This is a genomic window from Allobosea sp. FW305-C-101 (assembly GCF_058783685.1).
The window spans coordinates 57,122-166,687 of sequence record NZ_JBYSYT010000005.1 but is presented as its reverse complement, the minus strand read 5'-3'; the positions used below and the strand labels follow the sequence as shown (position 1 = coordinate 166,687).

The window sequence follows — 109,566 nt, the reverse complement described above, 5'->3', positions numbered from 1 at the left end:
CGAAGGCCCGCTGGGCGAGAACGGCACCGGCGGCGGCATCTGGCGTTCCCAGCTGACGCAGCAATACGCCCAGCAGATCCAGAAGGCCGGTGGCATCGGCCTGTCCAACCAGATCATGCGCGACCTGATCAACCTGCAGGAGCAGGCTGCGGGCGGAGTGCAGAATGCTGGCCGCTAAGCCGATCCTCGACGAGCGCCCGCGCATCGCCGATGCGCTGAGCGCGCGCGCCCTGGTCGAGGCCGTGCTGGAGGCGCTCGGCGCCCTCTCCCATCTCGTCGGCGAGGAAACCGAACTCGTCCGCGCCGGCCGCCTGCCGGAAGCGATGACCCGCGAGCCGCGCAAGACCGAGCTCGCCGGCATCTACATGCGCGGCGTCGAGCAGGTGAAGCTGAACGCCGTGGCGCTGGCCCGCTTCGTGCCGGGAGAGGTCAAGCGGCTGAAGGACGCCCATCTCGCCTTCCAGGGCCTGATCGAGACCAACCAGATCGTGCTGGCGACCGCCCGCGCCGTCTCGGAATCGATCGTTCGCGATCTCGCCGCCGATGCCAACAAGCCGATGCGCGCCAATGGCTACGGCCCGGCAGCAACCGTCGGCGCCGGCGTCTTCGCCCGTCCGAATTCCGGGCCATTGGTCGTCTCGCGCCGGCTGTGAGACGCTATGGCTGGTCGCTTCCGCTCTGGGGCAGGAAGCGCCAGCCCCTTGGTTTAAAAAGGGTTTACGCGACGGCTGCGCCGGAAACCCTAAAGATTTACCTAATTTCTTGACGCCGGATTCAATCTTTTCTGCCAATCTCCGTACTGTCGGGTAGCACGTCCTGCTCCCGGCACCGGACGATGGCGCCGCGACGGCGCCGTGAACGACTCCAGAAGGAGTGGTCATGGATTTTGGCAACGCCCCCAAGCTCGCGGCCGTGATCGGCCCGCCGCCTGTCAGCCGTTCAGACGTCACGGCCCATGCCGGCAGCGTCGCGGTCGACCTTCCCCCTGAAAAGACCGTGCAGTCGGCCTCGGCCGGCGCGGCCGTCAATGTCGAAGTCCGCGCCGACGCGCGCGACGCCCAGAGCCGCGCCAATGGCGAGCGCCGGGCCCGGGACAACGCCCAGAACAACCGCGAGGCCGCGCGCACGACCGACGAGACGGTCGAGCGCAAGCTGATCATCGATCCGCAGACCCGCGCGATCGTGCTGCAGAAGAAGGACCCGCATACCGGCGAGACGATCTCGCAGCTGCCGGACGAGACGCTGCTCAAGCTGCGTGCCTATTCACGCGAACTCAGCGAGCGCGCCCGCGAGGCCAGCGAGACCCAGCAGCACCAGATCGAGCGGACGGCCTGAGCGCCTCCTCCCCTTTAATCGCATTTTGAACCGCCCGCCTCCGCGCGCGGGCGGTTTGCGTTTGGGGCCTGCGCGGCCGCCCGCCGTTAGAGCCTGCTTAACCATGCCCCGACAAGGCGCCGATCCCGCTCAATTCGCCGGCTGAAATTTACCTGTTGTTACGGGCTGGGCCAGCAGGGTCGGCCCGTCCTGGCCAGAACGGCCGGGGCGCCAGAAGGCTCCATACCAGAAGGTAAACACAAATGGCCGTCTCCATCTCCTCGGGCGTTCGCGCCGCTCTCTCGTCGCTCCAGTCGACCGCCGCCCAGGCTCAGGCTTCCCAGTTCAAGCTCGCAACCGGCAAGAAGGTCAACAGCGCGGTCGATAACCCCGTCAACTACTTCACCGCCGCTTCGCTGAACGATCGCTCCAACCAGCTCACGGGCCTGCTGGACGGCATCTCGAACGGCATCCAGACCATCCAGACCGCCTCCAAGGGCATCGACGGCATCACCAAGCTGGTGAACTCGCTGCAGTCGACCCTCAAGCAGGCCCAGACGGACGCGGCGCAGAACCGCCCGACCAAGGCCGGTACGACTCTCGCCACGGCGACGGAAGCTGCTCTTACCTCGAAGAGCCTGAAGGATATCGCACTCGACAAGAAGATCGTCGACGATAACGCCGGCACGGCCAACACCGCGACGGCGACCTATTCGGGCAATCTCGGCGTCACCGCCCCCGCCGTCGGCGACTCCCAAGCGCTCGCCATCTCGGTGAAGTCGGGTTCGACGACCTACACGGCTTCGTTCAATGCCGCCAACGCGACCGTTCGCGATGTCGTCAACGAGATCAACAAGTCGGGCGTGGCCACGGCTTTCGTCGACGAAAAGGGCCAGCTCAACATCAAGGGCACGGGCTCCGAGAAGGTTGAATTCGGCTTCGGCCAGGCGACGTTCACTCCTGCGGCCGCCGGCGCGCCCACGCAGGCTGAGTTCGACGCAGCCGGCGTTCTGGCTGTCACCGATGCCCAAAGCGCGGCTTCGGAGAACGTCGCCCTCGGCTTCGCTCTCGGCGACAACGCCGCGGGCACGACGACGATCACGTCCTCCGGCATCACCTCGGCGGTGCGTTCGAACCTGATCGATCAGTACAACGACATCCGCAGCAAGATCGACGATCTGGCGAAGGACTCGAGCTTCAACGGCATCAACCTGCTGAAGGGCGACCGTCTCTCGATCCAGTTCAACGAGAAGACCGGCAAGAACCAGACCAAGCTTGACATCCAGGGCTCGGACGTTACCTCCGACAACCTCGGCATCGTCAAGGCCGGTAACACCCAGCTGACCGGCCAAGTCAACTTCCAGAACGACGCCGACCTCGAATCCGCGACCAAGGCCCTCACCGGTGCCTTGACCTCGCTGAAGTCGCTGTCCTCGACCTTCGGCGCGAACCTGTCGGTCGCCCAGACCCGCCAGGACTTCACTAAGGACCTGGCCGACACGCTGAGCACCGGCGCCGCCAATCTGGTGAACGTCGACGCCAACACGGAAGCCGCCAACCTGCTCGCGCTGCAGACCCGTCAGCAGCTCTCGCAGACGGCTCTGACGCTCTCGAACCAGAGCGAGCAGGCGGTCCTGCGCCTGTTCTGATCTTCGGTCCGCAGAAGCGGATCAGCCCGCAGAACGCGGGGCGAAGTCAAAAGGCGGCGGAGCATCACGCTCCGCCGCTTTTCGTTTTGGCGCGGTAACGAGATTGCCGGCGCAATTAACCTTTTATTATCCCTAACAAGTGATGATCCCCCCTGAAATCAGGTTGCATCGCGCCGGAATCGCGCGTTCAGGGGACCGAAGATGGCCAGCACGATCCTTTCCAATGGCGTTCGCAACAACCTGCTGACGCTGCAGCAGACCACTGCCCAGCAGAGCGTGATCCAGAACCGCCTCGCCACCGGCAAGAAGGTCAATTCCGCCATCGACAACCCGGTGAACTACTTCACCGCGCTCTCGCTGAACGATCGTTCCAGCCAGCTGACCGGCCTGCTCGACGGCATCTCGAACGGCATCCAGACCATCCAGACGGCCTCCAAGGGCATCGACGGCATCACCAAGCTGGTGAACTCGCTCCAGTCGACGATCAAGCAGGCGCAGGCCGACGCGGCCCAGAATCGCCCGACCAAGGCCGGCACGGCCCTCGCAACCGCGACCGAAGCGGCCGTGACCTCGAAGAGCTTGAAGGACATCGCCCTCGACAAGCGCGTCGTCGACGACAATGCCGGCGGCGCCAATGCCGCCACCGCGACCTATTCCGGCAATGTCGGCGGCCCTGCGCTGGCTGCCGGTGACGAGGCCGTGACCTCAATCTACCTGAAGTCGGGCTCGACGACCTATACCGCGAACTTCCTCAGCACGAACGCGACCGTCCGCGACGTCGTCAACGAGATCAACAAGTCGGGCATCGCCACCGCCTTCATCGACGAGAAGGGCCAGCTCAACATCAAGGGCGCCGGCTCCGAGAAGGTCGAGTTCGGTATCGGCACCGCGACCTTCACCCCGGCTGCGCCGGGCGCGCCGACCGCGGCTGAAATCACGGCCGCGGGGACGACCGCTGGCACCACGGCCACGGGTGTGACCAGCGACAACACCGATTTCGGCTTCGCGCTCACCGACAACACCGCGGCCGGCACCACGATCACAGGCTCCAGCATCACCTCGGCGGTGCGTTCGAACCTGATCGACCAGTTCAACGATCTCCGCAACAAGATCGACGATCTCGCCAAGGATTCGAGCTATAACGGCATCAACCTGCTGGCCGGCGATCGCCTGACCATCCAGTTCAACGAGAAGACTGGCAAGAACCAGACCAAGCTGGACATCCAGGGCTCGAACCTGACCTCGGACAATCTCGGCATCCCGAAGGCGGTCAACACGCAGCTCACCGGCTTCATCAACTTCCAGAACGACGCCGATCTCGACAAGGCCACCGCCTCCCTCACTGGCGCGCTGACCTCGCTGAAGTCGCTGGCCTCGACGCTGGGCTCGAACCTCTCGGTTGCCCAGACCCGCCAGGACTTCACCAAGGAACTGGCCAACGTCCTGACCACCGGCGCCGGCAACCTGGTGCTGGCCGATCCGAACGAGGAAGGCGCGAGCCTGCTCGCCCTCAACACCCGCCAGCAGCTCTCGCAGACCGCGCTGTCGCTGGCGAACCAGGCCGACCAGGGCGTGCTCCGGCTCTTCGGCTGACGCCGAGGACGCCGCCCGCCCTCCCCTCCAGCCAGAAGGCAGGACCGACATGGCTCTCAAGGTCGAGCTCAAGCCGCGCGAACGCATCATCATCGGCCAGGTGGTGATCCGCAACGACGAGCAGCGCACCCGCTTCTTCATCGAGGGCGACGCGCCCATCCTGCGCGAGAAGGACATCCTGACCGCCGCGACCGCCGACACTCCGGCGAAGAAGATCTATCTCGCGATCCAGCTCATGTATCTGGCGCAGGACCCGACGCATGAGCACGAGACCTATTTCCAGCTCGTGCGCGAATTCATCAATGCGGCGCCAAGCGCTCTGCCGCATGTTCACGAGATCAATAACCGCATCTTAAGCGACGACCTCTATAAAGCTCTCAAGGCGGCCAGAAAGCTGATCGTCTATGAAGCGGAACTGATCGAGAATGCAAAACGGGTTTAACGCCTACGCTGCCGCGGCCAAGACTGCCCAATCCGTCGTTTCGCCTCGCGAACTCGAAGCCTCCCTCCTGATCAAGGCCGCCACGCGGCTCCAGGCCGTCGCCGACGACTGGAACCTGCGCGAGCGCGAGCTGGACGAGGCACTGACCTATAACCGCCGCCTCTGGACCCTGCTGGTCTCCGCCGTCATCGCCGAGGACAATCCGCTCCCGGTCGGCATCAAGACCAATATCCTCGGCCTCGCCAATTTCATTTTCAACCAGACCTTCAAGATCTCGGCCGATCCGCAGCCGCAAGCGCTCGGCATCCTGGTCAACATCAACCGCGACATCGCCGCCGGCCTGCGCGGGCGCTGAGCCCGCAGCAACGACATCGCCGGACGAACGAAAACGCCGCCCTTACGGGCGGCGTTTTCGTTCGTGAAGAGCAGCGCTCCGGGAGCGCTCAGAGGTAGTTCGTCAGCGACAGCTTCGAGAGCATCGAGGTCACCTGATAGCTCGCCTGCAACTGCGTCTGCAGCGACAGGATCTGCGTCGCGACCTCCTCGGTCGTCACGTTCTCGATCCCGGCCAGCGTCGTGGTCAGGTAGTCCTTGGTGCTCTGGTGGCGCGTCTTCGCGTTCGACAGCGCCGACTGGGCCGAACCCAGCTCGGTGATGATCTCGGCCGGCTTCTGGGTGCTGCCGCCGAAGCCGAGCTTCTCGCTGACCCGCGCCGTCATCGCCTCGTAGCGCGCCTGCGAGTTCGCATCGGCCGCCGGAAAATTCTCGACCGACATGATGGCGAACTGCGCGAGGCCGATGCGGAAGGCCTCCTCGTTCGCCCTTGCGCCGGTGCCGACCGTCTGGCCCTGGTCGACCTGGACCGTCGCGGTGTTGCGGGCCGGGTCCGCCCCGTCGTCGCCACGATACCAGATCACGGTTGTCGCAGCCGCGCCGGCATTGGTCGGCGGCAGGGTCGCGCTGGCGAAGGGAGGTCCCGGAACCCGCTTCGGCGGGTTGTTCAGGCTGCCGGCGAAGAAATCCTGCGCTGCAACTTGCGAGGAGGCCGCCGAGAGCGTCGTCTTCGCCTCCTGGCCGAGCGCAGCGCCGATCGCGGTGCGCAGATTGGCAGCCGTCGCATTGGCGTCGACGCCGATCTCGAAGCTGTTGGTATCCGAGCCGGTGGTACCGGCGGCGCGCGCGGTCAGCACGACCTCTTCCTGCGTCCCATCCGGCAGGTTGAGCATGAGACGCACGGTATCGCCGGCCGCGGGCTGCGTCGTGACGTTCACGGAAACATCGGCCGGCGGGCCGGGATTGAACGTCGTCCCGAGTGCGGCGGAGCTGCCCACGACGCCCGCGATCTTGAAGCCGTACGGATGGACCGTCGCTTCTTCGGAGATCGTCGCGGTGGTGCCGGCGCCGCCCACGGTCAATCTGCCCTGGCCGGAGCCGAAATCGGCCTGCCGGCGCTCGTCGATCAACTGCTTCAGGCCGGCCTTGCCGGCGCCGTCGCCATTGACGATCTCGCTGAAGCCGGCGGTCGGCTGCGTGTCGGAGGTCTTGCCGGAGAACAGGTAGCGCCCGTTGACCGCGATGTTCAGCAGATCGAGCGTCTGCTTGAACTTCTCCTCGGCCAGAACCTGCGGCGAGGAGCGCCCGCCGGCGCTCGGCACATAGCTGTTGGAGCGCGTGTCGTTGCGCGTCTCGTTGGTGAGCTTGGTGAAGTTCTCGACCGAGGCGGTCTGCAGCTTGAGGTTCACATTGCTCAATTCGATGCCACTCAGCCAGGAATCGAGTTGCGCGACCTTGCCGTTCAAATCGAGGCTGACGCGCCGGTCGATGCCGAGATCGCCATAGCTGGTGCTGCGCTGCTTGGTGTCGAGCTGGCGCTGCAGGTCGTCGAACTGGGCCCGGGTAGAGACGTATTCATTGGGCTTGGCCGTACGATAGGCGCCGGTGCCGTAGCTGGTGATGGTCATCGCGGCCTCACACTCTCATCAGCACGTCCATCATCTCCTTCATTGTGGAGATGACGCGGGCATTGGCGGCATAGGCGGTCTGGAGTTCGATCAGCATCGACATTTCCTGGTCGACATTGACCTGGGCCATCTGCTGGAAACGGCTCTGGACCGAGGCGAGCGCCACCTGCTGGCCCTCGTCGAGCCGCTTGGCGGCCTCGACGGCCTGCCCCTGCGAGGAGACCACCCGCTGGACGAAATTCGAGATGGTCGTGCTCGAGCTCGCCGTGTTGCCATCGAGCCCGGACGCGTTGGTGAACGCACGCTGGCTCTGCGTCAGCCGCTCCAGCATCAGCTTGGGCCGGGTCGCGTCGCCCTGTGCCGTCGCCGGCGAGGTGTTGTAGGCGACCAGCAGCGAGCGATCGGCGATCAGCGCCGGATTGACCGTGATCCGGGCGGAAAAGCCCGTGGTCTGGGATCCCCCGTCGAAGGAACCGGTGAAGGCGTTGCCGGACGGACCGTCGACGAAGAACGGCAATTCGACCGCACCGCCCGCCGAGGCGAGCACCGAGTTCGTCGGCCGCGACGTCAGCCCGATGACATCGCGCGTGCCGGCCGCACCGTCATCGACGATGCGCAGCGTCGAGCCCGTGTTGGACACGGTGAAGCCCGTGCCGACGGCGGCCTGGATCTGCGCCGCGACGGAAGCAGGGCCGCCCGAGAAATCGATCCCGACGACGCGGTTATTGGCATCGCCGCTGGCCGAGGCCGGCAGGGGCAGCGACGCCGCGGAATCGACGCGCACGAACGTGAAGCGCTGGGTCTGCCCGCCGGGCGTGACCTTGTAGTCGAGCGTGACGGAATTGCCGGATTGCAGACCGGCAAGGTCGACATCGAAACCGGTGGCCGCGCCTGCCGTAGCCGGCGTGCCGGCGATCTCGCGGTCCGAGAGCGCCTTCGACATCTGCGCCGCGATCTCGTCGAGCTGCGCCTGGGCCTGGACCAGCGTCTTGTCGCGCAGTTCTATATTGGCCGCGATCTCGCCGGAGCGGAAAATCCGGTTGGCGATGGCATCCGAGGCGTTGCCGGAGGCATCGACGATCTTGATCGTGCCGACGCCGCGCTTGGCCGGGTCGATGTTCCACTGGTTGTCGGCGCCTAAGCCCGCATGCTCGTCGAACTTGAAGGTGACGGCCGCGGTCCCGTCGAAGAGCTGCGTCCCCGAGCCGGTCACGATCGAGACCGAGCCGCGCGCATCCTCCATCGTCTTGATGTCGACATACTGCGACAGTTCGGACAGGATCAGGTCGCGCTGGTCCTTGAGGCCCGCCGTCGCACTGTCGTTCGGACTGCCGACGATGCGCGTGTTGACCTTGGCGAGCGCGCCGAGCAGGTCGTTGACCTTGGTCACCGCATTGGCGAGCCCGCTCTCGGCCTGGCTGCGCAGTGCCTGCACGCCACTGGAGAGTGTGTTGAGCTGGCGCGCGAGCTGCGTCGCATTGTCCAGCACCTGCGAGCGCAGGCTGTAGGACGACGGGTCGTTCTGGAGCGACTGCAGCGCCCCGGTGAACTTGTTGAAGATCGTGTCCAGCGCGGTCGAGCTGCCGGGCGCGCCATAAAGCTTGTCGAGGTTCGACAGCGATTCCGCCCGCTTCGACGTATAGGCGGCGCCGGAGGATTCCTGCCAGAGCTGGTGCTGGACGATCTTGTCGAGCAGGCGCTGGACCTGCGTGCTCTGCACGCCGATGGTCAGCCCGGTCAGGCTGTCGTTGGTCGAGACCGTGCGCCGGACATAGCCCGTCGTCCCCGCATTGGCGACGTTCTGCGAAACGACGCCGATGCCGACCTGGGCGGCGTTGAGGCCGCCGATCGCCGTGTTGAGGGAAGTGCTCAGGCCCATCGTCAACTCCTGTTGCGAGAGGCGGCCCTCCTGGGCCGCCGCTTAGGCAGACGCGTCGTTCAGCGGATGATGTTGAACACCGCGCTCAACATCTCCTGCGCGGTGGTGATGACCTTGGTGTTGGCCGAGTAGGCCTGCTGGGTAACGATCATCTTCGAGAATTCGTCGGCGATATCGGTGTTCGACTGCTCGACGCTGCCGCCGACCATCTGCGAGGTGCCGAGACCGATGATCGGCGGGCCGGATTCGATCGTCTCCTCGAAGGCGCCGCCATCGAGGCGCTTCAGCGAGTTGTCGGCGTTGAAGCGGGCGACCGAGACCTGCGCGAGCGCCACGACCTGGCCGTTGCTGAAGGTGCCGATCACCTGGCCCTCGGCCGAAACCGTGACGCGGTCGAGCGTGCCGGCCGTGTAGCCGTCCTGGCGGATGCTGCGCGCGTCGATCTGGCCGCTGACGTCGCCGTTCTGGGTCACGCCATTGCCGCCGGTCGTCAGGTTGATGCCGGTGATGGTGGTGCCGTTGATCGTCATGGTCGGCAGCGCGATGTCGCCGCTCGCCGGGCTCACCATCTGGCCGGTGGTGCCGAAGGTGACGTTCTGCCCGGTCTGAACATAGGCGACCTGGCCGGCGCCCGTCGCGCTGGTGTCCTGCGCCACGAACAGGCCCCAGGTGCCCGTCGTCGGCGGCACCGCGGCCGGGTTGCCGTTGTCGATCTTACCCCAGCGCATCTCGACGCTGGTGGCCTTGCCGAGCGTGTCGTAGACGGTGACCGAACCGCCGGGGATCGAGGTCGCCAGGAAACTGCTGATATTGTTGCCCATCACCGCGGCATTGCCGGCATAGGGGTTCGGCGCCGTACCCGCGGCCGTGACCGCGGCAGGGTTGAGGAATTCGCTGCCGCCTTGCGACTTCTGGGTCGTGGCCGGCACGGCCGGGATATTGGCGCGATACTCGATCGAGGTGGTCGCCTTGGCCGGGAACTGCTCCTTGGTGATGCGCAGCACTTCCGGCTGCGTGCCGATCAGCTGGCCGGTCACCTGGTCGATCTTCAGGCCCTTGAGATAGTAGCCCGCACCGTTGACCAGATAGCCGTTGGCGTCGAAATCGAAATCGCCGCGCCGCGTAAAGAGGTTCGAATTGGCGAACTGGGTGTTGGCGCCGACACCGCTCGCGCGCTGGTCGACCACGAAGAAGCCGTCGCCGTTGATCGCGATATTGGTGTCGATGCGGGTCGGGTTGAGGTCGCCCTGGATCGAGTTCGTCGCCTGGCTGAAGGCCTGCACCGAACCGGCGACCTGCCGCCGCAGCGCCGCATCCGGCACGAGATCGGCAAAGGCCGTGTCGACCCGCTTGTAGCCCGCCGTCCGCGAGTTGGCGATGTTTCCGGAGATGTTCTCGAGCGCATAGGACTGCGCCGTCATTCCCGAAACCGCCGTGGTCAGCGCACTGAAAACACCCATGGAACCCTCACCTCGACCGGCAGCCCCCCAAGGGCGGCCCACAACTCGTGGCAAGGTTCTGCACGGCGCGTGCCACGCACAGCTTCACGCGATTTCAAGGAGTTGGATCGTTTACGAAAGGTTTAGCGGCAGTCCGAGCCGGGCAGAATCGCCCTTTGCCGGCAGATTCTGCCGGGTTCAGGCCTCGTCATCCCGGCCGTTTCGCCAGCCGCCGAGGTCGCCCGCGACATCGGACAATGTCGGCGCATTCGCCTCGACGAAGGGCAGCGGCCGGCAGACCGCGAGCGCGGCAAGCCCGATCCTGGCCGTCAGCATGCCGTTGATCACGCCCTCGCCGAGCTTGGCCGAAAGCCGGGCTGCGAGCCCCTGCCCCACCATCTGCTGGATCACGGCATCGCCCGCAGCAATGCCGCCCGTCAGGACAAGGTGGTTCATGACCTGCCGCGCCAGTCGGAGCAGACCGAGCGTGCCGGGCCGCCCGGCATAGATGCCGGCGATCGAGCGCAGCAATCGCGCGCAGGCGACCAGCACGAAGACGACATCGACCAATGCGCGCGGGCTGACCGCCGTCACCAGCGAGACACGCCGCGCCGCCTGCGCGATCTGGGCAGTGGCCAGCGCATCGAGCGGCGCGAGCAGGCTGCGCTCCGCCACCGTCAGCATGTCGCGCGCCGCGAAGAGCTGCGGCAGCGCCTCCTGCAGGGTGGCACGGCCCTGCGCCGTCTGTGCCCGCCCCTTGTAGAGCGCGACGAGTTCGCCCGCGATCGCGCGACCCTCGTCGGGCGTGCCGCCAACCAGCGCCGCGACAGCGCGCTCGCGCAAAGCCTCGACCTTGCGCTCCCGCAGGATGTCGCGCAGCACCCGCGCCAGCATGACCAGCAGCGCCAGCGTCGCGATCGCCGCGCAGACCAGCGCGGCATAGCCCAGCGCCGGGTTCTGGCTCATCAGCGAACGGATGGTGTTCTCGACCCAGACGCCGGCCGCCAGCGCCAGGAAGCCGGACAGCCCCGCCACGAACAGCGAGCCCCAGGAAAGACCGCGCCTGGCTTTCACGGGCGCGACAGGCGCTTCGGCATCGATCGGCTCGCTCTCCGGCAGGATCGCGAGATCGCCTTGCCGCAGCGGGGCTTCACCGACCGGCTCGCCCGGCTGCGGGTTATCGAGGCGGATCGCGCGCGGTGCCTTGCTCATCGCGAAACCCCGTTCATGACAGCTTGTCGCCGATCAGGAATTCCAGCGCACGGTCGAGGCGGATCTGCGGCGGCGACTTGAGCCGCCCGCCCGCATCCGGCGCGACCAGAGGCGGCCGGAAGCGCGGCGCCCTGACCTGCCAATGCGCCTTGGGATCGAAGATCGCCTCGGGCCGCTCCGGCAACTCACCGGGGAAGATGGCCGCTTCCGCGATGCCATCGAAGACCTGCCCGTCGATGGTCTCACCCGCCTCCGGCACGCCGGCGATGGCCGGCAGCTCCTCGCGGCCTTCCTTGATCCGCACCTCATGCGTCGCCCGGACGGCGGCCAGCGCCATCGCCTCGACCCGCGCGCCCGCGCCTTGCGCCCGCGACAACGCCCGCCCGACCAGATGCGACATCACCGCCGCCAGCCGGTCATGGCTCGCATGGTGGATATGGTCGGCCTTGGTCGCGGCGAAGAGCACGCGCTCGATCCGCGGCGCGAACAGGCTCGTGAGCCAGGAATTGCGCCCGACCGAGAAGGCCGTGAGCGCCTGCCCCAAGGCGGTTTCGAGATCGGCCAATGCCGGCGCCCCGGCGTCGAGCGCGGCGAGCACGTCGACCAGCACGATCTGCCGGTCCAGCCTTGCGAAATGGTCGCGGAAGAACGGCGTCACCACGACGCGCTTATAGGCCTCGAAGCGCTCCGCCATCAGCGCGGCGAGCGTGCCCGGCCGCACGTCCCGGTCATGGCCGAGATCGAGCGGCGCGAAGGTCAGGGCCGGCGATCCCTCGAGATCGCCCGGCATCAGGAAGCGCCCGGGCGGCGTCACCGCGACCGCCTCGGGATCGGCCCGCAGGCGCGCGAGATAGCCCTTGAACATGTCGCTCGCAGCCTCCGCCGCGAGCTCGTCCGGCGCGCCCTCGGGATCGCGCCCCGGCAGGTCAGCCAACCACTCCGCAGCAGCCTCGCGCCGATGCGCCTTGCGCGCATCGGCAACGGCCTGCGCCGACCAGGCCTTGTAGTCCTGCCCGATCAAAGCGAGGTCCAGCAGCCATTCGCCGGGATAATCGACGATATCGAGCGTCAGCGTCGCCGGCCCCTTGAACCAGCCGGCGGCGCGCTCGTAATCGATCTCGATCCTGAGCTCGGAAATGCGCCGCGTCGATTCCGGCCAGCGTCGGTCCAGCCCGTTCATGGCGGCGCGATGCGCTTCATAGGGAAAGCGCGGCACGTCCGGGTCCGGCTGCGGCACCAGTCTGACGCGGGCGATCCGCCCCTCGGACGAAGTCTTCAGCACCGGCAGCTTCGCGCCTTCGATCAGGTTCTGGATCAGCGCGGTGGTGAAGACCGTCTTGCCCGAGCGCGACAGCCCGGTGACGCCGATCCGCAGGCGTGGGCGGGCAAGCCCGAGCAGGCTGTCGCCGAAGGCGAGAGCCGCATTGCGGGCGCTGTCGAGATAAGAGGGGTCGCTCATAAGGCCGGAGCGCGAAGGAAGTGCCCGAGGCTTCGCTGAGATGAGCCGTCCAGCGTGGCCGTCGAGAACCGGCGCGGAGCGGACATTGGTCCGTGAGCACCGGAAGCGCAGACGGTCGCGTTGGACGGCCGTCTCAGTAGAAGCACCGGGCGCTTCCTCATTCGTCGGGGCCCTCGCCCAGCGACCCCGGCGTAATAAACCGGTCGAGGCGCCCCTCGCGTGCCGCGATCGCGTACCAATGCTCGACCGCGAAATCGATCACGGCGAGCCCGCAGGTCGGGTATTTCTGGCTCATCCGCGCCGAGGCATAACGATCGCCATGGCCGATCAGCAGATGCGCCAGCTCCTCGAAGCCGGGATTGTGCCCGATCAGCAGGAGCGTGCGGACATCGCCCTCGACCTCCTGCACGACATCCAGCAATCGCTCGGTCTTGGCCTCGTAGATTTGCGGCTCGAACTGGACCGGTGGTCGTTCGGGCAACATCGGCGCGACCATGTCCCAGGTCTCGACCGTGCGCTTGGCCGGCGAGACCAGGACGAGATCGGGCAGCAGCAATTCATCGGCGAGATAGCGCCCCATCACCGGGGCGGCCTCGCGCCCGCGTGCCGCGAGCGGTCGGTCGCGGTCGGCCACACCCGTGGGCCAGTGGGACTTGGCGTGGCGCAGAAGCATGAGGCGTCGCATGAGCAGAACCTAATCGCGGGCGTCGGCTTTTACGAGCCCCTGCGTCGCGCCAAGTGCCGAAGCCAGCAGAGCGAACAGCCGGGCCGCATACGCGTCGACAAAGACCTCACGGCTGCCCTTGTGGTTCAGGAAATCCAGCGCCCCATCGATCAGCAGGGTCGAGAAGCCGTGAACGGTGGACCAAGCCAGCAAGACCTCCGGCAGATCGAGATCGAGCACATCCGCCGGCGGCTTCTGGTCCAGGGCAGCCAATGGTGGCCGGCCAGTGGCCAATCGCACCTCTCGCAGCAGGATGCCGAAGGCGCGGCCCGAGGCGATCTGGCAGCCGACATCCTCCCGGTCGATGCCGCGCTGTCCGAAGACCACGCGGAAGCGGCCGGGATTGGCCAACGCCGTCTCGACATAGGCGCGAGCGATGGCGGCGAGCCGGCTACGCCCCTGCTCATGCGCGGCAGCGACGGCCGCTTCCATCGCCGTTCCGAGATCGATGAAGCCCAGCGTCGCGATCGCGGTGAGCAGCCCGGTCAGGTTGCCGAAGTGATGAGCGGGCGCCGCCGGTGAGACCCCAGCCCGACGGGCGCATTCGCGCAAGGTGAAGCCGCCGAGCCCACGTTCCGCCAGCACCTCTTCGGCGGCGGCGATCATCGCCTCCCGCAAGGCGCCATGGTGATAGTGCCCGCGCACGGCCCGCGCCGGAGCCTCGGCCATCGCGGCCTCCTTGATCTTAACAGCGTCAAAATAATCTTGACGGCGTCAAGATAGCGAGTCAGAACCGACGCGCAACTGAACACTGTCAAGTTTGGAGGATGTCATGCCGCCTTTGACGTCGGACGCTGCGTTCTCGGCTGCCGGCCAGCTCGCGATCGGCGGCTGGCTCCTCCTGATCTGCCTGCCGCGCTGGCGCCTCGGCCGGATCATCGCCGGCCTCGTCATCCCCACGCTTCTCTCGCTCGGCTATTTCGTCCTGATAGCCGTGTTCTGGCATGGCGCGGCCGGCGGATTCTCCTCGCTCGACGCTGTCGCATCCCTCTTCGCCTCGCGACCACTGCTGCTGGCAGGCTGGGTCCATTTTCTCGCCTTCGACCTGCTGATCGGCAGCTGGCTGCTCGGCCAGTCGCAGCGCGAAGGCCTGCCGCATTGGGTGATGATCCCGGTTCTCGCCCTCACCTTCCTGTTCGGCCCGGCCGGCTATCTGCTCTATCGCCTGATCGCCGCCAGCCGCGACATCGCATCGGAAGACCGCATTCCACGCCTTCTGGCCCGGCTGCCGGCGCCGTTCCGGGCACTGGAATGGGAGCCGCGGCTGACGGCGGCCGGCATCGCCACCCTGCTGCTCGTCATTCCGACGCTCCTCGCCCATGCCGTCGATCCGCGCGTGTTCAACGGTGACAATGTCTGGCTCAAGCCACTGAAATTCGAGCTCTCGATCGCGGTCTACCTCTTGTCTTTCGCAGTGCTGCTGCCGTTGACCAGCGAGACGTTCCAGCGCTCTCGGCTCGGCCGCTTTACTGTCTGGCCGGTGATCGGGCTGCTGTTCTTCGAACTCGTCTATATCGCCTGGCGCGCCTCGCGCGGCGAAGCCTCCCACTACAACCAGGACGGCCTGACGGCGACGATCCTCTATGCCGCGATGGGCGCCGCCGCCGTGCTCTTCACGGCCGCGAGCGGCGTGCTGGCCTATGGCCTCGCCCGCAGCGATGCCGCGCCGATGCCGCCGGTGCTGCGCCGCTCGCTGGTGCTCGGCCTCGCCCTGACATGCATCCTCGGCATCCTCTCCGGCGCCATCCTGAGCGAAGCCGGTGGTCACACGGTCGGCACGCCGGCGCCGTCCTCGTCCGTCGTGCCCTTCTTCGGCTGGTCATTGACCGCGGGCGATCTGCGCCTCGCCCATTTCCTGGCGCTGCACGCGATGCAGATCGTGCCGGCCTTCGCGCTGGTCGCTTCCTTCCTCGGCAGGGCGGCCGCGCCGCGCGCGGTCGATGCCTTCGCCCTGGTCTATGCCGGCGTAACCGCGACAGCGCTGGTCGCGGCGCTCAATGCCCGGCCGCTGCTGGGAATGGGCTGAAGCCTCACCGGCTCTCGCGCCGGGCCATGAAGGCGAGCTTCTCGAACAGCGAGACATCCTGCTCGTTCTTGAGCAGCGCCCCATGCAGCGGCGGGATCAGCTTGCGCGGATCGCGCTCGCGCAGCACCTCCGGCCCGATATCCTCGGCGACGAGGAGCTTCAGCCAGTCGAGCAGCTCCGAGGTCGAGGGCTTCTTCTTGATGCCCGGAACCTCGCGCACCTCGAAGAACAGCCGCAGCGCCTCTTCCATCAGGCGCTTCTTGATGCCGGGGAAATGCACCTCGACGATCGCCTGCATCGTCTCGGCATCGGGGAAGCGGATATAGTGGAAGAAGCAGCGGCGCAGGAACGCGTCCGGCAGTTCCTTCTCGTTGTTAGAGGTGATGATCATCACCGGCCGCTGCGCCGCCTTGATCGTCTCGCCGGTCTCGTAGACATGGAACTCCATGCGATCCAGCTCGAGCAGCAGGTCGTTCGGGAACTCGATATCGGCCTTGTCGATCTCGTCGATCAGCAGCACCGGCCTGACCGGCGCGACGAAGGCCTCCCAGAGCTTGCCGCGCTTGATGTAGTGGCCGATCTCGGAGACGCGGGGATCGCCGAGCTGGCTGTCCCGCAGGCGGCTCACCGCATCGTATTCGTAGAGGCCCTGCTGCGCCTTGGTCGTCGACTTGATGTGCCAGGTGATCAATGGCGCGCCGAGCGCCGCCGCGACCTCCTCGGCCAGCACCGTCTTGCCCGTTCCGGGCTCGCCCTTCACCAGCAGCGGCCGCTCCAGCCGGATCGCGGCATTGACGGCGACGGTGAGATCCTCGGTCGCGACGTAGTTTTCAGTGCCGGCAAAGCGCATGGACGGTCCTTCTGAACGAAAGGCCGGACGCTATCCCATTCGCATCGCACGCGGAAACCGGATTTTTCGCCCGGGCACCTGAGCGCCCGCGCCTAAAGGCTCGCGCCGCAAGGCGAATTTCTGCCCGCCATGACGATTCCAAGGTTGTGCTGCGCCGCCGCAAACCGCAAGAATTGCCGGCGCATCCCGCAAGCCCTCGAATCGCAAGGTCAGCCCTTTTGGCCGGAACAGTCGACCCTTCCGTCTACAAGGACGCCGTCGTCGTGCTCGCGACGGCCGGCGTGGTCGTGCCGCTGGCCAAAAGCCTCAAGGTCAACTCGATCATCGCTTTCGTCGCCTGCGGTGCCCTGCTCGGCCCCTTCGGCCTTGGCGGCCTGGTCTCCACGATTCCGCTGCTGAGCACGATCACCGTCTCGAATGCCGAGGCGCTGGCCGGTCCGGCCGAGCTCGGCGTCGCCTTCCTGCTCTTCGTCATCGGGCTGGAACTCTCCTTCGAGCGCCTGATGACGATGAAGCGGCTCGTCTTCGGCCTCGGCCTCGGCCAGGTCGGGCTCTGCGCCGCGGCGATCGGGCTGTTCGCCTATGCGCTCGGGCAACCCGCAGCGGCATCGCTCATCATCGGCTTCGGCCTCGCTCTGTCCTCGACCGCGATGGTCGTCGAATTGCTGGCCGCGAAGAAGCGGATGACGACCTCGGCCGGCCGCTCCAGCTTCGCGATCCTGCTCTGCCAGGACCTCGCCGTCATCCCGCTGCTCTTCCTGATCAGCGTGCTCGACGCGCAGAACGGCTCAGGCTCGCTGCTCGCCGGTCTGGCCGAGGCCTTCATCAAGGCCTTCGTCGCCATCGCGATCATCGTCGTCATCGGCCGGTTGGCGCTGCGCCCGCTGTTCCGGCTGGTCGCCTCGACCGATTCGACCGAGAGCTTCATGGCGGCGACGCTCCTGACCGCGCTCGGCACCGGCCTGATCGCGGCGGCGGCAGGCCTCTCGATGGGGCTCGGCGCCTTCATCGCGGGACTACTGCTGGCCGAAACCGAGTTCCGTCGCGCCATCGAGGTCACGATCGACCCGTTCAAGTCGCTGCTGATCGGCGTCTTCTTCCTCACCGTCGGCATGGGCGTGAACCCGGCCGATATCGCGGCTCACCCCGTCGCGATCCTCGGCGGCGCGGCCGGGCTCGTGCTGGTCAAGGGCACCATCATCTTCGGGCTCGCGCGCCGCTTCCGGCTGGCGACGGCGACAGCCCTCGAAACCGCGATCCTGGTCGCCCCGGGCGGCGAATTCGCCTTCGTGCTGCTCAACGCTGCGACCGGCGCCAAGTTGATCGACCCCGGCGCCACCAGCATCGTTCTGGCCGCCGTCTCGCTCACCATGGTTGCCCTGCCGTTGCTGGCCCGCATCGCCCGCAACCTCGCGCAGAAGCTGGCGACGCCCGTCATATTGCCCGACGAAGCCGCCATCCTGCCGCCGGACGACCACACGGCGCGCGCCATCGTCGTCGGCGGGGGGCGCGTCGGACGTCTGGTCGGCTCGATGCTGGACGAGCACGGCAAGTCCCATATCGTCATCGACGCGGATGCCTCGCTGATCACCGCGCAAAGGCGTGCCGGCCGCCCCGCCTATTACGGCGATGCGACCAAACCCGAATTCCTGCGCCTGTGCGGTCTGGAAGAGGCCACGGCCCTGATCGTCACGATCGACAATCCCCGCGCCGTCGATGCCATCGTCCTCGCGGCGCGCTCGCTGCGGCCGGACATCGTCATCGTCGCCCGTGCCCGCGATGCGACCCATGCCCGCCATCTCTACGAGCTCGGCGTGAACGACGCGGTGCCGGAAACGATCGAGGCCAGCCTGCAATTGTCGGAAGCGGCTCTGGTCGGGCTCGGCGTGCCGATGGGCCTCGTCATCGCCTCGGTTCACGAGCGGCGCGACGGCTTCCGCGCCCAGCTCAAGCCGGCAGGCGATGCGGCAGCCCGCGCCCTTCCCCGCCACGCCCGCTCGCGAAGGCTGTGAGCGTCGTGGTCGTGACGGGCTCCGGCTCGCGCGGAAAATAGCCAGCCTCGCGCGCCACGCGGTGGATATGGGCATAGAACTGCGCGGCGCTCGCAGCCCAGCTATGGCGCGCCGCCAGCTCCAGGCAGGCCTCGCGCGGCACCCTCAACGCCTGCATCGCGGCACTGCGCAGATCCTCGTCCAGCACCGCAGCCGCGCTGCCGGCGAACACGTCGCGCGGCCCCTGCACCGGGAAGGCCGCGACAGGCAAACCGCTCGCCGCCGCCTCCAGCAGGACGATGCCGAATGTGTCGGTCAGGCTCGGGAAGACGAAGACGTCGGAGGAGGCATAGATCCCGGCCAGCTCCTCGCCCTCCTTCAGGCCGAGGAAGCGCGCTTCGGGAAAGGCGCGTTCGAGATCGCCCCGCGCCGGCCCGTCGCCGACCACGACCTTGCTGCCCGGCAGCTTGAGCGACAGGAAGGCCTCGACATTCTTCTCGACCGCGACCCGCCCGACATAGAGGAAGATCGGCCGCGGCAGATCGAGCAGGCTCTGCGGGCGCGGATGGAACAGGCTGAGATCGACGCCGCGCCCCCAGCGCACCAGATTCTCGAAGCCGTGCTGGCGCAGCTCCTCCTCCACCGTCGCGGTCGAGACCATCACGGCGGCGGCAGGGCCATGGAAACGGCGCAGCAGGCGGTAGCTCCAGCTCTCGGGGATCGGCCAGCGTGCCGCGATATATTGCGGGAAGCGGGTGTGATAACTCGTCGTGAACGGCCGCTTCTGGGCGAGGCAGATCGCCCGCGTCAGCCAGCCGATCGGCCCTTCGGTCGCGATATGGATATGATCAGGTCCGAAATCGGCAATGCGCGCCGCCAGCGCGCGGCGCGTCGCCAGGGCGAGGCGGATATCCGGATAGCTCGGCAGGCCGACCTGATGGAAACCCTCCGGCGTCAGCGCCTGCGCCGTGATGCCGAGGCCCGGTGCCGCCTGGATCATCTGTTCCAGCGATCGCACGACGCCGTTGACCTGGGGCCGCCACGCATCCGTCGCGACGAGAACACGCATCACGCGGCCTCGATCAGGTCCCGGACCGGGGCTGGTCGCGCCGGCATCGTGACCGGTGCGGCAGGCGCATTGTTCACCCGGCCCTGCGGCCAGCGGATCAGTTCGAAGCGGCCGTCCTCGTGCTCGACGAAGGCGGTGCAGCTTTCGACCCAGTCGCCGGTGTTGATGTAGGTCAGCCCCTCGATCTCGCGATGCGCGGCATGGTGGATATGGCCGCAGATCACGCCGTCGGCCTTGTGGCGGCGCGCTTCGGCGGCGAGGCAGGTCTCGAACTCGCCGATATAGTTCACGGCGTTCTTGACCTTGGCCTTGGCCCAGGCCGAGAGCGACCAGTGCGGCAGGCGCAGCACACGGCGCACCCGGTTGATCGCCATGTTGAGCGCCAGCGCGACCGTGTAGGCCCAGTCGCCGAGCAGCGCGAGCCATTTGGCGTTGCGCACCACGAGGTCGAACAGGTCGCCATGGATGACGAGCATGCGCTTGCCGTCGGCGGTCTCGTGGACGATCTCGTCGACCAGCGTGATTCCGCCGAACTGCAGGCCGGTGAAGTCGCGCAGGAAATCGTCGTGGTTGCCGGTGACGTAGATCAGCTTCGAGCCCTTGCGCACCTTGCGCAGCAGCTTCTGGATCACGTCGTTATGCGTCTGCGGGAAGTACCAGCCGCTCTTCAGGCGCCAGCCGTCGATGATGTCGCCGACGAGATAGATCTGCGGCGCATCATAGGCGCGCAGGAACTCCAGCACGAGATCGGCCTGCGCCCCACGGGTGCCAAGGTGCAGATCCGAGATGAAGATGCTGCGGACCCGCTTGCTGTTATCCTCGTCGCTCATGCCGGTCAGCCCCTGCTGCTGCGATGCGAGGGCCGTGTGTCTGATTTGCGTTGCGCTTTGATGACGGCGCGACCAATCCATGCTCAGGCTACGCGCCGCGCAATTTGCGACGCTGATCGGAGAACACCATGGATCTGGGAATTGCCGGCCGCACGGCCATCGTCTGCGCCTCCAGCAAGGGGCTGGGCCGCGGCTGCGCCGAAGCGCTGGCGCAGGCCGGCTGCACCGTCGTGATCAACGGCCGCGACGCCACCACGCTGGAAGCCACCGCAGCCGCGATCCGCGCCGCGACGGGCGCGACCGTCATCGCCGTCGTCGCGGACGTCTCGACCAAGGCTGGCCAGGATGCCTTGCTCGCAGCGGCGCCGAATCCCGACATCCTCGTCAACAACAATGGCGGCCCGCCGCCCAAGCCCTTCCGGCAGGTGACGCGCGACGGCTTGCTCGAAGGCGTCGTCCAGAACATGGCGACGCCGCTGGAGCTGGTTCAGCGCGTCATCGACGGCATGATCGAGCGCAAGTTCGGCCGGATCATCAACATCACCTCGGCGAGCGTCGTGACCCCGCTGACCGGGCTCGACGTCTCCTCGGCTGCGCGTGCCGGCCTCACCGCCTTCCTCTCGGGCGTCGCCCGCGAGGTCGCGCATGCCAATGTCACCATCAATAACATCCTGCCGGGCGTGTTCGACACCGACAGGATCAAGACCGCCACCAACAAGGTCGCGGAGATGCAGGGCATCAGCATCGAGCAGGCCAAGAAGAACCGGCTCGCCGCGGTTCCCGCCGGCCGCCTCGGTACGCCCGACGAGTTCGGCAAGCTCTGCGGCTTCATCGCCAGCGCCCATGCCGGCTACATCACCGGCCAGAACTTCCTGATCGACGGCGGCGCCTTCCGCGGCACGTTCTGAGGCCGCTCCCACGCCAATGACCTAGCCGGGTTGCAGAGTTCACGCTTCGCTTCCCGGCCTGGACATGGTCTAAACAGGGACGGTTTCGCTCGAAACCGTCCCCTTATTTCGGCCGCGTGCTTTGTCCCCTCTTCTCGGCATCACCCTCAAGCTGGTCTCGGCACTGGCCTTCACGCTGATGTCGGCGGCGATCAAGTCGATCTCGACGCGCTACCCGACGGGCGAGATCGTCTTCATCCGCTCCTTCTTCGCGATGATTCCGCTGCTCATCTGGCTGGCATGGCGCTCGGAGCTTCCGGCAGCGCTGAAGACCAGCAACCTGCGCGGCCATCTCAAGCGCGGCATCATGGGCTCGACCGGCATGTTCTGCGGCTTCGCGGCCCTGCAGTTCCTGCCGCTCTCGGAAGCCGTCGCGATCGGCTATGCCGCGCCGCTCGCCGTGGTGGTGCTCGCCGCGCTGGTGCTCAAGGAAAAGGTGCGCATCTACCGCTGGAGCGCGGTGACGATCGGCTTCGTCGGCGTGCTCATCATGCTCTCGCCGCATCTCGGCGCGGGCGCCCATCCGGTCGGCGGCAACGCGGCGCTCGGGGCCATGCTGGGGCTCGCTGGCGCCTTCTGCTCGGCCTTCGCCTCGGTCGAGGTGCGGCTCCTGACCGCGACCGAGCGCACCGGCGCCATCGTCTTCTACTTCATGCTGCTGACCAGCCTGCTTGGCCTCTCGACCATCCTGCTCGGCTGGAACATGCCCGATCTCACGGACGCAGCGATGATGGTCCTGATCGGCATCCTCGGCGGGCTCGGCCAGATCCTGATCGTGCAGGCCTATCGCTATGGCGACGCCTCGCTGATCGCGCCTTTCGAATACTCGACGATGCTCTGGGCCGTCGCCATCGGCTGGTTCTGGTTCGGCGAATGGCCGGCCCTGGCGATCCTGATCGGCGCGACCATCGTCATCGTGTCGGGCATCTATGTGATCCTGCGCGAGCGCCAGCTCGGCCTCGCCCGCCGCGAGCAGCGCGAGGTCGGCCCCAGCCGCATGACCTGAGGATGAACGAACCGCCGGCCCCGCGTCCGGCACAGTTCGCTTGTTCAAACGATCGTCCGTCGCTACAAACGACATCGCAGTCGAAAAGGGGCCGGACGGATGGGAATCGAGACCAAGGAGCGCGGCGGGCGGGAGCTTGAATCCGGGGCTCAGGTCATCTCCGGCCAGCTCGGCAAGACGATCCAGCGCCTGCGCAAGGCCTATAATTTCTCGCTCTCCGACCTCGCCGAGCAATCCGGCGTCGCCAAGTCGATCATCAGCCAGATCGAGCGCAACGAGACCAATCCGACGCTGGCGACGATCTGGCGGCTGTCGCAGGCGCTCGACATCTCGATCGAGCGCGTCCTCTCCAGCGGCGAGGAAGAGCCCTTCATCGAGAAGACCACCCGCGCCGACACACCGATCCTCGTCTCCGAGGACGGCAAGCTGCGCCTCGCCATCGTCGGCTGGATCAAGACGGTCGAGTGGCTGCAATGGTACGAGGTCAGCGCCGAGCCCGGCGGCGAGCTCGATTCCGAAGGCCATCAGCGCGGCTCGATCGAATCGCTCTCGGTGACCTCGGGCGAGTTCGAGGTCGAAGTCGGCGACATCGTCCAGCGCGCCAAGGCCGGCGAGACGCTGCGCTACCGCTGCGACCGCCGCCATGTCGTCCGCTGTGTCGGCAACGAACCCGGCACCGCCCTGATGGTCTGCATCCTCAAGGCCGCCGTGATGGAATAGGCGACGTCCGGCGCCGCCTGACGACGCCGGCCCGTTATTCCCTCCTCCCGTACCTACTGCGGGCATCACCACAAGCTGGAGTTAACTTCTCTCGGTTAGATCGCCTTTGGGTTGGGCGTGTTGGGAGCAGTTGATCATGCCTGAAACCGAACGTCGGCAGCGCTGACGGCGATACCGATGGATCTGGCGACCCTCTGGTATCTCACGACAGGAACGGCGGTCCTCGCCGCGATCATGACCTTCTGGGAGCGGAAGGGCCATGGCCAGCGCTCGCGCGAACTCGGCCTCTGGGCTTCGGCCTATGGCGTGTTCGTCATCGGCTGCGTGCTGGCGCTGAACCGCGACACGCTACCCGGCGTCGCCGGCCCGGCCATCACCAATGTCGTGATGATGCTCGGCTACCTCCTGGTGTTCCAGGGCGTCCTGGCACTGGACGGACGAAAGCTGCCCGGCCTCCTGATCGCCGTCCTGCTCGCGGCTATCTGCACGGCCTGGTTTGCCGCCGGAGCCGGCGCGGCAGGGCTGCTCTGGAACCATGTCAGCGCCTTGCCGATCGCTGTCGTCTGCGGTCTGACCGCTTTCGCGCTGCTGCGCAGCCGCACGGTGCGGACCCTGCGCTCTCGCCCTGTCGCGGTCGCGACCTTCGCCTGCCACGCCCTGTTCTACGCCGCCCGCACCTTCGTCGTTCCGATCATCGCTTCGATCCACGGCGACGACGTGCTGCCGCTGGTGGCGGAGATCACGATGTACGAGGCGGTGCTATTCACCGTCGCGATGCCGATGTCGTTGCTCGCCCTCGTGCGCGAGGAGGATCGTGCCAACCTGCTGGCGACCGCCCGCACCGATTTCCTGACAGGCCTCAACAACCGGCAAGGCTTCTTCGAGCTTGCGCCACGTCGCCTGAGCCACGCGGGGAAATACGCCCCGCATGCCCTGCTTGCCTTCGACCTCGATCACTTCAAGGCCATCAACGACCGCTACGGCCACGATGCCGGCGACCGTATCCTCAAGCTGTTCGCCGATATCGCGCGCGAGGTCGTGGCTCCCGGCAGCATGAGCGCCCGGCTCGGCGGCGAGGAGTTCGCGATTCTGCTGCCCGATACGACGGGAGCGGATGCCCATGCGATCGGCCAGGACATCGCCCGGCGCTTCACCGAAGCGGCCATGCGGCATGACGGGCCCGGCATCCCCGCGACCGTCAGTATCGGCCTCGCCGAAGCCTGTGGGCGGGAGGCTGACCTCGCGACGCTTCTGGCAACCGCCGATCGCGCCCTCTACCGGGCGAAGATGCTCGGCCGCAACCGCATCGAGGTCGCGAAGCCAGAGCAGGTCGCGAAGGCGGCCTAGACGTTTTCGCCTCGACCACCGCGCGCATAGCGGCGCGGCGGCTGTCCGACATGGCGGCTGAAGGCCGTGCTGAACGTGCTGGCCGAGCCGTAGCCGACCTGCCGCGCGACCTCGTCGAGCGCGAGGTCGCCGCCGGCGAGCAGGGTCTTCGCCAGCGCCATCCGCCAGGCCAGCAGATATTCCATCGGCCGCAAACCGACCTTGCGCATGAAGCGCTCGAAGAAGGCGGTGCGCGACATGCCGGCGCTGCGCGCAAGCTCGACCACCGTCCAGGGCCGCTCCGGCCGACCATGGATCTGCCGGAGCGCATCAGCCACCCGCTGATCGGCGAGCCCGAGCAGCAGGCCGGGCGGTGCTTCATGGCTGCGTGCCGCCCGCAAGGCTTCGATCAGCAGGATCTCGACGAGCCGAGCCAGCACGAGATCGCGCCCGGCACTGTCCGCACCCGCCTCCTCCGCCACCAGCCGGACCAAAGTCGTGAGGCGCGGCACCCCGCGGATATGGATCATCCGCGGCAGCAGCGAGAGCAGCAGCGCGGCATCGGGCGTATCGAACAGGAAATAGCCGCCAAGCAGGCGGGCATCGGCGGGGCCGTCCTGCGTGCCATGGCGCACCTCCTTGGTGAGGGATACCGCGACCTGAGGATCGATCGGCCGAGGCGTCACCGGCTCGAAACCCGAGAGCGTGAAGGCCGGCGTCGCCGGCAGCAGCACGAAATCGCCAGCCTCCAGCGTCACCGGCCCCTCGTCGTCGACCGCGAGCCGACAGCTTCCTTCCAGCACGACGCAGAAGCTGGGCTGTCCGAAGGCGGCATAGCGCACGCCCCAACGCCCGGCCCCGCTGATGCCCTTCGCGAACACCGCCTGGGGACGCAGCAAGGCGATCACCTGCGACAACGGGTCAGTCATTCCGAACTCTTGCAAACGAAATTTGAACTTATCATCGCTGATAGTTCAGATCAGCACGGCTATCTCGCCGGCGTCAACCCCAAGCGCAAGAGAGAAACCGCCATGAAGACCGTCCTGATCACCGGCTGCTCCTCCGGCTACGGCCTCGAAACCGCCCGCCACTTCCACGCCAAGGGCTGGAACGTCATCGCCACCATGCGCAGGCCCCGCGCCGATCTCCTGCCGGTGTCCGAGCGGATGCGCATCCTCGCGCTCGACGTCACCGATCCCGACAGCATCGCCGCCGCCCTGGCCGAAAGTGGCCCGATCGACGCGCTCGTCAACAATGCCGGTGTCGGCGTCGTCGGTGCCTTCGAGGCGACGTCCATGGCCCATATCCGCAAGGTCTTCGAAACCAACACCTTCGGCGCGATGGCGATGACGCAGGCAGTGATCCCGCAATTCCGCGAGCGCCGGGCCGGAATCATCGTCAACGTGACCTCCAGCGTGACGCTCGCCGCCATGCCGCTGGCCGCGGCCTATACTGCCAGCAAGACCGCGATCACAGGCTTCACCGGCTCGCTCGCCCATGAACTCGGCGCCTTCGGCATCCGCGTGAAGCTGGTCGAGCCCGGCTATGCCCCGACGACGCGCTTCGCCCACAATGCAGAAGTCCGCGTCCAGGATCTGATCCCGCCGGCCTATGCGGGTTTCGCCGAGCCGATCTTCGCCGGTTTCGCCAATCCGCCCCTCGTCACCCGCGAGAGCGATGTCGCGGAGACGATCTGGCTGGCGGTGAACGATACGTCAGGCCAATTCCGCTTCCCGGCCGGCGCCGATGCCGTCGCGCTGGCGAAGGCGAGCTGAGGCCCACTCAGGGCGCCTTGGCCTGCGGCCGTGCCGGACCTTCTATCGCCGGCAGCGATTTCAGGTATTCCGCCATTGCCATCCGGTCGGCCTCGGGCAATTGCGCGATATTGCGCACGACCGAGGCCATCGAGCCGCCGACGCTGTCGAAGCCCGGCGTGAAGCCGGTCTTCAGGAGCTCGGCGATCTCCTCCTTCGACCACTTGGCCAGCCCCGTCTCGGACTGGGTGATGTTCGGCACCCAGCCCTTGCCTTCCGGGTCCGGCCCGCCGGCGAACCGCGTTGCCGGGACGATGGCGCCAAGCGCATTGCGGGCGGAATGGCACTCGGCGCAATGACCGGGGCCGTTGACGAGATAGGCGCCGCGGTTCCAGGCCTCGCTCTTCGTCGGGTCGGGCCGGAACGGCGCGCCTTCGAAGAACAAGAGCTTCCAGCCTCCGACCATACGCCGGATGTTGAACGGGAACGACAGGTCGTGCGGCGCAGCCTTGCCCTCGACCGGCGCCAGCGTGCGGATATAGGCGAAGAGGTCGGCCAGAGCCTTCGGCGGCATCAGCCGGTAGGAGGTGTAGGGAAAGGACGGGTAGAGATGCTGGCCGCGCGGCGAGACGCCGGCCGCCATCGCATCGACGAAGTCCTGCACGCCCCAGTTGCCGATGCCGTCACGCGTATGCGGCGAGATATTCGGCGCGTGGAACGTGCCGAAGGGCGATTCGAGCGCCAACCCGCCGCCGAGCCTGAGCTTGTCGTCCTGTCCGGGCGTGGCATGGCAGGAGGCGCAGCCGCCCGCGTTGAACAGCAGCTTGCCGTTCTCGACATCCGCCGCCGGCAGTGCGCCGATCTCCGGCGAAGGCGAGACCACGCGCGGATCGGTCAGGACGTAGAAGCCCGCGAAGCCCACGACCGCCAGCAGCACGAGGGTCACGAAAAGGCGGCGCAGCAACAGCATCGAGGTCTCCCGTCGGCAGGTCGACAGATTGGACGGGCCGGCCTCACATCGGCAACCCTCAAAACGCAGCAATTCCAAACTGGCTCGTTTTCAACGCCCGCAGGGCGCGAAGGCTTCGGTGGCGACAAAAAAGCGGGCGGCCATCGCTGGCGCCCGCTTGCCGAACCAGCCGTGAGGCCGGTCACTTCTTGATGCGATAGACCTCGTGGCAAGTGCCGCAATTCTTCGTCACCGCGCCGAAGGCGGTGCGGAAACCGTCGAGATTCGCGACGGTCGCGCCGGCCGCCGCATCGGTCTCGAACTTGGCGAAGGCAGCCTTGAACCCGGCCTGATCCTCCCAGATCTTCGGATTGGCCGTGGTCTCGCCGCCGGTCTTGGAGGAATCCGGGAACAGGGTGGGCACCTTCTTGGCCGCATCGGCATAGGTCTTGAAGATCGCCTGCGCCTTGGCGGCATCGAAGGCCACTTCGCCCTTCGCGATCGCGGCACCATCGCGCGTCGCCGCGCCGACCGCCTTCATCGCGTCCTTGCGTTCCGCGATCGGGTTCGACTGCGCCATCACGGCAGTGAGGCCGAGCCCGAGGCCGGCAAGAACGAGAGCGGTGCGGATCATTCGGTTCCCCCTGAGACCAGTTCGCGCCGAATGGCGCTCTTTTGAACTTGTCTAGATCAAACGATGATCGCGCAACCGCCAAGTCGCTTTTGCGTGAGAAGGCTTGCAGAACCGCAAGAATGCCCTTGCGTCAAAGCCGATAGCCAGCCTCTTTCAGGGCCGTGAAGACCTTGAGTGGCGTCGCCGGCATGTCCATGGCCTTGATGCCCGCCGCCCGGTCGAGCGCGTCGACAACCGCATTCATCACCGCCGGACAGGCACCGATCGCGCCGGCCTCGCCCGCACCCTTCACGCCGATCGCGTTGGTCAGGCAGCGGACATTGCGCGTCTCGAAATGGAAGTTCGGGATATCGACGGCGCGCGGCAGGGCATAGTCCATGAAGGTTGCGGTCAGCATCTGCCCGTCCGGATCGAAGCGGATCTCCTCCATCAGCGCCTGTCCGATGCCCTGGGCCGAGCCGCCATGGACCTGCCCCTGCAGCATCAGCGGGTTCAGCGTCACGCCGAAATCATCGACCACGACATAGTTCAGAATCTCCGTGCCGCCGGTGCCGGGATCGATTTCCAGCTCGCAGACATGGGTACCGTTCGGATAGGTCGCCTCCGGCGGCTGCCAGCTCTGGTGGACCTTGAGCAGGGCCGGCGTTGCGCCCGGCAAGGCCGCGATGGCGGCAAGGCCGAGCGCCTTGTCGGTGCCGACGATCCGCACCGCGCCGTCGACGATCTCGAGATCGCCCACGGCAGCCTCGAGCTTCTCGGAAGCGAGTTGCTTCAGGTTATCGGTCAGGATGCCCGTCGCCTTGTCGAGCGCCGCGCCGCCCACGGGAATCGAGCGCGAGCCGCCGGTGCCCGAGCCGGTCTCGACCCGGTCGGTATCGCCCTGCACGACGCGGATGCGATCCATCGGGATATCGAGATGCTGCGAGACGAGCTGCGAATAGGCCGTCTCATGCCCCTGCCCGTTCGACTGCGTGCCGATCAGCACGGTGACGGTGCCGTCCTTCTCCAGGATCACGGTCGAGCTTTCCGGCCCGCCGCCGCCGCAGGCCTCGATATAGCTGGCGAGGCCGATGCCGCGAATCTTGCCGGCCTTGGCCGAGGCCTTCTGGCGGGCCTTGAAGCCCTTCCAGTCGGCGACCTCCATGGCGTGGCGCATATGGCCCTCGAACTCGCCGGAATCGTAGACCGGGCCGGTCTGCGTCTTATGCGGCATCTCCGACGGCTTGACGAAATTCTGGGCGCGCACCGCGTCCGGCGTCTTGCCGGTCTCACGCGCGATCGCATCGACCAGCCGCTCGATCAGATAGGCGGCCTCGGGACGACCGGCGCCGCGATAGGCATCGACCGGCGTGGTGTGGGTCAGTACGCCCCGGAACACGACATGCACGGCCGGGATGTTGTAGCAGCCCGGCGTCATCGTCGTACCGACCCAGGGGATGAAGGGCCCATATTGCGAGAGATAGGCCCCCATCTCGGCCGAGAGATCGACCTTGAGCCCGATGAACTTGCCCTTGGCGTCCAGCGCCATCGTCGCCGTCGCGAGATTGGCGCGGCCATGCGTGTCCGCGAGGAAATGCTCGTTGCGATCGGCGACCCAGCGCACCGGGCGCTTCAGCTTTTCCGCCGCGATCATCGCCAGCGGATATTCCCGGTAGAGGAAAATCTTGGTGCCGAAGCCGCCGCCGACATCCGGCGTCACCACGCGGATGCGCTTGGGATCGACCTTGAGCACATAGGTCGCGATCAGGTCGCGCATGCCGTGGCTGCCCTGGCTGCCCAACGTCAGGGTCCAGCGCTTGTCGGCCTTGTCGTATTCGGCGATGCAGGCGCGCGTCTCCATGTAATTGGAGGCGAGCCGGTTGTTGACGACGGTGAGCGACACGGTGCGGGCCGCCTTGGCGAAGGCCTTCTCGGTCTTCTCGCGATCGCCCTGCTCGGCTTCGAAGGCGACATTGCCGGTCCGGTCGGGCCAGACCTGCGGCGCATCCGCCTCCAGCGCCTCGGCGATGCCGGTTATGGCCGGCAGCGGGTCCCAGTCGATCGTGATCGCCTCGGCCGCGTCGCGCGCCTGCGCCAGCGTCTCCGCGACGATGAAGGCGACGGCCTCGCCGACATGGCGGACCGTATCGGTCGGCAGCACCGGGACCGGCAGCGACTTCGACATCTCGCCGGAGGTCGTCTTCACATGCCCCTTGCAGGGCAGGTCGCCGTATTGGGAGACGTCGGCGCCAGTCAGGATGAGCTTGACGCCCTTCATTTTGCGGGCGGTCTCGACATCCGCGACGGCGAAGCGGGCATGGGCGTAAGGGGAGCGCAGGACGAAGGCGTGCAGGGCGCCGTCTGCGGTTATGTCGTCCGTATAGCGGCCGGTGCCGGTGGTCAGGCGTTGATCCTCGACCCGCCGCACCGGCTGGCCGAAACCGAATTTCATGGGACGCATGAGGCATATCCTCAGTTTGGTCTGAAAGCCGATCCGGAAACTGTCGAGCCCTCATCCTGAGGAGCAAGCCGAAGGCTTGCGTCTCGAAGGATGCTCCAGATGGTTCCGGAGCCTCCTGGACCATCCTTCGAGACGCCGCTGATGCGGCTCCTCAGGATGAGGGCTTCTTTTCCAAACAGTCCAATGAAAGACTGGAGCATAAAACGCGCCACGTCAGCCCCGGCGCATCACGCGCCGGGAATGCGCCGCACGCATCGATCTCAGCGCGACATGCGAACGGCCGTCTCCGAGAGCGAAACCATGGTGTTGTAGTTGCTGACGATCCAATTGGCGTCGTTGGCCGCGCCGCGCCGGACATCGCCCTTGCTCTTGGCGAGCTTGTCGCTGAAATCGCGAAGCTTGCCGAGCCAGGAGCTGGCCTGGCTCTCGATGAAGGGCACGCCCTTGGGGTCCTTGTCCTTGAACGCGTCCATCTCGCGCACCGCGGCGGCATAGTCGGCGACCGCGGCGTTGAACGACTTGAGATCGACGATCGGGCTCTCGTTGCTCGGCATCAGGTCCATGACAGCGCGCGCGTTGATCATGATGTTGCGCACCTGCCAGCGGGCCGACTTGCCCTCGCGCTGCTCGACCGAGGCGAGCTCGCGCTGGTCGAGACCGCGCTTGTAGACACGCATCAGCGCGTCGAGCTTGGAACGCTCCTCCAGGAAGGTCCTGGCCGCCGGCACCATCAGCGCATGCAGCTTCTGGCCCTCGACGAGATTGTCGTCGCGATAGTCCTTGCGGTCGTAATAGCGCTCGGCCTTGGTGATCAGCGGCGCCAGCTCCTGATAGGCCTTGATATAGCGGCCCATGGTCTCGTCGATCGCCGGCAGCTTCGGCTCACGGGCCATCGCCTCCTCGGCCTTCTTGGTCTCGCTGGCGACGTCATAGAGGCTGTAGAGCCCGTAGGTGATGTAGCGCTCCTTGCCGGTCGGGCCCTTCTTCATGTCGACCCAACTGCCATAGCGCTCCCAGGACTGGATCGCGCGCAGCGTGCGGTTCATCAGCCCGGTATAGGCGTTCGACTTGGTGATCGCGGCCTGTAGGTCGTCGTCTGCGGCCTTGCTGGCGCTGCCGGCCGGCATCGTCGCCACGCCTTGCGCCCAGCCCGCGCCGGGCGTCGCCAGAAGGAGCGCGGTGGCACAAACGGCACCGTAGAAGAATACACGGGTCAGCATGGTCCTTATCCTTAGTCTTGCAAGCGGCGCGGGGCGCGGATCGGGCTTGAAGCCATCAATCCTGCGTCACCGGCTCGCCATGCATCAGCCAGTCCTTGAAGCCGCCGGCATAATGGCTGTCGATGTCGAGCCCGGCCGACTGCGCGAATTCGAGCGCGCGCCGCGAGCGCACGCCCGCCGCGCAGGAGAGCACGATGCGCTTGCCCGGCTCGTTCGGCAGGTCGGCGGGGTCGAATTGCGACAGGGGGCGCGATACGGAGCCCGGAATATGCCCGGCGGCGAATTCATGCGGCTCGCGCACGTCGACCAGCAGGATGGAGCCGTCGCCCAGGCCCGCCTTCACGGCGTCGATATCGAGGTCTTTCACGATCATGGGCAGGCCACTCCAGCTCGGTCAGGCGAGCCGTTGAGATAGGGCGGCATCCCGGGAAGCGCCACCGTTCGGCCGCGTTCCCGGGATTCCAAAACGAAAAGCAGCCGCGGGCGCAAGGCGCGCGGCTGCTCTGTCACTGAAGGAATCAGGCCTTCGGCGGAATCCGCAGGACCCAGCCCGGCTGGATCAGGTCGGGATTCTTGACCGGCGGCGTGTTGGCCTTGACGATCTCGGTGTATTTCGCGCCCTGGCCCTTGCCGTAATGCTCCTCGGCGATCTTCCAGAGCGTGTCGCCCTTCTTCACCGTGTAGAACACCGCCGCGGCGGCTTCCTTGGTCACGGCGAGGTCGGATTCGACCTGGGCCACGCCGGTGGTGTTGCCGAGCGCGAGAATGATCTTCTCGGCTTCTTCCGTCGAAACGGCCTTGCCGGACACCTTCACCTTGTCGCCGTCGATCTGGATATTGACGTCGGAAGGCAGGCCGTGCCCCGCAAGTTCCTTCTGCAGATCGTCGGCGGTCGCCGCCTTGGCCGAGCCGCCGAAGATCTTGGCGCCGGCATCCTTGATGAAACTGAACAGACCCATGAGTAAACCTCCGCGTGTCGCGGCGCTATCAAGCCCTGTCGGGCGGCCCTATGCAAGTCGGCAGGGAAAAGGTGTTTTGCTTGCCGGCTAGCGCCGTTCGCGAAAAGCGAGGCCAAACGGCCTTTCCCGCACCGCCTGCGGCTGGCAAGAACGTCGCACACGAAAGCGGAGTTTCCCCATGCTGACCCTCGCCCAGGCCCAGACCATTCTCGAGACCGCGCTCGGCCATGCCGAATCCAACGGCTTCAAGCCGCTCGCCATCGCCGTGCTCGACGCACGCGGCGCGCAGAAGGCCTTCGCCGCGCAGGACGGCACCAGCCTGAAGCGCGGCGAGATCGCACTCGGCAAGGCGCATGGCGCGGTCGCGCTGGGCGTCGGCTCGCGCGCGCTGCACAAGATGGCGCTGGACCGCCCCTATTTCGTCGAGGCTGCGACCCATGCCGTCGGCGGCTCGCTGGTGCCGGTTCCCGGCGGCGTGCTGATCCGCTCGCCCGAGGGCGCGCTGCTGGGCGCGGTCGGCATCTCCGGCGACACCTCCGACAACGACGAGGCCGCCGCCTGCGCCGGCATCACTGCCGCCGGGCTCAAGGCCGATACGGGAGCCTGAATCCACTCCGGCGACCGGGAAAAAGAGAAGGGTCTTTCCCCTCCCCGGTCGCCGCGCCGATTTCGCACTTTGCACTTGCCAACCGGCCTTCGAAGCCTCATGTCCTCCGCGCGGGTTCGTTAAATCGGACAGTTTGGACCGGCTCGAAGGTAGAATCATGAGCGAAGCGGCTGCCGCCAACGAAAACGAAGTCATCACCACCGACGTTGTCATCGTCGGTGCCGGCCCCTGCGGTCTCTTCGCAGTCTTCGAGCTCGGCCTGCTCGATATCCGCGCCCATCTCGTCGACATCCTGCCGAAGGTCGGCGGGCAATGCGCGGAGCTCTATCCGGAGAAGCCGATCTACGACATCCCGGGCTTTCCGATGGTCACCGGCCAGGCGCTGGTCGACAACCTGCTGGAGCAGATCAAGCCGTTCGGGCCGACCTTCCATCTCAACCAGATGATCGAGGCCGTGGAGCCAACCGGCACCACTGATGCACCGCGCTTCCGCGTCACCACCGATGCCGGCACCGTCTTCGACACCAAGACCGTGATCATCGCCGCCGGCGGCGGCTCCTTCCAGCCGAAGAAGCCGCCGATTCCCGGTATCGAGGCTTACGAGGCCGGCTCGGTCTTCTACGCCGTGCGCAAGATGGAGGCCTTCCGCGGGCGCAACATTCTGATCGTCGGCGGCGGCGACTCCGCCCTCGACTGGACGCTGAACCTCCAGCCCATCGCCAACCGCGTCACGCTGATGCATCGCCGCGACGATTTCCGCGCCGCGCCGCATTCCGTCGAGCAGATGCGCAGCCTCGTGGCTGACGGCAAGATGGACATGAAGCTCGGCCAGGTCACCGGCCTGAAGGGCGAGAACGGCAAGCTCGAGGCGGTCGTCTGCCGCGGCACCGACAACGAGCCCTTCGAGATCGCCTGCGATACACTGCTGCCCTTCTTCGGCCTGACGATGAAGCTCGGCCCGATCGCCGACTGGGGCCTGAACCTCAACGAGAACCTCGTTCCGGTCGATACCGAGAAGTTCGAGACCAGCGTGCCCGGCATCTTCGCCGTCGGCGACATCAACACCTATCCGGGCAAGCTCAAGCTCATCCTCTCGGGCTTCCACGAAGCGGCGCTCTGCGCCCAAAAGGTCCACCGCTACGTCTATCCGGAGAAGCGGCTGACCTTCCAGTACACGACCTCCTCGACGAGCCTTCAGAAGAAGCTCGGCGTCGCCTGAGCGAGCGTTTCTAGAGGGAAGCGTGTCATCCCGTGCACGCCGCAGCGTGAAACGCTGCTGCGCAGACACGGGACCGCGTGTCGCTTGGGGCTCCCTTCCTCACGGCCTCCGCAAGAGCGCCTTTTCCTGACAGCGGTCCCGTGTCTGCGCAGCGGCACTGCGCGCCGCAGCGCGCACGGGATGACACCGGTTCCCTGAAAGCAGGAAAGCCGCGGCACCCGCCGCGGCTTTTTCAATGCGCGACGGCGTCGCCCGGAATATGCGCGGATGCCGTGCCGTTGCGCGCCGCCGGGCCCTGGATGGTGCCCAGCCCCAGCGAATTGCGCACGCTCTCGGACGGGCCGGCCAGCTTCGGCATCTCGCCCGGCGCGGTCACGATCTGCGGCTCGGCGTGGCGCGGCGCCGGCGGCAGCATGTCGTCCGGCTCCTGCGGCTCGATGCGCGCCCTGAGTTCGGCGATCGCGCCCCAGAGCGGCTGGAAGCTGAAGCGCACCTTATGCGTGCCGGCCGGCACCTGAACGGCACGGAACAGCACATTGGCCCGCAGGATCTCGGCCTCGACGCCATCGACCTCGGCCTTCCACCAGGGATGCCAGATATCGTTGAGCACGACGAAGCCGGCGACCGGGGTCGTGACCTCGATCTCGACCTGGGCATTGAAATAGCGCGTCAGCTTGACCTCAGCCTGAACGGCGACCGGCCCTTCCGGCGTCGCGACCGGCGGCTCGGTATCGAGCAGTACGGCCTGGGTCGGGTCGGTCTCCGGCCAGCGACCGGACAGCTTCATGCTCTCGAAATCGGCGAACTGCCAGCCGCCGACGAACTGCACGCGCGGCAGCGCCCGCGGGTTCTCGTAGACATAGCCCTGCTTGGTCCGGGCGATCAGGGTCAGGTCGCTCTCGCCAAGGGCGCGGTCGACCTGCTCGATCGGAACCGGCGAGGCGATGTAGCGCAGGCCCAGCAGGTTCGCGAGGCGGCAGCGATAGGACGGGAAGAGCGGCGTGAACTTGCGGTCGGCCGGGCGGGCGATGCCGTCGCCGGTACCGACCGCCTCGGAGAAGTCCTCCAGCCGCAGCGGGTTATAGCCGAGCGTATGATCGAAGCCATGCACCATGCCGGCATTCGGCCATTCGAAGCCCATGCCGAGCAGCTCGACCCGGTCGCGGCGCGGCGAGCCGTCGGGCTGCGAGGTCAACTGCTTCAGCAGCGCGATCGTGTCGTTCTTCGTGCGGGAATCCAGCACGTCGTACATCTGCGGCGAGAGGGCCGTCGATTCGTTCGGGCCATTGTTGACGCCGAGATCGGCCGCGACCACGCCCGTGACCAGCACGGCGGCAGCCGCCGTGCCGAGCGCGCCGCGCCAGCGCTGCAGGATGAAGAAGGCCCCGCCCGCAAGCGCGAACCAGCCCAGCGCCATCGCGACCGGCTTCCAGGCGTCGGCGAGATGGCCCCAGCCGCGCGAGACCGCGAGCGCGAGCACGATCGTGCCGAGAACCAGCGCCGCCCCGACCAGCATGTCGCGGCGGAACGAAGTGCCCGCCTCCGCCGTCAGGATGCGATGCAGCACATAGCCCGAGAGGATCGCCGCGATGCCGCCGATCAGGAAGGTCGCATCGGCCGGACGGCGGAACTGCTTCACGCCCGGCAGGTACTCATAGGTGAGATGGAACAGCGGTGTGTAGCGCCCGAGCGCGAACAGCACCATGAAGACCAGCATCAGCGTCAGCGGGCGCACCGACTTGTCCCAGAGCCAGCCGCGCGTGACGCCCGGCGCCAGCAGCAGCAGCAGCGGCAGCGCGCCGAAATAGACCTGCGCCATGTTCTGCGAGAGATAGAGCACCCGCGCATCGCCATAAGGGCCCCAGAACTCGACGGCCGGGTCCTTGGCCCCGAACAGGTCGCCGACGAAGGCGGAGAGCAGCGACATCGGATGCAGCGAGCCGCGCGCCGCGATCCCGAAATCGATCTCCGGCCGGGTCGTCGCCTCGGCGAAGAGCCAGGTCCAGATCAATGGCATGGCGATGACCGCAACGCCGACGACGCTTGCGGCCGTGATCGGCAGCAGGCTCGCCTTGAAGGCAGGCCAGCCGCCGGAAATCCAGTGCGCCACGACCATCGCGACCAGCACATAGCCGGCGAGCAGCGCGACCTGGTCCGGCTCCAGCACCATCATGCCGGCCGCGAGGCCGGCGAAGACGCCCGACAGGATCGAAGACCGTTGCAGCATTCGCGCCGTCAGCCAGAAGGCGATGGCGAAGAAGGCATAGCTCGCGATCTGCCCGACATGCTGGACGCGCCAGGCCGCAGAGGCGCCGAAGGCGAAGACCAGCGCCGCCATCAGGCCGCCGGCCGGGTGCCAGCCGCGATCCCGGAAGAACATCAGAAGCGCGAGCCCGCCAGCCAGCAGATGCGCCAGCACATAGGCATCGACCTCGCGGAAACTCGGCTCCGGCGAGATCAGCGCGAGCAGGATCGCGGGCGAGAAGATCAGCGATTGGGGGTCGGCGATCTGCGGCGAGCCGGCGAAGACGTTGTGGTTCCAGAAGGGCGACTGGCCGGTATGGATCGCGTTGGCGAGGAACTGCACCTGTGCCTGGAAATGCGCCTTGGCGTCGAACGGAATCGTCACGGCCCCCGAAAGCCAGGGCCAGCACAGGATGCCCCATGCCACGACAAAACCGATGGCCGCCAGCAGGTAGCCGGCGCCCCTTGCATCAACGCGTCTCAACTGGACCCCCACGGTCCTCGGCACGAACGGTCCCGTTCTGGGATCCTGTCTCCAGCCCTGTCAGTGGCTGGACCATGGCGCTGCGTACCTGAACCGAATCTGAACGTGATCACGCCTCCGTGAACGAGGCTGATGACAGTCTGAAGAAAGCGGAAATGGGATGTGTGAAGGGCGCTTTCGACGGAACTACCACGTCATCCCCGATAAGCTGCGAAGCAGCGCAGATCCGGGATCCATCGAAGGGCGCTGAGTTCGACGATTGATCCCGGGTCAAGCCCGGGATGACGTCGCGTTTCCGCACAAGCTTTCCGGAGTTAACGCGCTGCCGCAAGCCACCCCGCCAGCGCCTTGCGCTCGGCGGGGGTCATGCCGGAGAGGTTGTTCGGCGGCATCGCATGGGTCATCACCGCCTGCGTGCGGATCGCGCGGGCGTGCATCGCGATCTGCTCGGGCTCGTGCAGCATCACGCCCTTCGGCGCGATCTGGATGCCGGGCCAGGATGGCTCCGGCGCGTGGCACATGGCGCAGCGCCCGGTCACGATATTCGAGACCTCGGTCGGCGGCAGCGTCATCCCCGCCAGCAGGATGGGCTTGCCCGCGTCGCGCGCTTTGAGGCCGAGCTGCTCGCGCCCGCCGGGCGAGGACGACATCGCCACCCAGAAGGCGAGCCAGAGCGCCAGGATCGCCACCGCCCAGCACCACCAGGGCGATTTGGCGTGGTCGCCGTGCCGGATGTTGAAGAAATGCCGGATCAATGCCCCGGCGACGATCACCAGCGCCACCAGGAGCGGGATCACGCTCGAATTGGCGTAGGTCACCGGATAGTGGTTCGACAGCATCAGGAACAGCACCGGCAGGGTGATGTAGTTGTTATGCGTCGAGCGCTGCTTGGCCGCCTTGCCGTATTTCGGATCGGGCTTCTCGCCGGCGGTGAGCGCGGCGATCACCTTCCGCTGGCCCGGCATGATGTTGAAGAACACGTTGGCGGTCATGATCGTCGCCATCAGCGCGCCGGTATGGATCAGCGCCCCGCGCCCGGAGAACACATTGGCGAAGGCCCAGCTCGCCGCGACGACATAGCCGAAGCCGACGAGCCCGAGCAGGACGTCATGCTTGCCGAGCGGTGACTTGCACATCAGGTCGTAGATCAGCCAGCCGATCACCAGCGCCGTGATGCCGATCGCGCCCGCGGCGAAGGGCGAGAGCTGCATCACCGCCGGGTCGATCAGGTAGAGTTCGGACTGGGCGTAATAGACCCAGACCAGCAGGAAGAAGCCGGAGATCCAGGTCCAGTAGCTCTGCCATTTATGCCAGGTCAGCTCGGCCGGCATCACGGCCGGGGCGACCATGTATTTCCGCATCTCGTAAAAGCCGCCGCCATGCACCTGCCAGGCGCGCCCGCCGGTGCCGGGCGGGATGTCGTCCGCCGCCTTCAGCGAGGCGTCGAGATGGATGAAGAAGAACGAGGCTCCGATCCAGGCGATCGCCGTGATGACATGGAGCCAGCGCAGCATCATGCCGCCCCACTCCATCAGATAAGCTGCAAGCATCGCTTCACACTTTCAGAAACTTGGACTGGACGGCCGGATCATTCGGAGCCGTGCGAGGACTGCGCCGCCGAGAGGCGCGCGGCCTCGGCCGATTTCATGCCGTTGAAATAGAAGTTCAGCGCCACCGACACGACCGCCGTCAGCAGGATGCCCGAATGCAGGAACGGGTCCAGCCCATGCGGCAGTTTGCTGAAGAAGGTCGGCGCCACCAGCGGGATCATGCCGAAGCCGAGCGAGAGGGCGACGACATAGAGATTGTTGCGGCTGCTCTGATAATCGACGTTCTGGAGAATGCGCACGCCCGTCGCCGCCACCATGCCGAACATCACGATGCCGGCGCCACCGAGCACGAAGAGCGGCACGGATTCCACCAGCGCGCCGAGCTTCGGCATGAAGCCCATCGCCAGCAGGATCAGCCCGCCCGCCACCGTGACATAGCGCGAGCGCACGCCGGTGACCCCGACGAGCCCGACATTCTGCGAGAAGGAGGTGTAGGGGAAGGTGTTGAACACGCCGCCGATGACCGTGCCGATGCCGTCGGCGCGCAGGCCGCGGTTCATGTCGTCGCGCGAGATGGTGCGGCCGGTCATCGTGCCCAGCGCCAGGAACATGCCGGCCGATTCGATCAGCACCACGATCATCGTGATCGACATCGTCACCGCCGCCATCAGGTTGAAGGTCGGCCAGCCGAAGGCGAAGGGCGTGATCACCGCGAACCAGGGAGCCTGGCCGACCTTGCCGAAATGCATCATGCCCAGCGAAGCCGCGGCGAGGCAGCCGATCACGATGCCGCCGAGCACCGCGACATTGCAGAAGAAGCCCCGCGCGAATTTGGTGATGAGCAGGATGACGACGAGGACGAAACCGGCCATCGCCAGATGGATCGGCTCGCCATAGCCCGGCAGGTTCGGCGCCGCCGCGCCGGCCGCCCAGTTGACGCCGACCCGCATCAGCGAGATGCCGATCATCAGGATGATCGAGCCCGTGACCACCGGCGGGAACAGCGGCAGCAGCGAGCCCATCACGGGGGCAATCAGCACGGCGAAGATGCCGGACAGGATCACCGCGCCGAAGATGCCGGTGATGCCGAGCGCGGGATCGGAAGCCATCGCCACCATCGGCCCGACGGCCGCGAAGGTGACGCCCATCATCACCGGCAAACGGATTCCGAAGGGCCCGATCCCGAGCGACTGGATCAGGGTGGCGATGCCGCAGGCGAGCAGGTCGGCATTGATCAGCAGCGCGACCTGTTCCGGTGGCAGCTTCAGCGCCCGGCCGACGATCAGCGGCACAGCCACCGCACCGGCATACATGACCAGGACATGCTGCAACCCAAGCGCGAACAACTTGGGCGGGGGCAGGACCTCATCGACGGGGTGGACGGTCGACGCATCGACCCTTTCGCTCCGGACGGCGGCATCCATCGGCATTCCCCTTTTTCTTTGAGGCGCCTTTCCGGCACCTGAAAGCAGCGTAAAGCGGCACGCCGGGCAGCGTCGAGGGAGCATTGTCAACAAAAAGTCAAAGCTGCTTTGATCGCGACGAGCGGGTTTTGTCGCCGCGATCAGGCCCGGACGCCTTGCCCGGAAGGGTTGTCCCGCTACTGTGCTCGCCAACGGGATCAAGAGGGTGACGGATCATGGGACATCTCTCGACGCATGTGCTCGACACGGTGAACGGCCGCCCCGGCGCCGGCATCGTGGTGACGCTGGACCGTCTCAATCCCGACGGTTCGCGCCAGCGGCTGGTCGAGGCCGTGACCAATGCCGACGGCCGCACCGACGCCGCCCTGCTCTCGGGCACGCTCGTCCCCGGCACCTATGAACTGACCTTCGCCATTGGCTCTTATTTCCGTGGCCTCGGCACCGCCCTGCCCGACCCCGCCTTCCTCGATCTCGTCCCCGTCCGCTTCGGCATAGCCGAGCCGGAGGGTCGCTATCACGTCCCGCTCCTGGCCTCGCCCTGGAGCTATTCCACCTATCGCGGCAGCTAGACCATCATGAGCCAGACCACCTATCCGCGCGACATGAAGGGCTATGGCCGCGCTGCTCCGCATCCGCACTGGCCGGGCGAGGCCCGCATCGCCGTCCAGTTCGTGATCAACTACGAGGAGGGCGGCGAGAACTGCATCCTCCATGGCGATGCCGCCTCCGAGGCCTTCCTCTCCGAGATCGTCGGCGCCGCGCCCTGGCCGGGCCAGCGCCACATGAACATGGAGTCGATCTACGAATACGGCTCCCGCGCCGGCTACTGGCGGCTGTGGCGGATGTTCACCGAGCGCAATATGCCGGTCACGGTCTTCGCCGTCGCCAGCGCGCTGGCGCGCTATCCCGAGATCGTCGGCTCGATGCAGGAGGCCGGCTGGGAGATCGCGACGCACGGCCTGAAATGGATCGACTATCGCGACACGCCGAAGGAGCGCGAGCGCGCCGATATCCTCGAAGCCATCCGCATCCAGACCGAACTCACCGGCGAACGTCCGCTCGGCTGCTATCAGGGCCGCACCTCCGAGAACACCATTCCCCTGACGATGGAGGAAGGCGGCTTCCTCTACACGGCGGACGTCTATGCCGACGAACTGCCCTATTGGCTCAGCAGTCCGAAGGGGCCGCAGCTCGCCGTGCCCTATACGCTCGACGCCAACGACATGCGCTTCGCCACACCGCAGGGCTTCAACACCGGCGAGCAGTTCTTCACCTATCTCAAGGACTCGTTCGACACGCTCTATGCCGAGGGCGAGACCGCGCCGAAGATGATGTCGATCGGCCTGCATTGCCGCCTCGTCGGCCGGCCGGGCCGCGCCGCCGCACTCGCCCGCTTCCTCGACTATGTGCAGAGCCATGAGCGGGTTTGGGTTGCGACCCGCCTCGACATCGCCCGCCACTGGGTCAGGACGCAGCCGCCGGAAGGCGGATACGTGCCCTCGAAGCTGCCGAAGGCGCTGTTCACCGAAGTCTTCGGCCGCGTCTGGGAGCATTCGCCCTGGATCGCCGACGCGGCCCATGATGCCGGCATCGGCGCCGGCCACGACACAGCGGAAAGCCTCCACGCAGCGATGGTCGCAGCCATGCGCAAGGGCTCGGCCGAGCAGCAGAAATCCCTGCTCACCGCCCATCCCGACCTCGCCGGCAAGCTCGCCGCCGCAGGCGAGCTCACGCCTGAATCGACGCAGGAGCAGGCCGGCGCCGGGCTCGATCGCCTCACCAGCGACGAGCGCGTCCGCTTCACGGCGCTGAACGAGTCCTACAAGACCCGTTTCGGCATCCCCTTCATCATGGCGGTGAAGGGCGCGACCAAGGCCCGGATCCTCGCCGCCTTCGACGCGCGCTTGAAGAATACGCCTGAGCAGGAAACCGCGACGGCGCTGGCCGAGGTCGAGAAGATCGCGCTCTTCCGGCTGAAGGAACTGCTGCCGGCGGGCTGAGGCCTTCTTTCACAACCGCGTCATGCTCGGGCTTGACCCGAGCATCTCGGAAACCAGCGCCCTCTGGTCCTGAGGTTCTCGGGTCTGCGCTTCGCTCCGCCCGAGAATGACGCCCCTCGGCCCGGAACCTCCTCTCCTGCCACCACGTTGATGCGCAGAGATATTGGAGAAAATTCGTGTTCCGCCTGCTTCTGATCATCATCGTGCTGGTCGTCGGATATGACGCCGTCGTTCATCAGGGCGCTTATACGCGCGACGCCTGGAACAGTATCGTTCGCCTCACCGGCTCATCTGTCGAGGGCGCCAAGGAACTCGGCGAGCGCGCGCGCAACTGAGCCTTACGCGGCCGCCCGCCCCTCGACGATCCCCGCGATCGCCTCCAGCATCCGCGTATCGTCGCCCGCCAGCCCTTCCATCGCCGCCATGCGCTGGATCACCGTGCCGGCGATTGCCTCCTCCACACTATCCTCGGCATAGGCGTAGAAGATCGTCGCGTGCTGGCCGTCGCGATGGCAACGCCCCTCGATCTGCTGGAGCTGGATCGCGCTATGGCGCATGTCGTGGATGACGAGCGCCCGCTCGCGCTCGCCGCCCGGCATCTCGCCGCGATGCAATGAGATCGCCTCGGTGACGGTGAAGATCACCGCGTCGAGCTGCCCGGTCTGGAAGGCGATGCGCGTCTCCTCGTTCTGCGCGCCCGAGCGTTCGCCATTGATCTCGGCGGTGCGCCAGCCGCGCCCCCTGAGCGTCTCGGCCAGCATCGCGCTGGTTTCGAGGAACGCGACGGAGATCGCGACCTGCTCGTCATTGCTCAGCAGATCCTCGCAGAAATCGGCCGTGCCGGGGATGCGCAGCAGGCTCGCCTTCTGTCGGAAGCGCAGATCGGCGGCCCAGCCCTGCGGCTTGCGCGTCGAGCCGCCGGCCAGGCCAAGCTCCTTGCGGAACTCCCGCCAAGTCGCGTCATAGAGCTTGCGCGCGGCCGTATCGAGCGCGACCGGGGCAAGCTCCCGCTGCACCTCTGGCCAGCCGGCGATCTCCTCAGGCCGGCGCCGCAAGCCGATGGCATTGCTGCCGCGATAGAGCAGGTCAGCCATGACCTTGCGGTCGGCCTCGTTCGGCTCCCAGCTCCAGTTCTTCCAGCGCCCCTTGGCCCTGCCGATTTTCAGGCGCTTCATCAGCACGCGGAAACCGTCGAGATCGGCCGTCGGCATGCCCGCGGCCTTCGCCAGCAGGCCCGCGAGATAGGAGAGTTCATGCGGCGACTGGCCGGCCGTCGCGCTCATATAGATCGTGAAATCGGCCGCTTCCGCCATCTGCCGGCAGACCAGCCCCTGCTGCGAATTCGGATTGCGGATGCGATGCGCCTCGTCGATCACGACGAGCGGCCAGACGCGCTTCGGGCGGCCGTGCTTGGCGATCTCGTTGTTCTTCGCCCGCGCCGAGCGCTTCTTGCTGTCGGCGACAGGCGCAAGCAGCGACTTCGTCTTCTCGAAATTCATCAGCGTCACGCGCTTCGCCGGCAGGCCCGACAGCGCCATGGTCCGCCGCCACTGCGGGATCGCCCCTTTCGGGCAAATCACCAGCACGTCCTCTTCCGGCATCGCCGACAGCGCGAGCCAGGCCGAGAGCGTCTTGCCGAGGCCGGTGAGGTCCCCCAGCAGGAAGCCGGCCGCGCCCTTCCCCCGCGCCGCCAGGATGGCGTCTCGCGCGACGAGCTGGTGCGGATGCGGGATCATCGTCATGCGGTTGGACGTGCTCAGTCGTGTGGCGAGGCGCCCGCCCTGCCCGGCGGGCATGGCGCGCCCGGCTCTCTTGGCACTGGCGCCAGCTCGCGTCCACCGGCACTGTGCCGGCCACTTATTGGGGAGACGACAAGACCATGACCCGCGCGCAGGCGATCGCGAAAGCCCAGGACTATTTCGACTCAGGCCGGATGAAGGACGATCTCGGCCGGCTCATCGCGATCCCGACCGAAAGCCAGAATCCCGACCGTGCTCCGGTGCTCGGCGAGTATCTCGACAAGGAGATGCAGCCCCTGCTCGAATCGCTCGGCTTCACTTGCCGCATCCTGACCCATGCCAAGGCACGCGGCCCCTTCCTTTATGCCGAGCGCATCGAGGACCCCGCCCTGCCGACCATCATCGGCTACGGCCATGGCGACGTCATCCGCGGCCTCGACGCGCAGTGGAGCGAAGGCCTCTCGCCCTGGAAGCTCGTCGAGCGTGACGGCCGCTGGTACGGCCGCGGCGTCGTCGACAACAAGGGCCAGCATCTCATCAACATCAACGGCCTGCGCGCCGTGCTGGAGACGCGCGGCAAGCTCGGCTTCAACGCCAAGTACCTGATCGAGATGGGCGAGGAATCCGGCTCGCCGGGCCTGCGCGAACTTTGCGAGGACGAGGCCGAACTGCTCAAGGCCGACATCCTGATCGCCTCGGACGGCCCGCGCCTCAATGCCGAGCGCCCCACGGTCTTCCTGGGCGCGCGCGGCGTCATCACGTTCGACCTGCAGATCACCGCACGCGAGGGCGGCCACCATTCCGGCAACTGGGGCGGCATCCTCTCCGATCCGGCGATCCAGCTCGCCCATGCCATCGCCTCGATCACCTCTCCCACCGGCCAGATCCGCATTCATGAATGGGTGCCGAAGGAACTGCCGGACGGCGTCCGCCGCGCGCTCGCCGATTGCGAGATCGACGGCGGCCCGGACGGCCCGACCATCGATCCGAACTGGGGCGAGCCCGGCTTATCGCCGGCCGAACAGGTTTTCGGCTGGTGCTCCTTCGACGTGCTGGCGATGAAGTCCGGCGTGCCGGAAACGCCGGTCAACGCCGTGCCGCCGAGTGCCTGGGCGCGCGTCGCGCTACGCTTCGTCGTCGGCATCGATCCGCGTGATGTCGCCCCGGCTCTGCGCCGCCATCTCGACCGCCACGGCTTCGACATGGTCGAGATCATCATGCCCGGCACCGAGCGCTTCGGCGCGACGCGGCTCGACCCCGATGACGCCTGGGTCCGCTTCACGATCGATTCGATCGCCGAGAGCACCGGCAAGAAGCCGGCCTTGCTGCCCAATCTCGGCGGCTCGCTGCCGAACGACATCTTCGCCGAGATCCTGAAGCTGCGCACGATCTGGGTGCCGCATTCCTATCCGGGCTGCTCGCAGCACGCGCCGGACGAGCATCTGCCCGCGGCCATCGCCCGCGAGGGCTTGGTCGCCATGGCCGGGCTATACTGGGATATCGGCGCGGGCAACGCCCCGAAGGTCTGAAGCGCGGCTATTCCTGCGGCTGGCGCGGATCGCGCCCCGGCGGCAGATCGATCGGCGTCGCCGGGGGAGCCTCCGGCGGCGCATTGGGCGGCAGCTCCGGCGGCGGCTCGGTCGGGATGCCCTGCGGTTCGGCGTCCGGCGGCGATTCGACCGGCGGGGCCGGAGGAACCTCGGCGGGCGTCAGCGGCGGCACCTCGGGCGGCGGATTCGGGATGGCCGGCGTGTTGCCGGGCGCGGCCGCAAGGCCTTGATCCAATGGCATCATGTGAAACCTGTCCTTTCGGACAGGAACGCCCGAGCCGCCGAAAGGCTCCCTCCCGCTCGGGGAAGCGTCGCTGCTTAGTCCGGCGGCCGAGATGCGCCTTCATCGCCCGGCAGCGGATGGCGGCGCTGCAAGCGGCTCTCCAGCGAATGGTCGAGAAACAGCAGAACGAGCGCCAGGACCGTGGCCGCCAGCGTCACCGGCCATTTGCCCAAGCCCGCTGAGCAGCCCAGCGCAGCCGTCACCCAGATCGCCGCCGCCGTCGTCAGGCCATGGGGCATCAGGTCGCCATCGCGGCGGATGATCAGGCCGGCGCCCAGAAAACCGACGCCGGTCAGCACGCCCTGGACCACGCGACTCGCAGCATCGGGATGCAGGGTCTCGCTGAACAGGCTCGCAGCGGCAGCGGTGCCGAGCCCGACCAGCCCGAAGGTCCTGAGGCCGGCGCTCTTGCGCTGGAGTGTCCGCTGCCAGCCGACCGCGACACCAGCCACAAGGCCGGCCAGCAATCGCAGCACCAATTCGAATTCGCCCACGCTGCTGCTCGCTCCGTCGCCATTTCAGGCAGACGATAACACAGCCTCGGGCCGGCGAAGGCGCAAGCCATTCGCCTCAGCGAGGCATCAATTCAGCGATGTCAAGGAAAGGTCGTGGTGGGTGATGTAGGGCTCGAACCTACGACCCGCTGATTAAGAGTCAGCTGCTCTACCAACTGAGCTAATCACCCATACGCCACGAAGCGCCGCCGGTCAGCGGCGTCAGCCGCGTCAGGCAGGGGGCGTGTAGCAAAGGCCCCGCCCCCTGTCCACCCATCTGTGACAGTTTTTTCAAACGCGGCGAAAAAGGCTTCGCCGCGCTGTGGATTGTCAGGCCGTACGGCGGTTCAGCAGGTGATAGAGGATGATCGCGCCGAAGGTCGCCGTGCCGATTCCGCCGAGCTCGAAGCCGAAGATCGGCAGCTTCAGGTCGCCGGCGCCGAGAATCAGCGCTGTTGCCACGGTGATCAGGTTCTTCGGCTCGGAGAAATCGACCTTGTTCTCGACCCAGATCCGGCCGGCGGTCGCGGCGATCAGGCCGAAGACCACGACAGCGAGGCCGCCGAGCACCGCGACAGGGATCGTGCCGATCACCGCGCCGAACTTCGGCGAGAAGCCGAGCACGAGTGCGATGACGCCGGCCGCGACGAAAACCAGCGTCGAATAGACCCGCGTCACCGCCATCACGCCCATGTTCTCGGCATAGGTGGTGACGCCCGTGCCGCCGCCCGAACCGGCGATCATCGTGCCGAGACCGTCGGCGATGAAGCCGCGGCCGATCAGATGGTCGAAGTTGCGGCCGGTCATCACCGCGATGCCTTTGATATGGCCGAGATTCTCAGCGACCAGGATGATCGCGACCGGCACGATCAGCGTCATCGCCTTCATGTCGAAGACCGGTGCCACGAATTTCGGCATGCCGAACCAGGCGGCCGCGCCGATCTTGCCGAAATCGATCGTCGGCGCGCCAAAGCTCGACGCGGTCACGGCATAGAGGATGTAGGCGGCAAGCCCGCCGATCAGCACCGGCAGGCGCTGCGGCAATCCGCGCCCATAGACGGCGATCAGCGCCACCGCCACCACTGTGAACAGCGCGATCCACTTGGTATAGGCGCTGGCCGAGATCATGCCGATCGCGACGGCGGTCAGGTTGAGGCCGATCGCGGCCACCACGGCGCCCGTGACGACCGGGGGCAGCAGCTTCTCGATCCAGGCCGTGCCGACGCCCTGCACGATCAGGCCGATCAGGGCATAGACCGCGCCGCAGGCGATGATGCCGCCGAGCGCCACGCCGATATTCGCGTTGGGGCCGGAGCCGGCATAGCCGGTCGCGGCGATGACGACGCCGATGAAGGCGAAGGACGAGCCGAGATAGCTCGGCAACTGCCCGCGCGTGATCACGAAAAACAGCAGGGTCGCGATGCCCGAGAAGAAGATCGCGACATTCGGATCGAAGCCCATCAGCACCGGGGCCAGCACCGTCGCGCCGAACATGGCGACGACATGCTGCAGGCCGGCGATGAGCGTCTGCCCAGTCGGCAGCCGCTCGTCCGGCATCACGACGCCGGAAGTCTTCAAGGTCCAGTTCGGAAAATAGCCCATCGGCATCGCGCTCCCCAGGGTCGCCGGGGGAGCGACCGCACCGGAAGCGCAGATGAAAGCAAAAACCGAGCCGGCGCCAGATCGCGCCGGCGTCATCCACCGGAATCGGAGGGCGGCAGCTGTGCGCGATCAGCGCGCGGGGGCAACGCTGTCATCCCGTGCGCGCTGCGGCATGGAATGCCGCTGCGCAGACACGGGACCGTTCTCAGGAAGAGGCGCCCTTGCGGAAGCCGTGAGAAAGCGCGCCCTACTCGGCACGCGGTCCCGTGTCTGCGCCGCAGCGCGCACGGGATGACACATGTCCCGAAGAGCGCCCTTCCCTCTTACTCCGCCGCCTGGGCGTGCAGGCGCCCGCCGCGGGCGATCAGCTTGTTCAGCGCGGCGAGATAGGCCTTGGTCGAGGCGACCAGCGTGTCCGGATCGGCGCCGCGGCCGGTCACCGACGAGCCGTCGCGCGAGAGCCTGACCGTCACCTCGGCCTGCGCATCGGTGCCCTCGGTCACGGCATGGACGTCGTAGAGCTCCAGCGTCACCTCATGCGGCACGATCGCCTTGATCGCGTTGAAGATCGCGTCGATCGGCCCGTTGCCCTCGACCTCCTCGGTGACATGCTTGCCGTCGACATCGAGCTTCATCGTGGCGCGCTGCGGGCCGCGCGTGCCCGCGATCACCGTCAGCGATTCCAGCTTGATGCGGTCATGGGCGGTGGCGATGTTCTCGTCGACCAGCGCCTCGATATCCTCGTCGTAGACATGCTTCTTGCGGTCGGCCAGCGCCTTGAAGCGGGTGAAGGCGTCTTCCAGCTGGTTGTCGCCCAGCTCGTAGCCCATCTCCTTCAGCTTCGAGCGGAAGGCGGCGCGGCCGGAATGCTTGCCCATCACCAGCGAGGTCTTGGTCACGCCGACCGATTCCGGCGTCATGATCTCGTAGGTGGTGTTGTTCTTCAGCATGCCGTCCTGGTGGATGCCGCTCTCATGCGCGAAGGCGTTCCGGCCGACGATCGCCTTGTTGTACTGCACCGGGAAGGAGCAGGCGGTCGAAACGGCCTTGGAGATGCGCATCAATTGCGTCGCGTCGATGCCGGTATCGTAGGGCATCGCGTCGCCACGCACGCGCAGCGCCATCACGATCTCTTCCAGCGCGGCATTGCCGGCGCGCTCGCCGATACCGTTGACCGTGCACTCGACCTGCCGGACGCCGCCCTCGATCGCTGCCAGCGAATTGGCGACGGCCAGGCCCAGATCGTTATGGCAATGCGCCGAGAAGATCGCCTTGTCCGCGTTCGGCACGCGCTCGCGCACCGCCTTGAACATGGCGCGATACTCGTCCGGCGTGGCGTAGCCCACCGTATCGGGCAGGTTGATCGTGGTCGCACCGGCCCGGATCGCAGCCTCGACCGTGCGGCAGAGATAGTCGATCGGGGTGCGGGTCGCGTCCATCGCCGACCACTCGACATCCTCGACCAGGTTGCGCGCCTGCGTCACCGTCGCGGTGATGATCTCCAGCACCTGCTCCTGCGTCTTGCGCATCTGGTGCTCCAGATGGATCGGCGAGGTCGAGACGAAGGTGTGGATGCGCGGCTTCACCGCATGGCGCACCGCCTCGCCAGCCCGGGCGATGTCGGCGCTGATGGCGCGGGCGAGGCCCGCGACGGTCGCGCGCTTCAGGCGGCGCGCGATCTCGGATACCGCCTCGAAATCGCCCTCGGACGCGATCGGGAAGCCAGCTTCGATGATGTCGACGCCCATCGCGTCGAGCGCGTCGGCGATCTCCAGCTTCTCCTCGAAGGTCATGGTGGCGCCGGGGCACTGCTCGCCGTCGCGCAAGGTGGTGTCGAAGATCAGGACGCGGTCTTTTGCGGAGCCGGTCTGGGTCGGGTTGGTCATGGTTCTGCTTCCGGGTGTCGGCGCGCCGCGGAATTCTGGGAAAGGCGGGCGCTGGGTTTTCTGTCGGCGGTTCTCGTCAGTCCCCTGAGCGCCCAGGCAGCATGCCCGGCCGGCCCTCAGGGGCGGCTAAGGAGAAGAAGGCCAAGAAGCGAAAACGGAGCGCGGGCGCGCATGCCGACGACCTGCGCAGCGGCGCAGTCCTTCGTCAGGTCATGGCGGGCGGTCGAAACCACGGGCGTTCCTCAAATCGACGGGACAGGATGTAACCGAAGCACGGGGCTCAACGCAAGCATATGTCGCATGCCGATTTGAATTAAGAACAGACGACCCCTGTGAATTAGGATGACGCCGCGCGATTCGGCCGGCGGTCGCGCGAAATTGGGGGGGCCGGCCAGAACGTCGGAGCGCCGCATCCATGATGCGCTATGACCGGCCGGTCATCGGCCTCGCCTTCTGCCTGTCGGGCCTTGCCGGTTTCGTCGATGCGCTCGGCTTCCTCAGCCTCGGCGGCTTCTTCGTCTCCTTCATGAGCGGCAACACCACCCGTTTCGCCATCGAGCTCGCCGGCCGCCATGCCGGCGGCATCCTACTCGCCGCGACGATCCTCGGGCTCTTCGTCCTCGGCGTCGTCGCCGGCTCGCTCGCGGGGCATTTCGCCGGGCGCCAGCGCAAGGCGGCCGTGCTCGCCCTCGTCACGCTCGCCCTGCTGCTCTCGGCCAGCCTCGATTCGATCGGGCTCGGCATCGCCGGCGCCGGCGTCCTCGCCATCGCGATGGGTGCCGAGAACAGCGTCTTCCAGCGCGACGGCGAGGTCACGATCGGGCTGACCTACATGACCGGCACGCTGGTGAAGATGGGGCAGCGCATCGCAGGCGCCCTGCTCGGCGGGCCGAAGCTCGCCTTCCTGCGCCATTTCGTGCTCTGGCTCGGTCTGCTCAGCGGCGCGGTTGCCGGCGCCGTCGCGCATGGCCGCATCGGGCTCGACGCGATCTGGCTGGCGGCAGGCGCCGCCGCCCTCTTCACCCTCGTCGCGCTCTTGATGCCCGAACGCGACTGACCGGAGCTTTGCCGCGTCGGAGGAATCGGTCATGTTTCGCGCACGATCAGCCGGAGCTTTCCCGATGCGCGCCTCTACTATCCTCGTCCCGGCCTTCGCCGCGCTCCTGCTCTCCGCCTGCCAGACGCCGTCGGGCGGCGCCCCCCCGGCGCCGCCGCCGTCGCAGGCCGCGCCGGGCGTCACGCCGAACACCTTCCGCATGCCCGCGGGCACCGGCTGTTCCGGGGAGGTCGAGCGCTTCCAGGCAGTGATCGACAACGATCTCGCCACCGGCCACACCACCAAGGGCGTGCATGACCGGGTCAGCGGCGAGATTTCGCGCGCCCGCTCGACCTGCTCGGCCGGCAACGATGCCGGCGCGACCGGCCAGATCCGCGCGACCAAGGCGAAGTTCGGTTATCCGGGGTGAGCCATGCTCGTCATGCTCGGGCTCGACCCGAGCATCTCGGAAACCAGTGGCTTCTCGTCCAGAGATTCTCGGGTCGAAGCACAGCTTCGCCCGAGAATGACGGAGACGTTCAGGCCGCCAGGCCCCGCTTCTCCAGCAGCGCATCCGGCGTCGGCAGGCGGCCGCGGAAGAGCGTATAGGCCTCGGCCGCATCGCGCGTATCGCCGGCCGAATAGATGTAGCGCTTCAGCTTCTCCGCGACGGCGGGCGAGAACACGTCGCCCGTCTCGGTGAAGGCGTTGAAGGCATCGGCATCCATCACCTCCGACCACAGATAGCTGTAATAGCCGGCCGAATAACCGTCGCCGGAGAAGACATGGGTGAAATGCGGCGTGCGGTGCCGCATGGTGATCTCGGCGGGCATGCCGATGCGGGCAAGCTCCGCCGCCTCAAAGGCAAGCGGATCGACCTCCGCCGGGGCCTCCAGCGAATGGAAGGCGAGATCGACCAGCGCCGAGGAGGTATACTCCACCGTGGCGAAGCCCTGGTTGAAGGTCTGCGCCTTCTCGATCTTCTCGATAAGCGCCTCAGGGATAGGCTCGCCCGTCTCGGCATGGCGGCAGTATTCGCGCATCACCTCACGCGTCATGAACCAGTGCTCGTAGAGCTGCGACGGCAGCTCGACGAAATCGCGCGCCACCGAGGTACCGGCGAGCGAGCCATAGGTCACATCCGAGAGCAGCCCGTGCAGGGCATGGCCGAACTCGTGGAACAGCGTACGCGCATCGTCGAGCGAGAGTAGCGCCGGCTTGCCCTCGGCGGGCTTGGCGAAATTGCAGACATTGACGATGATCGGCCGGGTCTCGCCGTCGAGCTTGCGCTGGCCGCGGAAGGCGCTCATCCAGGCGCCGGAGCGCTTCGAGGCGCGGGCGAAATAATCGCCGACGAACAGGCCGATATGGCGCCCGCTCGCCGTCTCCGTCACCTCGAAGATGCGGACATCAGGGTGATAGCCCTTGAGTTCCGGCCGCTCCGCGAAGGACAGCCCGAACAGCTTGCCTGCGACGTCGAAGGACGCCTGCCGGATGCGGTCGAGCTGGAGATATTGCTTCAGCACGGCCTCATCGAGCGCATAGGTGTTCTGCCGGACTTTCTCGGCATAGTGGCGCCAATCCCAGGGGCGGATCGGGCCGTTCTCGCCCTCGCTCTGCGCCAGCGCCGCGAGATCGGCGGCCTCGCGCGCCGCGCGCGCCTTGGCCGGTTTCCAGACCAGTTCCAGCAGCCCGCGCACATGCTCCGGCGTCTTCGCCATGGCATCGTCGAGCTTGAAATGCGCGAAGGTCGGATAGCCCAGCAGCTTCGCCTTCTCGGCCCTGAGCTTCACCATCTCGGCGACGATGGCGCGGTTGTCACTCTCAGCCCCGTTCTCACCGCGCTTGCTCCAGGCGATGAAGGCCTCCTCGCGTAGGTCACGACGGGTCGAGAAGGTCAGGAACGGCTCGATGATCGAGCGCGACAGCGTCACGGCATGCTGGCCGGGCTTGCCGCGATCGGAGGCGGCACGCGCCATCCCCGCCTTCACGAACTCCGGCAGGCCGGCGAGACCCGCTTCATCCGCGATGAACAATGCATAGGAGGATTCGTCCTTCAGCACGTTCTGGCTGAACTGCGTACCAAGTCCGGCCAAGCGCTCGTTGATCGCAGCAAGGCGCTTCTTGTCTTCCGGCTTTAGCTTCGCACCCGAGCGGATGAAGCCCTTGTAGCTGCGCTCCAGCAGGCGCGCCTGCTCCGGGTTCAGCTCAAGCGTATCGCGCTTCGCATTGACCGCATCGACACGGGCGAACAGCCCCTCGTCCATCATGATCGCCGACCAGTGCCGCGAGGTGATCGGCGACATCTCGCGCTCGATCGCCTGCAAAGCCTCGTTCGTATCGGCGCCTGTCAGGTTGTAGAAGACGCCGCCGACACGACTAAGCGCCCGCCCTGCCCGCTCCAGCGCCTCGATCGTGTTGGCGAAATCGGGCGCGGCCTTCTCAGTGACGATCGCCGCGATCTCATCCTTGTGCTTGGCGAGCGCCGCCTCAAAAGCCGGGCGGATATGCTCCGGCTTGATCGCCGCGAAGGGCGGCAGCCGGAACGGCGTCTCCCAGCGCGTGGCGAAGGGGTTTTCGGCCGGCAAAGGCAAGGCTTCGGGATAGGCGGTCTCGGCAGAGCTCATCGGATCACTTTCGCGAAACAGGCAGGGTCACTTGCCGTCGAAGATATGTGCGAGATAGCGGCGCATGAAGGGCGGCATGTCGTGCTTTTCGGTCTCAGTGAGATCGCGCACGATGACGATGTCCGACAGCTCCTCCTCTTCCAGGCCCTTCATCCGCTCCAGCATCAAGGCGCGTGCCTCATCGGCCGGAAGATCGATGCGAACCTCCCGCATGAAGGCGATGCGGCCCTGCTCAATCAGCGCGGTCCAGCCCTCGCCCACTGCGAGTTCCTCGACACGCAGGCCCGTCTCCTCGCCGAGTTCGCGGGTGACGCTGCCGGCGAGGTCGAGCGTGCCGTCGGGGCGGGCATCGTCACGATCGGGCGTGCCGGCAGCGAAATAGACCTTGCCGGCATTGGCGGTGTGGTCGCCCATCTTACCGCAGAGAAAGGCGCCGTCATTGGCCCGGAGCGCAGCCATAGCGAAGCCGTTGCGGATGACGGGGCCGGGATGGCCGACATCGCGCCAGGTCATGAAGGCGGCATAGTCCGTCTCGAAATAACCCGCCTCGAACACGCCGTCGCGGATCGCGGCGCGGTGCTGCAGCATGACACGGCCGTTGAACATCGTGGGCTTGCCGGCGCTGATCTCGGCCCAATGCGCCGCGATCTTCTCAGCGTTCTCGCGCACGAAGGTCCAGTCATAGGGCTCGACCAGGGCATCGACCCGCGACAGCCGGACGATCGAGCCGTTCTCGACGTCATCGCTCACAGCAGCACGCCCTCGCTGACCACGATCGCCGAACCGCCGATACGGGCGGAAACCAGCGCACCGCCGCGCACGCTCAGCTCCAGCGTGATCTGCGACGGCCGGCCCATCTCGTAGCCCTGTTCGATGACGAGGCGGTGGTCGCCGTCCTCCGGCTTGTCATAGGCGATGATCGCGCCGGCGAAGGCGGCGACCGCCGAGCCCGTCGCCGGGTCCTCGACGACGCCTGCGCCCGGCCAGAACATGCGCGCATGGTAGTGATGCCCGACCTCGGCGGTCTCGCGGCAATAGACGAAGGCATTGCCGTTCGGCGTCTCCGCCATCACCCGCTCGAAGGCGCCTGCGACCCGGGCGCGGGCGACGGCCTCGCGGCTAGCGACCGGCACGGTCGTATAGGCAACGCCGGCCGAGAAGGCGCTTGGCCGATGCGCGTCGAAGCCGAGATCGGCCGGGTCGAGCCCGAGCGCTTCCGCCAGTTGCGCATCAGCAACCGGCAGATCGAGCGGCTCCGGCTGGCGCGGCAGGGTGAAGGTGGCGTGGCCGGCATGGCTGCCCTTGATCGAGACCGCGCAGGAGACCGGCCCGACCTTCTCCTCCAACACCAGCATGTCGGCGGCCTTGCCCTCGGCCTCGTCGGTGAGCGCGAGCCAGACCGCCGTGCCGACCGTCGGATGGCCGGCAAAGGGCAGTTCGCCACCCGGCGTAAAGATGCGGATCGCGGCGCGATGCTCCGGCTTCTCCGGCGGCGCGACGAAAACCGTCTCGGAGAGATTGAACTCACGGGCGATCGCCTGCATCGCCTCGGTGTCGAGCCCCTCCGACTGGAGCACCACGGCCAGCGGGTTGCCGGCATGGCGGCGCGTGGTGAAGACGTCGAGCGTGACGAAGCGGCGTTTCATCGATGCGTCCTTGGGGATCAGCCTTCGGGGATGTCGAGTTCGACGGTGAGCGGGCAATGGTCGGAGGCCTTGGGCCTATCCCAGCCGGCGCGCGGATAGCGGTTCGCGCAGGTCGCAAGCGTCGCCATCGAGCGGTCCGGCTCGCGCGGATCGAGCGGTACGCGATAAGGCAGGCCGCGGCGGATCATCTGCATGGCCGGCGCCGGGTTCGCCGCCGCCAGCGCAGGCGAGAGCAGGATATGGTCGAGCGGCATATGGCTGTCGACCAGCCTCTCCCGGCTCTCCGACCAGTAGCGCCGGAAATGCGTCCAGCGCTCATGCACCGGCTGCGTGTCCATCGGATCGACCGCGAAATCGTCGAGCAACGGCTCGATGCCGCTGGCGCCCTCGTCGACGACTTCGGCACGGGGCCCGAGCCCGTAACGGTAGCCGTTGAGATCGCCGAGCACGATCCAGTTGGTCTCGCGCCAGCCGCCGCCGAAGCGCTGCTGGACCAGCCAGCGCACGGCGCGCGCCTCGGCGCGGCGTACCGGCAGTGTCGCGATGCGCCCATCCTCGCGGCCGTTGTTCATCGACTTGAGATGGCAGCCGAACAGGCTGAGGCGGCGCCCATTGAGGCTCAGCTCCACCTCCAGGCAATCGCGCGCGAAGACCTTGGCCTGGGGCCCGATGCCGAGCATGGCGAGCTCGCGATCATGCACGCCGGCCTCAGCGAAGGTCAGGTCCTTGTGCGAGCGCACCGTGACTTGCCCCGGCCCGAACAGATCTTTCCGCGCGGCGAAGCCGATATCGATGTTGCGGCGGTCATTGCCGTCGATCAGCGTGAAATGGCCGTAGCGATGGTCGGCGATGCGGTGGACGTAATTGGCGAAGAAGGCCTGCAGGCTCGCCAGCGAATCGACCTCCTGCAGCATCCAGAGATCGGCCTGCGCCTCGGCGATGGCGAGCGCCGTCATCTGGCGCTTGTCGTCTTCCAGCGCGACGGCAAGCGAGCGCTCCACGGCGTCGCGCTCATCGGCACGCGGGAAATGGAACAGCGACATCGCAGCCGCCGTCTCGGTGCGCCCGCCCGGCTCGAAGCGATGCCGCGTCAGCAGGTTCTCGACATTGAAGGTGCCGACGCGCAGCTTCATCGTCGGACGCTCAGATCGCTTCCGGCGCGAAGACCTGCGAGGGCGTGACGAACTCGTCCTGCGCCGCCACCGTCAGGATCTCACGCGAGCCCGCCTCCTTCGTCCGCTTCAGCAAACCGTAGATCGAGGAGGCCGCCTTCGACAGCGCAGCCGACGCCGATTCCTCGCGCAGGTAATGGGTGAAGAACAGGGCCGCGATCGCATCGCCCGCGCCGTTGACGCTGACATCGAGCTTGGGCGTGCGTACGCGCCAGCTACCCTTGGCATCGGCCGCCATCAGGTCGATCGAGTCGCCCGGCGTCTCCTCGGTCTCAAGCGAGGTCACCATCACGACCTTCGGGCCGGCATCGCGCAGCGCCTCGACCGCCCGATGCGCATCGGCGAGGGTCTTGATCTCGACATCGGTCAGCAATTCCAGCTCGAACCGGTTCGGCGTCACGATATCGGCGGCCGGCACGGCCTGCTCGCGCATGAATTCAGGGATGCCCGGCCGCACGAAGACACCCCGGCCGACATCGCCGATGACGGGATCGCAACAGTAGATCGCCTTCGGGTTGGCGGCGCGCACCCGCTCCACCGCCGAGAGGATGGCATGGCCGATATCGGCCGAGCCCATATAGCCGGAGATGACGCCGTCGCAGCTCCCGAGCACGCCGCGCTCGGCGATGCCGTCCATCACCTCGTCGATCATGCCGCCATCGAAGACGCGGCCCTTCCAGCTGCCATAGCCCGTATGGTTCGAGAACTGCACCGTATGGATCGGCCAGACATCGACACCGAGCCGCTGCATCGGAAAGGTCGCGGAGGCGTTGCCCACATGGCCATAGGCGACATGGGACTGGATCGAGAGAATATTCATGGTCCGAAGCGATACCCCGTTCGCGGTGGGACCGCGAACCTAACGGCTCTCACGCGGGGCGCAAATCGAAAGCGGTGAAGCGACCTATCGCTAACGCGCGGCGGCTATTCCCGCGGCGCGATATTGGCCATCGTCGTGGTCAGGACATAGCGCAGGCCTTCGGGCCGGTAGTCCAATTTGACCTCACCCTGGAATTTCTGCGCCATGACGCGCTCGACCAGCCGCGAGCCAAAACCCTGCCGCCGCGGCTTGGCGACAGGCGGCCCGCCGCTCTCGATCCACTCGAAGCGGAAAACGTCCTCGCTCTGCGGCCGCCCGACACTCCAGCGGATCGAGACCTCGCCGGTCTCGACCGAAAGCGCACCATACTTAACCGCATTGGTCGCCAGTTCGTTGGCGGCGAGCGCCAGCGTCATCGCCTGGTCGGCCGTCAATTGCAGCGGCGGCCCTTCGACCCGGATCGTGCCGATATCCGAGCGATGCGGCGCCAGCGCGCCGTCGATCACGGCGCGGATCGGCGCGCTGCTCCAGCTCGACCGGGTCAGGATGCTGTGCGCCTCGCCGAGCGTCGCGATACGGTCGCTGAGGATGGACTGCGCCTCCTCCAGCGTCTCGGCCGAACGGAAGGTCTGGCTGGCGATCGCAGCGATCATCGCCAGCGTGTTCTTCATGCGGTGCGCGAGTTCGGCATTGAGCAGGCGGCCGTTGCGCTCGGCCTGCATCTTGCCGGTCGTTTCCATCACCGTGTCGATCACGCCGAGCACGCGGCCGGTCTCGTCGCGGATCGGGCTGTAGCAGAACGTGAACCAGGTCTCTTCCGGATGGCCGTAGCGGTCGACGGTGAGCGGAAAATCCTGGATGAAGATCGCCTCACCCGCGAAGGCGTTGTCGACCAGCGGGCCGATATCGTCCCAGACCTCGGCCCAGACATCGCGGAACGAACGGCCGAGCGCACAAGGCTTGTCGCCGAGGATCGGTCGGAAGGCATCGTTATGGATCGTAATCAGGTCCGCGCCCCAGACGATGCATTTGGGAAAGCGCGAATTGACCATCATGCCGACGGCGATCTTCAGCGCGGCGGGCCAGCCGGAGATCGGCCCCAGCGGCGTCGTGTTCCAGTCATGGTCGCGAATGGCAGCGGCCATCTCGCCGCCGCCATCCAAAAAGGCGTGCTCGCCGCTCACGTGATTCCCCCCGCGCCAAACCAGCGCAGCATGCACCTAACGCAGATCGAGCGCGTTGCCAAAAGACAGGCCGCGCGCTCGTGCATAAGTTCAGGAGCCGGAGGCTGCCTTCTTGGCGAAGCTGTCGATAAAGGTCTTCGTCAGGTCGACATTCGAGTTGGTCAGCTCGGGGTCGAGCAGCTTGAGCGAGTCGTACATGCTCTTCATCGCATCGGGGGTCGAGATGCCGGTGCGCGAATAGCTCTCCTGCGAGTTCTTGACCGCCTGGAGATAGAGCGGCTTGTCGCCGAGCAGGTACTCTTCCGGCACCAGCGCCGCGACATCCTCGGGCTTCGCCGTCTCCAACCACTTCAGCGACTTCATCAGGGCATTGACCAGCTTCTGGGTCGTGACCGGGTTCTTCTCGGCGAAGTCGTTCTTGAGATAGAGCACGGCCGCCGGATTCGAGCCGCCGAACAGGCCCTTGGTGCCGGCCTCGGTGCGGGTGTCGATCAACGAGACGATGTCGCCATCGGCCTCGAGCTTCGAGGTGACGGGATCGAGATGCGAGATCACGTCGACCTGCTTCTGCTTGATCGCCGCGATCGCGCTCGCACCGGCGCCGACACCGATGATCGCGGCATCCGTGGCCTTCAGCCCCGCCCTGACCATGGCGTATTGCGCCGTCAGCGCCGTCGAGGAGCCCGGCGCGGTCACGCCGATCTTGAGGCCCTTGAAGTCCGCCGCCGACTTCACCTTGTCGGCGAGATCCTTGCGCACGGCGATGGTGATGGCCGGGAAGCGACCGAGCTCGATCACCGCGCGGATGTCCTGGCCCTTCGCCTGCATGCGGATGGTGTGCTCATAGGCACCGGTCACGACATCGACAGAGCCCCCGACCAGCGCCTGCAGAGACTTGGCGCCGCCGCCGAAATCGTTGATCTCGACATCGAGGCCCTGGTCCTTGAAGAAGCCCTTCTTCTCCGCGACCGTCAGCGGGAGATAATACAGGAGCTGCTTGCCGCCGACGCCGAGCGTGAGCTTCGGCTTCTCGGCATTCTGGGCGAAGGCCGGGACGGTCAAAGCCGCCAGCGCGAGGCCGGCCGCCAGCATCAGGTGTCTGCGGTTCATCGGGGTTCCTTCCCTGCGGATTGCTTTGTTCTGAAAGCCTTCTTGCAGGCAGTTGTAGTGAGTAGCCCGCGCCCCGCCAACCCCGCCTTGCGTATGGGCCGGGCGTCTCAGTGCAGGATGCGGCTGGTATAGAGCGCGACCGCGAAACAGGCTGCGGCGATCCCCAGCAGGGCCCAGCTCGCGCGCGTCGGGTTCTCCAGCGCCGCCTCGGAGGGATTGGCGGGGTCGTAATGCACCTCGACCTTCGCTCCGGCCGGATAGCGCCCGGCCACCCTGTCAGCGATGGCACGCGAACCGGACACGACGAGCCCGACCGCGACCTGCCGGCTGGCATAGCTTTGGCCAGCCACCTCGTAGCGATACTCCACGATCGGCACATAGGTGCGGCGCGTCGGGCCGGAATCCAGCGAACCGCGCTCCTCGACCCGGCTCTCGACGATCTCGCCCGGGACCACCGGCCAGGCATTGGCGCGCTTGAGGCGGCGCCGATAGGCCAGGAAGAAAGCGAGCGCCGCAAGGCCGATGCCCGCTGCGAACAGCGTGACCGTCACATCCGCATCCGGCGCAACCGACCGCAGGACGGCCGGCCCGAACGCAAAGGCCCAGTAGATACCGGCAGCGATCACTCCGAAGAACGCCAGCACGCCGCCGCAGCCCTTGACGATGCCCTTCGGCGCATCGCGCTCCAGCACGTTGCTGTCGGGATCGGCAGGGTCGTAATAGACCGTCACCGTCGCCCCGACCGGGTAGCGCTTCAGCGCCTCGTCGGCGAAAGGGCCGCTGATATTGCCAAGGCTGACGCGCGTGCCCTGATAGTTCCGGCCCCGCACCGAGAAACTATAGGCGACATCCGGCACGTTCTCGGTCGTACCGATGGTGCTGCCGGCCGGCGGGCTGCGGCTCGCCATGCGCGAGCGGGTGATCCGGCCCTGCACCTGCGCCCAGCCCTTTGCCTGCCGCACCTTGAGGAAGCCGTTGACGATCAGCGCGATCAGCATCACCGCCATCGGCAGGAAGATCAGCGCGACGACGCCGAAGGTCGAGTTCGCGAAAGGCAGGCGCTCCTTCCAGCTATCCGGCAATTCGGAGATGACGAAGAGGAGCGCGATCGAGGCGATGACCGCGATGATCGCCCAGACCGGCGGCTCGCCCCGCGCCTCGGCCGCCTGCTTGCCGGACGCCTTGCGCTGCCAGGCACGCTCTTCGCGCCAACCGGTCTCGCCGCGCAGATAAGCCAGCAGAACCGCCTTCAGCGCCGCCGCATCGACAGTGTCGTCAGCCTCGAAACGGTTCTCGCCGTCGTGATAGGTCAGGCGGAATCGCCCCTCGCCCTTGGCGAAGGCCTCGATATCCCCGTCATCATCCGCAAGATTGACGAACCAGCCGGCCTCGCCGCGACAGCCGTCGACCGCCGCGATGACATCCGCCGGCTTGGGAGATTCGATGATGCGGTCATTGACGTCGAGTTCCATGACCCGCCCCCGCCACGCTTGATCGCGGGGCGGAGCATGAGCCTGCCCGGCCCCGCTAGCAAGCGGAGATGACGTTAGGTCGTCGTCGTCGAACTCTGACCGGGTCGCCAGACCAAGAGCCGCTTCTCGATCAACGTCACCAACGAGTCGATCGCGATGACGAAGATCGCCAGGATCAGCATGCCCGAGAACACGCCGGTGACGTCGAACACGCTCTCGGCCTCGTGGATCTTGTAGCCGAGCCCGGCCGAGGACCCGAGATATTCGCCGACGACAGCACCGACCAGCGCGAAGCCGACCGAGGTGTGCAACGAGGAGAACATCCAGGTCAGGGCCGAGGGCCAATAGACATGCTTGAAGAGCTGGCGTTCGTTCATGCCGAGCATACGGGCATTGGCCAGGATCGTCGGCGAGACCTCGCGCACGCCCTGGTAGACGTTGAAGAACACGATGAAGAAGACGAGCGTGAAGCCGAGCGCCACCTTCGACCAGATGCCCAAGCCGAACCAGAGCGCGAAGATCGGCGCCAGCACGACGCGCGGCAGGGCGTTCGCCGCCTTGATATAGGGGTCGAACACCGCCGAGAGCAGCTCGCGCCGGGCGAAGGCGAAACCGAACAGGATGCCGGCGAGCGAGCCGATCACGAAAGCCAGCACCGTCTCCGTCAGCGTGATGCCGAGATGCCAGTAGATATCGCCGCTGGTCAGCTGCTTGAAGGTGCGCGTCAGCACCGCGACCGGCGTCGAGAAGAAGAACTGCATCGTCTTGACGTCGCCGAACAGGCTCGTGGTCGTCACGACATGCCAAATCAGCAGAAAGGCCAGCATCACCAGGATCTGGAGCGAAAGAAGCTTCATCCGCTTCATGACGCGTCTCCCCCGACGAGCTCGCGCCCCTCGCCCATCGCATAGGCCTTCTGCACCTCGACGCGCAGCGAGGCCCAGATGTCGCGGTGGATTTCGTGGAAGGCCTTCTCCAGCCGGATATCGGCGATGTCGCGCGGACGCGGCAGGTCGACCTTGTAATCGGCGACGATCCCCGCCGCCGGCCCCGCCGACATCACAACGACCCGGTCGGAGAGCGCGATCGCCTCTTCCAGATCGTGGGTCACGAACATCAGCGCCTTGCGGTCGCGCGACCAGAGGTCAAGCAGGAGATTGCCCATGATCTGCCGGGTCTGCGCGTCGAGCGGCCCGAAGGGCTCGTCCATCAGCAGGATCTCGGGATTGCGGATCAGCATCTGCGCGAGGCTGACGCGCTTGCGCTGCCCGCCCGAAAGCATATGCGGATAGCGGTCGACGAAGGTGCGCAAGCCGACGCGGCCGAGCCATTCGCGCGCCCTCTGGTCGGCCTCGCGCTCGGGCACGCCCATCGGCTCCAGCGCGACCTTGACGTTCTCCAGCGCCGTCTTCCACGGCATCAAGGCGTCCTGCTGGAAGAGATAGCCGGCGCGCCGGTTGAGCCCGGACAGCGGCTTGCCGAAGATGCCGACCGTGCCGGCCGAGGGCGCGAGCAAACCCGCCGCCGCGTTGAGCAGCGTGGACTTGCCGCAGCCGGTCGGGCCGACGATCGAGACGAACTCGCCCGGATGGACCTTGAGGTCGATGCCCCTCACCGCCTGATAGCGGCCGCCATCGGCGAGATGGAAGGTGATGTCGATGCCGCCGAGCGCCACCGCCGGATTATCAGACGAAACCGCCCCCGTGCCCGCATGCGCCTGCGGGCGATCCTGCAACTCCATGAAATCCGTTTCCCCGTCGGGCTCAAGGCTGGACGCCCGGCCGTCAGCTTTTTTTCACGTTGCCGGAATTAATAGGCGATCATCCGGGGAAGGCAACGCCCCGCCCTGCGGCGGCCCGTCGCTTGCATCGCTCCAGCGACACGGCCATATGGCGGGACCGACCCGACCCCGCAGGAGCCGAGCCGAACGCCATGGCCGAACTTGAGCAAGCCATGAAGGCGCTCGTCGACTTCATGCAGACCCATCAGCAATGGGCGATCCCGATCGTCTTCGCGGTCGCCTTCGCCGAATGCGTCGCGATTCTCTCCTGGCTGGTGCCAGCGACCGTATTCTTCACCACATTCGGCGCCGTCGCCGGCGCTTCCGGCCTCAATCTCGTGCCGCTCGCGCTCGCGGCCTCCTTCGGCGCGGGCAGCGGCTTCTGGGTATCCTATGTCGCGGGTGCCCATCTGGGGCCCCGCGTCCACGAATACTGGCCGTTCCGGAACAATCCGCAATTGCTCGATCGCGGCCATGCCTTCTTCGAGAAATGGGGCATCGCCAGCATCCTGATCGGCCATTTCTTCGGGCCGCTGCGGGCTGTCATCGCCATCGTCGCCGGCATCGTCGCGATGCCGTTCTGGGCCTTCCAGCTCGCCAACTGGCTGGCCTCCTTCGCTTGGGGTTTCGGCCTGCTCTATGCGGTCGGCCGCTTCAGCGAATTCCTCGCACGCTGAGCGACCACCGAGGTCGGGTCGCTTCGGCCAAGCAAAAATGCCGGCCGCATGACGCGGCCGGCATCGGCTGGATCGCTCAGCCTGCGCTGCCTTGTGCCGAGGCCGCCTCGGCCTCACGCAGCGCCTGGGCGCAGTCGTCGCAGCAGACCTCGACGGTGTTACCGCCGATCGTCACCTGGACCGTGTTCTCGTCGAGTTCGCAATCGCAGGCTGCACAGGTTCCGCTCATGGCTTGGTCTCCTTGATCCGGGCCGGTCAATCGGCCGCCCCGAGACAGACCACGCCGCGAAAAGCGCCGCTGTCGGATTCTTTAGCGATCCGCTCGGGGCGGCTCGGGCTGCCCGCGCTGAGGCCGCGCAGGATGTCGTCGATGCGCTCGCCGCCCGCCAATCCGCGCCGCTCCTCGGCCCTCAGCGCGATGATCGCGGTCGGATCGCCGAAATAGCGAGCGGCCGAAGCATCGCGCAGGTCGCTGCCGCGCAAGCCGAGATCGCGCAGATCGTGCTCGCTCATTTCGCAAAGCCTGCTGAAATCGCGGCGGGCCTGCAGCCAGCTTTCGATGCCGCCGACAAAGCGGCCAAGAGCCCGGATCGCAGTGGAGGCAGGCTTGGCCGCCCCGATAATGAAGCTGATCATGATATGTCTCCCTGGTCAGAAGTGATGACGTCAGGAGACACCAGGAGACTGACAGCTGCTGTCGGAATCTTTCGCGACTTGTGACAGCTGATGTCAGCGGAGATGCAGCGATCGCTGGAACTCTGCCGGGCTGCGGCCATAGGCCTGGCGGAAGGCGGCGCTGAAATGGCTGTGGCTGGAAAAGCCCAGCTCCAGCCCGAGCTGGGTGAGGTCGTCGCACGCGCCCAGCAGATCGAGCGCCCGGCCGAGCCGCAGGCGCAATTGATAGCGATAGAGCGGCATCCCTTCGACCTGGCTGAAGACCTGCGTCAGGTAGACCGGCGAAACGCCGACCTCGTCGGCGATCTCCGCGAGCGTCCAGCGCCGGGCGAGATCGCTCGCAATCACCAGCTTCGCACGATCGACGAGCTTGCGCCGCCCCGCGGAGCCGCGCACGCCATGGGAGGTCCTTTCGCCGAAGGCTCGTCGCACCAGCGTGAGGACCAGAGTCTCGGCCTCGAGCGTTTCGGCCACGCCGCGATGCAGGCTGTGCCGCAGCAGCGCGACGAGTGCTTGCGCACGCGGATCGATCCGTCGCCGCTGCATCGCGAGGGCGTTCGTGCCTCGCTGCTGCAATTCGGTCGGCACCAGCTCCTGCAGGACAGCCTCATCCAGCTGCAGATCGAGACAGGCGTCGCCGCCGGCCACGGGGTGGCTGACCCGATAGCCCTCATAGGGATTGAAACAGAGCAGCTGATTGCTCTCCGCGACCACATCCTCGCGGCCAACATGGCGGACGAACAGGCCGCGATACGGAAACACCAGATGCGTCCGGTGCGTGCATTCCTCGTCGCTGCGATGCCGGCATTCGCCGGAGCAGACCACATCCCGAACGACGGCGATCTTGCTGTCGAGAAGGTTGCTGATCGAGAATTCCGCCATGGCCGTCTCCCCGGAGCCTCGCCTCGCGACAGGTAAAGCCCTTACGACAATCGAGGGGCGATGATTGTCAGCAGCGCGAGCCGCTTGGCCTGAGGCCGCCGGAAACCTGACTGCCCGGTGAACGCGGCATTCGGAAATCGTTCAAACCGAAAGGCGCTTCTTCATGTCGTCGCATCGCGGCACACCCCAACGGTGAAGCCCGGCGCGACACGCTGAACGGCCCCGTGCCGCCAGCGTCGTCCGACGGAGGGACCCGGCCCCCGGCGGATGCGATGATCCGGGCCGACCCGCGAGGTCCCAGTCATGACGATGTCACGTTTCCTGATACCCCTCGTCGCGCTTGCCGCCATGGGCGGCCAGGCCTTCGCCCAGACCGCGACGCAGGCTCCCGCCACTCCGGCCAAGCCGGCCGCGCCCGTGACAGTGCCCGCCGCACCGGCAGCGCAATCCGCCCCCGCCGCCAAGCCCGCGACCCCGGCCGTCGCCACGCCCGCAGCGGCCCAGGCCAAGAAGATCAACATCAATACCGCGACCGCCGCCGAACTCGACACGCTCAAGGGCATCGGTGAGGCCCGCTCCAAGAAGATCATCGAGGAGCGCGGCAAGGCGAAGTTCAAGGATTTCGCCGATCTCGTGAAACGCGGCACCCTGCCGTCCAATGTCGAGGCCGAGATCAAGGACAAGGTCACCTTCTGATCGGTCCTCGCCTGTAAAAAAGCCTCCGGCGCCAGGCGCCGGAGGCTTCCTCCGATTTCATCTTTTTATGCGGTGCCTCAGGCCAGGCCGAGGACCACCGCCAGCATCATCGCCAGCGACAGCGCCATCACGACGCGGATACCGACCGGCGTTTCAAGAATGCGTAAGAGTTCCATCACGGCCTCCCCTGTGGCGGGCAAACACGAACGGCTTCGCAAAACTCACCTTCAGTAGATGGTCGCTTCGATCACGATCCAGGCGATCGTCACCATGACGAGACCTCCGATCAGGACCATCAGCACCGGCCGGTCGAGAAAGCCCTGCCGTGCCTCCACCGGCGTTTCTACCGCCGGGTCGGCATCGCTGTGATCATCAGCCCGCATCGGCGGGATCGGATCGCCGCCGCGCAATTGCTCGGGGTCCTGAACCGGTACTCTGGGTCGCGTATCGACCGTCATGACCGTCTCCCTTGGTCTGTCGCAGGCCTTTCCGGCCATGCACCGTAAGGAAAACGCCCGGGCGCCCGGAGGGTTCCAGCCGGCGCCGCAACGAAAGCGGGCGGCAGCCTCTCGGCCACCGCCCGCAAACAAGAAAATCAAATTATATCAGTGGACTGCAGGATATTCCGGAATCAGGTCCGGAACATCTTGAATCAATCTGGGAAGCGGCTTCCCCTCCCGTCATTCTCGGGCGCTGCGGAGCAGTGACCCGAGAATCTCCAACCGGAAAGAGCGCCTCTCCGTCCTGAGATGCTCGGGTCAAGCCCGAGCATGACGGAGCTTGGAAGAACTCAGTTCTTGGTCTTGTCGACCAGGGCCTTGGCCTTGATCCACGGCATCATGTCGCGGAGCTTGGCGCCGACTTCCTCGATCGGATGAGCGGCGTAGCGGGCGCGGGTCGCCTTGAACGAGGTCTGGTTGACCTTGTTCTCGAGCATCCAGTCGCGGGTGAACTTACCCGACTGGATGTCGGTCAGCACGCGCTTCATCTCGGCCTTGGTCTCGGCGGTGATGATCCGCGGGCCGGTGACGTACTCGCCGTACTCGGCCGTGTTCGAGATCGAGTAGTTCATGTTGGCGATGCCGCCTTCGTAGATCAGGTCCACGATCAGCTTCACCTCGTGGAGGCACTCGAAATAGGCCATCTCGGGGGCGTAGCCGGCCTCGGTCAGCGTCTCGTAGCCGGCCTTGATCAGCTCGACCAAGCCGCCGCAGAGCACGACCTGCTCGCCGAAGAGATCGGTCTCGCACTCTTCCTTGAAGGTGGTCTCGATGATGCCGGCGCGGCCGCCGCCATTGGCCGAGGCGTAGGACAGGCCGAGGTCATGGGCGTTGCCGGTCGCGTCCTGGTGGATCGCGATCAGGGTCGGCACGCCGCCGCCGCGCTGATACTCGGAGCGAACGGTGTGGCCGGGGCCCTTCGGGGCGACCATCAGCACGTCGAGGTCCTTGCGCGGCTCGATCAGGTTGAAATGAACGTTGAGGCCGTGCGCGAAGAGCAGCGCGGCGCCTTCCTTCATGTTGGCATGCAGCTCGTCGCGATAGATGTCGCCCTGCAGCTCGTCCGGGGTCAGCATCATCATGATGTCCGAGACCTTGGCGGCCTCCGACGGGGTCATCACCTTGAAGCCGGCCTCTTCGGCCTTCTTGCGCGTCGCCGAACCTGCCTTGAGCGCGATGATGACGTCCTTGACGCCGGAATCGCGCAGGTTGAGCGCGTGGGCGTGGCCCTGCGAGCCGTAGCCGACGATGCAGACCTTCTTGCCCTTGATCAGGTTGATGTCGGCATCACGATCGTAATAAACGCGCATGGGTGTCTCCTTTGTCACGCGTTGGACTTGTCCCGACCCGAGGCATGCCGCCCCGCGCCGTAGAGGGTGAGAAACTGTTCGGTCGCCCGCTCGGCGTCAGTGGCGATCTCGGCCCGGCTCAGCGTCAGCGTATCGCCGAGCAGGAGCCGAATCTGAACGTCGCGGCCGGCGAGGCCGAAAAAGGTGCGGAAGGCCGTCTCGGTATCGTCGAAGGCGAGCAAACCCGCCTCGCGCCCGGCATCGAGCACCGGCTTCAGGCGCTCACCGATGGCGAAGCGGCCATTGGCCAGCACGATCGAGCCAAGATTGCCGTCGCGCGAGGCTGCCTGGCTGATACCGATGCGGTTGAGCGCGATCGAGGTCGGCGAGGTGATCACCTCAAGCCAGTTCGCCGCGAAGCCCTTGAGGCTCTCGCGCAGTGCGCCGGCATCGAGATTCTGCCGGTCGAAATTGCCCGCCCTCACCTTCGAGGCCTGCCACTGCACGGTCGCGGTCAGCAAGCCGTCGCGATCGCCGAACCACTTGTAGAGCGTTTCCTTGGAGCAGCTGGCGCGCCGCGCCACGGCGGTCATGGTCAGCCCGCTGCCCTTCTCGACCATCAGGCTCAGCACGGCATCGAGCACGGCCTGCTGGCGCGCTGTCAGCGCCTCGCCTTGCGTCTCTGCGGAGCCTTGCGTCATGGGCGGAAGAAATCCAGTACCGTACGTTACGGTTCAGGCATCTATCGCAGCGACGGGTGGGCCGCAAGCGTTATTCGCAACTGGCGCATGGCCGAAGAAGAATTATCTCTGGACCATCGGATATCGAGGAACGGAGCCCTTCATGACCCTGCCCAGCGCCCATGCCGTCGTCAGCTTCTGGCGCGAGGCCGGCCCGGAGAAATGGTTCGCCAAGGACGAGGCTTTCGATGCCGAGATCATCAGGCGCTTCCTCCCGGCCCATGAGGCCGCAGCAGCCGGACAACTCGCTGATTGGGAGGATACCCCGGAAGGCGTCTATGCGCTGCTGATCCTGCTCGACCAGTTCCCGCGCAACATGTTCCGCTCCAGCCCGCGCGCCTTCGCCACCGACGCGCAAGCGGTCGAGATCGCCGAGCGCGCGATCGCCAAGGGCTTCGACGAGACCTACCGGCCGCCGGAGAAGCGCTTCTTCTACATGCCCTTCATGCACTCGGAAGGGCTCGCCGATCAGGAGCGTTGCATCGAACTCTGCGCCGCCGCCGATGATGCGGACGGCGTGAAATATGCAGAGATCCACCGCGACATCATCCGCGATTTCGGCCGTTTCCCGCACCGCAACCCGGTTCTCGGCCGCAAGACCACGGCGCAGGAAAAGGCCTTCCTCGACGAAGGCGGCTTCAGCGGCTGAAGGATCGCGACGGCCGTCAGGCCGTCGCCTCCCGATGCGCCTGCGCCATGTCGGCGAGGCTCTTGAAGTGGAAATCGACGCTCGGCCGCTTCTCCGGCACCTGCGTCGCGCCGCTGCCCGCCTTGGCGAAGCGCCGATCGATCCAGGCTCGCGCCAGCCCGGCCTTCTGTGCCGGCACATGGTCGTGGAACAGGCTCTGCGCGGTATGCAGCACCTCATGCGCGGCGAGCCCGAGGTCGGCCTCAAGATGTTCCAGCAGGAAGGCGAAATTGCGCGGATCGGGCTTGTAGGAGCCGATATCCTCGGCGGTGTAGATGCCGTCGAAGGTCACGCCGAGCTTCCGGTTGCTGGCGGCAAAGCTCTGGCGATCGACATTGGAGAGGATCACGAGCTTGTAGTGCCGCTTGAGATAGGCGAGCGCCTCGGCTGAATCGGGAAAGGCCGGCCAGTCCGGCACCGAGGCGCCGAAGCGCTCGTTGAGATCGGCATGGATGCGCAGGCCGAGATCTCGGGCGAAGCGGGCATGCACCGCGGCGAGCAGCGTCGGATAGCGCAGGGAGGGCGTCGCCTCCTCCTGCTCGGTCTCGTAGCGGGCGAAACGGGCGAGCGCATCCTCGCGCTCCAGCGCGATCCCGCCGACGCTCAGCAGCGGCTGCAAAGCGTTCCAGATGCCGGTCTCCCAGTCGATCAGGGTGCCGTAGCAATCGAATGTCAGGACTTTGAAATCAGTCAGCTTCATGGCTGGGCGCTCCTCAGGCGGTCATTGCAAGCGCTCAAGCTAGCCAACACCGGCACGGCCGTGATGAGGCGAAACTCCGAACGGCTTGACCGAAACTCCGATGCCGGGATCAGACCCCTGCCGGCCCTCGGTTCGCGGCGCGGAACTCGCTCGGCGTCAGGCCAAAGCGGCGCTTGAACTGCCGATTGAAGGACGCGGCGTTCTGATAGCCGAGATCATAGGCGATCTCCGAAACCGGCGCGGCCGTCGTCGCCAGCCTCTCGGCGGCACGCTCGAACAGGCGCTGGAGCTGCAACTGCTTGGGCGAGCGGCCCATCGTCGCCCGGAACAGCGCGTGGAACTGGCTCTGCCCGAGCCCGGCCATCCGGGCCATCTGCGCGACGCCTGTGCCCTGCCCCGCCTCGGCCACGTCCAGCACACGCCGCTCCGCGCGCGACCAGGGCTGCGGCCGCTCGCCCGGTTCGACCAGATGCAGCGCCGTCATCGCCATGCGCGCGGCGCCCCCGCTCGGGCAGGCCCCGGTTTCAACCTCGGCTCCGAGCTGGCGGAACATCCGCCACAGCCAGGGCGCGATCGGCAGGAGCGAAGGCTCCGCGCTGTTGAGCAAGGCCGGCTGCGCCTCGCTACCAAGGCCCGCCACGTCGACATCGAGGATGAACATGCTGCAATCGCTGCTCGGCTCGAAGCCGTGCTCGCAATGCCGTGGGATCAACGCCACGCAGTTATGGGAGACGACGCCCCGGCGCCCTTCGACATCCAGCCGCATGGCGCCCTGCATCGGCAGCAGGATCTGGCTGAAATCGTGATGATGCCGATCACCACCGCGATAGCTGCGGACCTCAAGCTGGATCGACATCGGCCGCCCTCCTCACCAAGTCATGCGCGCCCATGTCCCGCGAGGCAAGACGGCACGATCAGGCGGCTGGTCAGCCGCCCGCGACCTGCTGGCTCGCGATGCGCTGCAGGAAGATCGCCGCGATCGTCAAAAGGAACCCGGCCCACCACAGTGGCGAGCGCAGGCTCTTGCCGCTGCCGAGCGGCTCGACCTGCCCCTTGCCTGAGAGCCGCATCATGATCGGCCAGGCGAAGCAGGCAAGCCCGGCAATGCCGAGGAAAAGCGCGATATGTTCGAGGCTCGGTGTCGTCATGCCCTTACCCTCGCAAATGCTGGCTTCGCCGGAAAGGCCGGTCCCAGTTTCAGGGCCCGCAGGGGATCGCCATACAGCCCCGCGACGAGCAGCGCCAGTTGCCTGTCGATACCCGGCAAGCGCGCCAGAGGCGGCACGAGCCGGTCACGCAGCAGCGGCAGCAACCGGCTGTCGGATTGGTAGAACGGCGTGAACAGGCGGCTCGCCGCCTGATAGAGCCGGACATGGAAGCGCCGTAGCTGAGCATAACGCTCCAACGCGCCGGCGATATCCGCAGCCTCGTTCACCGCCATCGCCAGCGCATAGGCATCGAGCAAACCCATATTGGCGCCCTGCCCGAGCTGCGGGCTGGTCGAATGGGCGGCATCGCCAATGAAGGCGAGCCCGCGCCCGGCCGGAACCGGCAAGGTGTGGTGACGATACGAGGCCAGCAAGAGTTGCTCGGATGACGTGATGGCCTCCAGCATCGGCGCTGTCTGCGGCCAGTGACGAAGCACGTCGGCTTTCCAGGCATCAAGGCCGCGCGCCTGCCATTGCGCGTGCTCGGCCGGCTTCAGGCTCCAGAAGAAGGAGGCGAGCAGCCTCTCATCCTCCGGTCGCCGGCCGATCGGCAGCACGCCGACCATCACGCTCGCGCGGCGATAGCGCTGCTCCAGCGCATGCGGATCGAACCCCGCCGCCAATGGCGCATTGGCCCAGACCGCGCCATAGGCCAGCGGGCGCTGGCGCACCGGCCGCAAGGCCCGGCCGATCAGGGGCGAGCGCGCCCCCGTGGCATCGATCGCAAGGTCGAAGGGCCCGAGCTTCCGCCCGTTATCCAGGATGAGGGAGACCTGCCCGCCACTGCCGCTATCGATATCCGTGACCTCGCAGCCGGTCTCCACCGCGATCCCGCGCGCCGACACAGCTGCGAACAGCGCCTCGAACAGGCTGCCACGATGAATGCCGAGGCCGAAGGCGTCGGGGCCAAGCGCCACGTAGCGCACATCGAGCACGACGGAACCTGTGGCCGCGCCGAGCCCATAGAGCCGGTCGAGCCTGCTGCCGCGCGCGATCAGCGCATCGGCGAGGCCGAGCTCGCGTAAAACGGCAAGCCCGGTCGGCTGGAGGATCAGGCCTGAGCCCAACGGCTGCGGCGTCGCGAAGCGCTCGACCAGCGTCACGCGGTGCCCGGCGCGCTCCAGCAGGAGCGCAGCCGCGAGCCCCGCCGGCCCGCAGCCGGCGATCGCGATTTCGTAGCGGCGCGTCACCGGCGCAGGTCAGTGATTACATCGATTCCGGGCCGCGGCTCATCGCGGCGATGCCGGTGCGCGAAACTTCGGTCAGGCCGACCGCCGTCATCGTCTTGATGAAGCGCTCGATCTCCTCGGTCGCTCCGGTCAATTCGAAGACGAAGGAGGTCAGCGAGGCATCGAGCACGCGCGCACCGAAGGCCGAGGCGAGGCGCATGGCCTCGACGCGATGATCGCCCTTGCCGACGACCTTGACCAGCGCGAGCTCGCGCTCGATCGCCTCGCCCTGCTCGGTCAGGTCGACGACGCGATGCACCGGCACCAGCCGGTCGAGATGCGCCTTGATCTGGTCGATGACATTGGCCGTGCCGGAGGTCACCACCGTGATCCGCGAGAGATGCTTCTCATGCTCGGTCTCGGAGACTGTGAGGCTCTCGATATTGTAGCCGCGGCCCGAGAACAGCCCGGCGATGCGGGCAAGAACGCCCGGTTCGTTGTCGACGATCACCGCCAGCGTATGGCGCGCGGTCGGCTGGGCCTTCGGAGCATTCGGGTAGTGGGTGGCGGGCTTCGACATGACGGACCTGTGAGGCGGGTTGGAGCGAAAGAGAAGGAATGATCAGCTGTGGCGGAGATCGACGAGGGCGGGTTCGTCCACCTCGTCCTGCGCTACGATCCAGGGCTCGACCAGCGCGGCGGCGAGCCACTCGCGATAGGCCGGCAGCGCGAGGATCGCGCGCATGTAGTCCTGCGAAACCGGGTCGACCGCGATGCCATAGGTATCGAAGCGGGTGACGACCGGCGCGAACATCGCATCCGCAGCCGAGAAGGCGCCGTAGAGGAAAGGCCCGCCCGCGCCGAAGCGCTCGCGTGCCTGCCGCCATAGCGCGGTCAGCCGCTCGACATCGCGGGCGACGCCGGGACCACGGTCGCGCGCGGCGAAGCGCTTGCCCAGATTCATCGGGCAGGCACTGCGCAGCGCCATGAAGCCGGCATGCATCTCGCTGGAGACAGCCCGCGCATGCGCACGCGCCGCAGTATCGCGCGGCCAGATCCCGGCCTGCGGATGCGTGTCATGCAGATATTCGCAGATCGCCAGCGTCTCCCACACGGCGACATCGCCATCGACCACCATCGGCAGCGTGCCGCCGCTGCCGGGCGCCGCGGCGAAGACGGTCTCCTTGAAGCCGGGCTCGTCGAGCGGCACGAGCTGCTCGGTGAAGGCGATGCCAGCCACGCGCATCAGGAGCCAGGCCCGAAGCGACCAGGACGAATAGCACTTGTTGCCGATCAGAAGCTTCATGCCGCGGCAACCTCCCACTCATCGACGAAATCGAGTGCCGCCGCGACATGCAAGGCCGTCGTATCGAACACCGGCACGGAAACATCGCCCTGCGACAGCAGGAGGCCGATCTCGGTGCAGCCGAGAATGACGCCGTCGGCGCCCTCCTCCTTCGCGGCGCGCGCGACGATGGCGCGGTAGCGCTCGCGCGAGGCAGGCTCGATCCGCCCGCGGCACAACTCCTCGTAGATGATGCGATGGACGTCGTCGCGCTCTTGCGGTTGTGGCACCAGCGCTTCGACGCCGAAGGCTTTCAGCCGGTCGCGATAGAAGCCCTGCTCCATGGTGAAGCGCGTCGCCAGCAGAAGCGACCGGCGCGAGGGCGAAGCCAGAACCGCCCGCGCCGTCACGTCGGCGAGATGCAGGAAGGGCAGCTTGGTAGCGGCGATGATCTGGTCCGCGACCTTGTGCATGGTGTTGGTGCAGAGAACGAGGCAGGAGGCCCCGCCCTGCTCGAGGCGGCGCGCGCTCGCGGCCAGCACAGCACCGGCCGCAGCCCAGTCGCCCTTGGCCTGCATTTCGGCGATACCAGCGAAATCGACCGAATGCAGCAGCACGTCGGCCGAATGCAAACCGCCCGAGCGCGCACGGACGCCCTCGTTGAGGAGCCGGTAGTAGACCGCGGTCGACTCCCAGCTCATCCCGCCGATCAGACCGATGCTGGCCATGGTGTTTTCCTTCCCGCACCGCTGCCGTCATTCTCGGGCGAAGCGGAGCTTTGACCCGAGAATCTCCCCACGGAAAGGCACGGACTGGCGCCTCGCTCCGCCTGAGATGCTCGGGTCAAGCCCGAGCAAGACGCTGCCTCGTCAAACGAGCTGCTTGCCCTTGGCGTCGATGATCTCGCCGGTATCGCCCTCGAAATCGGGCAGGATCATCTCGTTATGGGCCTTGCCCGACGGGATCATCGGGAAGCAGTTCTCTTCCTTCGCGACGAGGCAGTCGAAGATCACCGGACCGGGCGTCTCGATCATCTCCATGATCGCGTCATCGAGCTTGGACGGGTCGGAGCAGCGGATGCCGTGGCCGCCATAGGCCTCGGCCAGCTTCACGAAGTCCGGCAGGGACTGCGAATAGCTCTCCGAATAGCGCCCGCCATGCAGCAATTCCTGCCACTGGCGCACCATGCCCATGTACTCGTTGTTGAGGATGAAGATCTTCACCGGCAAACGGTACTGAACGGCCGTCGACATCTCCTGCATGTTCATCAGGATCGAAGCCTCGCCGGCGACGTCGATGACCAGCGCCTTGGGATGCTTCATCTGCACGCCGATCGCTGCCGGCAGGCCGTAGCCCATCGTGCCGAGACCGCCCGAGGTCATCCAGCGGTTCGGCTCCTGGAAATGCAGATACTGCGCGGCCCACATCTGGTGCTGGCCAACCTCGGTCGTGATGTAGGTGTCGCGATCCTTGGTCAGAGCATGGAGGCGCTCCAGCGCATATTGCGGCTTGATGATCGTGTCCGAGTTCTTGTAGGCGAGGCTCTTGCGGCCGCGCCAGCCGTCGATCTTCGTCCACCAGGCTGCGAGCGCGGTCTTGTCGACCTGCGGGCTGGTCTCGCGCCAGATCCGGACCATGTCCTCGAGCACATGGGCGCAATCGCCGACGATGCCGATATCGACCTTGACCGTCTTGTTGATCGAGGACGGATCGATATCGATATGGATCTTCTTCGAGCGCGGCGAGAAGCCATCGATGCGCCCGGTGATGCGGTCGTCGAAGCGCGCGCCGATATTGATCATGACGTCGCAGTCATGCATCGCGAGGTTCGCCTCGTATGTGCCGTGCATGCCGAGCATGCCGAGCCACTGCTTGTCGGCGGCCGGGAAGGCGCCCAGTCCCATCAGCGTCGAGGTGACCGGGAAGCCGGTCAGCCGCGCCAGCTCGCGCAACAGCACCGAGGCATGCGGGCCGGAATTGATCACGCCGCCGCCGGTATAGAAGACCGGCCGCTTGGCGCCGGCGATCAGCTCGACCGCGGCCTTGATCTTGTTGAGGTCGCCCTTGACCACCGGGCGGTAGGTCTTGTGCTGGTTGTCGCGCGGGCGGCTATAGGCGCCGGTCGCGAACTGGATGTCCTTGGGGATGTCGATGACAACCGGGCCCGGGCGGCCGTTGGCGGCGACGTAGAACGCCTCGTGCAGGATGCGCGGCAGGTCGTGGATGCTCTTCACCAGGTAGTTGTGCTTGGTGCAGGAGCGGGTGATGCCGACCGTGTCGCATTCCTGGAAGGCGTCCGAGCCGATCAGATGGGTCGGGACCTGGCCGGTGATGACGACGAGCGGGATCGAGTCGAGCAGCGCATCGGTCAGGCCCGTGACGGCATTGGTCGCGCCGGGGCCGGAGGTGACGAGCACGCAGCCGACCTTGCCGGCGCCGGAGCGGGCATAGCCCTCGGCGGCGTGGACCGCGCCCTGCTCGTGGCGGACGAGGACGTGCTTGACCTTGTCCTGCTGGAAAATGGCGTCGTAGATCGGGAGTACGGCGCCGCCCGGATAACCGAACAGGTGCTCGACACCTTGATCCTGAAGCGCGCGGACGACCATCTCGGCGCCGGTCATCATCTCGCTCATTACGCTCTCCTGCGGCTGGTCTTTTTGTCGGTCTGGAATGCGGGCAATAAAAAAGGCCCTCGGAGGGGCCTGGGCGTGCGCTGGCGTCGGGGACGCCCGGTTCGAAAACCGGCCCCTACCAGCGCACCTCTACGAGAATAAGCTTGCGCATTGCGCACATGTTCCTTGACGAAAGTTGCCGAACGCTAACGGAGGCCGCGCAGCCGGTCAAGCGTTAACATGCCCGGGGATCGGCACTTCCGTCGAGTCCGGAAAATGCCATGCCGCAAGGGAACACTTTCTCAATCCGTCGGCGCTAGGTTCTCCCCGCTCGAACCGGGACGGATATGTACTACGAGGTCCACACCGAGAATATCGCGGCCCGCGGCCATGCCCCGGAGATCGCGCGGATTCTGAGCCGCTTCGCACTTCATCGTCAGGACGGCGAGCCCGTCGGCTATGAGAAGCTCGCCGCCGCGCTGCTGCCGGAATTCGGCGAGGACCTGATGATCCTGGAACCCACCGGCGACGGCGACTATCGCTGGCTGCATTTCGGGCGCGAGATCATCCGCTATTCCGGCGCCAGCCGCCTCGGCAAGCGCCTCTCGGACATGCGCGAGCACGTCGCCCGCTTCTCGACCGACAGCTTCGACCAGGCCATCGCCGAGGACCGGCCGCTCTATACCGTGCATCGCTCGACCCAGACGGTGCGCGTCGCGCTCTGGGAGCGTCTGCTCCTGCCGACCACCACGCGCGACGGGCGCCGCTTCATCATCGCCTTCAGCCGTCCGCTGCAGTTCCGCGAGGATCTGCTCAATGCCGTGCTGGACTCCTCGCCCAGCGGCATCGTCGCCCTGCGCGCCATTCGCGACGCAGCCGGCCAGATCGAGCAGGCCGTCGTCGTCACCGCAAACCGGCGCGCCGCCGAGTTGAGCGGTCGCGCAGAGAACGACCTGCTCGACACCGATGGCCGCGAAAGCCTGACCTTCCTGTCCGACGCTTCGGTCTGGCGCCGCTGCCTCTACGCCATCGACCTGCAGCGCGCCGACACGCTCGAGGTCTCCTTCACGCACGACGGCGCCACGACCTGGCTCAGGGTCGCGATCGCTCCGCTCGGCGACGGCTTGCTGCTGACGCTGACCGATATCACCGACCTGACGGTCGCCAACCAGACCTTGCAGATGCGCGCCGCCACGCTGGCGCTGGAGATCGGCCGCGAGCGGGCGACCCGCCGCGCGCTTTCCGAGGAAATCGGCCTGCGCGAGGAACGCGAGAAGGAACTGCGCCGCCTGGCGGAGACGGACCCGCTGACCGCGCTGCTCAACCGCCGCTCCTTCACTGACAAGGCCAATGCCGCGATCGCGGCGAGCGAGACGGACAGCACCGACATCGCCCTCATCATCGTCGATCTTGACCATTTCAAGCAGGTCAACGACACCTACGGGCACCCGGCCGGCGATGCGGTGATCCGTGCTTTCGCCGATCTGCTGCTCGGCCAGTTCCGCAACGAGCACAACCTCGTCGGCCGCTTCGGCGGCGAGGAATTCGCCATCCTGCTGCAAGATTGCGACCTCGCCTCGGCCGCGGCGAGCGCGCGCCAGATTCAGGACGCCCTGCTCACCCGCTCCATGCCGGTCTCCGAGACCCTGGCGCTCAAGGTGACCGCGAGCCTCGGCATCGCCGCGCTGCACGCCGGCGAAACGCTGGCATCCCTGACCGCCCGCGCCGATCAGGCGCTCTATCGCGCCAAGAACGAAGGCCGCAACAGGCTCGGCCTCGCCGATCCCGCTCCTGTCGCCGAAGCGGCCTGAGGCTCAGAGCCCGAGACGCCGCGCGGCCAGTTCCAGCGCAGCCTCCGGCGCGACCGCTTCCCAGCCTGCCATCTGGTGACGGAACCACGTCACCTGCCGCTTGGCATAGGCGCGCGTATCGGCCTGGCCGCGCCGGATCGCCTCGTCCAGCGTGATCGCACCGTCGAGATGGGCGATCAGACCCGGCACGCCATGCGCGCGCATGATCGGCAAGAGCGGATCGAGCCCTCGCTGCTTCAACCGTGCAACCTCGTCCAGCGCACCCTCACCCATCATGACTTCGAAGCGTCGGTCGATCCGCTCTCGCACCGCCTCGCGCTCCGGATGGACGAATAGCCGGAGCGTCGGCACATCGCCCAGCGGCCCCGGCTCGCGCTCGCCCTGGAAGCTTGCCAGCGAACGCCCGGTCGCCCGGAAAACCTCCAGCGCGCGCATGATCCGCATCCGGTCGCTCGGGCGCAATCGCTCGGCCATGGCGGGATCGCAAGCGGCGAGTTCGGCATGGAGCGCACTCGTCTCGCGCCCCTCGGCATCGGCGCGGAAAGCGACCCGCACCTCTTCCGGCACCGGCGGCATCGCCGAAAAGCCCTCGGTGACGGCCTTGAAATAGAGCCCGGTGCCACCGACCAGGATCGGCAGGGAGCCGCTCGCACGCAGCTCCGCCAGCAACACCGTCACGTCGGTCGCGTAACGCATCGCCGAATAGTTCACCGCGCCGTCGACATGCCCGTAGAGACGATGCGGCACCATCGTTTCCTCGGTTTCGCTCGGCCGGGCCGACAGGACACGCAGATCGGCATAGACCTGCATGGAATCAGCGTTGACGACGGTCCCGCCGGTGCGGCGCGCGATCTCGATCGCCAGCGCGGACTTGCCGCTCGCGGTCGGACCTGCGATGAGCACCGCGCCGAATTGCCCTTCCGCCTTCACCCGGTTCCTCACATGCTCGTCGCCACACTCGTATCCGCCCACGGCCAGGCGCTGGTCGGCGAAGCCCTTCTCGCCCACCTCGCCCGCGCCCTGCCCGGCATCACCGGCACGGCGGTGCTCGACGGCGAAATCGCTGCCGACCTCTTCGCGGAAGCAGCCGATGCGCGCAAGCTCGAAGCCGAAATCCGGGCCGCTCTGGACGGCGGGGCGATCGACGTCATCGTCCAGCCGGCGGCGACGCGCCGCAAGGCGCTGTTCCTCGCCGACATGGATTCGACCATGATCGGCCAGGAATGCATCGACGAGCTCGCCGCCTTCGTCGGTCTCAAGGAGCATGTCGCCGCGATCACCGAACGCGCGATGCGCGGCGAGATCGATTTCGAGCCGGCTTTGCGCGAGCGCGTCGCCTTGCTGAAGGGCGTGCCGCTCTCTGTCGTCGGCGAGATCATCCGCGACCGCATCACGCTGACGCCGGGCGGACGCGAACTCGTCCAGACGATGCGCGCCAATGGCGGCTATACCGCCCTCGTCTCGGGCGGCTTCACCGTCTTCACCGGGCCGATCGGCCAGACCATAGGCTTCGACGAGCATCGCTCCAACACCCTGCTCGCCAATGACGGCATCCTGAACGGAACGGTCGCCGATCCCATCCTCGGCAAGCAGGCCAAGCTCGACGCGCTCGTCGAACTGCGCGCCCGTTTCAAGCTGGCGCCCGAGCAGACGATGGCCGTCGGCGACGGCGCCAACGACCTCGCCATGCTCGGTGAAGCCGGATTGGGCGCCGCCTTCCGCGCCAAGCCGGCGGTGGCAGCCGCAGCCGATGCGCGGCTCGACCATGCCGATCTCACCGCGCTGCTCTATGCCCAGGGCTACGCAGGCAGCGAGATCGTCCGGAGCTGATCAATCGACGATGAAGAGCTTCGCGCCGGTCTTGGTCGCGGAGCGATGTGCCTCGGCATTGTCGGCGACCTGATAGCTCATGCCGGCGCGAAGCGGCAGCACACGGCCGTCTGCCAGCGTGGTCTCCATCTCGCCTTCCAGGCACAGGATGATGTGACCCTTCGAGCACCAGTGATCGGCGACATAGCCGGGCGAATACTCGACCATCCGCACCCGGATGCGGTTGCCCTCGGGGCCGAAATACTGGACGCGCCAGGTCGCCTCGCCGCTGTCGCCGGCATGGCGCTCCACGGGAATCGTCGCCCAGTCGGTGGTGACGAAGGGAATTTCGCTGAGCTTCATCTCGGTCTCTCCGGGCGCCGTCGCAAAGCTCTAGCTGCGTTCAGCCCGTCTGCGCCAGCGCATACGCCTCGCCGCCGCTCTGCGAACAGGACATGAAAAAGGGCGGCCCAGCCGGACCGCCCTTCGTATTCCTGAAACGCGGCTTGTCTCAGTTCATCGAGACAGCGACGAAGCGAACCTCGCCCTGGCCGTTCGAGACGAGCAGGAGGGCGGATTTCTTGCCCTCCTTCTTCAGCACGTCGAGCCGCTTGGTCACGTCTGCCGGAGCGTTGACCGGCTCCTGGCCGACTTCGACGATCAATTCGCCGACGAGGACGCGCTTGTCGGCGGCGTTCGAATTGGCATCGACCTTGGTGATGACCACGCCCTTGAGGCCGTCCTTGATCGAGTAGCGCTTCCGGAGTTCGTCCGTCTGCGGCGAGAACTCGAGGCCGAGCGCGCTCGTCACCACGGGCTTGGCCGGTTCGGCCGCAGGCTTGTTCGCCGAGGCCGACTGGACCTTCTCGCCATCCTCGAGGCGGCCGAGCTTGACCGTCTTGGTCTCTTCCTTGCCCTTGCGGACCACCACGAGCGGCACGTCCTTGCCGACAGGCGTCGCGGCGACGATGCGCGGCAGGTCGCGCGAATCCTTCACGTCCTTGCCGTCGAACTTGACGATCACGTCGCCGGTTTCCAGGCCGGCGGGCTTGGCCGGGCCCTTCTCGTCGATGCCGGCGACGAGCGCGCCGCGCGCCGAGCCGAGGCCGAGTGCTTCGGCGGTGGCGTCGTCGACAGTCTGGATGCGCACGCCGAGCCAGCCGCGCCGGGTCTCGCCGAATTCCTTGAGCTGGTCGACGACATTGGTCGCCAGCGTCGAGGGCACGGCGAAGCCGATGCCGACAGAGCCGCCCGTCGGCGACAGGATCGCCGTGTTGATGCCGATGACCTCGCCGGCCATGTTGAACAGCGGGCCGCCCGAATTGCCCTTGTTGATGGCCGCGTCGGTCTGGATATAGGTGTCGTACGGCCCCTGGCTGATGTCGCGGTTGCGGGCCGAGACGATGCCCGACGAGACCGAGCCGCCAAGTCCGAACGGGTTGCCGATCGCCATCACGGGATCGCCGATCCGCATCTTGTCGGAATCGCCGAACTTGACCGAAGGCAGCGGCTTGTCGTGCTTCACGCGCAGCACGGCGAGATCGACCTTGCTGTCTTTGCCGATCACCTCGGCCTTGAGGCGCAGGCCGTCGTTGAAGATCACCGTGATCTCGTTGGCGTCGCCGATGACGTGGTTGTTGGTGACCACGATGCCGGAGGGATCGACCACGAAGCCGGAGCCCGCCGATTGCGAGCGGCGCTGCTGCGGCGCCTGGCGCTCGCCCTGCTGGTTGCGGCGGTTGAAGAATTCCTCGAACAGGTCGCCGAAGGGCGTGTCCGGGCCGAGCTGCGGCAATTGCGGCAGGTTGCGGCCCTTCGTGTCGTTGGTGGTGACCGCCGCGATATTGACCACTGCCGGCATGACCTTGTCGACGAGGTCGGCAAGCGAGGTCTGCCCCTGGAGGAGCGGCGTGTTGGCCTGCGCATGCCCCGGCGCCAGCACCGGCGAAGCCAGCAGCGCGAGGCCGGCGACGCCGGCAGCGAGAGCGATGCGGACAGGCCTGGCTGCGGAAAGGGTGTTCGATGCCATAGGGGTCCTCATGTTCGGAAGAATACGGGCCGATCGATGCAGGCAGGCGCGCCCGATGCCTCAAGGCAGACGGACGCGCCTGATGATTGAACTCCGAAATGCGGCGGAAGGGCGACGCACGATCATGTCATCGAACACGATCATGTGCCCGCCCCCGCTGCTACCAGACGCCGCGCGCGAGCCAGACCAGGATCACGCCCAGCACCGCCGAGCCGATGCCGATGAGCCGCATCCGGTCCACCGGCGTTTCGGCCGCGCTACGGAGGGCATCCTTCGCCAGATGCGGGATCGCGGCGAAGAGAATACCCTCGATAGCAAAGACCAGGCCGAGCGCCGCGACGAAATCAAGCATCCGCGTCGCTCGCCATGATCAGGGCCGGGCCGGCGCAGGCTGCGCAGGCGTCGCCGGGGTGGCGGCCTGGCCGTCCTGACGCTGCGCGTTCGGGCCGTTGAAATACCGGAAGAACGGCGAATCCGGCGTCAGCACCATCCGCGTATCCCCGGGCTTGATGCTGGCTTCATAGGCCTGCATCGAGCGGTAGAAGGAGAAGAACTCCGGATCCTTGCCGAAGACTTCGGCGAAGACCTTGTTGCGCTCCGCCTCGCCTTCACCGCGGATCACGTCGGAGCGCTGCTGCGCCTCGGCGACGATCACGGTGGCATCCCTGTCGGCCCGGGCCCGGACCTCCTGGGCCTGCTGGCCGCCGAGCGCGCGTGCTTCCGCCGCCTCGCGCTGGCGTTCGGTCTGCATGCGCTGGAACACCGCCGCGGAGTTCGCCGCCGGCAGGTCGACGCGCCGCAAACGGACATCGACGACGGTCATGCCGAAGCGCGCCGCCTCGCGGTTCACGTCGTCGCGGATGCGGTTCATCAGGCGCGAACGCTCGGTGCGAACCATCGCGATGAAGGACGCCTCCGCCAGCACCGAGCGAACATTACCGTTCACGATCGAGGCCAGCTGCGAGTTCGCGCGCGGGATGTTGTTGACCGCCTGGTAGAAGCGCAGCGGGTCCGAGATCCGGTAGCGCGTGAAGGCATCGACCACGAGACGCTTCTGGTCCGAGGCGATGATTTCCTGCGCCGGCAGGTCGAGGTCGAGGATGCGGTTGTCGAGCAGGGTCACCTGCTCGAACGGAGCCGGCAGCTTGAAATAGAGGCCCGGCGCCGTGACGACGCTGCGGACCGCGCCGAGGCGCAGCACGAGGGCCGATTGGGTCTGCGAGACCACGAAGGTGCAGGCGTACAGGACGACTGCGGCGACGATGACCGCGACGAGAAGCGCCGCGCGCAACACGGAAGAGTTCATCGCTGAGCCCCTCCCTGCTGCTGGCCCGGCACCGGGCGACGCTGCTGGAGCTGGTCCAGCGGCAGATAGGGCACCACGCCCTGCCCGCCCGCCGGGTTGTCGAGGATGATCTTGTCGGTCCCGCCCATCACGCGTTCCATCGTCTCCAGGAAGAGACGCTCGCGCGTCACGCCCGGAGCGTTCTTGTACTGCTCGTAGACCGCGTTGAAGCGGCTGGCCTGACCACGCGCTTCGGCGACGGTCTGTTCCTTGAAGGCTTCCGCCGACTGGACCAGCCCGGCCGCGCGACCACGCGCCTCCGGCACGATGCGGTTGGCATAGGTCTGCGCCTCGTTGCGCAGGCGCTCCTGGTCGGCACGGGCCGCCTGGACGTCGCGGAAGGCGTCGATGACCTGCTGCGGCGGGTCGACCTTCTGGAGCTGGACGAGGCGAATCTGCACGCCGGCATTGTAGCCGTTGAGCGTCTCCTGCATCAGCTGGCGCACCTCGGTCTCGATCGCGCCGCGATCGGTCGTCAGCACCGGCTGGATGTTGCGGCGGCCGATGATCTCGCGCATCGCGCTCTCGGCCACGGCCTTCACCGTGCCCGGCGGGTCCTGGATGTTGAAGACGTAGTTCTCGGGCGCGGCCGGATCGATCTGCCACTGCACGATGAAGTCGATATCGACGATGTTCTCGTCGCCGGTGAGCATCAGGCTCTCCTCGGTGACGTCGGTCTGGCGCGAGGCTCGCACCGATTCGACCGTGCGGAAACCGACCTCGGTGGTGATCACGTTCGTCACCTGCGGCTTGACCACGCTGCCGATCGGATAGGGCCAGTTCCAGTTCATGCCCTCGCCGGTCTTGCCGGCGAAGCGGCCGAAGACGACGTTGAGGCCGACCTCGTTGGGCCGCACGAAATAGATGCCGGAGCCGAGCCAGAGCAGGATCAGCAGCAGACCGCCGATGATCAGGCCGCGCCCGCCGATATTGCCGCCCGGCACAAGGTTCTTCAGCCGGTCCTGGCTGCGCCGCAGGATCTCCTCGAGATCGGGCGGATTGCCGTTGCCACCGCCTGAACCGCCGCCCCAGGGACCGCCGCCGCCATTACCTCCGCGCTGGCCCCAGGGTCCGCCCCCGCCGCTGCCACCGCCGCTCTGATTGCTCCAAGGCATTCGCGAGCCGTTCCCTTTCGTTCTATCGAGGCCGAGCCATAAGCAAATCACGGCCGCTTGTCAGCGCCTTCGACCGAAGGCGCTGGGCTGACTTGGTCATGGGCCATGGATTCGTCAACGGCGCAAGCCATTCATCGTGAACGGAAAGCGGCGATCAGCCGCGCCTGGCATAGGTGACGAAGGTATAAGGATGGTCGTTCTCGGCATCGGCTGGATGGCTTTCCCGCGCCGTCTCGGCGAAGGCGCCCTCGTCCCATCCTGGGAATGCCGCGTCGCCTGAAGGCCGCGCATGAACCATGGTGAGTTCGAGCCGGTCGGCCAGCGGCAGCATCTGCGCGTAGATTTCGGTGCCGCCGCCGATGATGACGGCATGGGCGCCCATCTCCTGGCCCAGTGACTGGGCCAGCGTCAGCGCCTCCCCGACCTCATGGACGACATGGACGCCTTCGGCATGGAAGGCGCGATCCCGCGTCAGCACCACCGTCTGACGGCCCGGCAAGGGCTTGCCGATCGAGAGATAGGTCTTGCGCCCCATGATGATCGGGCAGCCGGTCGTCAGCCGGCGGAAGCGCTGCATGTCGGTCTTCAACCGCCAGATCAGCTTGTTGTCGCTGCCGATCACGCCATTGTCGGCGATGGCCGCGACGAGGACGACCGGAAGAGGCTGCATCGCGCTCAAGCCTCCGCGCCGAGCTTCGCCAGCGCTTCGCCTTCCAGCCGCTTCACGGTCCATTCGTCCTGCGCCTTGGCGCCGATCGCCCGGTAGAAGACGCGCGAGGGCTCGTTCCAGTTCAGCACCCACCAGGCGAGGCGCGGCAGGCCTTCATCGACGCAACGTCGCGCCAGCCCCGCGATCAGGGCCTTGCCGATGCCGCGCCCGCGCTGGTCCGGCCGGACATAGAGGTCCTCCAGCCAGATGCCGTGCCGGCCGGAGAAGGTCGAATAGGTGTAGAACCACACGGCGAAGCCGACCGGCTCGCCATCCCATTCGGCGATGTCGCAGAAGGTCTTCGGGTTCGGCCCGAACAGCGCGGTTTCGAGCTCGGCCTCGGTCGCCACGACCTCGTGCAGCAGCTTCTCGTATTCGGCGAGCTCGCGGATGAAGGCGAGCACGAGCCCGGCCTCGCCGGGACGGGCGGAACGGATGGTCAGGGTCATAAGTCAAGTCCCACGATGACGACGGCAAGGTTCATGCAGGCATGGAGCAGGATCGGCAATCCGATTCCGCCCGAAAATTCGCGGGCGAGCCCCAGGAAGGCGCCGGCCGGCAGGACGGAGACGACGTGAAGCAGCCCGTTCTCGACATGCAGGAAGCCGAAGGCGACGGTCACCACGACGAGCGTCGGCAACGCGGCGAGATGGCGGCGCAGGCGCGTGAACAACAGGCCGCGGAACAGCGCCTCCTCGACGACCGGCGCGAGCAGGACCGCATTGGCGAAGCCGAGCAGGCTACGCTCCGAGCTGGACATCGCCTTCAGCTCGTCCAGCGATCCCAGCACGCCCGAGAACACCACGGCCGCCTCGATCGCGAAGATGCCCATGAGCGCCAGGGCGAAGCGGGTGACGATCCGCCGCTCCGCAGGCCATGACAGCGCCAGAGCCCGGCGCACCGGCTCGCCCGAGGCGGATGCCAGCAGCAGCGTGGCAAGGCCGAGGCCCAGGAAGAAGACCGTCTCCCGGCCGTCGAAACTGGGCTCGCGCCCGAGCGCTCTTCCCAACAGCGAAGCCGCGCTCACGGCGGCATAGCCGCAGGCAACGGCAAGCAGGACCTGCCCAGCTGCGATCGCGCCGTCGCGACGGCTCATACAGCGATCGGAGCCTTGATGCCGGGATGCGGGTCGTAATCGGTGATGGTGACGTCGGCGAACTCGAAATCCTCCAGCCGCGTCACAGCCGGATTGAGGGTGAGCTTCGGCAGCGCGCGCGGCTCGCGCGAGAGCTGCAGCCGCGTCTGGTCGAGATGGTTCACGTAGAGATGCGTATCACCGAAGGAATGGACGAACTCGCCGACGCCCAACCCCGTCACCTGCGCCACCATATGGGTCAGCAGGGCATAGCTCGCGACGTTGAAGGGCACGCCGAGGAAGACATCGGCCGAGCGCTGATAAAGCTGGCAGGAGAGCTTGCCGTTGGCGACGAAGAACTGGAACAGGCAATGGCAGGGCGCCAGCGCCATCTTCGGGATATCGGCCGGGTTCCAGGCCGAGACGATCAGGCGGCGCGAATCCGGGTTGCGGCGGATCTCGTTCACCAGCCAGGCGATCTGGTCGATCACCAGCCCGTCCGGCGCGGCCCAGGAGCGCCATTGCCGGCCGTAGACCGGGCCGAGATCGCCATTGGCATCGGCCCATTCATCCCAGATCGTGACGCCGTTCTCCTGGAGGTAGCGCACATTGGTGTCGCCGCGCAGGAACCAGATCAGCTCGTGGATGATCGATTTCAGATGCAGCTTCTTGGTCGTGACCAGCGGGAAGCCTTCCGACAGGTCGAAGCGCATCTGGTGCCCGAAGACGGCGAGCGTGCCGGTGCCGGTCCGGTCGTCCTTGCGGACGCCCTCGGTCAGGACGCGTTGGAGCAGGTCGTGATACTGGCGCATGGCGACTCTCTGGAAGGCGCGCGACTATAGCGGCTTGGAGGTGGCTTGGCCCCGCCCGGCAGGCAGGCATCCCCAGCCTTTGCCGCACACCCTGTCAGCTGATGGCGGGAGCCTGACGCCTCACGCAAATGCGACACTACGTGAGCTTCCCCCGTCCGCAAACCCGCCCCAATCGGCGCCGCTGATCGCGCGCTTGATTCGTGGGGATAGTCGATATGCCGACCCTGAACGTGCCGCGCAGCCTGCTCGCTGCGCTCGCTCTCAACGCCCTGATCGCGCTGTCGGCGCATGGCGAGGAAACCTATGCCACCGCGACGATCTCGGAACGGCAGGCCCGCGACATCGCCTGGAGCGCCGGGCTCGTCCATGTCGAGGAGATCGTTCGCCTGGACGATCGTTGGGAGGTCGCCGGCCGCACCGTCGAGGACGACGAGATGAGCCTCGATATCGACATCCGAAATGGACGCATTCTGAATTGAGGCAGGGAAACCGCAGTCCCTGTCGAAAAAGCGTGAGAACCCTTTCCCAACGCCACAGGCTTCCCTATATTCGCAGGTGCCGCTCGCAAGAACGGCTATGGCGATAAACGGATCTCGAAATAAGCCTTTCGGACCCGGGGGCGGTACCCGGCGCCTCCACCCCAGCCCTGCGGCGCGAGCAGCAGGAACTTGCAGCCGAGCGGTTGCAGGGCTGCGGCGGGGGCGAAATAGGATCGACGAGGGTGTAAAGGTTATCCTTTTGCTCGGCATGGTTCCGCCGTTATCGGGCCAAAGCATAGTTGCCAACGACAACAATGCTCGGGTTGCTGTCGCCGCGTAAGCGGTGCTGGTTCCCAAACCGAAGCCCTTGCGTTTAGCCGCGTAAGGCGGGGCTCGGAGGCGCCTGGCAACAGAAGCCTCCACTTCTTTTTCTGACGGCCTGCCGGCTGTTCCCGCCGGAACGCAACAAGCGGAAACCACGACTCGATGTCCAAGGATGTTCTTCGTTACGATCTCATGGTGCAGGACGCGCTGAAGGGCGTGGTCCGCAAGATCCTGACGGAGGCCGCGCGCGACGGGCTGCCGGGCGAGCACCATTTCTACGTGACCTTCCGCACGGGCGCTCCGGGCGTGCGCCTGTCGCAGCGCCTGCGCGAGAAGCATCCCGAAGAGATGACCATCGTCCTCCAGCACCAGTTCTGGGACCTGAGCGTCGGCGAGCATTCCTTCGAGGTCGGCCTGTCCTTCTCCGGCGTGCCGGAGCGGCTGCTCGTGCCCTTCGACGCGATCTCGACCTTCTTCGACCCCTCCGTCCAGTTCGGCCTGAAATTCGAGGCGCAGGACCAGGCGGAAGACGCTGCTTCGCCGGAAGCCGAACCTGCCGAGCCGGCCCCCGCGCCCGCAAAGATCGTCCCTGCGGCCCTCCCGGCCGCGAAGGGCAAGGCGCCCGCCGCCGAGCCGGCCGCCGCATCCGCGAAAGCGGAGCCGGCCACCGAGGGCGATGACAGCCGAGGCAGCGCCGAAGTGGTCAGCCTCGATTCCTTCCGCAAGAAGCCCTGACGACGGACGCCATGACCGAGACGCGCACCGAAACCGATTCCTTCGGCCCGATCGCCGTGCCGGCGGATCGATACTGGGGCGCGCAAACCCAGCGCTCCCTCGAGAATTTCCGCATCGGCGGCGAGAGCGAGCGCATGCCGCTGCCGCTGGTCCATGCGCTGGTGCTGGTCAAGAAGGCCGCCGCCCATGTCAACGCCAAGCTCGGCCTGCTCGACCAGCGCGTCGCCGGCGCCATCGCCCATGCGGCGGACGAGGCGCTCGCCGGCAAGTTCGACGGGCATTTCCCGCTGGTGATCTGGCAGACCGGCTCCGGCACCCAGTCGAACATGAACGCCAACGAGGTGCTGGCGAACCGCGCCAATGAACTGCTCGGTGCCGGCCTCGGCGCCAAGAGCCCGGTCCATCCCAACGACCACGTCAATCGCGGCCAGTCCTCGAACGATTCCTTCCCGACCGCGATGCATATCGCCGCCGTGCTGGAGATCACGCGCCGGCTGCTGCCGGCGCTGCGCGCTCTCGAAAAGGCGCTGAACGCCAAGGCCGAAGCCTTCAAGCATCTCGTCAAGATCGGCCGCACCCATCTGCAGGACGCGACCCCGGTCACGCTCGGCCAGGAGTTCTCCGGCTATGCGATGCAGCTGCATCTCGGCATCGGCCGGATCGAGGCGGCGCTCGGCGGGCTTTATGCGCTGGCGCAGGGCGGCACCGCTGTCGGCACCGGCCTCAACGCCCATCCCGATTTCGCCGCCTTCTTCGCCAAGGAAGCCGCGACGCTGACCGGCCTGCCCTTCCGCAGCGCCGAGAACAAGTTCGAGGCGCTGGCGAGCCATGGCGCGCTTGCCGCCGCCCATGGCGCGCTGGCTGCGCTCGCCTCCGACCTGTTCAAGATCGCAAACGACATCCGCCTGATGGGCTCTGGCCCGCGCTCCGGCCTTGGCGAGATCAGCCTGCCGGAGAACGAGCCGGGCTCCTCGATCATGCCGGGCAAGGTCAATCCGACTCAGGCCGAGGCGCTGACCATGGTCGCGACCCAGGTCCACGGCAACCAGGCGACGGTCGGCTTCGCCGCCAGCCAGGGCCATTTCGAGCTCAACGTCTTCAAGCCGGTGATCGCCGCTGCCTTCCTCCAGTCCGTGCGGCTCCTCGCCGACGCCGCCGAGAGCTTCCGCGTCAACTGCGTCGAGGGCATCGAGGCCAACGAGACGCAGCTCAAGGAGCTGCTCTCGCGCTCGCTGATGCTGGTGACGGCGCTGGCACCCGCGATCGGCTACGACAAGGCCGCCGGCATCGCCAAGGCCGCCCATCACAACGGCACGACCTTGCGCGAGGAAGCGCTGAAGGCCGGCGTCGATGCCGAACTCTTCGACGCGACGGTCAAGCCCGAGCTGATGCTCGGCCCGGCCTGACGCAGGGCGGGTGCCGTGGCCGAGATCATCAACCTCCGCCAGGTCCGCAAGCAGAAGGCGCGGGCGGAGGCCGAGAAGACGGCCGAGCAGAACCGTATCTCCTTCGGCCGCACCAAGGCCGAGCGCAAGCTGACCGAGGCCGAGCGCGACAAGGCCGCCCGCCATATCGACGGGCACAAGCTCGGCCGCGACGACGAGCCGGAGCCGGCATGAAGCCGGAGCGCAAGCGCTCGCTCAGCATCGCCGGCCACCGCACCAGCATCTCGCTGGAGGCGCCCTTCTGGGAGGCGCTGAAGGAGATCGCAGCCGGCGAGGATCGCCCTATCGCCGCCCTCGTCGCCGAGGTCGATTCCGGCCGGGGCGAGCTGAACCTCTCATCTGCGCTAAGGCTGCATGCGCTGGCGCATTACCGGAAGTTGGCTGGCGGCTCGTAGGCAGTGCGGTCAACGGCCGGCCTACTCCTGGTCAGAACCACCCTTGTCATTCCGGGGCTTCGCGCAGCGAAGAACCCGGAACCCACGACTGGGCGAGCCGCCGGCAACCGCGCATCGAATTTCTCACCCAGTCGTGGGTTCCGGGTTCGCGCCTCCGGCCTGCCCCGGAATGACGACGTGACTCCTCAGAAGATCGAAAACCCTTGGGCGGAAGTCAGAAAAATCACATCTGATCAAACGCTTAAGACAAAATTCGGAATCAAATCGCGAAGCGCTTGAATCAAGCTCTCAACGTAACGGCGCGTTGCGCGGTTGCGGCTGTGCCGGTGCGACGCCGCCGGTTGGCGCCTGCACCGCGCCCTCCGGCGAGCTGCTGAGCGGCGCTCCCGGCAGGACGAGCGGGCCGGGCTGTGATTGAACCTGTGGCGGCGCGGATTGTGCTGCGGCCCGCTCGGCAGCAGCAGCAGCCCGCTCAGCCGCGGCGCGGGCGCGTTCCTCGGCTTCCGCCCGCCGGCGCGCTTCCAGCTCCGCCCTCGCCTGCTCGACGCGCCTCAACTCCTCGGCCCGCTTCTCTTCGGCCAGACGACGCTGCTCCTCGATTCGCCGCGCCTCCTCCTGCCGCTTCTCCTCGGCGATGCGGGCCTCTTCCTGCGCCTTCAGGAACTCGGCGAGCTTGCGCTCGTTCTCCCGCGTCTCGCGCTCGGCCCGCAGGCGCCGCGCATGCATCGCTCGCTCGCGCGCATCCGCCTCGAAGGCTTCGACCCGCTCGATCTCGCGCGCCAGAGCTCGCGCCGCCACGGTGTTCGAGAGGGCGCTGACATCGCTCTCGCGCCGGAGATTGGACAAAGGTCCGCGCCAGGCGATGCCGATCTGCGGCGCATCGCCCGGCCAGCCCTTCGGCAGGGCGCCGAGCGGCCTCAAGCCGAGCCTGAGATCGGCGGTCAGTGCGCGCAGATCGAGGATGCCGCTCGCCTCGGCGCGCAGGCCGTTGCGTTCGAAGGCGAAGGGCTGGAGGCGGATCAGACCGCCGGCCAATGTGAAAGGCAGCGTGACATCGCCAAGCGCCCAGGCATCCTTGTCGAGCGCTTCGCTCAGGCGATCCTGCAGGCGCGATGCATCGCTCTCGGAAGCATCCTCGCCAGTGCCGGCGATGATCCGCGCATAGGCGTTGGGATCGAAGCGCGAGAGTCGCGTGCCTGTGAGCGCGAGGCTGCCAGCCCCGCTCAGGCCAGCAACCAGACGCGCCGGAGTCTCGCCCGAACCGCCGAACTCGATTTGCCCCGAGGCCTTGCCGCCGACGGCGCCCTTGGTAAATTCGCCGAGATCGACCGCCATCAGGCTGAGCCGGCCGTTGAGTTGGGCGAGCCCGCCATCGCGGCGCAAGCCGAGCCGCCCGGCGAGCTGCCCGCCACCATAGCTGCCCCGGATATCATCGATCCGGAGCCCGTCCTGATCCGAGCGCAGAGCGAAGCTGGCATTGCGGATCGTCCCGCCGTCGAAGGCGAGCAGCGTCCCGGCCTCCACAGCAATGTCGAAATCGGGGAAGCCCGCGATGCGTCCGAAGCGTCCCGTCGACCAGAGCGCATTCGGCGTCGCCGCCGCCTGCCCCAGCGCTGCACCCATCAATGGCCGCAGATCGGCTGCCGGCACCGCGATCCGGCCGGAGGAACGCCCCTCGCGCGGCAGCAACAGCGAGCCGTTCACTGCCATGCCGCCGAGATTGGCGGTGATATCGTCGAGCCGGATCGCCTCCTCGGCCATGCCGAGCCGCGCAGAAGCGTCTATCACCCCATCGGGCAGCAGGCGCGCGGGGCCTTCGGCGAGAATCTGCCCCGGCCCATCGGCCTGCAAGGTCAGCTGCGGTCCCTTCCCGCTATCCTCGACGACCACAGACAGCCCCTGCCCGGCGAGCGAGCCTGTCGCCTTGCCCCGGTCCAGTTCGAGAGTGAACCGGCCAGCCCCGCCCTGCTGAGGCAACGGCAGACCCAGGGCCGCGAAAGCCTGCCGCCGATCGTTGAGTTCGAAGCCGAGCGCCGCCCGGCTCCAGTTGCCGGTCCGGTCAAGCCGGCCGTCGAGCTTGAGCCTGCCCGCCGCAGCCGTGCCCTCGACCGACAGGCTGGTCTCGCCGGAAGCCGCACGCGTCAGGCGGAAGCCGGTATCGAGCCGCGCGAGCCCTTCGCCGACGCGCTGGAGCGCCTGGATCGCGGTCTCCGGCAGCAGGGGGCCGGCCAGCGCCGTCAAGGTCTCGAAGCGCGGCGCCCGCACCCGCCCGGAAATCTCGCCGCCCTCCGCCAACAATGCACCGGCACCGGTGACGGCGACGCCACCGAAGCCATCGACCGACAGCCGGCTCAGGCGCCAGACATCGCCCTCGCGCCTGAGGTCGAGATTGGCCGAACCCGGCGGGGCATTGCGGAAGCGCAGATTGGTGAGCGCCAGATCCAGCGCCACGTCGCGCTGCCGGAGTAGGCCGGACAGGCTGTTGCCAGGCGGGAGGGTATCGAGCGAGAGCCCGTTCACTGCCGCCTTCGCGGCGATACGGTTGGGCGCGATCTCGCCGGAGGCATCGAGGCGCAGGCCCGAAGAACCCGCGACCAGCAGGCGCTGGAAGCGGCCGCCGGTGCCTGTCCAGGCTCCGACGATATCGGCGTCGATCCGCCCGAGCCGCGCGATGAAATCGGCCAGCGCCGGGTCGAGACCGGCCCGTGCCAGCACCAGCCCGACACGCCGCGCATCCTCGGCCTTGAGATTGAGCCGGCCCGAGGCACCTTCGGAATTCAGGCTGCCGCTCGCGCCGAGCAGAGCCCCGGCCACGCGCACGGAAGCCGATGCATCGCTCAAGCCCCCGTCATGGAGATGTCCCCGCAGAGCGAGCGTCGAGAAATCCTCGCCGCGCCAGATCAACTGGTCGAGATCGAGACTGACATCGAAGGCGCCCGGCAGGCCCTGCAAGGCGCGTGCAAAGCCCTGCCGCTCGGCTAGCGCCGTCGTCAGCGCATCGGCATCGAGCCGGCGCGCCCGCAGCGCCAGCGAGCCCTTTCCCGTACCGGGGAGATACTGCCCCTCGCCTTCCAATCGCGCCGCACCGCCCGCGATGTCCAGCGCAAGCCCGGACAGGTCGAGTTGGCGGCTGCCGCCCTTGACCCGTCCGGCCAGCGCGACCGCGCCGCCCGGCGAGAGATTGAAGGCACCGTCCAGTTCGGCGCCAAAGCCTTCGGCTCCCTTCGGGAAAAGCATAGCTCCGTCGAAGCCGAGCTGCAGGTCCTCGCCGGTAAGATAAGCCTTCGTCCGCAGCCGGCCGTCGGCCTCGATCTCGCCGGTGGTGACGCGCAGCGACGCACCCGCGACCTCGCCCTCGAAACGCCAGGGGCCGGCGAAGCTCACCGCCGACATCTCCGCCGCGATCGGCGTGAGCGTGACGGCAGGCTTGCCCACCTCGCGCCAGATCAGGGTCGAGCGGCTGATCGTCAGGCGGTCGAGGCTTGCGCCGGCCGGAATGCCTGAGCCGCTGCGCTCGGGCAGGCGGATCACGCCCGTCTCATCCAGCGCAAGCGAGATCGCGGCGCCGTCGAGCCGCGCTTCCGAGAAGCGGAACTCGCCGCGCGCGAGCGCCGCCAGCGCCAGCTCGACGGTCGCATGCTCGGCGCTGGCGGAGCTTGCCGTGCCGTCGCCCAGCCCGATCCGCACGTCCTCCAGCGCGATGCGCGGCGAGGGCAGCAGGCGCAGGCTGATGGCGCCGCCGATCCGCGTCTCGACCCCGAGCGCTTCGCTCAAGCGCGTCTCGATCTGCGGGCGGTAGGCGCGCCAGTCGACGAAGCCGGGGCCGATCAGGGCCACCAGCAGCGCCAGCACCAGCAGGCCGGCCAGAACTGTCAGACTTTCACGCAAATTCCGCTGCCTGCCCCTGTCGTCATGGTGAAGCAGCGCTGGCCTCGAACGTCATTGCGAGCGCAATGACAGCCGGTACCGGCGCCTCCCCCATCCTGCCCGCAAGTAGCGGCGAGATCACGACATTTCGGCGAACCCTGTGGGCAGCGCAAGCCGCAACGGCGTCACAGGGCGACGATTTTTCCGGGATTGAGGATGTTGCGCGGGTCGAGCGCGCGCTTCAGCGTGCGCATCACCGCGAGCGCCTCGGCTCCGTGCTCCTGCTCCAGGTACTTCATCTTCTTCTGGCCGACACCGTGCTCGCCGGTGCAGGTGCCGCCCATGGCGAGAGCGCGCCTCACCAGCCGGTCGATGAAGGCCTGCGCCCGCTCGACCTCGGCGGTATCGGCAAGATCGACCAGCGGCTGCGTATGGAAATTGCCGTCGCCGACATGGCCGGCGATCGGCGCGATCAGGCCTGAGGCCTCGATATCACGCTTGGTCTCCTCGACACATTCCGCCAGCTGCGAGATCGGCACGCAGACATCGGTCGCGACCGAGTCGAAGCCGGGGCGCAACGCCTTCGCTGCCCAATAGGCGTCATGGCGCGCTTGCCAGAGCTTGGAGCGATCCTCGGCCTTGGTCGCCCACTCGAACGGGCCGCCGCCGAACTCGGCCGCGATCTCGCCGAAGCGCTCGGACTGCTCCTTCACGCCGGCTTCGGTGCCGTGGAACTCGACGAAAAGCATCGTCGTCTCCGGCAGGCCGAGCTTGGCATGCAGGTTGACGCCGCGGATCATCACGTCGTCGAGCAGTTCGATGCGCGCCACCGGCAGGCCGGTCTGGATCGTCAGGATCGTCGCGTCACAGGCCGCCTTCACCGAGGGGAACGGGCAGACGCCGGCCGAGACCGCCTCGGGAATGCCGTGCAGCTTCAGCGTCACCTCGGTGATGATGCCGAGCGTGCCTTCCGAGCCGACGAGCAGGCGGGTGAGATCATAGCCGGCCGAGGTCTTGCGGGCGCGTGTCGAGGTCCTGACGATCGAGCCGTCAGCCATCACCGCGGTCAGCGCCAGCACGTTGTCTTTCATCGTCCCATAGCGGACGGCATTGGTGCCCGAGGCCCGCGTCGCCGCCATGCCGCCGAGCGAGGCGTCGGCGCCGGGATCGATCGGGAACATCAGGCCCTGGTCGCGCAGATGCTCGTTGAGTTCCTTGCGGGTGACGCCGGCCTCGACGATGACGTCGAGATCCTCAGCATGAACCGCGATGATCCGCTTCATCTGCGACATGTCGATGCAGACGCCGCCAAAGGCCGCATTCACGTGACCTTCCAGCGAAGTGCCTGTCCCGAAAGCGATAACCGGCACGCCATGAACGGCGCAGAGCTTGACGATCTCGGAGACCTCTTCGGTGCTCTGCGGGAACACCACCGCATCGGGCGGCTGGTTCGGTATCCAGGTCAGCGTGTGGCCGTGCTGCTGGCGCACGGCGAGGCTGGTGACCAGGCGGTTGCCGAAGCTTGCGGCCAAGGCTTGCGTCACCGCCGCGATCGCCTCCGGCGAGGGCGGCAGCACTGCGGCCGGGACAGGGCTGTCATGAGGAGCGGCGGCAGGCAAGCTCATTGTCAACATCCGGTTTTGGCGCTTAGATTTGGAACAGATCGGTTTCGCAATCGGTTACGCTTCGACATGGTCCTGCCATACTGGCCGGCCCAGAATGCTGACGCCGATTGCGAGCGATGCATACTAGATCATGCGACGGTCGAATGGGCAGCGGCAATAATGCCGCCGGCCCTTGAACGAGGCGCCTGTCAGGGAGGCGAACATGAAACACGATACCCGCGCCCCGGCGCTGTTCTTCGCGCCCTTCGTCTCGTCGGCGATGCGGGTCGAGCCGCAATGGATCGACTATAACGGCCATCTCAACATGGCCTATTACCATGTGCTGTTCGACCGGGCGGTCGACGAGGTCTTTTCGCTGGTCGGATTGACTCGTGACTATGTCGAGACGCGCCATGCCTCCACTTTCACGGCGGAGTGCCACATCCTCTACAAGCGCGAACTGACCGAGGGCGATCTCGTGCGCGTGACCGCTCAGCTCATCGCCTTCGACGACAAGCGCCTGCACTACTATCTGGAGATGCGGCACGCCAACGAGGGCTGGCTCGCGGCGACCAGCGAGAACCTGTCGCTGCATGTCGACATGGTCGATCGCAAGGTCACGCCCTTCCCGGCCGATATCCTCGCGAATATCGCCTTGATGAAGGCCGCGCACAGCATGATGCCGCTGCCGGCCACGATCGGCCGCATCATCGGCATGCCCAGGAAGTCCGCGATCCGGGTCGACGAGGCCACTGAGGAGCGCGAGACCGAGACGGCGACCGAAACCCGGCACTAAACGGGCGCCGTATCAGGGATCGTCGTCGGGTATCTTGAGCTTGTGCCCGCAGGCCTTGCAGTAGACCGCATCCGGCTCATGACGCTGCAGCGCGCATTCGGGGCAGGGAAACAGCACCTTGTTCGGGCGGAACAACGCCTGCGCCAGCCGCACGAACAGCGTGATGCCGACGATCATCACCACGATCGAGGTCAGCTTGCCGGCAACGCCCGGCAGGGTCACGTCGCCGAAACCGGTCGTCGTCACCGTCGCGACAGTGAAATAGAGCGCCTGGACATAGCTCTCCAGCCCACCCTCGTGCCGGAAGAAGAAGGTGTACACGAAGCCGGTCACCACGAAGAGGAAGGTCGCGATATTGCTCAGCGCCCGGACCACGCTTTCCCATTCGCGGAAGCGGGTTTCGCGGAACTGCGCCCAGACGATGCCTTTGTGCGACAGCGACCACAGCCTGAGGATGCGCAGGAAGCCGAAATTCTCCAGCCATTGCGGCATGAGCAGCGTCAGCAGGATGAAGAGGTCGAGCAGCATTGTCGGCTGGCGCAGCAGCCTGAGCATGTTGGTCGAGGCCAGCAGGCGCGCGCCGATCTCGGCGATCACGATCACCGCAACCGAATAGTCGATCCAGAGGAAGGCCGCGTTCTCCCTGAGCAAGGGCGTCAGGATGAAGAAGGCGATGATCAGGAGGTCGACGACGGTCGTCACCGCCTGGAAGCGCAGGGCTGACGGCGAGCGCCCATGATAGAGCTGGCGCAGCCGGTCGCGCAGGGCTTCGAAGCGGCTCTGGTCGGGCGGGGCGTCGGCGGCATCCATCGCCGTCAGCATAGGGGCTAGACTGGCGCGCCGCTACGCCGCGTCGCCACCGCATGGACCGCATAGCCAAGATAGGGCGCCCCGACCCGGCAGTCGGCCCCGGCCGCTTCGGCCATCGCGCGCACGACCTTCGGCAAGTCCTCGCGCGGCGTGACATGGAACAGGCCGAGCCAGCGCAGCAGCAATCTTTTGAACGGCACCGGCAGACCCGCCTGATCGCCAAAATCGACGATATGCAGCGAGCCCCCGGGGCTAAGCCGGCGCAAAGCCTCGGCGACGACGCCTTGCCAGGGCGGGATCATCGAGAGCGCATAGGAGATCACGATCCGGTCGAAGCCGGCCCGGCCGAACAGCACTTGGGGATCGAAGCCCGTGGCATCCGCCTGCGCGAGCCGGATCCGCTGCTCCAGCCCCACCTTCGCGACCGAGCCTTGCGCCGTCAGCAGCATCGCGCTGGAGACGTCGAGCCCATGGCAGGCGCAGTCCGGATAGCGTCGCGCGATCCGGATCAGGTTGCGCCCGGTGCCGCAACCGATCTCCAGCACGCTCCCGCCCTTTGGCGGCTGCAAGCCGTCGATGAGCTGGTCGCGGCCGAGCAGATAGAACTTCCGGCTGGCATCGTAGATATGGCGCTGGTGCCGGTAGATCCGGTCCATCAGCCCGGCGGCTGAGCCTCCCGCCGGTGCCTCGGCCGCGCTCACAGGGCCTGCCCCTTCAGCACATAGAGGTGGAAACCGCCATAGATCGCCGAGCGATCCTGCCGGCAGAGTTCGCGGCTCTGTTCCTCCTCGTAATGCCACTGGTCGAGGATCGCGGCCGGCACACGTCCCGGCAGCAGGCGCTCGTCGGCGGCGGTGCGGAAGATCACCCGCGCCCCCGGCCGGGCCGTGCGCGTGATCTGCGACCACAAGGTCGTGAGATCGGCATCGTTCATCCAGTCCTGCGCATCGAGCAGCACATAGGCGTCGCAGCTCTCGGCCGGCTGGTCTTCGAGGAAGGCCGTGACCGCGCTCTGGCGATAGGACACGCCGGGAGCACGCTCCTTCACCGCCGCGAAATGCTGCTTCTGGAGATAGGGCGGAAAGGCTGCATCCGGCCCCTCGCCATAGCGCCGGCCGAAAGCCTGCTGGGCGAAATAATTGTCCTTCAGATCGAAATCGCAGGCGAGGCGCTCGAGCCTGAGCTTCAGCGCGCCCAAGATGCCGTCCTCGCCATCGGCGGCCAGCGCCTTGTACTGCGCCGGCGGGATGCCGAGCCCGTAGAGCGAGGCCGGCTGGCGCACAAGCCAGCGCACCAGCTTGCGCTCGAAGACCGGCGCCAGATGCTTGTCGTAGAGCGCGCGCTGCTCGGCCATGTCCCGCGCTGCCAGCATCGCCTTGGGATTGCCGCCGAGCAATCGCGCCAGCACATGGCCGGTGCCGATGAAGCGGCCGAGCAGGCCATAGCGATGAAACCCCTTGGCGAAGAGATTGATCCGGCGCCGCCCGTTCAGCCCCCGCCCCTCCCAGTATCCGCGCGAGACGGCATCAAGATGATCAGCAATCTCGCGATCGTAGCGCGCGACATTGGAGCGATCCCTCGCCCGGCCGAAGAAGCGCAGGAAATCCTCCTGGCTTTCGATTCGCGCCAGCGCGGCGAGCTTGAGGCGGCCGAGCGCGATGTGCGTGGCGTTGAGATCGACCGCGCTGACCTTGATCGGCGCCGCGGTGAGATAGGACAGGATGTTGCAGGAGCCGGAGGCGATCGCCACGACATGGTCGCCGGCCTTGAGCTCAAGCGCCGCCATGTCGACGACCGGGTCTTCCCAGATCTGCGGATAGACCAGCCCCGAGAAGGCGCGTGCGAACAGCCATTCCAGCATGCCGGCCTTGGAGAGCGTCTTGCTGCGGCGGACCGCTTGCCCGAGGCCCGAGCTCGTCATGCGGCGGGCCGCGCGTGCCGTTTGCGTCGCCTGTTCCGTCACCGGTTTTCCTCCCTTTGCGGGTGGCCGGGCTGCTAGAGGAGTCGCGTGACGGTCAGGTGACGGCTTGCGCTTCTCCGCCACGGCATCGTGAAAATGCCTGCGGCGTCCGGGGCTGAAATCCGGCACGGGAGACGCCATATTGGGCGCTCGAAAGCCGATTAGGCGCTCCCGCCAGGAAGGAGATCGCAATGGGTCTGATGAGCATGTTCGGAGCCGAGAAGAAGCAGGACGAGAGCTTCCCCTTCCAGCTCACGGACGCCGAATGGCGCGCGCGCCTGACGCCGGAGCAATATCGCATCCTGCGCGGCCACGGCACCGAGCGGGCCGGCTCCTGCGCGCTCAACTACGAGAAGCGCGCCGGCACCTTCTCCTGCGCCGGCTGCGACCAGAAGCTGTTCAAGTCCGGCAAGAAGTTCGAGAGCGGCACCGGCTGGCCGAGCTTCGACCAGCCGCTTGAGGGCTCTGTCGGCACAACGGAGGACCGCAGCTACGGCATGCTCCGCGTCGAGGTCCACTGCGCCAATTGCGGCGGCCATCTCGGCCACGTCTTCCCGGACGGCCCGCCGCCGACCGGCCTGCGCTACTGCATCAACGGCGAGGCGATGACGTTCGAGCCGGAAGCGGCGTGAGGCACACGCGTCATGCTCGGGCTTGACCCGAGCATCTCGTGACGGAAAAGCGATGCAGAGATGCCCGGGTCAAGCCCGGGCATGACGTTTCAGATAGCGGGTACCGCTCGCCGCGCCAATGCCGCCGCATCGACCGCTGGCGGCAGGTCGCCGAACTGCCCCGACCAGCCATCACCAAGCCGCGTGGCAATGAACGCATCTGCCACGACGTTCGGCGCGAAGCGCAGCAGCAGCGAGCCCTGCAGCAGCAGCGCCAGCCGTTCCGTCAATCGCCTTGCCTGCCCCTCGTTGCGCATCAGTTCCGGCAACTCCGCCTCCAGCCGCTTCAGCGCCGCATCGTAGCGCCGGTCCGCGCCCGCAGCCGCCATCAGCTCAGCCCGCAGCACCTCGACCGCCCCCTCCTCGCGCGCCAGCGAACGCAGTACATCGAGGCAGATGACGTTGCCCGAGCCTTCCCAGATCGCGTTGAGCGGCGCCTCCCTGTAGAGCCGCGCGATCGGATTCTCCTCGATGAAGCCGTTGCCGCCATGGCATTCCAGCGCCTCGGTGACCACGGCCGGCGCCCGCCGCGTGATCCAGTATTTCGCGATCGGCGCCCCGACCCGCGCCAGCAGTCGCTCGCTTTCCGACGCCTCCTGCCGGTCGAGCGCCGAGAAGAGCCGGAAAGCGAGCCAGGCCGCCGCCTCCGCCTCGATCGCAAGATCGGCCAACACGTTCTGCATGATCGGCTGGTCGATCAGCGCCTTCTGGAAGGCACGGCGATGCTGGGCATGATGCGCCGCGAGCGAAACCGCCATCCGCATCAGCCCGGACGACGCAGCCGCGATATCGAGCCGCGAGTTATGGTTCATCGACAGGCCCGTGCGGATGCCCCGGCCCGGCTCGCCGATGAGATGGCCGATGGCCCCCCTGAACTCGACCTCGGAAGAGGCATTCGAGCGATTGCCGACCTTGTCCTTGAGGCGTTGGATCGCGACACCGTTGCGCGAACCATCCGGCAGCCAGCCCGGCACGACGAAGCAGGAAATGCCCTCACCTGTCCGCGCCAGCGTCAGGAAAACGTCGGAATGCGGCACCGAAAAGAACCATTTCCGGCCATGCAGCGAGAAGGTGCCGTCGCGATTATCCTCGGCCACCGTCTGGGTCTGACGCAGGTCGGAGCCGCCTTGCGTCTCCGTCATCGCCGTTCCGACGGTCGCCCCGGTCTTGAGATGCGCCGGCCCCTGTCGCCGATCGTAGCGATTTGAGGTGACGAGAGAGCCCCACTGCTCCCAAAGCAGAGGGTCCTGCTTCAGCACCGGCGCGGCGGCATAAGTCATGCTGATCGGACAGCAGATGCCGCTCTCGGCGCCATACCAGAGATATTGCAAGGCGGCGCGGGCGACCTGCGCACCGGGGTCCGGCCGGTTCCAGGCGAGCGCATGCGTCTCCTGTCCGATGGCGAGCCCCATCAGTTCATGCCAGGCCGGATGGAAGGTGATCTCGTCGATACGGTTGCCGAAGCGGTCGAAGGCCTTGAGTTCAGGCGTATAGCGATTGGCGAGATAAGCCAGCTCCTGCACCCGCGCCGAACCGACCGTCCGCCCTGCCTCATGCAGCCGTTCGCGCGCCCAATCGGCCCCGAAGGCCGAGACGATGCCGGGCAGCACTGGATCGGTGGCGAAGGCATCGTACGCCGCCAGCACCGGCACCTGATTGGTGACCTGCTCGCCGTGCGATCGCTGCGCCATGGCCTTCTCCTCCAGCTCTGCGAACAATCCTGCCGTTAACCACCAGACTATGCCGCCCTCAGCCGTTTGCGAATCCGCCCGATTGCTGCCCCGGTTCCCACCGCACATCGTCCCGCGCACCACGATCGGCGCGCGACGACGGAGACCCAACGTGCGACGCCCCCTCCCGAATATGTTGCTGATCGCCCTCATCGCCGGCTTCGGCGTCTCCGCCGCTTCGACGGCCGCCCGATCTCAACCGGCCCTGAAAGTGCAGCCGGGCGAAGGCCGCCCCTACGAGATCGCCGACAGCGAAGTCTGGGACGTGCCCGATCCGGTCTCGCGCCGCGGCTATCAGGTCTTCGTCGCCTTGCCGCCCTCCTATGCGAAGGAGCCGCAGCGACGTTACCCGGTGCTCTACGTTACGGACGCCGATTATGCCTTCCCGATCCTCCGCCAGATCAGCCGCCGCCTGAACCTTGAAGGACCCAAGGTGGAGGAATTCATCCTGGTCGGGCTGTCCTATGCCAAGGGCGAGGATGGCGCTGTCAGCCGCCGGCGCGACTACACGCCGACGCCGAATGGACCAAGCACTGCGTCGGCCGGCGCGGTCCATGGCCAGGGGCCGGCGTACCAAACCTATCTGCGCGATCAGGTGAAGCCGTTCATCGCCGCCCGCTATCGGACCGATCCCGCCAGAGCGCTCTTTCTGGGCCACTCCTACGGCTCGCTGCTGGGCGCGCAGATCCTGTTCACCGAGCCCGGCCTGTTCAGCGGCTATATCCTCGGCAGCCCCTCGCTCTGGTACGACAAGCGCCATGCTCTGGGACTGGAAGCGCGCTATGCCGCCGGGAACAGCGACCTGCCGGCCAAGGTCTATCTCTATGTCGGCGCCTATGAGGCACAACGCAAAGGCGACCGGCGCTACAGCCAGACGGTCGACATGGTCGCCGACAACCGGGCGCTGGAGGCGGCGTTGCGCAGCCGGAAGTATCCAAATCTGACTCTGAAGTCGGTCGTCTTCGACGATGAGGATCACCTCACCGTCGCACCGCGCGGCTTCACGCAGGGCCTGAAATACCTGCTGCCAGCGCGCTGACCGGCGAACAGGGGCATGCTGCCACCTCCCTGTGGAACGGGATATAAAATGATCGCTCCGGCAGGGCGCAATCCTGACAGCGACGCCCTATATTCGCCGGAGAACGAATCACGCACGAGCAGCGCACACCCTTGTCCGACGCAGACCCCTTTTCCGCTCCCCCGCCCCGCCCCGGCGGCCTCGCCGCGCGCGCTGCCGCGCAGCCGGCGGCCGGCTATCTCGCGGGTCTGAACCCGGAGCAGCGCCAGGCGGTCGAGGCGACGGACGGCCCGGTTCTGGTGCTCGCCGGCGCCGGCACCGGCAAGACCCGCGTACTCACCACCCGCATCGGCCACCTGATCTCGACCAGCCGCGCCTACCCGTCCCAAATCCTCGCCGTGACCTTCACCAACAAGGCGGCGCGCGAGATGAAGGAGCGCGTCGCCCATCTCGTGGGCCCGGTCGCCGAGGGCATGCCCTGGCTCGGCACCTTCCACTCGATTTCGGCCAAGCTCCTGCGCCGCCATGCCGAATTGCTCGACCTGCGCAGCGATTTCACCATCCTCGACACCGACGATCAGATCCGCCTGATGAAGCAGGTCATCCAGGCGGAAGGCATCGACGAGAAGCGCTGGCCCGGCCGCATGCTGGCGGGCTTCATCGACAGCTGGAAGAACCGTGGCCTCGCGCCCAAGGACGTTCCCGCCGGCGAGGCGACCGTCTTCGCCAATGGCAAGGGCGGCAAGCTCTACGCTGCCTATCAGGAGCGTTTGACCGCGCTGAACGCCGTCGATTTCGGCGACCTGCTGCTGCATTGCCTGACGCTGTTCCGCGACTATCCGGACGTGCTCCAGACCTATCACGACCGCTTCCGGTACATCCTCGTCGACGAGTACCAGGACACCAACACAGCGCAGTATCTCTGGCTGCGCCTGCTGGCCCAGGGCCGCCGCAACATCTGCTGCGTCGGCGACGACGACCAGTCGATCTATGGCTGGCGCGGCGCCGAGGTCGACAACATCCTGCGCTTCGAGCACGATTTTCCGGGCGCGACCGTGATCCGGCTGGAGCGCAACTACCGCTCGACCGGCCATATCCTCGCCACCGCCTCCAAGCTCATCGCCCGCAACGAGGGCCGCCTCGGCAAGACGCTGCGCACCGAGGATGCGCTTGGCGAGAAGGTCACCATCACCGGCGCCTGGGACAGCCAGGAGGAGGCCCGCCTGATCTCCGACGAGATCGAGGCGATGCAGTCGAAAAAGCATAACCTCGCCGAGGTCGCGGTGCTCGTGCGCATCTCCGCCCAGATGCGCGAGATCGAGGAGCGCTTCGTCCAGGCGGGCGTGCCCTATCGCGTCATCGGCGGCCCGCGCTTCTATGAGCGCGCCGAAATCCGCGATGCGCTGGCCTATCTGCGCTGCGTGGTGTCGCCGACCGACGATCTCGCCTTCGAGCGCATCGTCAACGTGCCCAAGCGTGGCCTGGGCGATGCGACGGTCCAGCTCCTGCACAACCATGCCCGCGCCACCGGCTTCTCGCTGATGCAATCGGCCCGCGCCGCCGTCGAGAGCGACGAGTTGAAGCCCAAGGCCCGCACGTCCCTGCGCGAGCTGGTCGATGCCTTCGGCCGCTGGTCCGCCCGCGCCGAGCATATGCCGCAGGGCGAGCTCGCCGAGCTGGTGCTGGAAGAATCCGGCTATACCGAGATGTGGAAGAAGGACCGCTCGGCCGATGCCGCCGGACGCCTGGAAAACCTCAAGGAACTCGTCCGCTCGCTCGACGAGTTCCCCGACCTGCCGGCCTTCCTCGAACACGTCTCGCTGGTTATGGATGTCGGAGACGGCGAAGCCGAGGCGCGGGTCTCGATCATGACGCTGCACGCCGCCAAGGGTCTGGAATTCGACACGGTCTTCCTGCCCGGCTGGGAGGAAGGCCTGTTCCCCAACCAGCGCGCGCTCGACGAGAGCGGCCGCGCCGGGCTGGAGGAGGAGCGCCGCCTCGCCCATGTCGGCCTCACCCGAGCCCGCAAGAAGCTCAAGCTCTATTTCGCCTCGAACCGGCGCATCCACGGCCTTTGGCAGACCAGTCTGCCCTCCCGCTTCATCGACGAACTGCCGGAGGAACATGTCGAGGTCGAGCAGGCCCCGACCAGCTATTCGCAGGGTGGCTACGGCGCCTCGCGCTTCGACCGGATGGAAAGCTTCGGCTCGACCTACAACACGCCGGGCTGGCAGCGCGCGCAGGAGAACCGGGCGAAGAACGGCGGCGGCAGCGGCTTCTCCGAAAGCGGCCGCGGTTTCGGCCAAGGCGGTTTCGGAAGCAGCTCGCGCCAGCGCGGTCCGCTGCTGATCGAGGGCGAGCTGACGGCGAAATCCTCGGGCGAATCCGCCTATGGCGAGGGCGCCCGCGTCTTCCACGTCAAGTTCGGCCCCGGATCGGTCGCCAGCGTCGACGGCAACAAACTGACGGTGGATTTCGACAAGGCTGGACGGAAGATGGTGCTGGATAGTTTCGTGCAGAAGGCGGGGTAACCCAGCTAGCTCAGATATGAGTATGAATCTCGATCCATGTGAAAGTTCACATCAAATATGATGAAGCGCGGCTCAGATATGAGACATTTCACACTCACATCTGACAACTTGCATCATTTCTGATGAAAACTATCATATGGAGTTCGCAAGCAAGTTTCGGCATGATTTCGACGCACAGAATAGGCGAGCGGAACCATGCTCAACAACAGCGCCGACATCATTCGCCGCCTCGAACGCGAGGGCTGGGAATGCGTGCGCATCACCGGCTCGCACCATGTCTTCAAAAAGCCCGGCGTCCGTGACACTATCGTGGTGCCGCATCCGAAGAAGAGTTTCGGACCCGGCCTCGTATTGAAGATCTACAAGCAGGCAGGCTGGCCGCGCGACTGACATGACCTATTACGTCGCCATCATCGAGGATGCAGGCCCCGACCATGCCGTCGGCGTCTGGTTTCCCGATCTGCCCGGCTGCTTTGCGGCCGGCGATACGCTGGACGAAGCCTTGCTCAACGCTCCCGAGGCGGTTGCGCTCTGGATCGAAGCCCAAGGCGGCACGGCACCACACGCCCGCACGCCCAGCGAACTGCGCAGCGATCCCGAGACCTCAGCGGACATGGCCGCACATGCCATCGCCCTGATCCCCGCGCCCGGCCTATCGTTACAGCCGGCGGCGGAGTAGAAGCGGCTCATTCTTGCCGCCGCTCCAGCAATACGACCGACCATGCCTCCCGAGATCACCCTCACCGACGCCGAAGACGACGCTTTCCGCAAGCTGCTCGGCGAAGGCCTGAAAGACTATAACGACGCCGCGATCGGCCGGCACGATCGCCAGGAATTGCAGATCCGCATCAGCGATCCCGAGACGGGCCAGCCGATCGGCGGCCTCGCGGGCCGCACCTCGCTCGGCCTGCTCTTCATCGACACCGTCTACCTGCCGAAGAGCCTGCGCGGCACCGGCATCGGCAGCCGCATCCTCGCCATGGCCGAGGAGGAAGGGCGCCGGCGCGGCTGCAGCAAGGCCGTGCTCTTCACCATCAGCTTCCAGGCGCCCGAGTTCTACAAGAAGCTCGGCTGGCAGGTTTTCGGCGAGATCGCGCCGAAGCCGCCCGGCGCGACCCGGATCTACCTGACCAAAGACCTCTGAGCGCTCAGGCGCCGTCCAACCGGCGTGGGGTCAAAAAGGTGACATGACGATGCAGGCAGGGAGTCTCGCAGGTCGGCGGGCCGTGATCACCGGCGCCGGACGCGGGCTGGGCGCGGCACTTGCCATTGCGCTGGCCGAGGCCGGAAGCAGCGTTGTGCTCTGCGGCCGCAATCAGGCCGGGCTGTCGGATACTGCGACAGCCATTCGCGAACGAACAGGTAGCGAGCCTCACCGCGTCGCGCTCGATCTCGCCGATGCCGCCAACGTCGAAGCTGCCGGCCGAAAGCTCGCCGACAGCGAGGATATCGACATCCTCATCAACAATGGCGCGATGTGGCTGGAGGGGCGCGAGACAGCCTATTCCGCCGAGGAAGTACTCGGCGTCGTCAACGCTGCGGTTTCCGGCACCTTCCTGCTGACACAGGCGCTGCTGCCGGCGCTGCGGCGTTCGAGCTGTCCAGACATCGTCACCATCGGTTCGATCAGCGGTCTGCCCAATGCGGCGCTGCAGAGCGTCTCCGTTCCCTTCTACGCCGCCAAGCACGCGCAAGCTGCGCTCGCCGACGGCTTTCGCCAGATGCTCGCGGGATCGCCGATCCGCTCGATCACGGTGCATCCGCCTTATCTCGACGACATGCTGCCGGGCGACGCCGAGTGGCAGGCGAGCGCACAGCGCACCAAGGGCAGCCGCGGCAGCAATCGCGATGTCGTCGAAGCGGTCATCTTCGCCTTGACGCGGCCGCGCCATCTGACCTTGGCGATCACTCTCGATGCCGATGACGGCGGGCAGTTTCCGCAGACGCCCCGTGGCTGAGCGCAACCGTCGAGCCGCTACCGCTCTTCCCGCTCGCGAAAGGCCTTCCGCGCCGCCGAAACCTCGCCGTAATAGGTCTCGGCCCAGGTCCAGACCCCGCAGAAGGCGGCGCTGAGTTCGCGCCCCAGTTCGGTCAGCGTGTAATCGACATGCGGCGGGATCACCGGATGGACGGTGCGGGTAACCAGCCCGTCGCGCTCCATCTCGCGCAGCGTCTTGGTCAACATCTTCTGGCTGATGCCGCCGACGATCCGGCCGACCTCGGTGAAGCGCAGCGTGCCATGCTCCTCCAGCGCCTCCAGCACCAGCATCGTCCATTTGTCCGCGATCTGCGCGATGACCTGCCGCACCAGCGACTCCACCGCCGGGCTGACCGGCGGGATCGCCTCGCTGCGCTGATGCATCGCCGCCATGGCGGTTCGGATCGCCTGCATTCGACACTCTCCTTTTGGTGCGTATGGCACTTCTGAGCGCCTTCTTTCCATTGAAGAGTATGGGCGCCATCTCGTCTTGTGCAACCACGAGAGGGCCTTGCCATGAAGATATCCGGAAACACCATCCTCATCACCGGCGGCGGCTCGGGCATCGGCCGGGCGCTCGCCGAGGCGCTGCACGCCAAGGGCAACAAGGTGATCATCGCCGGGCGCCGCGAAGCCGTGCTCGACGCGGTCACCGCCAACAATCCCGGCATGGAATCGATGCTGCTCGACATCCAGGACGAGGCCGATATCGCCGCCTTCGCCCGGCAGGCCGTCGCGCGCTTCCCGAGCCTGAATGCCGTCATCAACAACGCCGGCATCATGAAGCCGGAGAACCTGCCCGCCGCCGACAATCTCGCCATCGCCGAGGAGACGATCGCGACCAACCTGCTCGGCCCGATCCGCCTGACCACCGCGCTGCTGCCGCATCTCCTGCAGCAGCCGCGCGCCACGGTCCTGACCGTCTCCTCAGGCCTCGCCTTCGTGCCGCTGGCGGCGACCCCGACCTATAGCGCGACCAAGGCCGCGATCCATTCCTGGTCGATCGGCCTGCGGGAGCAGCTCAGGAACACGTCCGTCGAGGTCATCGAGATCGCCCCGCCCTATGTGCAGACCGAACTGCTCGGCCCGCATCAGGCGGTCGATCCGGCCGCGATGCCGCTCGCCGATTTCACCAACGAGGTGATGACGATCCTCGAAACCCAGCCCGAGGCTGCCGAGATCATCGTCGAGCGCTGCAAGCCGCTGCGCTTCGCCGAGGCGACCGGCAGCTTTGCGCAGGTTTTTGCCGGGCTTAACGCACAGCACGGCTGACCAAGGAGAGCGCTACTCCGCCCGATGGCAGCAGACGCAGACCTTGTTGCCATCGGGATCGCGGAAATAGGCCCCGTAATAATGCGCGTGATAATGCGGCCGCAGGCCAGGCGGCCCTTCGCAGCTCCCACCATGGGCCAGCGCGATCGCGTGACAGCTGTCGACGGTCGCACGGCTTTCGGCCAGGAAGGCCACCATCTGGCCGTTCCCAGGCGCAGCGGCCTGCCCATCGAAAGGGCGGGTCAGGAACAGCAGGGGCCGGTCGGAATCCGCCGGCTGCCAGGCGGCAGCGGCGGCTTCCGGGTCACGGAAGCGCAGCCTCAGCCCCAATGCGCCGCAGAGCGCGCCATAGAACGCCTCTGCTCGCTCGAAGGCGTTCGTTCCGACACTGACATGGGAGAACATGCGGGGCCTCCTCCTTCCAGCTTTGGCAGCTTGGGAATGCCTCGCAGCCTACCGCAAGGCGCACCGCCCGGAAGCGCAGCGATCGCATGACAACCCCGCCGCACGCTGCTAAGGCCAGCGCATGCGTGAAGGCCTCCTGCCAGCGACGGTCGCGACCGTCCTCGAACTCTCCACCTCGGGCGAACAGGCCCGGGCCCTCACCGAATTGCTGGGCGAGATCTTCGATCCCACCGAGACGGCGATCTCCGCCTTCGAGGTCGCGGACGGGATCACCACGCTCTCGATGAACATCCCGTGGAAGGTCGAGATCTATTTCGCCAACCCGCCCGACGAGGAAGCGGTGCGCGACCTGCTGCGCCCCATCGTCGGCGAACTCGTCGACAACACGCCCTTCACCACGGTGAACACCAAGGATTGGGTCGCCAACAGCCTGGACGGGCTGAAGCCCGTCCGCGCCGGCCGCGTCCTCGTTCATGGCGCGCATGACCGGCACGTGGTCCGCACCAACGATGTCGCCATCGAGATCGAGGCTGCGCTCGCCTTCGGCACCGGCCATCACGGGACGACCGCCGGCTGCCTGCTGGCGCTCGACGCCGAGCTAAAGAAGCGCCGGCCCCGCCATGGCATCGATATCGGCACCGGCACCGGCATTTTGGGGCTGGCGCTCGCCAAGCAGATCAAGCGCAAGGTCGTCGCCGGCGATATCGACGCGGTTGCGGTCGAGGTCTCCGCCCATAACGCCCGGCTCAACCATGCGCCGCACGCACTCGATCTCTATGTCGCGCCCGGCCTGCGCCATGCCAAGGCCTGGCGTCCCGGCCATTTCGACTTCGTCTTCGCCAATATCCTGGCCGGCCCGCTGAAGCGGCTCGCGCCGTCGATCGCCCGCGTGCTCTCGTCGAACGGCACGCTGATCCTGTCCGGCCTGCTCGCGATGGATGTCGCCGGTGTGGTCTCGGCCTACCGGCACCAGGGCGTCTATCTCGCGAGCCATTCGCTGCGCGAAGGCTGGGCGACGCTGGTCATGAAAAAAGGCGGCGCAGCCCCGAGGCCGCGCCGCCTTGCCTGACCTCCGGCGCTTCCGGGGAAGCGCGAGATCGTTACTCGGTCGGCTCAGAAGCCGATATAGCCGTACTTCTTCTCGGCATCGGCCTGCAGGCTGCGGGCATCGTGCCAGACCGCCGCGGTGAACTTCGCGGCGTCAGCGATCTGTTCGAAGATGTGCTTGATGATGGCGATCATGATGATGGTCCTCAAGAGTTGTCAGCTGCGCGGTTCCAGGCCGCGGCGGCGTGAATTCAGCGGTTGAAAGGCAGCGAGACGTCGCTCGACAGCGTCGCGGACGGGAAGCCGCCCAACACGAGCTCTGCCTCGTTGACGAGGAGGTTGCGGGCGCGC

At 66.8% G+C, this 109,566-nt stretch carries 111 protein-coding genes, 1 tRNA gene and 1 other RNA gene (2 of these 113 only partly in view); 43 read left to right on the top strand and 70 right to left on the bottom strand.

From position 1 onward, the window contains the following. From AC3WMA_RS20840 to flaF, 7 genes are all read left to right on the top strand, one after another. Positions 1-178: the 3' end of a rod-binding protein gene (locus AC3WMA_RS20840; protein WP_492287258.1), read on the top strand. The gene continues 179 nt to the left of window position 1, outside the view; only the last 178 of its 357 coding nucleotides appear in the window; its start codon lies beyond the left edge, outside the window; it ends in the stop codon at positions 176-178. Then, complete coding sequence (locus AC3WMA_RS20835) at positions 165-653, top strand: hypothetical protein (protein ID WP_492287257.1); 489 nt, start codon at positions 165-167, stop codon at positions 651-653. Before AC3WMA_RS20840 ends, AC3WMA_RS20835 begins: the two co-directional genes overlap by 14 nt. Positions 654-879: 226 nt before the next feature. Next, positions 880-1,335, top strand: a complete 456-nt coding sequence (locus AC3WMA_RS20830) for a hypothetical protein (protein WP_492287256.1) — start codon at positions 880-882, stop codon at positions 1,333-1,335. Positions 1,336-1,577: 242 nt separating this feature from the next. Then, the gene (locus AC3WMA_RS20825) at positions 1,578-2,963 is read left to right on the top strand and encodes a flagellin N-terminal helical domain-containing protein (protein WP_492287255.1); all 1,386 of its coding nucleotides are present in this window, start codon (positions 1,578-1,580) and stop codon (positions 2,961-2,963) included. A gap of 201 nt (positions 2,964-3,164) precedes the next feature. Further along, entirely contained in the window at positions 3,165-4,556 is a 1,392-nt protein-coding gene (locus AC3WMA_RS20820; RefSeq protein WP_492287254.1) for a flagellin N-terminal helical domain-containing protein, read from the top strand. 49 nt (positions 4,557-4,605) lie between these two features. Beyond that, on the top strand, positions 4,606-4,998 hold the full coding sequence (gene flbT / locus AC3WMA_RS20815) for a flagellar biosynthesis repressor FlbT (RefSeq protein ID WP_336811500.1): 393 nt from the start codon (positions 4,606-4,608) through the stop codon (positions 4,996-4,998). Beyond that, positions 4,982-5,353, top strand: a complete 372-nt coding sequence (gene flaF, locus AC3WMA_RS20810) for a flagellar biosynthesis regulator FlaF (protein WP_492287253.1) — start codon at positions 4,982-4,984, stop codon at positions 5,351-5,353. The genes flbT and flaF overlap by 17 nt, the downstream gene beginning before the upstream one ends. An 88-nt stretch (positions 5,354-5,441) precedes the next feature. Here flaF and AC3WMA_RS20805 read toward each other — a convergent pair whose 3' ends face one another. The 7 genes from AC3WMA_RS20805 to AC3WMA_RS20775 form a co-directional block, all read right to left on the bottom strand. Continuing rightward, on the bottom strand, positions 5,442-6,959 hold the full coding sequence (locus AC3WMA_RS20805) for a flagellin (protein WP_492287252.1): 1,518 nt from the start codon (positions 6,957-6,959) through the stop codon (positions 5,442-5,444). A gap of 7 nt (positions 6,960-6,966) precedes the next feature. After that, positions 6,967-8,838, bottom strand: a complete 1,872-nt coding sequence (flgK, locus tag AC3WMA_RS20800) for a flagellar hook-associated protein FlgK (protein ID WP_492287251.1) — start codon at positions 8,836-8,838, stop codon at positions 6,967-6,969. Between the two features lie 59 nt (positions 8,839-8,897). Further along, on the bottom strand, positions 8,898-10,298 hold the full coding sequence (locus AC3WMA_RS20795) for a flagellar hook protein FlgE (protein WP_492287250.1): 1,401 nt from the start codon (positions 10,296-10,298) through the stop codon (positions 8,898-8,900). Between the two features lie 177 nt (positions 10,299-10,475). Beyond that, on the bottom strand, positions 10,476-11,489 hold the full coding sequence (locus AC3WMA_RS20790) for a YcjF family protein (RefSeq protein WP_492287249.1): 1,014 nt from the start codon (positions 11,487-11,489) through the stop codon (positions 10,476-10,478). Positions 11,490-11,502: 13 nt separating this feature from the next. After that, positions 11,503-12,948, bottom strand: coding sequence for a YcjX family GTP-binding protein (locus tag AC3WMA_RS20785; RefSeq protein WP_492287248.1), 1,446 nt, complete (start codon positions 12,946-12,948; stop codon positions 11,503-11,505). Positions 12,949-13,105: 157 nt separating this feature from the next. Beyond that, the gene (locus tag AC3WMA_RS20780) at positions 13,106-13,633 is read right to left on the bottom strand and encodes a SixA phosphatase family protein (protein WP_492287247.1); all 528 of its coding nucleotides are present in this window, start codon (positions 13,631-13,633) and stop codon (positions 13,106-13,108) included. Between the two features lie 9 nt (positions 13,634-13,642). Next, complete coding sequence (locus tag AC3WMA_RS20775; protein WP_492287246.1) at positions 13,643-14,341, bottom strand: TetR/AcrR family transcriptional regulator; 699 nt, start codon at positions 14,339-14,341, stop codon at positions 13,643-13,645. A 103-nt stretch (positions 14,342-14,444) separates the two neighbouring features. On the opposite strand from AC3WMA_RS20775, the gene AC3WMA_RS20770 reads away from it, so the two are divergent. Next, positions 14,445-15,698: an ABA4-like family protein gene (locus AC3WMA_RS20770; RefSeq protein WP_492287245.1), complete on the top strand. Its 1,254-nt coding sequence runs from the start codon at positions 14,445-14,447 to the stop codon at positions 15,696-15,698. Positions 15,699-15,702: 4 nt separating this feature from the next. Here the strand turns inward: AC3WMA_RS20770 and AC3WMA_RS20765 are convergent, their stop codons facing one another. Further along, a complete protein-coding gene (locus AC3WMA_RS20765; RefSeq protein ID WP_492287244.1) occupies positions 15,703-16,548 on the bottom strand; it encodes an AAA family ATPase in 846 nt (281 codons plus the stop codon). A gap of 218 nt (positions 16,549-16,766) precedes the next feature. On the opposite strand from AC3WMA_RS20765, the gene AC3WMA_RS20760 reads away from it, so the two are divergent. Next, a complete protein-coding gene (locus AC3WMA_RS20760) occupies positions 16,767-18,560 on the top strand; it encodes a cation:proton antiporter domain-containing protein (RefSeq protein WP_492287243.1) in 1,794 nt (597 codons plus the stop codon). On the opposite strand, the gene AC3WMA_RS20755 is transcribed toward AC3WMA_RS20760, so the two are convergent. After that, positions 18,496-19,608 carry a glycosyltransferase family 4 protein gene (locus AC3WMA_RS20755; protein WP_492287242.1) on the bottom strand — a complete coding sequence of 371 codons (1,113 nt, stop codon included), beginning with the start codon at positions 19,606-19,608 and terminating at the stop codon, positions 18,496-18,498. The two genes, AC3WMA_RS20760 and AC3WMA_RS20755, sit on opposite strands and share 65 nt — an antisense overlap. After that, on the bottom strand, positions 19,608-20,438 hold the full coding sequence (locus AC3WMA_RS20750) for a UDP-2,3-diacylglucosamine diphosphatase (protein ID WP_492287241.1): 831 nt from the start codon (positions 20,436-20,438) through the stop codon (positions 19,608-19,610). The genes AC3WMA_RS20755 and AC3WMA_RS20750 overlap by 1 nt, the downstream gene beginning before the upstream one ends. A 128-nt stretch (positions 20,439-20,566) precedes the next feature. On the opposite strand from AC3WMA_RS20750, the gene AC3WMA_RS20745 reads away from it, so the two are divergent. From AC3WMA_RS20745 to AC3WMA_RS20730, 4 genes are all read left to right on the top strand, one after another. Further along, positions 20,567-21,346 (top strand): SDR family oxidoreductase, encoded by a 780-nt coding sequence (locus AC3WMA_RS20745; protein WP_492287240.1) that lies wholly within the window; start codon positions 20,567-20,569, stop codon positions 21,344-21,346. Between the two features lie 121 nt (positions 21,347-21,467). Continuing rightward, positions 21,468-22,391 (top strand): DMT family transporter, encoded by a 924-nt coding sequence (locus AC3WMA_RS20740; RefSeq protein ID WP_336811489.1) that lies wholly within the window; start codon positions 21,468-21,470, stop codon positions 22,389-22,391. A gap of 99 nt (positions 22,392-22,490) precedes the next feature. After that, positions 22,491-23,111 carry a helix-turn-helix domain-containing protein gene (locus AC3WMA_RS20735; protein WP_199091747.1) on the top strand — a complete coding sequence of 207 codons (621 nt, stop codon included), beginning with the start codon at positions 22,491-22,493 and terminating at the stop codon, positions 23,109-23,111. A 177-nt stretch (positions 23,112-23,288) separates the two neighbouring features. Beyond that, a complete protein-coding gene (locus AC3WMA_RS20730) occupies positions 23,289-24,458 on the top strand; it encodes a GGDEF domain-containing protein (RefSeq protein ID WP_492287239.1) in 1,170 nt (389 codons plus the stop codon). Here the strand turns inward: AC3WMA_RS20730 and AC3WMA_RS20725 are convergent. Next, a complete protein-coding gene (locus AC3WMA_RS20725; protein ID WP_492287238.1) occupies positions 24,455-25,366 on the bottom strand; it encodes an AraC family transcriptional regulator in 912 nt (303 codons plus the stop codon). The two genes, AC3WMA_RS20730 and AC3WMA_RS20725, sit on opposite strands and share 4 nt — an antisense overlap. Positions 25,367-25,468: 102 nt before the next feature. On the opposite strand from AC3WMA_RS20725, the gene AC3WMA_RS20720 reads away from it, so the two are divergent. After that, the gene (locus tag AC3WMA_RS20720; protein WP_492287237.1) at positions 25,469-26,212 is read left to right on the top strand and encodes an SDR family oxidoreductase; all 744 of its coding nucleotides are present in this window, start codon (positions 25,469-25,471) and stop codon (positions 26,210-26,212) included. A 7-nt stretch (positions 26,213-26,219) separates the two neighbouring features. Here AC3WMA_RS20720 and AC3WMA_RS20715 read toward each other — a convergent pair whose 3' ends face one another. The 6 genes from AC3WMA_RS20715 to lysM form a co-directional block, all read right to left on the bottom strand. Further along, positions 26,220-27,161 carry a c-type cytochrome gene (locus AC3WMA_RS20715; protein WP_492287236.1) on the bottom strand — a complete coding sequence of 314 codons (942 nt, stop codon included), beginning with the start codon at positions 27,159-27,161 and terminating at the stop codon, positions 26,220-26,222. Positions 27,162-27,342: 181 nt separating this feature from the next. Continuing rightward, positions 27,343-27,774 carry a c-type cytochrome gene (locus AC3WMA_RS20710; protein ID WP_492287235.1) on the bottom strand — a complete coding sequence of 144 codons (432 nt, stop codon included), beginning with the start codon at positions 27,772-27,774 and terminating at the stop codon, positions 27,343-27,345. Positions 27,775-27,904: 130 nt separating this feature from the next. Further along, on the bottom strand, positions 27,905-30,214 hold the full coding sequence (locus AC3WMA_RS20705) for a xanthine dehydrogenase family protein molybdopterin-binding subunit (RefSeq protein WP_492287234.1): 2,310 nt from the start codon (positions 30,212-30,214) through the stop codon (positions 27,905-27,907). 260 nt (positions 30,215-30,474) lie between these two features. Beyond that, positions 30,475-31,434 carry a DUF3829 domain-containing protein gene (locus AC3WMA_RS20700; RefSeq protein WP_492287233.1) on the bottom strand — a complete coding sequence of 320 codons (960 nt, stop codon included), beginning with the start codon at positions 31,432-31,434 and terminating at the stop codon, positions 30,475-30,477. A 55-nt stretch (positions 31,435-31,489) separates the two neighbouring features. After that, entirely contained in the window at positions 31,490-31,807 is a 318-nt protein-coding gene (locus AC3WMA_RS20695) for a rhodanese-like domain-containing protein (protein WP_492287232.1), read from the bottom strand. 145 nt (positions 31,808-31,952) lie between these two features. Next, positions 31,953-32,393 carry a peptidoglycan-binding protein LysM gene (gene lysM, locus AC3WMA_RS20690; protein WP_257732329.1) on the bottom strand — a complete coding sequence of 147 codons (441 nt, stop codon included), beginning with the start codon at positions 32,391-32,393 and terminating at the stop codon, positions 31,953-31,955. A gap of 178 nt (positions 32,394-32,571) precedes the next feature. On the opposite strand from lysM, the gene AC3WMA_RS20685 reads away from it, so the two are divergent. Then, a complete protein-coding gene (locus tag AC3WMA_RS20685) occupies positions 32,572-33,000 on the top strand; it encodes a GlcG/HbpS family heme-binding protein (RefSeq protein WP_492287231.1) in 429 nt (142 codons plus the stop codon). A gap of 157 nt (positions 33,001-33,157) precedes the next feature. Continuing rightward, positions 33,158-34,219, top strand: coding sequence for an NAD(P)/FAD-dependent oxidoreductase (locus AC3WMA_RS20680; protein WP_492287230.1), 1,062 nt, complete (start codon positions 33,158-33,160; stop codon positions 34,217-34,219). Between the two features lie 232 nt (positions 34,220-34,451). Here AC3WMA_RS20680 and AC3WMA_RS20675 read toward each other — a convergent pair whose 3' ends face one another. From AC3WMA_RS20675 to AC3WMA_RS20665, 3 genes are all read right to left on the bottom strand, one after another. Continuing rightward, positions 34,452-36,947 (bottom strand): hypothetical protein, encoded by a 2,496-nt coding sequence (locus tag AC3WMA_RS20675; RefSeq protein WP_492287229.1) that lies wholly within the window; start codon positions 36,945-36,947, stop codon positions 34,452-34,454. 314 nt (positions 36,948-37,261) lie between these two features. Then, complete coding sequence (locus AC3WMA_RS20670) at positions 37,262-38,497, bottom strand: urate hydroxylase PuuD (protein WP_492287228.1); 1,236 nt, start codon at positions 38,495-38,497, stop codon at positions 37,262-37,264. A gap of 38 nt (positions 38,498-38,535) precedes the next feature. After that, positions 38,536-39,921 (bottom strand): nucleobase:cation symporter-2 family protein, encoded by a 1,386-nt coding sequence (locus tag AC3WMA_RS20665; RefSeq protein WP_492287227.1) that lies wholly within the window; start codon positions 39,919-39,921, stop codon positions 38,536-38,538. Between the two features lie 215 nt (positions 39,922-40,136). Here AC3WMA_RS20665 and uraH point away from each other — a divergent pair, with 215 nt between their 5' ends. The 3 genes from uraH (at position 40,137) to AC3WMA_RS20650 (ending at position 42,256) form a co-directional block, all read left to right on the top strand. Further along, complete coding sequence (gene uraH / locus AC3WMA_RS20660) at positions 40,137-40,490, top strand: hydroxyisourate hydrolase (RefSeq protein ID WP_492287226.1); 354 nt, start codon at positions 40,137-40,139, stop codon at positions 40,488-40,490. Positions 40,491-40,496: 6 nt separating this feature from the next. Further along, positions 40,497-41,921, top strand: coding sequence for an allantoinase PuuE (gene puuE, locus AC3WMA_RS20655; protein ID WP_492287225.1), 1,425 nt, complete (start codon positions 40,497-40,499; stop codon positions 41,919-41,921). 176 nt (positions 41,922-42,097) lie between these two features. Continuing rightward, complete coding sequence (locus AC3WMA_RS20650; RefSeq protein WP_199088394.1) at positions 42,098-42,256, top strand: hypothetical protein; 159 nt, start codon at positions 42,098-42,100, stop codon at positions 42,254-42,256. A gap of 3 nt (positions 42,257-42,259) precedes the next feature. Here the strand turns inward: AC3WMA_RS20650 and AC3WMA_RS20645 are convergent, their stop codons facing one another. Beyond that, positions 42,260-43,717: an SNF2-related protein gene (locus AC3WMA_RS20645; protein ID WP_492287224.1), complete on the bottom strand. Its 1,458-nt coding sequence runs from the start codon at positions 43,715-43,717 to the stop codon at positions 42,260-42,262. A gap of 83 nt (positions 43,718-43,800) precedes the next feature. On the opposite strand from AC3WMA_RS20645, the gene AC3WMA_RS20640 reads away from it, so the two are divergent. After that, positions 43,801-45,189: a M20 family metallopeptidase gene (locus AC3WMA_RS20640; protein ID WP_492287223.1), complete on the top strand. Its 1,389-nt coding sequence runs from the start codon at positions 43,801-43,803 to the stop codon at positions 45,187-45,189. A 7-nt stretch (positions 45,190-45,196) separates the two neighbouring features. Here AC3WMA_RS20640 and AC3WMA_RS20635 read toward each other — a convergent pair whose 3' ends face one another. The 5 genes from AC3WMA_RS20635 to AC3WMA_RS20615 form a co-directional block, all read right to left on the bottom strand. Further along, positions 45,197-45,454, bottom strand: a complete 258-nt coding sequence (locus AC3WMA_RS20635; protein WP_492287222.1) for a hypothetical protein — start codon at positions 45,452-45,454, stop codon at positions 45,197-45,199. A gap of 74 nt (positions 45,455-45,528) precedes the next feature. Next, positions 45,529-45,987: an MgtC/SapB family protein gene (locus AC3WMA_RS20630; RefSeq protein WP_492287221.1), complete on the bottom strand. Its 459-nt coding sequence runs from the start codon at positions 45,985-45,987 to the stop codon at positions 45,529-45,531. 115 nt (positions 45,988-46,102) lie between these two features. Further along, positions 46,103-46,178, bottom strand: a tRNA-Lys gene (locus AC3WMA_RS20625). A gap of 139 nt (positions 46,179-46,317) precedes the next feature. Continuing rightward, positions 46,318-47,595 carry a solute carrier family 23 protein gene (locus tag AC3WMA_RS20620; protein WP_492287220.1) on the bottom strand — a complete coding sequence of 426 codons (1,278 nt, stop codon included), beginning with the start codon at positions 47,593-47,595 and terminating at the stop codon, positions 46,318-46,320. A 317-nt stretch (positions 47,596-47,912) separates the two neighbouring features. Further along, positions 47,913-49,475: a 2-isopropylmalate synthase gene (locus AC3WMA_RS20615; protein WP_492287219.1), complete on the bottom strand. Its 1,563-nt coding sequence runs from the start codon at positions 49,473-49,475 to the stop codon at positions 47,913-47,915. Between the two features lie 415 nt (positions 49,476-49,890). Between AC3WMA_RS20615 and AC3WMA_RS20610 the strand changes: the two genes are divergently transcribed. Continuing rightward, the gene (locus AC3WMA_RS20610; protein WP_492287218.1) at positions 49,891-50,532 is read left to right on the top strand and encodes a YoaK family protein; all 642 of its coding nucleotides are present in this window, start codon (positions 49,891-49,893) and stop codon (positions 50,530-50,532) included. A 64-nt stretch (positions 50,533-50,596) separates the two neighbouring features. After that, positions 50,597-50,941, top strand: coding sequence for a hypothetical protein (locus tag AC3WMA_RS20605; protein ID WP_492287217.1), 345 nt, complete (start codon positions 50,597-50,599; stop codon positions 50,939-50,941). Between the two features lie 109 nt (positions 50,942-51,050). On the opposite strand, the gene AC3WMA_RS20600 is transcribed toward AC3WMA_RS20605, so the two are convergent. The 10 genes from AC3WMA_RS20600 to AC3WMA_RS20555 form a co-directional block, all read right to left on the bottom strand. After that, entirely contained in the window at positions 51,051-53,138 is a 2,088-nt protein-coding gene (locus AC3WMA_RS20600) for a M3 family metallopeptidase (RefSeq protein WP_492287216.1), read from the bottom strand. Positions 53,139-53,165: 27 nt separating this feature from the next. Further along, positions 53,166-53,888, bottom strand: a complete 723-nt coding sequence (locus AC3WMA_RS20595) for an NUDIX hydrolase (protein WP_492287215.1) — start codon at positions 53,886-53,888, stop codon at positions 53,166-53,168. Beyond that, on the bottom strand, positions 53,885-54,784 hold the full coding sequence (locus AC3WMA_RS20590) for a PhzF family phenazine biosynthesis protein (RefSeq protein ID WP_492287214.1): 900 nt from the start codon (positions 54,782-54,784) through the stop codon (positions 53,885-53,887). Before AC3WMA_RS20590 ends, AC3WMA_RS20595 begins: the two co-directional genes overlap by 4 nt. A 17-nt stretch (positions 54,785-54,801) precedes the next feature. Next, positions 54,802-55,917, bottom strand: a complete 1,116-nt coding sequence (locus tag AC3WMA_RS20585; protein WP_492287213.1) for an endonuclease/exonuclease/phosphatase family protein — start codon at positions 55,915-55,917, stop codon at positions 54,802-54,804. 10 nt (positions 55,918-55,927) lie between these two features. Further along, entirely contained in the window at positions 55,928-56,776 is an 849-nt protein-coding gene (gene pdxY / locus AC3WMA_RS20580; RefSeq protein WP_492287212.1) for a pyridoxal kinase PdxY, read from the bottom strand. Positions 56,777-56,880: 104 nt separating this feature from the next. Further along, the gene (locus tag AC3WMA_RS20575; protein ID WP_492287211.1) at positions 56,881-57,960 is read right to left on the bottom strand and encodes a sensor histidine kinase; all 1,080 of its coding nucleotides are present in this window, start codon (positions 57,958-57,960) and stop codon (positions 56,881-56,883) included. Positions 57,961-58,050: 90 nt separating this feature from the next. Further along, complete coding sequence (locus tag AC3WMA_RS20570; RefSeq protein ID WP_492287210.1) at positions 58,051-59,070, bottom strand: ABC transporter substrate-binding protein; 1,020 nt, start codon at positions 59,068-59,070, stop codon at positions 58,051-58,053. Between the two features lie 107 nt (positions 59,071-59,177). After that, positions 59,178-60,542 carry a DUF3592 domain-containing protein gene (locus tag AC3WMA_RS20565; RefSeq protein ID WP_492287209.1) on the bottom strand — a complete coding sequence of 455 codons (1,365 nt, stop codon included), beginning with the start codon at positions 60,540-60,542 and terminating at the stop codon, positions 59,178-59,180. 74 nt (positions 60,543-60,616) lie between these two features. Further along, positions 60,617-61,408 carry an ABC transporter permease gene (locus AC3WMA_RS20560; protein ID WP_492287208.1) on the bottom strand — a complete coding sequence of 264 codons (792 nt, stop codon included), beginning with the start codon at positions 61,406-61,408 and terminating at the stop codon, positions 60,617-60,619. After that, positions 61,405-62,283, bottom strand: a complete 879-nt coding sequence (locus tag AC3WMA_RS20555; RefSeq protein ID WP_492287207.1) for an ABC transporter ATP-binding protein — start codon at positions 62,281-62,283, stop codon at positions 61,405-61,407. Before AC3WMA_RS20555 ends, AC3WMA_RS20560 begins: the two co-directional genes overlap by 4 nt. Positions 62,284-62,474: 191 nt before the next feature. Here AC3WMA_RS20555 and AC3WMA_RS20550 point away from each other — a divergent pair, with 191 nt between their 5' ends. Continuing rightward, complete coding sequence (locus tag AC3WMA_RS20550; RefSeq protein WP_492287206.1) at positions 62,475-62,999, top strand: DedA family protein; 525 nt, start codon at positions 62,475-62,477, stop codon at positions 62,997-62,999. A 76-nt stretch (positions 63,000-63,075) separates the two neighbouring features. Here the strand turns inward: AC3WMA_RS20550 and AC3WMA_RS20545 are convergent, their stop codons facing one another. The 3 genes from AC3WMA_RS20545 to AC3WMA_RS20535 all read right to left on the bottom strand — a co-directional run bounded on the left by AC3WMA_RS20545 (position 63,076) and on the right by AC3WMA_RS20535 (position 64,556). After that, positions 63,076-63,228: a hypothetical protein gene (locus AC3WMA_RS20545; protein ID WP_336811447.1), complete on the bottom strand. Its 153-nt coding sequence runs from the start codon at positions 63,226-63,228 to the stop codon at positions 63,076-63,078. Positions 63,229-63,254: 26 nt separating this feature from the next. Continuing rightward, a complete protein-coding gene (locus AC3WMA_RS20540; protein WP_492287205.1) occupies positions 63,255-63,635 on the bottom strand; it encodes a DUF1127 domain-containing protein in 381 nt (126 codons plus the stop codon). 93 nt (positions 63,636-63,728) lie between these two features. Next, entirely contained in the window at positions 63,729-64,556 is an 828-nt protein-coding gene (locus tag AC3WMA_RS20535; RefSeq protein WP_492287204.1) for a helix-turn-helix transcriptional regulator, read from the bottom strand. 303 nt (positions 64,557-64,859) lie between these two features. Here AC3WMA_RS20535 and AC3WMA_RS20530 point away from each other — a divergent pair, with 303 nt between their 5' ends. Next, a complete protein-coding gene (locus AC3WMA_RS20530) occupies positions 64,860-65,252 on the top strand; it encodes a ComEA family DNA-binding protein (protein ID WP_492287203.1) in 393 nt (130 codons plus the stop codon). A gap of 227 nt (positions 65,253-65,479) precedes the next feature. On the opposite strand, the gene AC3WMA_RS20525 is transcribed toward AC3WMA_RS20530, so the two are convergent. The 3 genes from AC3WMA_RS20525 to AC3WMA_RS20515 form a co-directional block, all read right to left on the bottom strand. Next, positions 65,480-65,710: a hypothetical protein gene (locus tag AC3WMA_RS20525; RefSeq protein WP_492287202.1), complete on the bottom strand. Its 231-nt coding sequence runs from the start codon at positions 65,708-65,710 to the stop codon at positions 65,480-65,482. Between the two features lie 332 nt (positions 65,711-66,042). Continuing rightward, a complete protein-coding gene (ilvC, locus tag AC3WMA_RS20520; RefSeq protein WP_100963369.1) occupies positions 66,043-67,062 on the bottom strand; it encodes a ketol-acid reductoisomerase in 1,020 nt (339 codons plus the stop codon). A gap of 14 nt (positions 67,063-67,076) precedes the next feature. Continuing rightward, positions 67,077-67,742, bottom strand: coding sequence for a TetR/AcrR family transcriptional regulator C-terminal domain-containing protein (locus AC3WMA_RS20515; RefSeq protein ID WP_492287201.1), 666 nt, complete (start codon positions 67,740-67,742; stop codon positions 67,077-67,079). A 142-nt stretch (positions 67,743-67,884) separates the two neighbouring features. Between AC3WMA_RS20515 and AC3WMA_RS20510 the strand changes: the two genes are divergently transcribed. After that, positions 67,885-68,430 carry a DUF924 family protein gene (locus AC3WMA_RS20510; RefSeq protein ID WP_492287200.1) on the top strand — a complete coding sequence of 182 codons (546 nt, stop codon included), beginning with the start codon at positions 67,885-67,887 and terminating at the stop codon, positions 68,428-68,430. A gap of 16 nt (positions 68,431-68,446) precedes the next feature. Here AC3WMA_RS20510 and AC3WMA_RS20505 read toward each other — a convergent pair whose 3' ends face one another. The 8 genes from AC3WMA_RS20505 to AC3WMA_RS20470 form a co-directional block, all read right to left on the bottom strand. Beyond that, positions 68,447-69,169, bottom strand: a complete 723-nt coding sequence (locus tag AC3WMA_RS20505) for a haloacid dehalogenase type II (RefSeq protein WP_492287199.1) — start codon at positions 69,167-69,169, stop codon at positions 68,447-68,449. Between the two features lie 109 nt (positions 69,170-69,278). Next, entirely contained in the window at positions 69,279-70,025 is a 747-nt protein-coding gene (locus AC3WMA_RS20500) for a helix-turn-helix domain-containing protein (RefSeq protein WP_492287198.1), read from the bottom strand. Positions 70,026-70,095: 70 nt separating this feature from the next. Beyond that, entirely contained in the window at positions 70,096-70,317 is a 222-nt protein-coding gene (locus AC3WMA_RS20495; protein ID WP_492287197.1) for a hypothetical protein, read from the bottom strand. After that, positions 70,314-71,567 (bottom strand): FAD-dependent oxidoreductase, encoded by a 1,254-nt coding sequence (locus tag AC3WMA_RS20490; protein WP_492287196.1) that lies wholly within the window; start codon positions 71,565-71,567, stop codon positions 70,314-70,316. The genes AC3WMA_RS20495 and AC3WMA_RS20490 overlap by 4 nt, the downstream gene beginning before the upstream one ends. Positions 71,568-71,583: 16 nt before the next feature. Then, the gene (gene ilvN, locus AC3WMA_RS20485) at positions 71,584-72,126 is read right to left on the bottom strand and encodes an acetolactate synthase small subunit (protein ID WP_492287195.1); all 543 of its coding nucleotides are present in this window, start codon (positions 72,124-72,126) and stop codon (positions 71,584-71,586) included. Positions 72,127-72,168: 42 nt separating this feature from the next. Then, positions 72,169-72,852, bottom strand: coding sequence for a glutathione S-transferase family protein (locus AC3WMA_RS20480; protein WP_492287194.1), 684 nt, complete (start codon positions 72,850-72,852; stop codon positions 72,169-72,171). Then, on the bottom strand, positions 72,849-73,559 hold the full coding sequence (locus AC3WMA_RS20475; protein WP_492287193.1) for an aspartate/glutamate racemase family protein: 711 nt from the start codon (positions 73,557-73,559) through the stop codon (positions 72,849-72,851). Before AC3WMA_RS20475 ends, AC3WMA_RS20480 begins: the two co-directional genes overlap by 4 nt. Before the next feature lie 141 nt (positions 73,560-73,700). Further along, entirely contained in the window at positions 73,701-75,464 is a 1,764-nt protein-coding gene (locus AC3WMA_RS20470; protein WP_492287192.1) for an acetolactate synthase 3 large subunit, read from the bottom strand. Positions 75,465-75,790: 326 nt separating this feature from the next. On the opposite strand from AC3WMA_RS20470, the gene AC3WMA_RS20465 reads away from it, so the two are divergent. Further along, the gene (locus AC3WMA_RS20465; RefSeq protein ID WP_492287191.1) at positions 75,791-77,254 is read left to right on the top strand and encodes a GGDEF domain-containing protein; all 1,464 of its coding nucleotides are present in this window, start codon (positions 75,791-75,793) and stop codon (positions 77,252-77,254) included. 3 nt (positions 77,255-77,257) lie between these two features. On the opposite strand, the gene miaA is transcribed toward AC3WMA_RS20465, so the two are convergent. Then, positions 77,258-78,184 (bottom strand): tRNA (adenosine(37)-N6)-dimethylallyltransferase MiaA, encoded by a 927-nt coding sequence (miaA, locus tag AC3WMA_RS20460; protein WP_492287440.1) that lies wholly within the window; start codon positions 78,182-78,184, stop codon positions 77,258-77,260. Positions 78,185-78,196: 12 nt separating this feature from the next. Here miaA and serB point away from each other — a divergent pair, with 12 nt between their 5' ends. Next, complete coding sequence (gene serB / locus AC3WMA_RS20455; RefSeq protein ID WP_492287190.1) at positions 78,197-79,084, top strand: phosphoserine phosphatase SerB; 888 nt, start codon at positions 78,197-78,199, stop codon at positions 79,082-79,084. Here the strand turns inward: serB and AC3WMA_RS20450 are convergent, their stop codons facing one another. From AC3WMA_RS20450 to AC3WMA_RS20410, 9 genes are all read right to left on the bottom strand, one after another. Then, positions 79,085-79,426, bottom strand: a complete 342-nt coding sequence (locus AC3WMA_RS20450) for a DHCW motif cupin fold protein (RefSeq protein ID WP_492287189.1) — start codon at positions 79,424-79,426, stop codon at positions 79,085-79,087. Between the two features lie 148 nt (positions 79,427-79,574). After that, complete coding sequence (locus AC3WMA_RS20445) at positions 79,575-81,092, bottom strand: DegQ family serine endoprotease (RefSeq protein WP_492287188.1); 1,518 nt, start codon at positions 81,090-81,092, stop codon at positions 79,575-79,577. 160 nt (positions 81,093-81,252) lie between these two features. Continuing rightward, positions 81,253-81,444, bottom strand: a complete 192-nt coding sequence (locus tag AC3WMA_RS20440) for a DUF2065 domain-containing protein (protein ID WP_199088463.1) — start codon at positions 81,442-81,444, stop codon at positions 81,253-81,255. Positions 81,445-81,462: 18 nt separating this feature from the next. Beyond that, positions 81,463-82,398: a protease modulator HflC gene (gene hflC, locus AC3WMA_RS20435; protein ID WP_492287187.1), complete on the bottom strand. Its 936-nt coding sequence runs from the start codon at positions 82,396-82,398 to the stop codon at positions 81,463-81,465. After that, positions 82,395-83,552, bottom strand: a complete 1,158-nt coding sequence (gene hflK, locus AC3WMA_RS20430; protein WP_492287186.1) for an FtsH protease activity modulator HflK — start codon at positions 83,550-83,552, stop codon at positions 82,395-82,397. Before hflK ends, hflC begins: the two co-directional genes overlap by 4 nt. Positions 83,553-83,706: 154 nt before the next feature. Beyond that, on the bottom strand, positions 83,707-84,222 hold the full coding sequence (locus AC3WMA_RS20425; protein WP_492287185.1) for a dihydrofolate reductase: 516 nt from the start codon (positions 84,220-84,222) through the stop codon (positions 83,707-83,709). 5 nt (positions 84,223-84,227) lie between these two features. Then, positions 84,228-84,710 carry a GNAT family N-acetyltransferase gene (locus AC3WMA_RS20420; protein WP_492287184.1) on the bottom strand — a complete coding sequence of 161 codons (483 nt, stop codon included), beginning with the start codon at positions 84,708-84,710 and terminating at the stop codon, positions 84,228-84,230. After that, the gene (locus tag AC3WMA_RS20415; RefSeq protein WP_492287183.1) at positions 84,707-85,357 is read right to left on the bottom strand and encodes a CPBP family intramembrane glutamic endopeptidase; all 651 of its coding nucleotides are present in this window, start codon (positions 85,355-85,357) and stop codon (positions 84,707-84,709) included. The genes AC3WMA_RS20420 and AC3WMA_RS20415 overlap by 4 nt, the downstream gene beginning before the upstream one ends. Then, entirely contained in the window at positions 85,354-86,148 is a 795-nt protein-coding gene (locus AC3WMA_RS20410) for a thymidylate synthase (RefSeq protein ID WP_492287182.1), read from the bottom strand. The genes AC3WMA_RS20415 and AC3WMA_RS20410 overlap by 4 nt, the downstream gene beginning before the upstream one ends. Positions 86,149-86,363: 215 nt before the next feature. Between AC3WMA_RS20410 and AC3WMA_RS20405 the strand changes: the two genes are divergently transcribed. The 6 genes from AC3WMA_RS20405 (at position 86,364) to AC3WMA_RS20380 (ending at position 89,526) form a co-directional block, all read left to right on the top strand. Continuing rightward, entirely contained in the window at positions 86,364-86,627 is a 264-nt protein-coding gene (locus AC3WMA_RS20405; protein WP_492287181.1) for a hypothetical protein, read from the top strand. A gap of 38 nt (positions 86,628-86,665) precedes the next feature. Further along, positions 86,666-87,051, top strand: a transfer-messenger RNA (tmRNA) gene (gene ssrA / locus AC3WMA_RS20400). Between the two features lie 62 nt (positions 87,052-87,113). Continuing rightward, on the top strand, positions 87,114-87,686 hold the full coding sequence (locus AC3WMA_RS20395) for an SspB family protein (protein WP_492287180.1): 573 nt from the start codon (positions 87,114-87,116) through the stop codon (positions 87,684-87,686). Positions 87,687-87,697: 11 nt separating this feature from the next. Beyond that, the gene (fumC, locus tag AC3WMA_RS20390; protein ID WP_492287179.1) at positions 87,698-89,092 is read left to right on the top strand and encodes a class II fumarate hydratase; all 1,395 of its coding nucleotides are present in this window, start codon (positions 87,698-87,700) and stop codon (positions 89,090-89,092) included. Positions 89,093-89,107: 15 nt separating this feature from the next. Then, positions 89,108-89,305 (top strand): DUF4169 family protein, encoded by a 198-nt coding sequence (locus AC3WMA_RS20385; protein ID WP_492287178.1) that lies wholly within the window; start codon positions 89,108-89,110, stop codon positions 89,303-89,305. Then, positions 89,302-89,526, top strand: a complete 225-nt coding sequence (locus AC3WMA_RS20380; RefSeq protein WP_492287177.1) for a ribbon-helix-helix domain-containing protein — start codon at positions 89,302-89,304, stop codon at positions 89,524-89,526. Before AC3WMA_RS20385 ends, AC3WMA_RS20380 begins: the two co-directional genes overlap by 4 nt. A gap of 288 nt (positions 89,527-89,814) precedes the next feature. Here AC3WMA_RS20380 and AC3WMA_RS20375 read toward each other — a convergent pair whose 3' ends face one another. Together AC3WMA_RS20375 and AC3WMA_RS20370 are read right to left on the bottom strand one after the other, a co-directional pair. After that, complete coding sequence (locus tag AC3WMA_RS20375; RefSeq protein ID WP_492287176.1) at positions 89,815-93,414, bottom strand: AsmA family protein; 3,600 nt, start codon at positions 93,412-93,414, stop codon at positions 89,815-89,817. 164 nt (positions 93,415-93,578) lie between these two features. After that, positions 93,579-95,018: an FAD-binding oxidoreductase gene (locus AC3WMA_RS20370; protein ID WP_492287175.1), complete on the bottom strand. Its 1,440-nt coding sequence runs from the start codon at positions 95,016-95,018 to the stop codon at positions 93,579-93,581. A gap of 202 nt (positions 95,019-95,220) precedes the next feature. Here AC3WMA_RS20370 and AC3WMA_RS20365 point away from each other — a divergent pair, with 202 nt between their 5' ends. Continuing rightward, on the top strand, positions 95,221-95,793 hold the full coding sequence (locus AC3WMA_RS20365) for a thioesterase family protein (RefSeq protein WP_492287174.1): 573 nt from the start codon (positions 95,221-95,223) through the stop codon (positions 95,791-95,793). 12 nt (positions 95,794-95,805) lie between these two features. Here AC3WMA_RS20365 and AC3WMA_RS20360 read toward each other — a convergent pair whose 3' ends face one another. From AC3WMA_RS20360 to AC3WMA_RS20350, 3 genes are read right to left on the bottom strand one after another with little or no spacing between them, the layout of a single operon-like run. Beyond that, positions 95,806-96,603: a potassium channel family protein gene (locus tag AC3WMA_RS20360; protein ID WP_492287173.1), complete on the bottom strand. Its 798-nt coding sequence runs from the start codon at positions 96,601-96,603 to the stop codon at positions 95,806-95,808. A 17-nt stretch (positions 96,604-96,620) separates the two neighbouring features. After that, complete coding sequence (locus AC3WMA_RS20355) at positions 96,621-97,304, bottom strand: class I SAM-dependent methyltransferase (RefSeq protein ID WP_492287172.1); 684 nt, start codon at positions 97,302-97,304, stop codon at positions 96,621-96,623. Beyond that, positions 97,301-98,524, bottom strand: coding sequence for a BtaA family protein (locus tag AC3WMA_RS20350; protein WP_492287171.1), 1,224 nt, complete (start codon positions 98,522-98,524; stop codon positions 97,301-97,303). Before AC3WMA_RS20350 ends, AC3WMA_RS20355 begins: the two co-directional genes overlap by 4 nt. 239 nt (positions 98,525-98,763) lie before the next feature. On the opposite strand from AC3WMA_RS20350, the gene msrB reads away from it, so the two are divergent. Continuing rightward, on the top strand, positions 98,764-99,195 hold the full coding sequence (gene msrB, locus AC3WMA_RS20345; RefSeq protein ID WP_492287170.1) for a peptide-methionine (R)-S-oxide reductase MsrB: 432 nt from the start codon (positions 98,764-98,766) through the stop codon (positions 99,193-99,195). 89 nt (positions 99,196-99,284) lie between these two features. On the opposite strand, the gene AC3WMA_RS20340 is transcribed toward msrB, so the two are convergent. Beyond that, positions 99,285-100,925: an acyl-CoA dehydrogenase family protein gene (locus AC3WMA_RS20340; RefSeq protein ID WP_492287169.1), complete on the bottom strand. Its 1,641-nt coding sequence runs from the start codon at positions 100,923-100,925 to the stop codon at positions 99,285-99,287. A gap of 151 nt (positions 100,926-101,076) precedes the next feature. On the opposite strand from AC3WMA_RS20340, the gene AC3WMA_RS20335 reads away from it, so the two are divergent. From AC3WMA_RS20335 to AC3WMA_RS20310, 6 genes are all read left to right on the top strand, one after another. Beyond that, positions 101,077-102,003 (top strand): alpha/beta hydrolase, encoded by a 927-nt coding sequence (locus AC3WMA_RS20335; RefSeq protein WP_492287168.1) that lies wholly within the window; start codon positions 101,077-101,079, stop codon positions 102,001-102,003. Positions 102,004-102,134: 131 nt separating this feature from the next. Further along, a complete protein-coding gene (locus AC3WMA_RS20330) occupies positions 102,135-104,513 on the top strand; it encodes an ATP-dependent helicase (protein ID WP_492287167.1) in 2,379 nt (792 codons plus the stop codon). 195 nt (positions 104,514-104,708) lie between these two features. Next, positions 104,709-104,903: a type II toxin-antitoxin system HicA family toxin gene (locus AC3WMA_RS20325; RefSeq protein ID WP_492287166.1), complete on the top strand. Its 195-nt coding sequence runs from the start codon at positions 104,709-104,711 to the stop codon at positions 104,901-104,903. 1 nt (position 104,904) lies between these two features. Further along, the gene (locus AC3WMA_RS20320) at positions 104,905-105,192 is read left to right on the top strand and encodes a type II toxin-antitoxin system HicB family antitoxin (RefSeq protein WP_492287165.1); all 288 of its coding nucleotides are present in this window, start codon (positions 104,905-104,907) and stop codon (positions 105,190-105,192) included. Between the two features lie 42 nt (positions 105,193-105,234). Beyond that, entirely contained in the window at positions 105,235-105,657 is a 423-nt protein-coding gene (locus tag AC3WMA_RS20315; RefSeq protein ID WP_492287164.1) for a GNAT family N-acetyltransferase, read from the top strand. Positions 105,658-105,700: 43 nt separating this feature from the next. Next, the gene (locus tag AC3WMA_RS20310) at positions 105,701-106,471 is read left to right on the top strand and encodes an SDR family NAD(P)-dependent oxidoreductase (RefSeq protein WP_492287163.1); all 771 of its coding nucleotides are present in this window, start codon (positions 105,701-105,703) and stop codon (positions 106,469-106,471) included. Between the two features lie 17 nt (positions 106,472-106,488). Here AC3WMA_RS20310 and AC3WMA_RS20305 read toward each other — a convergent pair whose 3' ends face one another. Beyond that, positions 106,489-106,905: a winged helix-turn-helix transcriptional regulator gene (locus AC3WMA_RS20305; protein WP_492287162.1), complete on the bottom strand. Its 417-nt coding sequence runs from the start codon at positions 106,903-106,905 to the stop codon at positions 106,489-106,491. Positions 106,906-107,007: 102 nt separating this feature from the next. Between AC3WMA_RS20305 and AC3WMA_RS20300 the strand changes: the two genes are divergently transcribed. Then, on the top strand, positions 107,008-107,763 hold the full coding sequence (locus tag AC3WMA_RS20300; RefSeq protein WP_492287161.1) for an SDR family oxidoreductase: 756 nt from the start codon (positions 107,008-107,010) through the stop codon (positions 107,761-107,763). A gap of 12 nt (positions 107,764-107,775) precedes the next feature. Here AC3WMA_RS20300 and AC3WMA_RS20295 read toward each other — a convergent pair whose 3' ends face one another. Then, positions 107,776-108,168: a VOC family protein gene (locus tag AC3WMA_RS20295; RefSeq protein WP_492287160.1), complete on the bottom strand. Its 393-nt coding sequence runs from the start codon at positions 108,166-108,168 to the stop codon at positions 107,776-107,778. Between the two features lie 121 nt (positions 108,169-108,289). Here AC3WMA_RS20295 and AC3WMA_RS20290 point away from each other — a divergent pair, with 121 nt between their 5' ends. Next, positions 108,290-109,237: a 50S ribosomal protein L11 methyltransferase gene (locus AC3WMA_RS20290; protein WP_492287159.1), complete on the top strand. Its 948-nt coding sequence runs from the start codon at positions 108,290-108,292 to the stop codon at positions 109,235-109,237. Positions 109,238-109,281: 44 nt separating this feature from the next. Here the strand turns inward: AC3WMA_RS20290 and AC3WMA_RS20285 are convergent, their stop codons facing one another. Both AC3WMA_RS20285 and AC3WMA_RS20280 read right to left on the bottom strand, forming a co-directional pair. Continuing rightward, positions 109,282-109,410, bottom strand: coding sequence for a hypothetical protein (locus tag AC3WMA_RS20285; RefSeq protein ID WP_377838859.1), 129 nt, complete (start codon positions 109,408-109,410; stop codon positions 109,282-109,284). A gap of 56 nt (positions 109,411-109,466) precedes the next feature. After that, on the bottom strand, positions 109,467-109,566 hold the 3' portion of the coding sequence (locus AC3WMA_RS20280) for a hypothetical protein (RefSeq protein ID WP_492287158.1). It continues 143 nt past the right edge of the window; the window shows 100 of its 243 coding nt (coding positions 144-243); the start codon falls outside the window, past its right edge; it ends in the stop codon at positions 109,467-109,469.

What these genes read in the sequence shown, in the direction of transcription:
- AC3WMA_RS20730 (WP_492287239.1), top strand. Translation starts at nt 23,289, where the DNA reads ATGGATCTGGCGACCCTCTGGTATCTCACGACAGGAACGGCGGTCCTC.
- AC3WMA_RS20535 (WP_492287204.1), bottom strand. Translation starts at nt 64,556, where the DNA reads ATGGCGGAATTCTCGATCAGCAACCTTCTCGACAGCAAGATCGCCGTC.
- AC3WMA_RS20680 (WP_492287230.1), top strand. Translation starts at nt 33,158, where the DNA reads ATGAGCGAAGCGGCTGCCGCCAACGAAAACGAAGTCATCACCACCGAC.
- AC3WMA_RS20585 (WP_492287213.1), bottom strand. Translation starts at nt 55,917, where the DNA reads ATGAAGCTGCGCGTCGGCACCTTCAATGTCGAGAACCTGCTGACGCGG.
- AC3WMA_RS20795 (WP_492287250.1), bottom strand. Translation starts at nt 10,298, where the DNA reads ATGGGTGTTTTCAGTGCGCTGACCACGGCGGTTTCGGGAATGACGGCG.
- AC3WMA_RS20735 (WP_199091747.1), top strand. Translation starts at nt 22,491, where the DNA reads ATGGGAATCGAGACCAAGGAGCGCGGCGGGCGGGAGCTTGAATCCGGG.
- AC3WMA_RS20325 (WP_492287166.1), top strand. Translation starts at nt 104,709, where the DNA reads ATGCTCAACAACAGCGCCGACATCATTCGCCGCCTCGAACGCGAGGGC.
- AC3WMA_RS20765 (WP_492287244.1), bottom strand. Translation starts at nt 16,548, where the DNA reads ATGCGCTTTGCCGGCACTGAAAACTACGTCGCGACCGAGGATCTCACC.
- AC3WMA_RS20515 (WP_492287201.1), bottom strand. Translation starts at nt 67,742, where the DNA reads ATGACGCAAGGCTCCGCAGAGACGCAAGGCGAGGCGCTGACAGCGCGC.
- AC3WMA_RS20555 (WP_492287207.1), bottom strand. Translation starts at nt 62,283, where the DNA reads ATGGAGTTGCAGGATCGCCCGCAGGCGCATGCGGGCACGGGGGCGGTT.
- AC3WMA_RS20470 (WP_492287192.1), bottom strand. Translation starts at nt 75,464, where the DNA reads ATGAGCGAGATGATGACCGGCGCCGAGATGGTCGTCCGCGCGCTTCAG.
- serB (WP_492287190.1), top strand. Translation starts at nt 78,197, where the DNA reads ATGCTCGTCGCCACACTCGTATCCGCCCACGGCCAGGCGCTGGTCGGC.
- AC3WMA_RS20695 (WP_492287232.1), bottom strand. Translation starts at nt 31,807, where the DNA reads ATGATCGTGAAAGACCTCGATATCGACGCCGTGAAGGCGGGCCTGGGC.
- AC3WMA_RS20705 (WP_492287234.1), bottom strand. Translation starts at nt 30,214, where the DNA reads ATGCGTCCCATGAAATTCGGTTTCGGCCAGCCGGTGCGGCGGGTCGAG.
- AC3WMA_RS20665 (WP_492287227.1), bottom strand. Translation starts at nt 39,921, where the DNA reads ATGGATGCCGCCGTCCGGAGCGAAAGGGTCGATGCGTCGACCGTCCAC.
- AC3WMA_RS20780 (WP_492287247.1), bottom strand. Translation starts at nt 13,633, where the DNA reads ATGCGACGCCTCATGCTTCTGCGCCACGCCAAGTCCCACTGGCCCACG.
- hflC (WP_492287187.1), bottom strand. Translation starts at nt 82,398, where the DNA reads ATGAACTCTTCCGTGTTGCGCGCGGCGCTTCTCGTCGCGGTCATCGTC.
- AC3WMA_RS20835 (WP_492287257.1), top strand. Translation starts at nt 165, where the DNA reads ATGCTGGCCGCTAAGCCGATCCTCGACGAGCGCCCGCGCATCGCCGAT.
- hflK (WP_492287186.1), bottom strand. Translation starts at nt 83,552, where the DNA reads ATGCCTTGGAGCAATCAGAGCGGCGGTGGCAGCGGCGGGGGCGGACCC.
- AC3WMA_RS20415 (WP_492287183.1), bottom strand. Translation starts at nt 85,357, where the DNA reads ATGAGCCGTCGCGACGGCGCGATCGCAGCTGGGCAGGTCCTGCTTGCC.
- AC3WMA_RS20370 (WP_492287175.1), bottom strand. Translation starts at nt 95,018, where the DNA reads ATGAGCTTGCCTGCCGCCGCTCCTCATGACAGCCCTGTCCCGGCCGCA.
- AC3WMA_RS20545 (WP_336811447.1), bottom strand. Translation starts at nt 63,228, where the DNA reads ATGAGCGGAACCTGTGCAGCCTGCGATTGCGAACTCGACGAGAACACG.
- AC3WMA_RS20395 (WP_492287180.1), top strand. Translation starts at nt 87,114, where the DNA reads ATGTCCAAGGATGTTCTTCGTTACGATCTCATGGTGCAGGACGCGCTG.
- puuE (WP_492287225.1), top strand. Translation starts at nt 40,497, where the DNA reads ATGAGCCAGACCACCTATCCGCGCGACATGAAGGGCTATGGCCGCGCT.
- AC3WMA_RS20790 (WP_492287249.1), bottom strand. Translation starts at nt 11,489, where the DNA reads ATGAGCAAGGCACCGCGCGCGATCCGCCTCGATAACCCGCAGCCGGGC.
- ilvC (WP_100963369.1), bottom strand. Translation starts at nt 67,062, where the DNA reads ATGCGCGTTTATTACGATCGTGATGCCGACATCAACCTGATCAAGGGC.
- AC3WMA_RS20610 (WP_492287218.1), top strand. Translation starts at nt 49,891, where the DNA reads ATGATGCGCTATGACCGGCCGGTCATCGGCCTCGCCTTCTGCCTGTCG.
- AC3WMA_RS20550 (WP_492287206.1), top strand. Translation starts at nt 62,475, where the DNA reads ATGGCCGAACTTGAGCAAGCCATGAAGGCGCTCGTCGACTTCATGCAG.
- AC3WMA_RS20645 (WP_492287224.1), bottom strand. Translation starts at nt 43,717, where the DNA reads ATGCCCGCCGGGCAGGGCGGGCGCCTCGCCACACGACTGAGCACGTCC.
- AC3WMA_RS20750 (WP_492287241.1), bottom strand. Translation starts at nt 20,438, where the DNA reads ATGAGCGACGAGGATAACAGCAAGCGGGTCCGCAGCATCTTCATCTCG.
- AC3WMA_RS20570 (WP_492287210.1), bottom strand. Translation starts at nt 59,070, where the DNA reads ATGAACCGCAGACACCTGATGCTGGCGGCCGGCCTCGCGCTGGCGGCT.
- AC3WMA_RS20615 (WP_492287219.1), bottom strand. Translation starts at nt 49,475, where the DNA reads ATGACCAACCCGACCCAGACCGGCTCCGCAAAAGACCGCGTCCTGATC.
- fumC (WP_492287179.1), top strand. Translation starts at nt 87,698, where the DNA reads ATGACCGAGACGCGCACCGAAACCGATTCCTTCGGCCCGATCGCCGTG.
- AC3WMA_RS20670 (WP_492287228.1), bottom strand. Translation starts at nt 38,497, where the DNA reads ATGCTTGCAGCTTATCTGATGGAGTGGGGCGGCATGATGCTGCGCTGG.
- AC3WMA_RS20300 (WP_492287161.1), top strand. Translation starts at nt 107,008, where the DNA reads ATGAAGATATCCGGAAACACCATCCTCATCACCGGCGGCGGCTCGGGC.
- AC3WMA_RS20315 (WP_492287164.1), top strand. Translation starts at nt 105,235, where the DNA reads ATGCCTCCCGAGATCACCCTCACCGACGCCGAAGACGACGCTTTCCGC.
- AC3WMA_RS20605 (WP_492287217.1), top strand. Translation starts at nt 50,597, where the DNA reads ATGCGCGCCTCTACTATCCTCGTCCCGGCCTTCGCCGCGCTCCTGCTC.
- AC3WMA_RS20775 (WP_492287246.1), bottom strand. Translation starts at nt 14,341, where the DNA reads ATGGCCGAGGCTCCGGCGCGGGCCGTGCGCGGGCACTATCACCATGGC.
- AC3WMA_RS20590 (WP_492287214.1), bottom strand. Translation starts at nt 54,784, where the DNA reads ATGAAACGCCGCTTCGTCACGCTCGACGTCTTCACCACGCGCCGCCAT.
- AC3WMA_RS20805 (WP_492287252.1), bottom strand. Translation starts at nt 6,959, where the DNA reads ATGACCATCACCAGCTACGGCACCGGCGCCTATCGTACGGCCAAGCCC.
- AC3WMA_RS20285 (WP_377838859.1), bottom strand. Translation starts at nt 109,410, where the DNA reads ATGATCGCCATCATCAAGCACATCTTCGAACAGATCGCTGACGCCGCG.
- AC3WMA_RS20505 (WP_492287199.1), bottom strand. Translation starts at nt 69,169, where the DNA reads ATGAAGCTGACTGATTTCAAAGTCCTGACATTCGATTGCTACGGCACC.
- AC3WMA_RS20360 (WP_492287173.1), bottom strand. Translation starts at nt 96,603, where the DNA reads ATGGATGCCGCCGACGCCCCGCCCGACCAGAGCCGCTTCGAAGCCCTG.
- AC3WMA_RS20465 (WP_492287191.1), top strand. Translation starts at nt 75,791, where the DNA reads ATGTACTACGAGGTCCACACCGAGAATATCGCGGCCCGCGGCCATGCC.
- ilvN (WP_492287195.1), bottom strand. Translation starts at nt 72,126, where the DNA reads ATGTCGAAGCCCGCCACCCACTACCCGAATGCTCCGAAGGCCCAGCCG.
- AC3WMA_RS20475 (WP_492287193.1), bottom strand. Translation starts at nt 73,559, where the DNA reads ATGGCCAGCATCGGTCTGATCGGCGGGATGAGCTGGGAGTCGACCGCG.
- AC3WMA_RS20820 (WP_492287254.1), top strand. Translation starts at nt 3,165, where the DNA reads ATGGCCAGCACGATCCTTTCCAATGGCGTTCGCAACAACCTGCTGACG.
- AC3WMA_RS20290 (WP_492287159.1), top strand. Translation starts at nt 108,290, where the DNA reads ATGCGTGAAGGCCTCCTGCCAGCGACGGTCGCGACCGTCCTCGAACTC.
- AC3WMA_RS20715 (WP_492287236.1), bottom strand. Translation starts at nt 27,161, where the DNA reads ATGCTGTTGCTGCGCCGCCTTTTCGTGACCCTCGTGCTGCTGGCGGTC.
- uraH (WP_492287226.1), top strand. Translation starts at nt 40,137, where the DNA reads ATGGGACATCTCTCGACGCATGTGCTCGACACGGTGAACGGCCGCCCC.
- msrB (WP_492287170.1), top strand. Translation starts at nt 98,764, where the DNA reads ATGAGCATGTTCGGAGCCGAGAAGAAGCAGGACGAGAGCTTCCCCTTC.
- AC3WMA_RS20440 (WP_199088463.1), bottom strand. Translation starts at nt 81,444, where the DNA reads ATGCTTGATTTCGTCGCGGCGCTCGGCCTGGTCTTTGCTATCGAGGGT.
- AC3WMA_RS20295 (WP_492287160.1), bottom strand. Translation starts at nt 108,168, where the DNA reads ATGTTCTCCCATGTCAGTGTCGGAACGAACGCCTTCGAGCGAGCAGAG.
- AC3WMA_RS20480 (WP_492287194.1), bottom strand. Translation starts at nt 72,852, where the DNA reads ATGAAGCTTCTGATCGGCAACAAGTGCTATTCGTCCTGGTCGCTTCGG.
- AC3WMA_RS20450 (WP_492287189.1), bottom strand. Translation starts at nt 79,426, where the DNA reads ATGAAGCTCAGCGAAATTCCCTTCGTCACCACCGACTGGGCGACGATT.
- AC3WMA_RS20725 (WP_492287238.1), bottom strand. Translation starts at nt 25,366, where the DNA reads ATGACTGACCCGTTGTCGCAGGTGATCGCCTTGCTGCGTCCCCAGGCG.
- AC3WMA_RS20340 (WP_492287169.1), bottom strand. Translation starts at nt 100,925, where the DNA reads ATGGCGCAGCGATCGCACGGCGAGCAGGTCACCAATCAGGTGCCGGTG.
- AC3WMA_RS20420 (WP_492287184.1), bottom strand. Translation starts at nt 84,710, where the DNA reads ATGACCCTGACCATCCGTTCCGCCCGTCCCGGCGAGGCCGGGCTCGTG.
- AC3WMA_RS20320 (WP_492287165.1), top strand. Translation starts at nt 104,905, where the DNA reads ATGACCTATTACGTCGCCATCATCGAGGATGCAGGCCCCGACCATGCC.
- AC3WMA_RS20635 (WP_492287222.1), bottom strand. Translation starts at nt 45,454, where the DNA reads ATGATGCCATTGGATCAAGGCCTTGCGGCCGCGCCCGGCAACACGCCG.
- AC3WMA_RS20600 (WP_492287216.1), bottom strand. Translation starts at nt 53,138, where the DNA reads ATGAGCTCTGCCGAGACCGCCTATCCCGAAGCCTTGCCTTTGCCGGCC.
- AC3WMA_RS20445 (WP_492287188.1), bottom strand. Translation starts at nt 81,092, where the DNA reads ATGGCATCGAACACCCTTTCCGCAGCCAGGCCTGTCCGCATCGCTCTC.
- AC3WMA_RS20685 (WP_492287231.1), top strand. Translation starts at nt 32,572, where the DNA reads ATGCTGACCCTCGCCCAGGCCCAGACCATTCTCGAGACCGCGCTCGGC.
- AC3WMA_RS20530 (WP_492287203.1), top strand. Translation starts at nt 64,860, where the DNA reads ATGACGATGTCACGTTTCCTGATACCCCTCGTCGCGCTTGCCGCCATG.
- AC3WMA_RS20500 (WP_492287198.1), bottom strand. Translation starts at nt 70,025, where the DNA reads ATGTCGATCCAGCTTGAGGTCCGCAGCTATCGCGGTGGTGATCGGCAT.
- AC3WMA_RS20310 (WP_492287163.1), top strand. Translation starts at nt 105,701, where the DNA reads ATGACGATGCAGGCAGGGAGTCTCGCAGGTCGGCGGGCCGTGATCACC.
- AC3WMA_RS20495 (WP_492287197.1), bottom strand. Translation starts at nt 70,317, where the DNA reads ATGACGACACCGAGCCTCGAACATATCGCGCTTTTCCTCGGCATTGCC.
- AC3WMA_RS20510 (WP_492287200.1), top strand. Translation starts at nt 67,885, where the DNA reads ATGACCCTGCCCAGCGCCCATGCCGTCGTCAGCTTCTGGCGCGAGGCC.
- AC3WMA_RS20525 (WP_492287202.1), bottom strand. Translation starts at nt 65,710, where the DNA reads ATGACGGTCGATACGCGACCCAGAGTACCGGTTCAGGACCCCGAGCAA.
- flbT (WP_336811500.1), top strand. Translation starts at nt 4,606, where the DNA reads ATGGCTCTCAAGGTCGAGCTCAAGCCGCGCGAACGCATCATCATCGGC.
- pdxY (WP_492287212.1), bottom strand. Translation starts at nt 56,776, where the DNA reads ATGAATATTCTCTCGATCCAGTCCCATGTCGCCTATGGCCATGTGGGC.
- AC3WMA_RS20350 (WP_492287171.1), bottom strand. Translation starts at nt 98,524, where the DNA reads ATGACGAGCTCGGGCCTCGGGCAAGCGGTCCGCCGCAGCAAGACGCTC.
- AC3WMA_RS20540 (WP_492287205.1), bottom strand. Translation starts at nt 63,635, where the DNA reads ATGATCAGCTTCATTATCGGGGCGGCCAAGCCTGCCTCCACTGCGATC.
- AC3WMA_RS20425 (WP_492287185.1), bottom strand. Translation starts at nt 84,222, where the DNA reads ATGCAGCCTCTTCCGGTCGTCCTCGTCGCGGCCATCGCCGACAATGGC.
- AC3WMA_RS20305 (WP_492287162.1), bottom strand. Translation starts at nt 106,905, where the DNA reads ATGCAGGCGATCCGAACCGCCATGGCGGCGATGCATCAGCGCAGCGAG.
- AC3WMA_RS20770 (WP_492287245.1), top strand. Translation starts at nt 14,445, where the DNA reads ATGCCGCCTTTGACGTCGGACGCTGCGTTCTCGGCTGCCGGCCAGCTC.
- AC3WMA_RS20565 (WP_492287209.1), bottom strand. Translation starts at nt 60,542, where the DNA reads ATGGAACTCGACGTCAATGACCGCATCATCGAATCTCCCAAGCCGGCG.
- AC3WMA_RS20410 (WP_492287182.1), bottom strand. Translation starts at nt 86,148, where the DNA reads ATGCGCCAGTATCACGACCTGCTCCAACGCGTCCTGACCGAGGGCGTC.
- AC3WMA_RS20405 (WP_492287181.1), top strand. Translation starts at nt 86,364, where the DNA reads ATGCCGACCCTGAACGTGCCGCGCAGCCTGCTCGCTGCGCTCGCTCTC.
- AC3WMA_RS20700 (WP_492287233.1), bottom strand. Translation starts at nt 31,434, where the DNA reads ATGCTGACCCGTGTATTCTTCTACGGTGCCGTTTGTGCCACCGCGCTC.
- AC3WMA_RS20640 (WP_492287223.1), top strand. Translation starts at nt 43,801, where the DNA reads ATGACCCGCGCGCAGGCGATCGCGAAAGCCCAGGACTATTTCGACTCA.
- AC3WMA_RS20365 (WP_492287174.1), top strand. Translation starts at nt 95,221, where the DNA reads ATGAAACACGATACCCGCGCCCCGGCGCTGTTCTTCGCGCCCTTCGTC.
- AC3WMA_RS20560 (WP_492287208.1), bottom strand. Translation starts at nt 61,408, where the DNA reads ATGAAGCGGATGAAGCTTCTTTCGCTCCAGATCCTGGTGATGCTGGCC.
- AC3WMA_RS20620 (WP_492287220.1), bottom strand. Translation starts at nt 47,595, where the DNA reads ATGCCGATGGGCTATTTTCCGAACTGGACCTTGAAGACTTCCGGCGTC.
- AC3WMA_RS20710 (WP_492287235.1), bottom strand. Translation starts at nt 27,774, where the DNA reads ATGATCCGCACCGCTCTCGTTCTTGCCGGCCTCGGGCTCGGCCTCACT.
- AC3WMA_RS20785 (WP_492287248.1), bottom strand. Translation starts at nt 12,948, where the DNA reads ATGAGCGACCCCTCTTATCTCGACAGCGCCCGCAATGCGGCTCTCGCC.
- flaF (WP_492287253.1), top strand. Translation starts at nt 4,982, where the DNA reads ATGCAAAACGGGTTTAACGCCTACGCTGCCGCGGCCAAGACTGCCCAA.
- AC3WMA_RS20825 (WP_492287255.1), top strand. Translation starts at nt 1,578, where the DNA reads ATGGCCGTCTCCATCTCCTCGGGCGTTCGCGCCGCTCTCTCGTCGCTC.
- AC3WMA_RS20745 (WP_492287240.1), top strand. Translation starts at nt 20,567, where the DNA reads ATGGATCTGGGAATTGCCGGCCGCACGGCCATCGTCTGCGCCTCCAGC.
- lysM (WP_257732329.1), bottom strand. Translation starts at nt 32,393, where the DNA reads ATGGGTCTGTTCAGTTTCATCAAGGATGCCGGCGCCAAGATCTTCGGC.
- flgK (WP_492287251.1), bottom strand. Translation starts at nt 8,838, where the DNA reads ATGGGCCTGAGCACTTCCCTCAACACGGCGATCGGCGGCCTCAACGCC.
- AC3WMA_RS20755 (WP_492287242.1), bottom strand. Translation starts at nt 19,608, where the DNA reads ATGCGTGTTCTCGTCGCGACGGATGCGTGGCGGCCCCAGGTCAACGGC.
- AC3WMA_RS20830 (WP_492287256.1), top strand. Translation starts at nt 880, where the DNA reads ATGGATTTTGGCAACGCCCCCAAGCTCGCGGCCGTGATCGGCCCGCCG.
- AC3WMA_RS20380 (WP_492287177.1), top strand. Translation starts at nt 89,302, where the DNA reads ATGAAGCCGGAGCGCAAGCGCTCGCTCAGCATCGCCGGCCACCGCACC.
- AC3WMA_RS20720 (WP_492287237.1), top strand. Translation starts at nt 25,469, where the DNA reads ATGAAGACCGTCCTGATCACCGGCTGCTCCTCCGGCTACGGCCTCGAA.